Source organism: Paenibacillus sp. YSY-4.3, from assembly GCF_054767475.1.
The window spans coordinates 632475-747817 of sequence record NZ_BAABMC010000003.1; the positions used below are offsets into that span (position 1 = coordinate 632475).

Here is a 115343-nt window from a genome sequence, read left to right on the forward strand (position 1 = left end):
ATAGCAGCATCGTCAGCGGCTTAATCTTAGCCGACTGCTGAGGCGCAACCTTCTCGTCAGTCCCGGTTTCCTCGATAACCTGATCGATCGTAACGGACAAATAGCCGATATACACGCCTACACCGAGTGCCAGCACAATCAACAGCGTCAGCAGCGTCCGTAAAAATATCTGGAATCCGCTGGCTTTCTTTTTTTTCTTGCGAGAGCTTTTTTTAGATGACTTTCTATGGCTTTGCTCCCGAGGAGGCAGGCCACTACGTGTAGAACTCATGGATTAAAACACCTTTTTCATGTGAATTAGCAACTTGACCTACAATCTAAAAACGTATCTGCGCTTCAAAAAGTTACAAGCCTGTGCCTGGATCCGGCATTTACGGAGTAGTTCCTCCGTCCCCTTCCACGGTGGACGAGCCGTTCTTCTTGTTCCGGCGCCCTTCCACAAAATAGCGGATGCGCACCATGAGCATAAGTGCGACTGCAACGAGAAGACACTGGATAATCGGCAGCTTGTCGATTTGAAAAATGAGCAGCATGAAAGAGCCGATCGCCATTAACACGTACAAGATGACTTCTTTCCATAAGGGGAGCTTCTGCTGAGCCCGAAACACCTTATTGTACACGAAAGTAACCAATACAAAAATGAGAATATACGTGATCACCGGGTGATCGGCAAACCATTGTTGCAACACAGTTCCCTCCTTCGAGGCAGTAACCTAGTTATTGTTTTCTTACAGCCTTACTTTACCATTATAAATTGGCTTCAGACATTTTGCGATGTTTTTCAGCACGCTCGCGTTCGCTCTTGTTCAAAATTTTCTTCCGCAAGCGAATGTTTTTCGGAGTTATCTCACAGTATTCGTCGTCATTCAGGTATTCCAGCGCCTGCTCCAAGGAGAAGAGCCGCGGCGTTTTCATCTTCACCGTATCGTCTTTCGTTGCCGAACGAATGTTAGTCAGCTGCTTCTCTTTGCAAATATTCACGACGATATCATTATCGCGGTTATGCTCCCCGACGATCATACCTTCGTATATCTCCGTGCCGGGCTCGAGGAATAGTATGCCGCGGTCTTCGATCGACAGAATGCCGTACATGGTCGACACGCCGTTCTCGGTCGATACGAGAACTCCTTCATGACGTCCCCCGACATGTCCGCCGACGAACGGTCCATAGCTGTCGAACGCATGGTTCATAATGCCGTAACCACGGGTAAGTGTCAGGAAATGAGTGCCATAACCGATCAGCCCCCGGGCAGGGATAAGGAACTCTAGTCGGACCTGTCCGTTGCCGCTGTTGACCATGTTGACCATTTCCGCTTTGCGAGAGCCGAGACTCTCCATGACGGTGCCCATATGCTCCTCCGGCACATCGATGAGCAAGCGTTCGATCGGTTCCATCTTAACGCCGTCGATTTCCTTCACGATAACTTCCGGCTTGGATACCTGAAGCTCATATCCCTCTCGGCGCATATTCTCTATCAGAATGCCCAGATGCAGCTCTCCGCGCCCAGATACGATAAAGGCATCAGGGCTATCCGTCTCATCTACCCGAAGGGATACATCGGTCTCAAGCTCTTTCATCAGACGCTCCCGCAGCTTGCGGGAAGTGATCCATTTGCCTTCGCGGCCCGCAAACGGGCTGTTGTTAACGAGGAAGGTCATCTGCAAAGTAGGCTCGTCGATTTTGAGCACCGGCAAAGCTTCCGGATGGTTCGGGTCGGCGATCGTCTCACCGATGTTGATGTCTTTAATGCCTGCAATCGCTACGATATCGCCTGCTCCGGCTTCATCGATTTCTACGCGGTTAAGACCCTTGAAGCCAAACAGCTTCTCGATCCGGGCGGATTTCTTGCCACCTTCCCGCGTCATCACGGCAACCGGCTGGCCCTGGCGAATAACTCCGCGGTTAACCCTGCCAATTGCGATGCGCCCTAAATATTCGTTATAATCCATCAGCGTAACAAGGAATTGCAACGGCTCCTCCACGTTCTCCGTAGGCGCCGGAATATGGTCGATAATCGTGTCATAGAGCGCCTGCATATTGCTGTCCTGCTTCTCTGGGTCCAAGCTGGAGGTGCCGTTCAAAGCGGAAGCATATACGACAGGAAACTCCAGCTGTTCGTCATTGGCCTCAAGCTCGATGAATAAATCAAGCACCTCATCGATTACTTCCGATGGGCGAGCGGCCGGACGGTCGATCTTATTCACGACGACGATCGGAGTGAGCTGGTGCTCCAGCGCTTTGTTAAGCACGAATTTCGTCTGCGGCATGCAGCCTTCATAGGCGTCAACCACGAGCAGAACGCCGTCTACCATCTTCATGATCCGTTCCACTTCTCCGCCGAAATCGGCGTGACCCGGCGTGTCGACAATATTAATCAAGTAATCTTTGTACGTAATTGCCGTGTTCTTTGCCAAAATTGTAATGCCGCGTTCGCGCTCCAAATCATAAGAGTCCATCACGCGCTCCTGCACCGACTCATTGTCCCGGTAAATGCCGGACTGTTGAAGCAGCTTGTCGACAAGCGTTGTTTTGCCATGATCTACGTGAGCAATAATGGCTATATTGCGAATATTGTTTCTACCATGCATAAGTTTTTTCCAATTCCTTTCATGTCTGTGTCTTTGTAACAAGTTGACATACCGACTGAACCACCCAAAGAAGCGCCGGACGAGAAATTCCGACGCTAATCCATCCTTAATATTATACGCAAAACCAGAAATAATTCAAGAACTTTCCAGAGATCTACCAGATCCGGCGGCTATTCCCGCGGGCAACAATCAACCAGATTCCCGCAGCAATCATCACGATCGCCAGCAGATAAACAAAAGAAAGGGAGAACAGGCTCCAGCCAAGCAAAATAATGGATACAGTCCCAAGCGCAATAGCCGTCAACAGCATGCCGCCCTGGCGCTGCGGCGAATACGAGTAATATTCGAACAAGCCTACGGCAATGCCGAGTATGAACGCTGGCCACATTTTATGGAACAGGAAGGTCCAGCCCCCGATGATGCCAATAAAGAATAAAATGGAGTAGACGACGAGAATCCCCGCAGGCAGCAGCAATTCGGCAGAAGCTCTTCTGGAAATAACCCACACATGCAGCAGTATGCCGGGAATCAAGAGAATCAGCGGCCATAGCGCTTTTCCGAGAAAACTGAATACTCCCCATTTCCCAAGCAAAATGATAATTCCTGCTGCCAAGATCAGTATGCCGGTCATCAGCTTGTTGTTGTCGGACATTCCGTCACTCACCTTCCCATTGACAATTACGGACAGGGCCACCGTTTTTGTGACATCCCACCTAATTCCAGTTTATATGAAGATGGGCGAAAACGCCACTCCCTCATGTCGCTTTATAATTGCGAATCCAACCGAACATAATAACAAGCGCAGCAAGAATGACCGGAATCCAACCGTGCATGGATGGCAGCATTTTAGTCAAAAAAACGCCCATTTTTACATCCCTTATCAGCATTTCCCCAGCCGTATAGCCTAATATGCCTGCCCCGGCAAACGTCAATATCGGAAACCGCTGCAGCCAGTCCGTAATGATATTACTTCCCCAAATCACAATGGGTATACTTATGGCAATACCTATAACCAGTATGGCAAGATCCCCTTTAGCCAGAGCAGCAATCGCCAAGACATTGTCCAGGCTCATGATAAAGTCGGCCAAGAGTATCGTTTGGATCGCCTTCCAAATCGTGTCCGCGTGACTTCTTGTCGAATCATTATCCCTGTGCTGGAGCAGATTAAAAGCGATCGTACTCAGCAGCACTCCCCCAATCGCTTGAATAAAGGGGATTTTCAACAGAATCGTCGCCAGCCATGACAGGACGCAGCGCATCAGCACCGCGCCAAGCGCTCCCCACCACACGGCCTGCCTGCGCTGCTGAACGGGAAGATTTCTGCTGGCCATGGCGATGACGACGGCATTGTCGCCGCTAAGCACCAAATTAATAATAAGGATTTCGGTTAACAATATTACATGCTCCATCGGCTTATCCCTCCCTTACACTTGTATGAAGGGATGTGCCAAGCTATACCCTTTCTTTTACAAAACAACACTGGACAAAAACCACTTTTAGTGAATTAATAATTAAGTACATGGCAAAAAATTATGGAAGAAGTGACAGTAGTGGAACTATTTAGCACCGCCTTTTTTATCGCTCTGATTAACATCATATTCATCGATTTGATCCTGGCCGGAGATAATGCCATCGTCATCGGAATGGCCGCCAGGAAGCTGCCCTCACATATACAGAAGAAAGCCATCTTGCTTGGTACAGGCGGAGCGGTTCTGCTTAGAATCGCCGCGACACTCGTCGTCGTATGGCTGCTCAATATCCCTTGGCTGCTCGCTATTGGCGGCGTTATGCTTGTTTATATTGCCTATAAGGTGCTTGTCGACGACGGCGGCCATGAAACGATAGATGCGAAGGAATCCCTTTGGCCAGCGGTAAGGACCATCGTCATTGCCGATGCAGCGATGGGGCTCGATAACGTCATCGCCGTTGCGGGAGCCGCCCAGCAGCATATGATTCTTGTCGTCCTTGGACTACTGATCAGCGTCCCAATCGTCATCTGGGGCAGTACCCTCTTCATTAAGCTGCTATCGCGTTTTCCCTGGATTGCTTATGTCGGCTCTGCCGTGCTCGCTTATACCGCTTCCCACATGATCACTGCAGAACCGCATTTCGAGCCGTTCTTCGCGGACAAGCCCGTGCTTCGATATGCGCTTATCGCCCTAACCATCTTAGGCGTGCTTGGCGCCGGCTATGCAGCAAAGCAAAGGCAGCGGGAACGGAACAATAAACGCCCATCGCGTCATGCTACACGCTAAACACGGATGACAAACAAGGCTGCCTCACTATAATAGTGAGGCAGCCTTGTTGCTTTTTCCCGTGCTAAAAAGTAGCGCGTAGCCGTTTACCCTGCTAGAACCATTTATCCTGCGCGACCGGCTCCCCTTGCGATTTTCTAACCACAGTTTCGCCCGGTTTGATAACGATCGTCTCGGTTTTGCTGACCGCTTCCTTGATTTGCTCATCCAGTTGAGGCAGGGATGCCTCGATTTTCTCGATAATATGCAAATTCGGGTTCGTCGATGGAGATTTCGGCACAAACAGAGTACAGCAATCTTCATAAGGCAGGATAGATAATTCATAAGTGCCAATTTGCTGCGCCAACCCGATAATTTCCTCTTTATCGGTCGTCACCAGCGGCCGAAGAATCGGCAAGGACGTAACCCTTCCAATAACGTTCATGCTGGCCAGCGTCTGGCTTGCAACCTGTCCAAGGCTATCGCCCGTAACGAGGGCGAGTGCGCCGTTTCGCTCGGCCAAGGAGGTGGCGATCCGCAGCATAGCCCGGCGCATGAGCGTAATCATGACGTTCTCATGATTGCCTCCCGCGAGCGTCGTCTGAATCTCCGTAAACGGCACGAGATGAAGCTTAATCTTTCCGTAATATCCGGACAGCACCTGAGCTAGATCGATGACCTTCTCCTCCGCCTTTTTGCTCGTATACGGATAGCTGTGAAAGTGCACGCACTCGATTTCCAGTCCCCGGCGCATCGCGGACCAGCCAGCAACAGGGCTGTCTATTCCTCCGGACAGCAGCAGCATCGCTTTTCCGTTCGTCCCCCGAGGAAATCCGCCCGCGGTCGGAACGACCTCGGAGAACAGGTAAGTCCCCTGCTCGCGAACCTCGATGCGAAGCTCGATTTCTGGATTGCGCACATTGACTTTTAAATAGGAACACGACTTCAGAATCGGCGAACTGATGACTTGATTCATTTCCTGGGAAGATACGGGAAACTGCTTCCAAACTCTTCTTGCATTGACTTTAAAGGTCGTTTCCTTAGAGATATCCATGCTCTCGATAAAGCTGATTGCCTGATTAATAATCTCATCAATTTCGGAAGCCGCTACCTTGACAGGACTAATCGACGTAACACCGAATACATTTTTCAGAACTTCGATAATTGGGGCTGCAGGCTCTCCGTTCAGGATGACATAGATCCGCCCGTATTCCTTCTTGATTTCGGTCGCCGGATAAGCCTGCAGCAAATCTTGGACATGAGCCAAAGCGGCTTTTTCAAAACGGGATCTATTTCTGCCTTTGACGGTAATTTCCCCAAAACGCAGCAGAAGCATATCATATTGCAGCATATTATCTGTTTCCACCTTTCACGATCTGCAGGCGCTCCATCGTATGTTTGATAGCGCGCAGCAACTGTCTGACATCTTCTTCGGTATGCTCTTCTCCCAGGCTGATGCGGATCCCCGACAAAGCGCAATCCTTCTCTTTCTGCATGGCGAGCAGAACGCGGCTCGGTTCGCTTCGCTTGGAAGAACATGCGGACTGCGAAGAGACAAAGAAGCCCTCCTCCTCAAGCATATGAAGCATCGCCTCGGCCTTCATTCCCGGATAGGAGAAGTGCACAATATGCGGCGCTCCATTGAGGCTGGAATTGATCACAAGGCCTGGCAAGTCCGCCAAACCATCATGCAGTTCGCGGCTAAGCTTGGACCAATGCGCAGCAAGAATAGGTTGACGTTCTGCCGCCATTCTCATGGCCTTTGTCATACCGACAATGTACGGGATGTTCTCGGTACCGGAGCGCCGCCCTCCTTCTTGACCGCCGCCTGTCAGCAGCTGTGAAAGATGTACTCCTTCCCTGACATACAGAAGGCCGATTCCTTTCGGCCCGCGAAATTTATGAGCCGACAAACTGTACAGGTCAATCCGGCTGTCCCGAATGGTCACCGGCAGTTTGCCGAATCCTTGAACGCCGTCAACATGAAAGAGCACACGAGGATGACGTTCCTTCAAGGCTCTGCCGATTTCAGTGATCGGCTGAACTGCCCCAACCTCGTTATTGACATGCATGACGGACACAAGCACTGTATTTTCTGTTATCGCCGCTAAGACATCCTCGGCCCGCACAACGCCATCGGCCTGTACCGGCACGTAAGTCACCTCACAGCCCTGCTGCTTCAGATGCCGGCAAGTCTCATATACGGAAGCATGCTCTACCATAGTCGTCACGATATGATTCCCACGCTGGCGATACCCAGCCATCGCGCCCCGGATCGCCAAATTGTTGCTCTCCGTTGCTCCTGACGTAAACACGATTTCTCCTGGATTCACCTGAAGCGTATGCGCGCACACTTCTCTAGCTTTGGACAGCAGCTTTCCGCTGTCTTCCCCCAAACGATGCAAGGAGGATGGATTCCCAAAATGCTGGGCCATCACTTCTCCAACTGTACGAATAACGTCTTCATTGGGCGGGGTGGTGGCTGCATGATCAAAATATTTCATTTCATCCCCCTAATGAACAATATAATCCTTGTCTATTGTAACGGATTCCTGCCGATATCGTCATTGTCAAAAAAAAGACCAATTGGGAAATCGCAGCGAATCAGCGCTTTCTCAAATGATCTCTGACTTCTTGCTATAACTAATATACGCCCAGCATTTGTTCGCAAATCGTTAGGCTTGATACTTCAATTGAGCATTTTCGATCTTTCTAATGTAGTTCTGTGTTTCCTTCGGAAGCAAATGCAGCTTCTCCATCAATTCCTGATCATTGCTGATGCCAAGTCGCTGGACACGTCCAGGGCCAGCATTGTAAGCAGCCAGTGCTGTCTTCACCCCTCCAAAACGCTGAAGCTGAAACGACAAGTAACGCGTACCTCCATCGATATTCTGGGCAGGGTCAAACGAGTTGCTCACGCCCAGGCCTTTCGCGGTTCCGTCCATGAGCTGCATCAGCCCTTTGGCTCCCGCAGAGGAGACCGCATTGGCATTGAAGGAAGACTCCGTCTCAATGACAGCCTTAATCAAGCTCTCCGCCACGCCGTAGGCCCGGCTCGCACGACTAATAAGCTCGTCAATATCCTTCCCGGCGCCTGTCGGTGCCGATATGCCGGAAACTTGATAAGAGCCGTCAACCGGAAGCGATGCCATGTCCGCATCACTGTATGTAGTCTGTCCCATAAAGTACCATAAGGCATCCTCCAACGAGCCCGGCAGCAACCCTCCAGCAGCAGGCATACCGCCCTGTGCCAATGCCTGCTCTTGTCCTTCCGCCGTCATTAATTCTTTCAGCAATATATCGAATAAAGAACCTTCGCTGCCTGAAGAGGTTCTTTGAACAGACGTGCCTTGAAGGTCAATATCATTCATCATTTGGAGCTGAATCAGCTGTCCCATCGTGCGTGTATCGATTTCCATCTTATTCTTAACTCCTCTTTCTCCCCATGGAATGCTATATCCTATATTTTACACTTGAAATGCGACAATAACCACCTTTTTTCGAAAAATATTTCGTTTACGGCAAAAAGACCTTCGTCTGAATAGACGAAAGTCTGTGCTGATACGGGGAGCCCATAAATTATCGAGTAAAAGGAATCAAAAAGAAATAGCTTAGCGTAGCGATTGCGCCAAGACCGATCGCCCAAGCTCCTGAAGTTTTGCTTCCCTGGCTGTAGGCGTAAAATCCCATAATCGCGGCAAGCGGTCCGAGCACAATCGACCAAACGAATAAAGAAGCGATTCCTAAACCTACGCCTACATATCCAACGGTACGGCTTGCCGTGCCAGTGTCTCCAACTGCATCATCCCGGTCGGCTTCACGATCTGCCCGGGAGCTTTCATACGTTCTTGTTGGAGCCACCTCGGCGGAATACTCTTCCTTGTGTGTTCTTGCTGGATCCACCTCGGCGGAATACTCTTCCTTGTGTGTTCTTGCCGGAGCCACCTCGGCGGAATACTCTTCCGCGTTTGTTCGGCGAGGATAGTCTACCCGCTTCGGATCGCCCGTCAGTTCTTCATCATCAAGGATATCTTCCACATACTCCTTGTTCTTGTCCGTCATCTTCTACACCTCCAAAGTAATATGAATTGCCTGCTTGTTACGATGATTTCGGCTTAAACGTATGACAGCATGTGGCGGCGGATGAACTAGCGGTATCCTTATGATCGCTGTCAAAAGCCTCGCCTGCGAATTCCGCTTGATATTTGCGGCCCGCATGCTTGTCGATATCGATCATAATCAGATCCGCATTGCAATAATTCTGCTCTCCCCAATAGGCGCAATTCGATACGCTGCATTTGACAATCGGTTTATTTTCATTTGGCATAATGATCACCTCGCATACATTTTCCCCCGCCGGTATGCCGGATATGCGGCCGAATTAATGTCAAATCGATACAGAAGCGCAGGAATAAAATGAAGGCGAATTCCTCAACCTACAGTTACATGAAAATATAGCAGGAGGGATGATCCATGAAATGGCGCAGATGGGTCGCTGTAGGAGTTTCCGGGGCTGCAGCTATAACGGTCTTAACGCTGTTGCCACAGTTTAGCGCGAGTCCGCAGCCGCAAGCCGGGCAACGGCAAACGAAACAGCACATCATGCAAAATACGAAGAAGCCAGAGGTTCCCAAGCCAGCGGAAGAGAAGCATTTAAAGCAGTTGATGCTGCGCCGGGACGTAACAGCGACAGAGAGGCTGGCCAGACTTGATGCCAAAGGGCATTTGCAGGCGCTCGCCGAAGGAATCAAGGATTCTTCGCGGCCAAAGCTATCTGCCGATATCCGAGAGCTGCAAAAGGGGCATAAACAATTTCATACGATTATGCTTTACAGCTCCTCGGGAAAGGATAAGCACTTCCGCGGCGCTAATGAACGAACAGCCCCTAATGTACAGGAACAGGTAAATTACTATGTTAGTCTGGCGCGTAAAGCGCTTCGCAAGTCGGAGGCCTATGAATCCCCTGCTTTTCCGGAGAAAGATCCGCATTTCTTTGTCATTGCTGAGCCCTCCAAACATAACAAAGATGGAATCATCGCCGTCATGGATACCCACATTCTAAGACGCGTCAAGGAGCATCAAGACAAAAATTTGCGCCTGATCCCTTACCCGAAAGAAGGCAAATACAAAATCGAATCAGTACATGCCGACACCCTTAAAGACCTTACAGTCAAAACCGGGCATGACAATGAAAAAGCAAGCCACTTTTACGAAAATGAAATTGTCGTGACCTTTAGCGAGCCTCCATCCGAAGAACAGCTCGCTCAAATCCAGGCGGATATTAAAGCAAAACATACGAATAAACCGCGTTCGATTCGCAACACCTATATTTTTCAATCGGAAAGCATGAGCATGGACGAGCTTAAAAAATATTTTGTCCAGAAATGGCATCCCGCCTTTATCGAGCCGCATTATGTATATATGACGAATGAGACGGCTGCCGATACACCGGAAATTCCGAATGATATGCTCTTCTCGGAATATCAGTGGAATTTGCCCATCATCGAAACGAACCGGGGCTGGAAATTGACGAAGGGCAACAATGACGTCATCGTCGGCGTAGTTGATACCGGGGTGGATCTGTCCCATCCCGATCTACAAGGAAGACTGCTAAAGGGGCACAATGTCATCAACCCTGACAAGGATCCTACCGATGACGTAGGCCACGGCACGCATGTCGCCGGCATCATTTCGGCCAACGTGAACAACAGGGAAGGCATCGCGGGGATGACGTGGGGCGGTAAAATATTGCCGGTCAAAGCGCTGGATGAATCCGGCTCGGGAACGACATATTCCGTTGCCCAGGGCATCATATGGGCCGCGGATAACGGAGCCAAAGTGATAAACATGAGCCTTGGCAACTACGCGGATGCCCAGTTCTTGCATGAAGCCGTCAAATATGCCTTTGACAAGGACGTCGTTCTCGTCGCGGCCACCGGCAATGACAACACGGAGCGGCCGGGATACCCGGCTGCTTATCCTGAAGTGTTGTCCGTGTCGGCTACCGATAATAACTTAAAGAAGGCGTCGTTCTCCAATTACGGCGACTATGTTGACGTGGTCGCTCCCGGCGAAAGCATTGCCAGTACGTATCCCGATAACCAGTACGCCGCATTGTCAGGCACGTCCATGGCCAGTCCGCATGTAGCTGCGCTTGCGGCTTTAATACGATCCATCAACCCGGATCTGAAAAATACAGAGGTGATGGACATTATCCGCAACAACGTCATCGACCTTGGCGATCCCGGACATGACAATCTATATGGATATGGACAGATCGACGTGTTCGCAGCGCTAGAAGCCGCCGGAGGCAGTCCGGCTCCTCTGCAGCTGTGGCCCCAGCATATCGACCAGAAGCTGAAGCGGCTGCTGGAAGATCCGCTGCGGCGTTAATTTAATCTAGATAAGCTTCAGATTCTACAGGCCAAACAAAAAGAAGATCGCTGCGGCTAACGCTTAGCGATCTTCTTTGATTTCTAATTAAGAGTCAGGAACAGCATAGAACTGTTCAAAAAAACTTGTTGCAGTGATGAAAGTTTGCCATAAGCCGGGTTCTGTACCGTTCGCGGTAATCGGGAACTACCCTCCCGCTAATAAGTGACAATCATCTATCTAGGCCGTACATTACTGCACGGCTCCAGCGACCAACCTAGACGCGCTTCGGGCGAAAGCTGCCTGTGCCCGTAGGCGCAAGCTGCGTCTCATTAGGTCTTGCTCCAGGTGGGGTTTACCAGGAACGAAGTCACCAGCGTTCCTCGGGGTCTCTTACACCTCGGTTCCATCCTTGCCTGTGCTCGCCTTGCGGCGGCCATCGGCGGTCCGTTTCTGTGGCACTATCCTTCGGCTCGCGCCGACTGGACATTATCCAGCACCCTGCCCTTTGGAGCCCGGACTTTCCTCCCGCGGCCTAATAGCCGCCGGCGATTGTCTGTCAAACTTTCGAAGGCAACATTAAATAGTATACAGGGATTGCCCCGTAATCACAAGTATGAATCGCCGCCAATGTTGACGTTTTATGCCAAAGCCGGCATTTGCAATCAGCGGAACGCGAATGGCTCCGTGACGATAACCGAAGCATGAACCTTGGTCTCATACTTGTGCTCGGCAAGCTTATCCGCGAGCCAGGCCGCCACCTTCACCTTCATGATTTTCTCGGCATTATGTCCCGGGTCAATCAGCGTAATGCCTGCCATCAGCGCGTCCTGAGCGGTGTGGTAATCGATGTCACCGGTAACGAGTACGTCTGCACCGCGGAACTGGGCATGCCTCCAGTAACGTCCTCCCGAGCCGCCCACGACGGCGGCCTTTTTGATTTGCCGTTGCAAATCCCCGACAACCCGCACGGCCGGAACATCCAGCTTCTCTTTGACCCGGTCGACAAATGCTTCCAGCGTGACTGGCTCAGCTACCCGGCCGACCCTCCCTAGACCAAGGGTGCGCCCTTTCAAGTCCATCGGATAAAGATCGTAGGCTACTTCTTCATAAGGATGATTTTTGAGCATCGCCTGAATGACCTTATTCCTCACACTATCGGTAATAATCGTCTCGATGCGGATTTCCTCCGCCCGCTCCAGCTTGCCCTGCTCTCCCAAGTATGGATCGGTTCCCTCCCGGGGCAGGAACGTGCCGTACCCTTCGATATTGAAGCTGCAGTGGCTGTAATTGCCAATCCATCCCGCCCCGGCATTCAGAATCGCATCCAGTACTTTCTGATGATGATCCTTCGGCACGAACACGACCAGCTTATACAGCTTGTCCGTATGAATATCTTCCAGCGGAGCCGTATGCTCAATGCCCAGCGCCTCTGCCATCCAGTCATTCATTCCGCCTTCCGTCACATCCAGATTCGTATGGCTGATATAGACGGCAATATCGTTCTTGATCAGCTTTTCATAGACCTTCCCCATCGGCGTATCGGTTTGCAGGCCCGCTAGCGGCCTGAAAATGATCGCATGATGCGCGATGATTAAATCCGCACCAAGCGCAATGGCCTCATCGACGACCTCTTCGTTCACATCCAGAGCTATGAGCACGCTGCGGATTTGCTTCTGCAACGTACCCAGCTGCAGACCAATTTTATCGCCTTCCATAGCCACATGCTTCGGAGCCAGCTGCTCCATATACTGGATTACGGTTTGACCTTTGGCAAACATGCCAGCACCTCCTTAAGCTGTTTGATCAATAAACTTAACTCCTGCTCCTTTTTCTGGGAGGCCGGAAGCTGGGAGCCCGCGACGGAACGATGAATTTTCTCGAGTTTGGAAATTTCGGCATTCCATTTATCCAGGAACACATCGCCGACCTGCACGGTTAACTTCGGCCCCATCATCAATAACAATTCCTTCGTTAACACGGCTCCGCTCTTGCCACTCTCGTCCTGCCCTTGCTCCAGCAGCCTTTGCTTATACAGCTCTTCATTCAGTCCGGCTGCACCGGGAACGGCATCCGCCGTAATGATCTCGTATATTTTTCCGTCTTCCGCCACGATCGTCTCATCTGTAACATACCAATCATGCTCCAACAGCCAGCGTCTAACGAAATCCTCCCCAACATTGGGCTGGAGAATAAGCCGCTTCACGCCTGCAAGCTTATCTGCCCCCGCCTCCAATATCGAGCTGATTAAGGCACCGCCCATGCCTGCGATCGTAATCGCGTCCACTTCGCCGGGAGCAATCACTTCCAAGCCGTCTCCCTTGCGAACGGATACCGATTGGCTTAGTCCCGCCTCCGCTACCTGTCTTCTCGCGGCCTCTAACGGCCCGTCATTGACCTCTCCGGCAACGGCAGATACCGCTGTACCGTGCTTTACCGCCCATACCGGCAGCAGCGCATGATCGGAGCCGATATCCGCAAAACGGCAGCCCGGAGGCAATCTGTCCGCGATATGCTGTAACCTTGATGATAATTTCATCCGAGTAATTACTCCCTCCATCCAACAAATATCCGCACCATTTTCATTTGCATTGGGCCAGGAAAAAAGCTAAAATAAAATCAGCAAGAAAAAATAGGAAAAAAGTAAAACTAATGTAAACCTTTTGCCGCTTTCCTGAAAAAAAAGACCTTTCTGCTGCTGCAGAAGGGTCAGGGTTAACGACCTATTCCAAGAAATCCTTCAACCGTTTACTGCGGCTAGGATGGCGTAGCTTGCGCAATGCTTTTGCTTCGATTTGGCGAATTCTTTCCCGTGTTACACCAAATACTTTGCCGACTTCCTCCAGCGTTCTCGTCCGGCCGTCATCCAGGCCAAAACGCAGGCGCAGGACGTTCTCTTCCCGCTCGGTCAACGTATCCAGCACATCCTCCAACTGCTCCTTGAGCAGCTCATATGCCGCGGCATCCGCAGGAGCCAGCGCCTCCTGGTCCTCAATGAAGTCCCCCAGATGCGAATCGTCTTCTTCACCGATCGGCGTTTCCAGCGATACAGGCTCTTGTGCTATTTTCATGATCTCACGAACTTTCTCAACGCTAAGCTCCATCTCCGCTGCAATCTCTTCTGGCGTCGGTTCGCGCCCAAGTTCCTGCAGCAATTGGCGAGAAACGCGGATCAGCTTATTGATCGTCTCTACCATATGCACCGGGATACGGATCGTTCGAGCCTGGTCGGCGATGGCCCGCGTAATCGCCTGGCGAATCCACCATGTGGCATAAGTACTGAACTTGAAACCTTTCTTAAAGTCGAACTTCTCCACCGCTTTGATCAGACCCATGTTTCCTTCTTGAATCAAATCCAGGAAAAGCATGCCGCGGCCTACATAACGCTTCGCAATACTGACCACGAGCCTGAGGTTGGCTTCTGCCAGACGGCGCTTCGCTTCCTCATCGCCGTTCTCGATGCGCTTGGCCAGTTCGATTTCATCATCGGCCGAGAGCAGAGGCACTCTGCCGATTTCCTTCAAATACATGCGTACCGGGTCATTAATTTTGATGCCGGGAGGCAATGTCAAATCATCATCAAAGCTGAATTCATCGCCTTCTCCGCGACTTTCATCTTCGCTGCGATGGCCGAGTTCGTCATCGCTGTCATTTACAACATCTATTCCCAAATCCCCCAAATGCTCAAAAAACTCGTCCATTTGCTCAGGATCCTGATCGAAAGGCGAAAGCTTCTCCATAATCTCTTTATATGTTAACGAAGATCTTTTCTTGCCTAATTCAACCAGCTGATCTTTGACCTGATCCAATGTCAGTTCTGTTTCAGATTCCGTATGCTGATCATTCGCCATACTTGACTCCCTCCTCCCTAGAAACATCCGCGAAAATTCATCCAGCTATTGTCTCTCTAGGGCTATAATCTCACTTGCAATTTGTGCCGCTCGCAAAAAATCCCCGGCACGCTCTGCCGAAACCATCTCTTCCTTCTTACGCTGAATTTGGGCCTGCAGCGGTACCCGCTTAATCTCCCGGATACAGTCGTCCAGCTCCTGAGTCGTCCATTCCTCCGGAGTATCCATCATCGCGATAGATGTGACAGCTTGCTCCAGCCGTTCATCCTGCAATGAGGAAATGAAACGGCTGACATCCGGCGCTTTCCCCCCTGCGTAATAGGCGTATAGATAAGCAGCAATCGCCGCATGATCATTGATGTTAAAACTATCTCCAAGACGATCGCCAACATAACGGGCGACTTCCTCATCCTGAAGCATAAAGGATAACAATCTCCGTTCCGCGACATGATAAGCAGGCAGCAAAGTCGGCATGGATGCCTTGCCTTTTTTATGCCTAACATTATTCCACCTTTTGGCGTTATTATCCCCATGGGACGACCTTTTTTGCATGTCTTGGCGGAATTGGTTGCACTCCTGTTTTAAACTATCAAATGAAACCTGCAGTTCGGCAGACAATTCCTTCAAATAAATCTCCCGCTCTGTCGGCGACGGCAGAGGCGCGATGACTTCCAGAGCATCTCTGATGTATGCGACCTTTCCATCTTCTTCTAGCAGTATATGGTTTTTTTTCAGATATATAAGCTTAAATTTAACTGCTGAAACAGCGCCATCTAAGACTTGCAATCTGAACCTCTCGGCCCCGTATTTACGAATGAATTCATCAGGGTCAAGTCCTTCACTGAGCAGTGAAATTTTAATTTGGAAGCCTGCGGCCTCCAGTATAGGAATACTCTTCAAGGCTGCGGCTTGTCCAGCATTGTCGCCGTCATAGCAGACGACGATTTCGTCAGCAAGCGTCCTCATGATGCCGGCATGGCTCTCGGTAAGCGCCGTCCCCATCGTAGCAACCCCGTTATGGACTCCGGCTTCCCATGCGCTGATGACGTCGCCGTATCCTTCGAATAAGACGATTTGACGCGACTTGCGAATTTCCGTCTTGGCCTGATGAAGATTATAGAGCGTCCGGCTCTTGGTGAATAACCTGCTCTCTGGGGAATTTAAATATTTGGGCTGGCCTTCCCCAAGTATTCGGCCTGCAAAAGCGATCACTTTGCCGCTCCGGTTATGCAGCGGAAAAATGATCCGGTCGCGAAAGCGGTCAACAAATCCTGATCCGTCTTGCTTGGACGATAATAAACCGCCTTTCTCCATATCGCTGAGATCAAACGAGCGTTTCTCCAGAAACTGGACAAGCGTATCCCAACGTGCTGGTGCATAACCGATTTGGAATGTGTCGATGGCCTTATCGCTAAACCCCCTTGACTTCAAATAGTCCATGGCCGGTTTGCCATGCTCTGTATTCTTCAGTAGAAAATGATACAGCTTGGAAGACCATTCGTGGGCTTGCAGTAATTGTTCCATCTCCCGGCTTACAGGGGCGTTCCCCGTCCGGAAGGCATTATCCTGGAATGGGATATGGGCCTCTTCCGCCATGGTTCTGACAGCTTCGGGGAAGGATAATCCTTCGATTTCCATCCTAAATCTGATGGCATTTCCGCCTTTGCCGCAGCCATAGCAGTGGAACATTTGCCGTTCGGGCGTCACCGTAAATGACGGTGTCTTCTCCGAATGAAAAGGACAAAGACCTTTCATATATTTGCCCTGTTTAGTTAGATGAACGTGCTTGCCTACCGTATCGACGATATCATGCTGCTGCAAGACCGCCTCGATGATCTCCTCCGGAATTCCTCGTCCGGTACTCATCCAAACCACCTTCATCTCTATATAACACGTAAATAGTAATTCGCTAAAATTGTACATTCTCCTGCATATCTCGCAAAACTTTTGACAACGCGTCAATAAACTTTTGGCGGTCATCGTCCGTAAACGGCTTCGGCCCTTTAAAATAACGGCCGCCGCGCCGTGCTTTAGCATGATGGTGACGGCGTTCCAGCAGATAATCTATATTGCCGGGGTGATACTCCTCCCCCCTGGGCGACAAGATCCGGCACGATTTGGCTAAGGCCAGGGCTGCCAGTCCATAATCTTGAGTGATTACGACATCACCCTTGGCAATATGGTTGGCAATGTACAAATCTGCGCTTTGCTGGCTGCGGTCAACCTGAACAATGGTAACCCCCGATGCCTGCTTAATCGCATGGTCATAGGAGGATACCATCAGTACGCCGACTCCGAACTTTGCAGCTGTAGCAACGATTTCAGTCTTGACAGGACAGGAGTCTCCGTCAACGACAATTCGTGTATTCATCAGACTCCCATCCTTCATATTATGCCATTATGCCCAAACAAGCTTGCTGAAATCAGCAAATATGTTCAAATCTTCATCAATCGCTTTAAGCAGGGCCAGGCGATTCGCGCGAACCGTCTCGTCTTCTGCCATAACCATAACTTTATCGAAGAATAAAGTGATGCTGTCTTTCAGGCTGGAAATCAGCTCCAGCGCCTTTGCTGCATCCCGCTGCTCCAATGCTTCGCGGTACGCCGCAGTGACCGATTTCCAGGCTTCATATAGCTGGGATTCCGCTGGCTCGTTCAACAGATCTGAGCGCACCTTCTCCGCAGATGCCTTCGCTGCCAGATTGCTGACTCTTCCAAACGACTCGACCGTCGTCTTGAAATCGTCCTGACTGCTCACCGCAGCCATAAGCGTCTCACCCCTGGCCACGACGGAAACGACATCATCATAGCCTGCGGAAATGACGGCATCCACGACATCGTAACGCACATGATCGGACAGGGTTTTCTTAATGCGCAGGCCGAAGAAATCGGTAAGATCCTTTAGAATCTCGTCCTTCGTCCGTTTCAACTCATGGAAATGCTCATGCGTCTCAAGTGCAATATCGAACAGTACCGGAAGCGCAAGCGCGAGCTTATGCTCCAGGATGATCTGTACGATGCCGGCAGCTTGGCGGCGAAGTCCGTACGGATCCTGCGACCCCGTCGGAACGATGCCGATGGAGAAGCAGCCTGCGATCGTATCGATTTTGTCAGCGATGCTTACAATCGAACCCACCTCGGAGCCCGGAACCGCATCCCCGGCAAATCTCGGCTGGTAATGCTCGAAAATTGCTTTCGCAACTGCCTCGGTCTCTCCAGCTTTGCGGGCATAGTCTTCACCCATTACACCCTGCAGCTCTGGGAATTCATATACCATTTGGGTAACGAGGTCGAATTTGCAAATCTCCGCCGTACGGTTAACAGCTTCGGCTATTCCGGCATCCGTTTTAAGTACAGCTGCCAGCTTCTCCGCATTCCGCCGAATCCGGCGCACTTTGTCGCCAACCGTTCCCAACTCTTCGTGGAAGACGATGCTCTCCAACTTGGACAATGCGTCCTTAATCGCCAGCTTCTGATCCTCTTCATAGAAGAATTTGGCATCAGATAGCCGGGCGCGCAGCACCTTCTCGTTTCCTTTGGCTATGGTTTCCAGATGCTCAGCATTGCCGTTGCGCACGGTTACAAAGTAAGGAAGAAGCTCTCCTTGCTCGTTCAGTACCGGGAAATAGCGCTGATGTTCGCGCATCGAAGTGATCAGCACCTCCTGCGGGATATGCAGGAAGGATTCCTCGAACGTGCCGTACAGCACCGTCGGCGTTTCTACCAAGAATAGCACTTCTTCCAGAAGGTCTTCCTTCACGGAGATATGCCAGCCTTGCGCCTCGGCCAAGCTGTTAATTTGCTGCACAATCATTTCCTGCCGCTCATTCACATCGGCGATGACATGCCCGCCGCGGAGGGCTTCCACATAATCCGCTGGCTGACCGATCACGATCTCGCCGCCGAGAAAACGGTGTCCGCGCGTCACATTTCCGGACTTTACACCGGTAATTTCAATATCGATAATCTCGCTGCCGAGCAGGGCTACAATCCAGCGGATCGGCCGCACGAATTTAAAATCGTAACTGCCCCAGCGCATATTCTTTGGAAAATTCATCGCATGAAGAATATCCAGCAAGCCTTCGGCCACGATCGAAGATGTCTCTACACCGATACGGCTTTTGCTGATATATACGTACTCCGTGCCCCCGAGCTCTTTAAAGGTGAATTGCTCCGGGTCTGCGCCTTGGCTGCGGGCAAAACCGAGCGCAGCCTTGCTCCATTGCCCATTCTCGTCCAGGGCAATTTTACGCGACGGGCCTTTCACCTCTTCGTGAACGTCCTCCTGCTTGTCCGCCACATCTTTAACGAGTACGGTAAGTCGGCGAGGCGTTGCATAGACGGCAACTTCTCCATGCCGGATCAACTGCTCGTCAAGCCATTTCACCGTCCGGTCTTTCAATTGATCCATAGCATTACGGATAAAACGGGCTGGCATTTCTTCAAGCCCGATCTCGAATAGCAAATCTTTAGCCATGGATTTCGCCCCCTTTCTTCAGCATCGGGAATCCAAGCTTCTCCCGCTCCTCCAAATACGTCGCCGCCACCTGACGGGCCAAATTCCGCACCCGCGTAATGTACCCAGTGCGCTCGGTCACGCTGATTGCGCCCCGCGCGTCAAGCAGGTTGAACGTATGCGAGCATTTCAGGACATAATCATAGGCCGGAAATACAAGGTGCTGCTCCATGGCTTTGGAAGCTTCCTGCTCGTACATATTAAATAAAGTAAACAGCATTTTCACGTCCGAGGTTTCAAACGTGTATTTGGAATGCTCGAACTCCGGCTGATGGAATACATCGCCATAAGTCGTACCGCCAACCCATTCCAGATCGAACACGTTCTCCTTCTCCTGAATGTAAGAAGCGAGCCGCTCCATGCCGTACGTAATTTCAACAGCGATCGGGTTCGTCTCGATGCCGCCGACCTGCTGGAAATACGTAAACTGCGTAATCTCCATCCCGTCAAGCCATACTTCCCAGCCGAGCCCCCAGGCGCCGAGCCCTGGATGCTCCCAGTTATCTTCAACAAAACGGATATCATGCTCAAGCGGGTTAATGCCCAGCCGCTTCAAACTCTCCAAATAAATCTCCTGAATGTTGTCAGGAGAAGGCTTCATAATGACCTGAAACTGATGATGCTGGTACAAACGGTTCGGATTCTCGCCATAGCGGCCATCCGCCGGTCTGCGGGAAGGCTCCACATAAGCGACGTTCCACGGCTCCGGCCCGATCGAACGCAGAAATGTCATCGGGTTGAGCGTACCGGCTCCCTTCTCTACATCGTAAGGCTGCACGACGATACATTTCTGCTCCGCCCAGAACTGCTGCAGCGTTAGAATCATTTGCTGAAAATTCATGGACCACAACTCCTTCACACTTGTTCGTGTTCAGCCGGCGGTATAATGACGTACAAAAAGCCCCCGTCACCTACGCCTGCTGTTCAGACGTAGGGACGAGAGCTGTTACTTCCCGCGGTTCCACCCTACTTGATTTGCATCGCAGCCCTGATAATAGATGCCGCTTATGCAAAATCCGCTTTTCACGATCGTTTCCATGCTCCAGGGCTGCCATTTCATGAGTCTCTCCGGCTCGGGCTTTCACTATCCCCGACTCGCTAATCCGGTTAAAGAACGCATTACTTCTCCCATTCAACGCACGGGTCTCTATTAAGAGAAATCCTTACTATAATACATGAGAAATGAGCGTAAAGTCAAATTTCATATTTGTCCAATTGGTCAAGGAAATTCCTGGATTTAAGCTGTAAACCAAGCTGCATGTCGATGAACGCGCGCATCACCTTTTTTAGCTCCGCCTTCGTAGCGTCTTTCACCTCGACATTGCCAAGGCGCCGAAGGTCCATCCGCTCAAACAGCGACAGCAGTTTAAATGTGCCGGGGGCAACCGTCATAGCCGCCGGATCATGATGCCTGCAGCTTCGGCAGAGCCTTCCGCCGAGGCGCGGACTGATGAAATAGGATTCATCCTGCCGGCCGCAAGACAAGCACTCTTCAAAAACGGGGCCGTATCCGGCCGCCTGCAATATTTTCATCTCAAATAAATGAAGAACGATTTCCGGATCCTTGCCCGCAGACAATCCGTCCAAACACGCCTTGAGCTGGTTGAACCAGAAGCTGCCGACCTCTTCATCCTGCAGCGTCCGGTCCAAAAGCTCGCAGGCATAGGAGGCATAGGCCGCCAAATACAAATCTTCACGTAAAGAAAAGTGAGATTCGATAATCTCACCTTGATTCAGCGTTCCAAGGCCTTCCTTCTGCCGATAGAACGTATATTCACCATAAATAAACGGCTGGGTCAGAGCAGCATGACGACTCTTGACCTTCTTAGCACCGCGGGCGAGAACCCCGATCTTGCCATGCGTTGCTGTGCACAGCGTGATAATTTTGTTCCCCTCGCCATAATCCATGCTGCGGATGACGATACCTTCCACCCTGTATAGCATGTCTCTCCCCCAAGCGTGATGTTACAGCGGAGCGGCATCTGCATCCTGCTCCACAGCTTCCAGCTCTGCCGCTGCCGCGGCCTCCTCTTCACAATTGCTGCAAGCATCTTTGTACAGCATGTAAGCATCGACATCTCCAGTCATCGCAAAATACTTCCACGAAAAATCTCGCAATCGTATTCACCCTTTCTTCGGAAATGAAGCTGCGTCTATGAAGAATAGGATGGCCCAGCTAGCCTGGAGTATGTGATGAAATTACTGCCATTCATTAAGCGTCCCGGTGAAAGCCGAGATCCTTCAGAATCCGCTCCTGGTTGCGCCAGTCTTTTTTCACTTTGACCCACAGCTCAAGAAAGATCTTCGAACCGAGCAGGTTCTGGATATCCTGCCTAGCCTGCTTCCCAACTTCCTTAAGCAGCGCGCCTTGCTTGCCAATAATGATCCCTTTCTGAGAATCACGCTCGACGAAAATAACAGCCGAAATGTAGACGACTCCGTTGTCTTCCACCCGCATGTCCTCAATCGTCACGGCAATGGAATGCGGCACTTCCTCACGGGTCAAATGCAGGATCTTCTCACGGATTAATTCGGCGCAGACGAACTGCTCCGGATGGTCCGTAATTTGATCCTCAGGGTAATATTGCGGCCCCTCCGGCAAATATTTGCCAATTTGCTCCAACAACGTTGTCACGTTGTTGCCGAGCATCGCCGAAATCGGCACGATCTCCGCAAAATCGTACAGCCCCCGGTATTCCTCGATCAACGGAAGCAACTGTTCCGGCTCGATCCGGTCGATCTTGTTCATAACCAGGAATACAGGAGTATTTACGTCCTTTAATCGTTCGATAATGAACCGGTCGCCTCCGCCAAACCCTTCGGACGCATCGATAAGGAACATGACAGCTTCTACCTCGCCTAACGTATTTAAAGCAGTCGTGTTCATAAAGTCCCCAAGCTTGGATTGGCGCTTATGGATGCCCGGGGTATCCAGAAAGACGATCTGCATTTCTTCCGTCGTATATACGCCATGTATTTTGTTCCGAGTCGTTTGCGGCTTATCGGACATGATTGCGATTTTTTGCCCTATGATATGATTCATCAGGGTCGACTTGCCGACATTCGGCCTGCCGACAATCGCCACAAAGCCGGATTTGAATTTTGTTTTTGCCATTTCGTCTAGTCCTTTCTCTTCTTCCGTAACGATGTTAAGATTTCTGCAAATCTGCCGGACCAAAGGCATGTGGCAGCAGCTCTCCCACCGTCGTCTCTTTGATATCGCCTTTCATGTTGCCGAGAATCACCGGCATGTCCGGGCTGCACAGCTCTAGCATAACTTGGCGGCAGACACCGCACGGCGCGATGGGTTCATCCGTGTCGCCGATGACGGCCAGCGCCTTGAAGCTTCCTGGAGCAAGGCCGTCGGCAACGGCGCGGAACAGCGCGGTTCGCTCGGCGCAGTTCGTCGGCCCATAAGCCGCGTTCTCGATGTTGCAGCCGTAATGGACATGCCCATCCGCATCCAGCAGCGCGGCGCCGACCGCAAAGCCAGAGTATGGTATGTAGGCAGCAGCCCGTGCTTTAATCGCTTCTAACAGCAAACTCGTATTATCCATTTGACGTCATCCCCTTAGGCAATATAGTGATAAGCCTTGCACATTGCTGTACTGCGGAACAACTATCTCCGAAAATAAGTCACCACCGGCTCATAGAACAACAGGCAGCCTACGCAAGCCGCAATTATTGCCGTAACGAGCACGGCGCCAGCTGCCGTATCCTTTGCCTTCTTGGCAAGCGGATGCCAATCCGGCGAAACGAGATCCACTAGAGCCTCCAGCGCCGTATTCATCAGCTCGGACGCGATAACGAGGCCGATGACGATAAGCAGCAGGGCGACATCACGCCCCGAAAGGCGAAAATACGCTGCGGCCAGCAGAACAATGACCGCGGCCAGCAGATGTATCTTCATGTTCCGCTCGGACTTCAGCGCCGCTACGATTCCTTCCGCCGCATAGCGGAAAGTATCGCTCCATTTCGGTGCAGGCCTCATTAGCGGGTTAACCCTACCTGGGCCAAAACGGCCTCCTGCTTGCCCATCATCTCCGCCTCGCTGGCCTCATCCTGATGGTCGTAGCCAAGCAGATGCAGAAAGCCATGGACGAATAAAAATCCGAGCTCCCGATTCAGGGAATGACCGTACTCTTCGCTTTGGGCCTTCGCCGTCTCCACGGAAATAATAATATCCCCGAGCATATCGCCAAAGCCCTCCAGCTCTTCGCCTTCTTCAAGCTCATAGACGATCTCCTGCTCCTCTTCAACCGATTCATTCATGGCAAAAGAGAGCACATCCGTTGGCCGGTCAATTCCGCGATACTCGCGGTTGAGCGCGTGAATCTCTTCGTCGGTTACGAACGTTAGGGCAACCTCGCCTTCGGTAACTCCTTCGGCCTCTCCCGCTTGTTGCAGCAATGTATTCAATAGCTCTATTAATTCTTCCCCGATTTCGATAATTTCTTGCTCATTATTGTACTCGAGCTGTAGCGCCATGGCCTTCCTGCCCCCCGTCTTTCTCTCCATTAGTTGCTTTCTTGATTTCCTCCGGATATTCGATCCGCGAGTGGAAAATCCCCATCACCGTTTCCTTCAGCGTCTGTGCAATGACATCCAGCTCTCTCATCGTCAGATCGCATTCATTGAACTGGTGATCGTCAAGGCGGCTCTTGATAATCTTCTCGATCATGGTCTCCACCTGCTCCACAGTAGGCTTGCGCAAAGACCGAACTGCCGCCTCTACGCTGTCGGCGATGCCGACGATTGCCGATTCCTTCGATTGAGCTTTCGGTCCCGGATAACGGAAGTCTTCCTCTGTGAAATCAGGCTCTACACCCTGCTCTTCAGCCAATCTTAGCGCTTTATGATAGAAATAATGCAGGAAGGTCGTCCCGTGATGCTGCTCGGCAATATCCCGGATCGGCTTCGGCAGCTTATAGTCCTTCTGCATCTCGACCCCGTCGCGGGCATGTGCAATAATAATCGACTTGCTCAGCTTAGGATCAATAAAATCATGCGGATTCTCCATATTGTTCTGGTTCTCTATAAAATAGCTCGGACGCTTGGTCTTGCCGATATCGTGATAATAAGATCCGACCCGGCACAACAGCCCGTTGGCGCCGATCGCTTCCGCCGCCGCCTCCGACAAGTTGCCGACCATAACGCTATGATGGTACGTGCCCGGCGTCTCCGTCAGCAGCTTGCGGAGCAGCGGGTGGTTCGGATTGGACAGCTCCACTAGCTTCAACGCCGACAGTATGCCGAAAGTGACCTCGAAGAACGGCATGAGGCCGATCACGAGGATCGTCGTCAACAGTCCACCCGCCACGGCAAATCCGATCGCATACAGTGTGCTGGATTCCGTCCAGCCGTTGTTATTGACCAGAATCAGCGTAAATACCGCTAATGAGCCAAACAGCGTAATCATTATCCCTGCTTTTAGAAGGGTTGAGCGCTGGCTGGCCCGATGAATAGCGAAAATAGCCGCAAAAGAAATGACGACGGCGAAAAATCCGAATTGGAAATCAAAAATTTGCCCTTTGTGCACATTAAGAATAACGCTGGCCAATATACTGAACAATATAGAACAAATATATGCCAAAGACATGTCAAGCAATAGCGTAATCAGCATGGCCCCTATCGCCACTGGGGCAATATAGCCGATATAAGGCCGCTGTTCATTTTGCACAATGTTGACTACATGCATCGACAGGATCGTAATCAAAATGATCAGCAGCAGCATAACAAACTGCGAATTGTTGTACTTGAAGCGGCTAGCGCCTTCCGACTGGCGGATATACATAATCAACCCCAGTGCCAATAGCGATGACAGAATGACCAGCCCGAATTGCGGCCAGTAATTCACTTCATCCTTGAGCAGTCCGTTCTTTTCCAGCAAGGAGTACATTTCCGGGGTAATTTTCTCCCCTTTCTGCACCAATACGTCACCCTGCTTGATGAATACGGTTGGCGTCTTCTCCCGCGCTTCTACCTTCGCTGCTTTGGTTGCTTCCTCGTCGTAGAACTTGTTGGCCGTAATCGCCAGCCGGGCCAGCTCCTGTACAACCTCCCGCGATACGCGCTTGCTTAGCGAGCTCGTACTCACCTGCTCTGCAACCTTCGCGCGCGCCGTCTGGGCGTCCACGATTTGGTCCGTAGTCAGCCGGGCAACGATATCAGCCGCCACAGGCTTCATTTCATTAATATCCTCCGGCGTCAGCCTTGGAATTTTGATAAACGTCTCCTCGGAAATATGATAAGCCTGTTCGCTGATCCGCTCATTTACTTCCTCAAACAGCTTCTCCGAATAGCTCGGCGAATTGCGGTTGTTCCGGATAAAATTCTGGATATGATCCTGCGCCCTTTGCGGGAGCTCCTCGCGGTAAATTTTGATCTTGTCCTCGGTCGACACCTGATCATCCTGATTGAGACGGAAAATCCGGTCAAGCATTTGTCCGACGAGCACCTCATTGCGCAGCGGAAGAATGGTGTAGACTTGTCCTACTTTCTCCGCCGCTTCTTCCTGAGCCTTCAGCGTCGCCTTGGTATCCGGAATATCCATCGGAGCCAGAATTTCTTTATCGCTTGGCAGCCCGACGGCAATATCATAGGTTTCTGGCAGCAGCTTCGGTGCAAGACTGGCATAGAACATAATAATAAGCAGCGCAAACAGAACATAGCGTACAGAGACGCTATGTTTCCATCCGGCTGTTCGGGATTGCAGCGTTTTACCTTTTTGCATTTCGTTTGAGGTCATAGTGCAGCCCTCCTGAAAAATTTAAAGCCCGGCAACCTTATATTTAAGCGGATTAGCCCTGATTTTCAGCGGCACGGTCATAAGCAACGATAATTTTCTGTACAAGCGAGTGGCGTACGACGTCGGATTCCGCAAAATAGACGAACCCGATTTCTTCAATCCCTTGAAGAATATTCTTCGCTTCGATAAGGCCGGACTTTTTGCCCTTCGGCAAATCGATTTGCGTCACGTCACCCGTAATGACCATCTTCGAACCAAAACCGAGACGCGTCAAGAACATCTTCATCTGCTCCGGCGTCGTATTCTGGGCCTCGTCTAGAATAATGAAGGAATCGTCAAGCGTCCGTCCGCGCATATACGCAAGCGGTGCAATTTCGATGAGGCCGCGCTCCAAAGCTTTGGCCGTTTGCTCGGGCCCCATCACATCATATAATGCATCGTACAAAGGACGTAAATATGGATCGACCTTCTCCTGCAAATCGCCCGGCAGGAAACCAAGATTCTCTCCAGCTTCGACGGCAGGGCGGGTAAGGATAATCCGTTTCACCGAACCTTCCTTGAGCGCAGTTATCGCGAGGACGACGGCCAGATAGGTTTTCCCCGTACCTGCCGGACCGATCCCAAATACGATGTCCCGTTTCTTGATCGTCGTCACATAATGCTTCTGTCCGATCGTTTTGACCCGAATCGGCTTGCCCCGATAGGTTAGGGCAATTTCGCCTTTATATAGATCAAGCAGTTGATCGGCACGTAGATCCTTCGCCAAATCGATGGCATAAAGCACGTCGCGTTCCGTCAAAATATATCCGTTGCGAACCAGTTCCAACAAAACCTCGAACAGCTGCTGGGCAATTTCCACCTGACGGGCTTCGCCACGAATCGATATTTCCGATTCCCGCAACACGATCCCCGCATTCAGACTACTCTCGACAAGCTTCAGGAAGGAATCCTGCGGACCGAATAACGACAAACCCTCAGCGGCACTTTGCAATGTAATTTTTGTATGCGATATTTGTTCTGACAAATAGACTCATTCTCCTTGATCGTATACTATCGGAAGTTCTTCCGCTATATTCTGCTCTACTTCAAAAAGTACTTTCATATAAACTTTACCATTGTCTGTCTTCTCATGCAAAATTTTTTGACTGACAATTTTCGATTCGACACCATGCTTCGCATAAATGTCCCGTAAAGCTCTGTCGACCCCGTCTGCTTTCGCTTGCTCCTCCGAGAGCTTCAATTGGATTTCCGTTGTTTCCAGCAACTGCTCGCTCATCCAGCCGACCGGCAGCTTCCAGCTCCTCCAGGTCAACGGATCAAGCTGGCTCAAGGTTTGAAACTCGGCAAAGCCTGGACTGCCGTATCCGGTGATCTGGACGGCGGTTTTGCCGAAGAACAAGTAGCCTTTCTCCCTTTTTTCTCCCGTATAGACGTTCTGCTTCCGTACAAGCGGCACCTCGATATTATACTCATGCCAGACGATCCCCTTGATCTCTCCCTTAGCTACGACAAATTCATTCCCCTGGATGCCGGCAATAAGCACCTGCCCCTTTCTGACCCGGTCATGCTTCTTCACCTGGGCCTGTCCCCGCACGGAATAAATATGCGATATCACGGCATCGGAGCTGCTGATGAGATGGCTGGGGCTTCGAAGTTCCTGTTCCTTGGGACGTGTGGCTTCGACGACCTGGATCGTTATACGCGTCCCGCTGCGGGATACGCCGACCCAGGAAGTCCCGGCCAACTTGCGCGTAAGTTCTGCCGATAACTTGTCCTGTTTTTGCAGGCGGAATATCCATTGAAAAGGATAAATCCCTTCTTCACGTGCAGTACGCAAAACGTCTTCGGTTGATATTTTATCATTGCCTTGCACTTCAATATCCCACACAAGAGAGGAAAGGGCAAATATAATCGCGATAAACAAGGCAAAGCCCGCGATAAAAATCTTGCGGCGCCAGAGCCTAGCGAGCAGAAATGGCATGCCGCTGCGCCGCTTTACGGACATCCTGCAGCCTGTCCGCTTCAGCAGCGGACGGAGGGAGAAATAATCTCTAAGCTGAACGTTCATCTCCATCTTTCGTTCTGGCAAAGAGCACACATCCCAAATCTCTATGCCTTCCTTGGCCAGTTCATTAATCAGCCTCTCGAGATTCCCGCCGCGCACAACGATCCTCACGCTGCCGCGCAGCCGGGATAAGACAGATGATTTCACGCGATTCACTCCTCCACTCCGTGATATTTAATGCCGGAAATCCGGCCTTCAATAACGACTTCCTCGGGCATGATTGCCTTGATCACAAGCTCCGCTCCCTCGACCTTCAGCACCCCTTGCTTCAGCTCGAGATGTAGCTCCTCCGGCGAGAAATGAACCACCCCTCGGTGATTCTCTATCAGCAGCTGCTTGTTGCCGATCATGGTGAGCCTCGGTAAATCGAATACGAGTTCCCCCGGCAAGTCGAGCGCTTCGACCGCCCATTTGCGAATTTTCCGTGATAGCCGGCTCATTTGAGGCAACCCTCCTTCCTCTACCCTACAAAATATGCGCCCTAAGCAAAATTTATGAGACCCGGGGCAAAAAGGAGGCCATGGGAGCTTGAAGCGGGATTCTTTGATATCATTTTTCAGGGTGGATTTAACGGTCTGTGCAGCATATTACTGCTCTCTGAGAGGGAGCACGGTGCTAAAAAAGAATTCAAGGTGAAGTGTGTAAATTGGCGCCGCATTGTAAAGTGAGCACTAAGCGTAGGGCGATCATGGAAGGTCAGGGACATTTGTTAAAGGCAGGCGTTAGGTATAGATAACATAATGAGGGGAGAACTGGATATGGATAGGTTCTGGGGATTCCAGCAAATCTGCAGCATTTGTCTTGCCATTGGCTTAGCTGATCTAAAAACGATGCAATTGCACAGCATTTTTCTATAAAGAAGGAATAAAAAAGGATCAAATGCCAGAAAACACTCACCTTCCCCACTACTCCTTAATTGATTAAACTACTGAGCTGAGTTATGACTAGATGGTCAGGCTAGATGTATTTCATGCAGTTAGTTCAGCGGTTTTAGCCATGTTAGAGGGAACTAACTGCAAAACCTACATCTAGTTCTAGGCTGTTTCGACGAATGAGCTCCATTCAAGTAAACTAACTGCATGTTTTACATTTAGTGCATGGTTTTTTTATAAAAAAGCTTAACTAGTTGTATAAAATACATTTAGTTTTTTAAATTTCCAGTAGAATGCTTACTCAAGCTTCCGGAAGACGAAGAAAATGTATACGAGTACAAGTTACTATCCAGTATCTTTGATATAACCATTACTTCATCTAGGGAAGAGCAAGTTCTATCGTTTGTGTAAAAGAGCTTAGTATTCTCCAGAAACAATATAAGGAGAAAAATTAACATCCACCGCGGCTTCCAAGAAACCGGATCGTGAGAGGTCCTAACCAGTTATAGCAAATTGCATCATTCGCCTCTAGGCCTCTTATTTTTAGCCTCTACAATGTAAGGTTCTTTATTTAAGGCCCAACCCTCCACCACACAAAAAACACCTTCTACATTCGTAGAAGGTGTTCATTTGCGTATGTTATTGCAAAAGCTGCTGAACCGCTTGACTCACGAGCTTAGTCTCAGCCCGGCCAACGACCTTAGGCTTGAGCGCACTCATGACTTTCCCGAAATCCGCCTTCGAAGAAGCACCGGTTTCCTGGATGGTCTGCTGTACAATGACTTTAATTTCTTCTTCTGTAAGCTGTTCAGGAAGGTATACGGCAATAATCTCAGCTTCAGCTTTGACATTTGCAGCAAGATCATCGCGACCTGCTTTTTCAAATTCTTGGAGGGCATCTTTGCGCTGTTTGATTTCACGACTTAGGATATCAAGCACTTCATTATCGTTCAAAGGTCTTTTCAGATCTATTTCAAGATTCTTGATCGTAGCACGAACCATTCGAATGGTGGAGAGTTTGAACTTGTCTTGACTCTTCATCGCTTGCTTCATATCTTCGTTCAATCGCTCGCTAAGATTCATGGTAGCTAATTCCTCCTAAAACTTTCTCTTACGAGCAGCCTCGGACTTTTTCTTGCGCTTTACGCTTGGCTTTTCATAATGCTTGCGTTTCTTCACCTCAGCCAATACGCCATCTTTTGCGATGGAACGCTTAAAGCGACGAAGTGCAGCATCAATTGTCTCGTTTTTGCGAACTTTAGTTTCAGACACCAGTTTTCCCTCCCTCCGACCAGACCGTCCAAGAGCATAACACGGTTCATCATTCTTCATTATAGGGGAAAAATAAATCGGGTGTCAACCAAACACCTAGTTTTTATCTTTCATTTTCACCATTAAATTTTTAGATGGCGTGCGAATCGGAACTTTGAACCAACGCGCCGAGCTTTGCTCCGCCTAACAAATGATAGTGGATGTGATAGACGGCTTGTCCGCTGTCCGGGCCGCAGTTGTTGATCAGACGGTATCCTGTCTCGGCAACGCCAAGCTTCTTCGCGGCTTCCTGGGCCACACGGTGCAGCTCCCCAATCATGGCATAATCTTCAGATCCCACGTCATTCATCGTCGCAATATGCTTCTTCGGAATAATCAGAACATGCGTCGGAGCGGCCGGCTGAATATCATGAAATACGAGAAAAGTATCGTCTTCGTACACTTTGTTTGAAGGAATCGATCCATTTGCGATTTTGCAAAACAAACAATTTTCCATTTCCAAGCCTCCTACAAATATATATGTACCATCATACCGAAATTTAACAAAAAAAAGAAGCACCCTGCTCCCTCGAAGTCGAGTTCGCTGGTCGTACGGACGTATTGGACCCAAAAATAAACTCTGTCACCAATACGTCCGACGGGGTGCTTGCAAAAATGATGTCGGCTAACTGTAGTATAACAGCCGGGTGAAGCTGTATCTGTGATGTACATCACGGATACACAAAACTTCGGCCTATTTATCAAATGGAGGATTTCGAGCTTATCCCCCGCACCCTTCCACAAAATTTACAGTCTTTCGAGCATAACCCGTGAGCCTTCCCCGCCGCTTTCTGCCGGGATGACGATCAGCTTGCGGGCTAATCTTGCTCGAAGCTCGGCCACGTGGCTGATAATCCCTACGGATAAATGATCGTGATGGAGATGCTCCAATGAGGTGATCACTGTATCCAACAGCTCCGGATCCAGTGTGCCGAAGCCTTCATCCAGGAAAAAGAACTGCAGCGGATATTGGCCGCGAAGCTGGATTTGCGCCGATAAAGCCAAGGCAAGTGCCAGGGAAGTAAGAAATGTCTCCCCGCCGGAAAGAGTAGCTACCGGACGCTTTACCCCGCCGTTAGCATCGTCGCAAATAACAAATCCTCCCCCGGAATCGCATTCCAGCGCATATCTCTGATTCGTTAGGAACCTCAATCTTTGCGATGCCGCTTGGCTGACGTTCATCAACTGCTCCTCCGCAACGTACTCCACGAACGCATTTCCGCGCAGCGAAGATTGCAGCTTGGCCAGCAGCCCCGCTTCATGCTCCCGCTTCAGGCGGGTTTTCTCGAGCTCCTTCCAGCGAACATGCCTTTGCTCGAGATCCTCCAAATCACGCTGCGACCTGGCTTTCAGTTGCAATGCAGCCTCGTCCTGCTCCTTTGCCAGCCGCAGGGCTTCGCAGCATTCCTGCCACTCCTCCTCAGACACATTCCGGCCTTCCAGCTTACCCTCAAGCTCTTTGAGATTAATCATCAGCTCGCGTTCGGCATTCCGGTGGGATTGGATCTGCTCCTCCATGGAGCCCATCCGTTCCTTATCCATAATGGCTTCCGCAGCCTGCTGCTCGTTCTCGAATGGAGAAGCTCCAAGCTCAGCCTGCCACTGCTCCAGCAGCCTCGTTTCCTGCCCTTGGGCGTCCGTGGCCGCCTGCTGTGCTAATACGTCCGCCTGACTGCAGCGCTGACGCTCCGCTTCGGCTTCCGCTTGGCGGCGTTTGCCCGCCTCCGCCTGCGCGCGCAGCCCGTCGATCCGCTGGCGGGTGCTCTGAAGCAGCTCATCTGCCGATTCCTCGCCGATCCATGCTGTCAGGCGCGTCTTTTTGTCACGGAGTAATTCCTGTTTACCCTGTTCTTGAAGCTCCCATTGCAGCAGCGACTTGTCGAGCTCGGTGATGTCTTTTTGCAGTTGGGTGATGTTTGCTGTCTTCTCTTCGATAAAAGGAATGCTTAAAGCCAGCCGCTGCTTGATATCGTCCGCAACCTGATCCCTCTCGTGGAGCTGCTCCATGCGGCTAACCGCTTCCTCTGGCGACAAGCCCGGATGCTCAAGATCCCATTCCTTCATCAGCGTTGCAAGCGCTTCACGGCACTCGCGGCTATTCCTTTGGGACTGTTCGGCCAATTGGGATACTGAAGCTGCCTCCGCTGTCGCGGAAGCCTGCTTTGTCTGTATTTCGGCCAGCTTATGAGTTATGGTCTTAACGCCGCGCTCTAAAGCAGCGAATTCCTCGCGCCGATCAGACTGCTCACTCTTCAATTCCTCATACCGCTGTGCTAGTACAGCTATCGTCTGCGCTCCCCCGGATAGACCAGTCTCTAATTCACCTGGTTCAGAGAACACAGCATGCAGCGAGGAATCCGGGAATACGGCGGCGGCATGAGATACAGCTGCTTCACGGCGCGCAATCGCAGCGGACGGAGCCTCTTCAAGCGCTGCTTCCAGCGTGCTGACCAAGCTGTCAAACGCATCGGAGTCCCTCGATGCTGCGTAGCGCAGATCGCGGGCTTGTACCAGCAGCGCGCCAGCCTGCTCCAGCTCCGATTCGCCGTTCACAGAGCCCTGCGCTTCCATGCCGGGAGCCGCCGGAGCCGGATGCTCCATTGAGCCGCATACCGGGCACGGATGTCCTTGGCTTAACGCTTCGGCCAAACGCATCGACCAGTGGTGCTCATCCCGCTCTTTCGCGGAGCGCTTCAAATCTGCCTCGAAACGCTCGATCCGCTCGGCAAGCCCGGCAGTCGCGGCAGCTAGCCCCGCCAGCCTCGCTCCGGCCTCCCAAGCCTTCTCCGCCAGAGCTAAACGCTCATGTACGTATCCGGCTTCCTCCTGAGCCAGCGCCTCCTGGCGGCCGTTTGCCTCTTTCGACCTTGTAAGCTGCTTGCTCTCCTCCGCTTCCGCTTTGCTTAAAGCCTCGCGGGCGCTGCTGATCCCCTGCTGCCGGGATACTGCATCCTGCAGGCTGCGCCGCTCGGAAGCCTTCACCTCATTGCTCTTGAGCTGCTCCTCCAGCTCCTGCTTGCGCTGCTGCGCTTTGATCAGCAGCTGCTCCTGCTTGCGCTGCTCCTCACCGAGCTGCCGGTGCTGCGCGCTTGCCTGCTCCCGCTGGGCCTGCAGGCTCTTCGCCTCCGCAAGCAGCTGCTCGCATTCGGCCTGCAGCACCTTCGCCTGCTCGAGCTGGTCCAGCCGCAGCAGCAGTGCCGGCTCCTCGCGCCCGAGCTCGGCCGCAGCCGCTTCCGCGGCCTCCGTCGCAGCGCGGGCGCTGCCCGCCGCGGCCTCCGCCGCCGCGCGAGCCTGGGCAGCCGCAGCGCCGCGCGAGGCGGCGAGCTGCTGCGCCTCCTTCCAGGCCGTAAGCGCCGGCCTGATCCGCTCGGCAGCAGCTGCGGCCGCGAGCCGCGCCTCCAGCTCGGCGACGGCGCTGTCCCGCTCGCGCAAGGCCGCGAGCTGGGCGGCACGCGCGCTGCGCTCGAGGCTCAGCTCGCGTACCTTCGCGAGCTGGCCGCTGTGCTGCTGCGCGAGCTCGAGCTCGCTGCGGCGCGTTTCTGCGAGCACTGCAGCAGCTTTAAGCGCAGCCTCAGCCTCGCGCAGCGCCGCTTCCGAAGCGTCGCCGAGCCCCTGCTGCTCCGCAGCGAGCTCTTTGAGCGCCTGATCGTTCTCCTTCACCTTGCGGCTCAATTTCTGGGCCAGAAGGTCGCCGTATTTCTCCAGATGGAACAGGCGCTGCAGCATCGCTCTGCGCTCCGCCCCCTTCAAAGAGAGGAATTCGGCGAACTTGCCCTGGGGAAGAACAACCGCCCGGGTGAAGTCATCCATTTTAAGGCCGATTTTTTCTTCGACGCAGCGCGTAACATCGGCAAGCTTATCGGCCATTACCTTCTCGCCCTCCGGCGAGATTTCGATGAAGCGGCTAACCGTATTGCTGACGGAAATATCGCCTTGGCGTTTGAAGCGGCGCTCTACCCGGTAGCGCTCCTCGCCGCTTGCCGACATCAGTTCGAAGGTGAAAGCCACGAACAGTGAATCCTCCGAATGGTTCATAATCCCCTGCGTTCCCCCGGAGGCCCGGCCGACTTTACCATACATCGCCAGAGTAATGGCATCGAGAATCGTCGATTTGCCGCTCCCGGTCGGACCAAAAATGCCAAACAGCCCGGTATCGCACAGAGCGGTAAAGTCAATTTCCTGCATGCTCCGGTAGCTTTGCAGGCCCGATAACTTCAGCGAGATTGGCTTCATAGTTCCTCCTCCTCCTCGATGCCGGCGGCTGCATCCTCCGCCACCAGCGACATAAACAGCTCCACAAGCTCTTCTTCCGCCTCCGCGCCGCCGCTTTGCCGCTGGTAAAATTTGCGGAACAGCTCGTGAACCGGCATTTGAGCGCGCGAGGCAGCCGGCATCTCCTCGGCCCGTCCCGGATAAACCGGACGGATATGAACAATTCCCTCGTGGGCCTTGCGCAGTGCCTGAATGTCACTCATCGACATCGCTTCGGCCAAGCTGATCTCGAGGTCGATGAAGGCATTCATATCCCGCCCCTCTTCAAGCCAGCGATGGGCCTCTTCCAAGCCGCCGCGGCATGTCCAGCGGACCAGCGGACGGCCGCTGCAAAGAAACAGCTCCTCCGTCCTCGGAGCACCCCCGGGAGCTGCATCAAGCAGCATCACCGATTTCGCCTGCCCGGCCTCCGAGAAGCTGTAGGCAAGCGGAGAGCCGCTGTACCGGATCAGCCCGCTGCCCTTGACGAGCTGAGGACGGTGCAAATGCCCAAGCGCCGTATACTGGGCTCCGACATCCAGTGCCGAAGGATCTACCGTATACGCGCCGCCGACTTGAATAGGCCGCTCGGAGTCCGATTCTACTCCGCCCAGCACATAGATATGGCTCATAGCAAGATTCACAGTATCCGGCCGGAATTCCTGAGCCAGCTGCCGCATAAGCTTGCCGACCTTGGCACTGTAGGCCGAGCGAAGCTCCCGCTCGTCGCCGTCCTCAGCCAGCAGCTCGGATAATCTCGCTTCCGATGGGTATGGCAAGGCAGCGATGACCGCCCGTTCTCCCGTACGCGGCACATCTACGATCACGCTCCGGGTACTCGGAAGTCCGACAAGCGTAATTCCCCGCTGCGAGACAAGCGGAGAAACGGCAGAAATGCGCTCGGGCTGGTCATGATTCCCTGCGATGACGACAAGCTGGCAGCCGTTGTCATTCAGCCGGGCCGCCGCATCGTAGAACAATCCCTCGGCAGCCGCAGGCGGGTTAACGCTGTCGTATACGTCGCCGGCCATTAATATCATATCTACCTGCTGGTCGCGGGTAAGCTGGATAAGCTCATCCATGAACATCTCTTGTTCCTTAAAACGGCTTCTCCCCTCCAGCGTCCTTCCCAGATGCCAGTCTCCCGTGTGCAAAATGCGCATTCCCTGTTCCCCCTCTAAATTTTGAAACTACTGCGATTATTCCTGTAATTTGACCGCTTCCCCGTTATCGAAAAAGTACAGCCATTTCTCACCGACCTTACGGCCAATAATCTGCTCAATCGCTTTGGCGTATAGTTCAAGCTGGAACCGGTAGGTTTCCGCCAATGCCGGCACGCCCCCTAAGTGCTCCAACACCCGGTCGCTCTTGTAATCCAGTAAATATAACTTATCGCCGACCGAAAACAAGCAGTCGATGATCCCTTGTATAAGCACGGTCTCTCCTGCCAGCTCCTCGATCACCAGACGCTTACCGGCAGCGTCGGTTTCATCCTCAAGACCGGCACCAGGCGAAGCGAACCGCGGATAGGCCTCCTCTACAGACAGGCCGTAGCTAAACGGCATCTCCCGCCGGATCCAATCGGCCTGGCGAAGCAAAGCGCCCAGCGGGCTCCGCAAAAATCCGGCAACCCGTGCAGCATCCATTTCCGCGCTCTGCTCCCGGGACATAATCTGCAGCTCTACAAGCTGCTCCAGCGTCCGGTGAACCGTCTCTTCCTCCGCCTCCTGGTCAAAAGGAAGATGCTGCATGAGCGTATGATACGCTGTTCCTCGTTCGGTCGGCGTCATCCGCTTCTCCTCCATGAACTTCGGACGGCGCAAATGCAGCTTGTATTCGGCCTTCTCCTCGAGGACGTTCCGCCGCTCTAGACGCGCCTCCTCCGCCGCGAGCCAATCCATCGGCGGTTCTTCTTGCATGGCCAGGAGCGTCTTCATTTCCGTAACAGAAGTCTTGGCCGAAATTCGCCCGGCCATTTCGTAAGGATAGCGCCAGTCCAGCCTTGCCTTTACGGCATCCCCAAACTCCATATTCTCTGCCGGACGAATGGGAACAGGACCGCCGGATACCAATGCCTGCAGCATCGCCTTTTCCTCCGGCGCCCAAGCTTTAGTCGCTGCCGCCTGTGCAAAGGCAGCCACGAACTGCTCTGCGGCGATGAACCCGATAACCCAATCCGGCCCGCTTCCAGTCTCATAGTCCGCCGCAGGGTCAGGTAATCCAGCGTATTCCCGCAGCTTCGCCGCAGCCGGATGACGGATCAAAGAAGGCCCGATCCAATCCAGGTAGCTGCGTCCCCTGGCAATCAAATAATCAGGAAGCTGCTCGGTACCGCTCGCCAGAATACCTCCCCATGACTCCACCGACTTCGCTAAATCTTTGACCGAGGAGATCAGAATGAGCTTGTCCTTAGGTCTAGTTAGAGCCACGTACAGGACCCGTATTTCCTCGGCCAGCAGTTCCAGCTGCGCCCGGCGGCGAATCGCCAGGTTCGGAAGCGTCGGATAGCTCACCCGCGTATTCTCGTCGACGAACTTTGGCCCATACCCCATTTCCTTGTGCATCAGGAACGGCGTATTCAAATCCTGCCGATTGAACATTTTAGATAAGCCCGCCACAAAGACGACCGGAAACTCCAGCCCCTTGCTCTTGTGGATGGTCATAATCCGAACTGCATCCTCCTGCTCTCCGGCGGAAGCCGCCGCGCCAAGATCGCCGCCGTTCTCCCGGAGCCTCGTAATATATCTTAAGAACCTGAACAGGCCGCGCGCTGCCGAGGATTTCTCGAATTGTCTGGCCCGGTCAAGAAGAGCGCGCAGGTTGCCCTGCCGCTGAGCTCCTCCCGGCAAACCGCCGACCCAATCCAAAAATCCGGTTTGCCGGTAAATATCCCGGATCAGATCGCCGAGTTCGCCCTCTCTAGCCTTGTTCCGCCAAGACTCAAGCTGCTCTGTATAGACGATTAGCCTGTCCTTCAGCGGAGCGGGTCTTGCCACCGCATGAGCCGCTGAATGCATTGTGGCCCAAGACTCGTCCGGCGCCGCTCCAGGTTCATCGCCCTCTTCTCCTGGCGATGCTGCTGCCAGTGAACCACTTGCTTCCACGGCTTCTGGCACGATGTTCTTTGCCTCTCCCGCAGCCTCTGCCAAAGCCTCCGTCCCTGCCATATCCGCCTTCTCCGGGCCGATATAAGCCTGCACAGCTTCGTAAAAGTTGCCTTTCGGGGCCGCGAGGCGTATTTCGGCCAGTTCCTCCTCTGACAAATTGCAGAGCGGCGAACGCAGGACAGCCGCCAGCGGAATATCCTGCATCGGGTTATCGATGACCTGAAGCAGTGACATCATCGTCTCGACCTCAGAGGCATCGAAATAGCCTTGGCTCACTTCACCGTAGGCCGGTATCCCTTCCATCCGCAGCTCCTCCATCATGGCGGGAGCCCAGGTTAAAGTAGAGCGGAGCAGAATGACCATATCCCGGTATTCCACGGGACGCAGTTCTTTCAAATGCTTATCGTAAATGCGCAGCGGCTTCTGCCGCATCTCCCGGATCTTGGCCGCAATCGCCCGGGCTTCCAGGCGTACGGCTTCCAGATCGGCAAGCTCCTCTTCGATTCGAGTTCCGTCTGTCTCGCCTTCCGCTGCCAGGGTTTCGCCCTGCGCGGCCGCATCGCCGCTCCGGTCGATCAGAAGCAGTTCAGGACGATAATCCTCTCCATCATTGTCGGGGTAGCCTTCCCCGTACACGAGCTCCGAGCGGGAATCGTACGCAATTTCCGCAACTGTCTCATTCATGATTTGCCGGAAGACATAGTTAACGGCATTGATCACTTCCCGCCGGCTGCGGAAATTGCGGGCAAGGTCAATTCTAAGCCCTTCCGCCGACTCATCCTCGCCATAGCTCCGGTATTTCTGCAGGAATAGCCCGGGCTCCGCCAGCCTGAACCTGTATATGCTCTGCTTCACATCGCCAACCATAAAGCGGTTGCCCGGCTCCTGCCGGGAAATCAGCCGAACGATATCCTCCTGCACCGTATTCGTATCCTGATATTCGTCGAGGAGCACCTCTTCGAATTGTTGTTGATATTCCAGCGCAGCATCGGAAGGCACGACCTTCTCCCACGATGAATCCGGATGACGCAAAATTTGCAGACAGTAATGCTCAAGGTCGGAGAAATCAAGCCAGCCTTTGGCCGTTTTCTCCTTGCGGTACCTCTCGGCGAATTCCACGACGAAGGACGACAGCTCAGCCAGCAGCGGAGCCATCTGGTTCATCTCATCCAGAAACGCCTCGGGCGAGCGGCCGAACAGCTGCGTGCGCAGCTCTGTGAGCGTCTTCTTCGCTTCCTCGCGGAGCCCTTTGACCCGCTCTTGCAGTACGGGATCAGTCTGATCCTTCTTGCACGGCTTCAGCTTGCCGAAGGCGATAACGTCAAATTTCCCATGCAGCAAAGACCACTGTCCTTCATGAACTGAAGCCAGCATCTGCTCGACCATGGCGATGTCCTCTTCCAGCGTAGCAGCATAAGGCTGCGGTCCTCCGGGGGACACAGCGATCGCCTCGGCCTGCCGCAGCAGTTGAACGGCTCCCTCCAGCGTCAGCTTCGCATCGCTCAGAATGCTGCCGACCCACACGCTCTTCTCCAAAGCCTCTACACTAGGAGCGGCGAAAGCTTCGGCTGCCTGACGCAGCCAGATATCTGGCCATGAATGGCTTCGCGAGAAATCGTACAGTTTTTGCACTAGGAAAAACACGGCATCATCGCTGCGTTCCCCGCCGAACCAGTCCACTAAACGCAAAAACGGGCTGCCCTCCCGCTCGATCGCATATTTCTCTTCGAACAACTCCTCAAGCACTTCCTGGCGAAGCAGGGCGATCTCGCTTTCGGAAGCGATACGGAATCCCGGGTCAAGCGGAATCAGCGTATAATAACGCTGAATCACTTCCATGCAGAAAGAGTGCAGGGTCGTAATCGAAGCACGGCCCAGAATGGCAAGCTGCCGCCCCAGGTGCTCATTCGCTGGATTCCGGGCCAGCTCCTTCTCGAGCGCCTCCCGGATGCGCTGCCTCATTTCCGTAGCGGCTGCCTTCGTAAAGGTAGCGACCAGCAGACGGTCCACGCTAAGCGGGTGATCCGTGCTGCACAGCTTCCGGATGATGCGCTCCACCAGCACCGCCGTCTTGCCGGAGCCAGCCGCCGCGGCGATCAGCATATTGCTGCCGGACAGCGCTATCGCTTTCCACTGATCGTCGCTCCAATAACTGCCCGGCGGCTTCGGTATGCTCATCTTTGTACCTCCTCCCTGTCTTTTTGTTCGAACAGCTCCCACAGCTTATCCTTGCCGGGCTTGCTCAGCACTTGATAAGAAACGTCCTCTACCGTTTCATCGAAACGGCAGACTGGTTTAAAGGCGCAGTACGTACATGCCGTCTCAGTGCCTAACCGATAAGGAGTAATCCGTATGTCCCCTTCCGTAATTCTCGTTCCGATTCCCGTTATCGACTGCCGTACCGAACGAAGCAGCGTGTGCCACTGCTCTTCCGTTGCGACGGAAGCGCTGCTGTAGAAGCCTCCGTCGGCTTTGACCGCGACCGGCAGGATATCGGAATATCCTTTATCCAAAACGCCGTCCATCTTGGAAATGGCGTCGCGATCCGCAAGCAATAATCCTTTCATTTTGAATCGCTTCAGCATCTCCAGTTCGGCCTGCTCCGGGCTCATGCCATTGCTGCTCTGCAGCAGCGGGTTATGGACATGAAAGTACAGAGTGCCAGCGGGCATTGCCCGTTCCCCAAGCCACGACTCGCTGGACGCAAGCAGCACCTCGAGATAGGTCAGCATTTGCAGCGATAAGCCGTAATACACCTCGTGAAGCTTCAGATCCGTCTGACTTGACTTGTAGTCGATAACTCTCAGCAGCAGCCCCTGCTCCCCCTCTGCCACATCGACCCGGTCGATCCGGCCGACGATTTCCATGACGCAACCGTTCGGAAGCTCGAAAGTAAGCGGCGGAAGGGTTTGTCCGGGTCCAAAATCCAGCTCCAGGCCGATCGGCTCGAAGCTGCCCCTTCTGGAATGCTCGCCAAGAATGATAGAGGCGCGACCGACGATATTCTTAAGCTTGCGGGTAATGTATCCATAGCGCTTTGAGCTTAGCAGGATCTCGCCCTGCAGCTTTGGCGCAATCCGATCGACTGCGATCTCTGCCTCTTCCAGGCATTGCTCTGGGGAAAGGCTGCCCCAGCTGCGATTCTGCTCCCTGAACGTCAGCGCCATCGAACTCAGCGCCGCATGGAACAACTGCCCGATATCCGGTGCCTTCAGCCGGTAAACTTGCCGTTCCTTCAGCTTCAAGCCATGAGATGCAAAATGCGAAAATGGACAGGCCGAAAATTTCTCCATCCGGGACACACTCGTCCGAAGGCGCTTGCCGTATAATCGCCGGCTCGTCGCAGCCGTAAGCCCCCGTACCTTGTTGCGGTATTCCAGCGAGCCAAGCAGGCGGCCAACCTTGCCGTCCCACTCCGGTTGGGCCTTATACCAGCCCAGCACGCTCCACCATATCGGAGAGATCGGCTCACCGCTGCGCCAAAGCCGCAGCTGATCGATTAGCCGGGATAACGTCGGCGCCGGCCGGCTCACAAATTCAAGCTGCCGTCTCTCGGGATCTCCTGCGGCCGGAGCCTCCGCCAGAAAGTGCTCCTGCAAGCTCGGGAAAATCGTCTTCACATGCCGGATAACCTCGGAAGGCAGAAGCGCCTTGCCGTCTTCATCAGCCAGTGGATAGCTAAGCCATAGCGAGCGGCTGGCTGCCGACAAGGCTTCGTAAATGAGAAAACGCTCATCGAGCAGCCTACGCGTCAAACCAGGGGCCAGCCCGATGCCGATCTCAGAGAGCCGTGTCCGCTCCTGATCACTGAGCACGCCTTCTTCCTGCAGGCTGGCAGGCATGATGCCCTCGTTGATTCCAAGCAGGAATAGGTGCTTAACATGGCTTGAGCGCGTGCGATCCGTGCTCCCGATCAATACCTGATCCAAGGATGGCGGAACAAGAGACAGCTTGAGATCCTGCAGCCCCGTCTCTATGATGCCGGCGAATATATCCAAGCTAAGCTCCTCTTCTCCCATCATTTCTACGATTTGATCGAGGAGGTCCAGGACGGCGCTCCATAGCTGGCGATGCTCCATAGCCTCCTGCGGCCTTCCCTGGCGCTGGGCCTCATGCGCCAGCTTGTCCAGGCGATGTGCAGCTTCGGTATCCTCGAGCAGCTTGTAGACCGCCATGCACATTTCACGGGCATTGCTGCTCCGCTTCAACCTCGTCTCAAAAGCGGACAAGGGCGTTACAATCGCCTCACGGCAGCGCTCCAACAGGCGCATAGTCCCGCTCTCCGCCTGCTCCGCCGAACGATCGGGGCCCTCCAGCGACAGGCTCGGCATGCCCTTCCATGGGCGGCCATCATTCCAGCGATAGCCATGAATACCGCTTGCCAAGGCATAGTTTTCGAGCCGATCCATATCGCTTCTCGTCAAGCTGCCGTCAAGCGGCAGCAGAAATTCACTTTTGACGCAGCGGAATACATCCTCGTATTTCCAAAACTTCAACACAACGTCCAAGGCTCCCCGTACCAGCTCTACCATAGGATGATAGAGCACGCTCCGCTTCTGGTCGAAGAAATAAGGGATGCCGTATTCCTCGAACACCGGGCCGACGAGATGGTCGTAATCCTCCAAATTTCTGACAAGCAAAGCCATGTCGCGCCATCTCGCCCCCTGCTCCCTGGCCAGGGCAACCATCGCCCGCGCGGCTCCTTCAATCTCCATGCGCCGACTGCCCGCCGCATGCAGAGTCAAAGCAGCTGGCAAATCCTCCGGCTGCGCTGCTCCCTTCCACGGGGTCCGATGTTCATAGGCAAATTCCAAATGCGATAATGTCTCATTGTTCTTAAAGCGGGGAAACGGACGGGCGCCAAGAACCTCTGCCGCCTTAACCTCGACTTCGCATTCCTCTGCGAGCTCGCGCAGCTTCATGTACGTTATAGCCGTAGAATGGAACAGGTTCAGTTCATGCGGTAATACTCCATCATCATAAGGACGATCCAACGTAAGCGATACGGTCATCGAGGAGGCCACGGACATGAGCGCGCCAATGGCTTTGTACTCCTGCGGGGTAAAAGACTGAAAACCGTCAATCCATATGTCGGCCCCGCGAAGATAGGATGACTTCGGCGCGCCCTCCGCAAGCTTGACGACATGATCCTCTGCATCTATGTAGAGCTGGGATAGTTCCTGGTCAAATTCGCGATAAATGACGCTTAGATCATGGAGCTTATCCTTCAGGAGCGGCGATTCGCCGTCCGACCTTTCGAGGATTTCTCCGTATTTGTCCAGTGCCGAGAAATCGGCATCATGCTTCTTCAACTCGCTGTACAGCGTATTGATCCTGTCGATCACGCCGAGTTGATCGCCCGACTGTTTGTATAGCTTCAGCTCTTTGCGGTGCCTGCGCATAATTTTGTAGAGGAGCATCTTCTTGCCCTCTTCGCTGATCGGTATAAGGGCCGATCCGCCTGTTTCCTGCATAACCCGCAGGGCCAAGCGGTGAAAGCCAAGAACCTGAGCCCTGACGGTACCATATAATTGCTCCGACTGGACGATTGCGCGTTCAATCTGGAACGTCCCCTGCTCCGGGGCGATTAATATAATCGGGGGGCCCGCCGGGTCGGCCCTTAGCATCGAGGTGATCCGTTCCAGTATCAAGCTGCTCTTGCCGCTTCCCGAACGGCCGATGATCAATTGAAGTGACATGGTACTCCTCCTAACAGCAAGCTTGCAGTAAGCCTAATATTGTATCAAAGCAAGAAGCGCGAGCATTTCACGGCTTCTTGTCACGGTCATGTAAGTTAATTTACATTATAGCATACAGATTTTTTGCTTATGCCATAAACAAGAATATATGTTCTGTTCATTTTAAACTAGTAAACGTGCAAAATACAACAAGACTTCTGATACAATCAGAAGTCCTGCCCGCTAGTAATTACTGAATTCCCTGTATTTACCACATGGAATTTGTTAAAATGTCTTGCTCCGCACCTCAAAGATCGCGAACTTTAAATAGTGTCCTTCATTGACGCCTAAAATTTGCGGGTGGTCTTTCCCGGCTGCCCGCCACTCGATCAGTCTGAGCACCTTGCCCGCATCCATGGCCGCTTCCTGAATCGTCTGCAGGAACAGCTCCGGCTTCATATGGTAGGAACAACTTGCGGTAACCAGGTAACCGCCTTCGTTAACCAGCTTCAGGCCATGCAAATTAATGTCTTTATATCCTCTGCACGCCCCTTTGACCGCCCCCTTCGTCTTGGCAAAAGCCGGGGGATCGAGAATAACGACATCCCAGGTACGGCCACCTCCGGCTGTCATCGGCTGAGAGGTATCTGCCTTGCTGTTATCGGCGGCGCGTTCACGCCGTTCGTCCAACCCCTTTACCTGGCTGCGCAAGTATTCAAAAGCATCCGCCACGACGAATTCGACCCGGTCTTCAAAACCGTTCAGCCTGACGTTCTCCCGGGCGCTTTGAATCGCGTGCTCGGAAATATCGAGGCAGGTTACTTTTTTTGCGCCATACTTGCATGCATGCAGTGTAAAGCTCCCCGTATGAGAGAAGCATTCAAGCACGGTTGCCCCATCCCAATATGGAAAAGTAACCTCGTTGCCCTTCCGGTTGACCGGAGCTGTGCGGAATCCACCGCCGTCAGCAGGAAGCTGCTGCAGCATAACGCCGCTCCGTTCCCCCCAGCCCGTCATCAGCGGTTCGATGGAAGCGCGGTTCTCGCGCTGATCAAAGAAATATCCGGTTTTCTGTCCTTGCCAGATGTCAACTTGGATCAATAGGCCGTTCTCCGTCACAGTTACATGCTGCGGTGTCTCGCCATAAAGCGGACCCTTTACCTCCTCGAGACCTTCCAGAGCACGGACGGATACGTCGCTGCGCTCATAGATGCCCGCCGGTTGAAGTACAGCTGTCAAAGCTTCCACAATGCTGGCGCGGCAGCGGTCCATCCCTAGTGTGAGCAACTGTACGACAAGAACGTCGGCAAACCGGTCCACGATCAGTCCTGGCAAGAAATCCGCCTCACCATAGACAAGCCGGTAGGCATCCTCCCGCAGAAATCTGTTGCGGTGCGCAAGGCACTGTTCGAAACGCCGGATAAAGAAAGATGTATCCATCTCTTCGAGCGGTTGATAAGATACGACCCGAACCGTAATTTGCGAATCGGGATTGTAGTAGCCCGTTGCCAGGAACTTGCCTCTCCAATCCAGTACAGCTACTAGACTGCCGGGTTCTGGCCCGCCCTCTACTTTCTCGATTTCATTGTTGTAAATCCAAGGATGCCCCTGTTCCAGCCGCTTCTTACGACTGCGTTGAAATATGACTGATGGCACGCTGACCCACTCCTTTTATTCTTAAATAGCTTCTCCTCGACTTGCGCCAGCCGCCGGTACTCGGGAGCCCTTATGGAAACGGCCTTAGGCCACGGGGCATGAGAGCTGCAAGGACTGCATATATGTAACTTGTACAGCTTTATCAGAGGAGGGAGCTCATGTTTCACGAAATTGTGTTCCCGGCGACATTTGGCTTTGCTTTGTTTCTGCTCGGCATGAAAATCATGGAGGCTGCGCTGCAAACCTGGGCTGGGCCGAGGCTGATCAAACTGCTTCAGGCCTCGACGCGCACGCCATGGACGGGCCTATTGTCGAGCACCTTCGTTACCGCCGTGCTCCAGAGCAGTACGGCGGTAACGGTCATGACGATCGGGCTCGTCAATGCCGGGCTATTGTCTTACGGCCGGACACTGGGCATCATCCTCGGCGGCAACATCGGGACCTGCCTGACAACCGAGCTAATCGCCTTGAACATTTCGCGGCTTGGCATTCCGCTCATGATCGGCTCTCTCGTGACATGGGCTTGCGCTGTCATGGGCGAAGAAGCCCTTCCCCGCAGCCGGAATGGCGGGGGCTGGGCGCGAAAGCTCCGGCCGATCCAATTCGGGTCCCTCGCTTTGTTCGGCTTCAGTCTTATTATGATCGCGATCAAGTGGATGCAATCGATCGGGCCCGCTCTAGAGGATCGCGGGGTGATCGCCTGGCTGTTAAAGCACGCGGACGACAGCCTCCTGTGGGGAGCTATTGCCGGAGCGATTCTCACCGCGCTCATCCATAGCAGCGCAGCCGTTATCGCCATGACGATGGGGCTTGTAGCTGCCGGAGCCCTCCCTGTCGAGTTTGGGATAGCCATGGTCATCGGTTCCAATGTCGGCACATGCATTACGCCGCTGATCGCCTCGGTCGGCAGCACCCGTTCTGGACAGTTCGTCGCCTGGTCCCATGTCGTCCTCAATGTGCTGGGCGCACTGCTCTTCATGCCTCTGATTCCATGGCTTGAGGCCGCGGCAGTTTGGCTTAGCAGCGATCCTGCGGCGCAAATCGCGCACACGCAGACGATTTTTAATGTGGTCTGCTCATTGCTCGCACTCCCTTTTTGCTACTTGCCCATATGGTCAAGATGGGACGGGCCGACGCAATACACCTCGCCGGCAGCGCCGCTGCCCTCCGCCAAAACACGCGATTAGACCTGAACGTCCAGCAGTTTTAACGCTTTTTCCAAAATAAAATCATTATTATCGTAACCGGCATTGCATTGCCTTTCCCAAGCGGTCGCGGGCTCATACCAAGCAACACTGCGTATTTCTTCCGTTTGAGGTTTCAGCATGCCGCCCTCGCTTTCGACAAGATAGTAGTGAACTTCTTTTTGAATGTCTCCATGCTGCGGATGTTGATAAGTATAAGCAATAATATCAATGGGCTCGACGATCCGGCCGATGATGCCGGTCTCCTCCCTAATTTCACGAAGCGCGGTTTGCTCGATTGTCTCGCCGTTCTCCCGCTTTCCTTTTGCAAAGGATATTTTGCCGTATCGGTCTGTAATGAGCTGAATTTGCAATTGTTCCGCTTCTTTGCGGTAGACAATGCCTCCTGCGGATATTTGCTTGGACGGCATAACATGATCCCTCCTTATTCGTAGCACATTCTGTTTAAATACGGGGCTTCAGCTTGCCCCCCCGTACCAGGGATAATACCCAAATGGACAACAAGGATTTCACCCCCGGGGTGAAATCCTTGAATGCAGGTATGATATTTAAAGCGTGATAAGCCTAGTTAACACTATTAAGCCAAGGCTCTGGAGGAATCCTCCAAAACACGTACAAGCTGGCCTTCGCATGTGTTGACGCCCGCTTTCGTCAGCTTAACCCGGCATACTTTACCGGTCAAATCCCCAGAGGCCTCAAAGCGAACTTGCAAATAGTTGTCACTAAACCCGGCAGCGTAGCCTTCGCCCGTGACTCCCTTCTCATCCTTCTCTGGAATAACATCGATTACCTGGCCGACAAATTTTTGCGCGTACGCAAGCTGCATCGATTCCGAGAGATCGATCAACTCATGAACCCGCGCATGCTTCACTTCCTCGTCCACCTGGTCCTCCATCCGCGCTGCCGGCGTACCGGTACGCTTGGAATAAGGGAACACGTGCATTTCCGAGAAGCCGATGCGCTTAATCGCTTCGAAGCCCTCGCGGAACAGCTCTTCGGTTTCGCCCGGGAAGCCAACGATGATATCTGTCGTAATCGCTACATCCGGCATGAAATCACGAATCTTCTTGATTTTAAGCTCGAATTCTTCAATTGTATATTTGCGTCTCATCCGCTTCAGCACTTCATTGCTACCTGCCTGCAGCGGAATGTGGAAGTGACGGCACATTTTGCTGGAGCCCTTCAACACTTCGAGCATCTTATCGTCGATCTGGCTTGCTTCGATCGAGCTGATCCGCACGCGCTCGAGACCCTCCACCTTATCCAGCTCCCAGAGCAAATCAGACAAGCGGTAATTTTCAAGGTCATCGCCGTACCCCCCAGTATGGATACCGGTCAAAACGATTTCCTTGTATCCTGCGGCGACCAGCTGCTTCGCCTGATTCACGACGCTTTGCGGATCGCGGCTGCGGGATAACCCCCGCGACCATGGGATGATGCAGAAGGTGCAGAAATTATTGCATCCTTCCTGGATTTTGAGGAAAGCGCGCGTCCGGTCTGCGAAATCCGGTACGTCCAGCTCTTCAAAATCCCGGGTCTTCATAATGTTGCGCACGGCATTGATCGGCTGACGCTGCTCTTGAAGCTGTCCAATCAGCGGCATGATCTTCTCCCGATCCTGGGTGCCGATGACTAAATCCACCCCAGGAATGTCCAATATTTCAGCAGGTGATGTCTGGGCATAACAGCCCGTAACCGCAACTATCGCGTCCGGATTGCGGCGGATCGCCCGGCGAATGATTTGCCGCGATTTCTTATCGCCTGTGTTCGTAACGGTGCACGTATTAACCAAATATACATCGGCGGTCTGTTCAAAATCGACCTGCTCGTAGCCTTCGTTCTTAAAGAGCTGCCAAATGGCTTCCGTATCATAGAAGTTGACTTTGCAGCCCAACGTGTAAAAAGCAACGGATGGCATTGTTCAAAACTCCCCCATTTCTCCGGTTTCATACATGATGCAGGTCAGGGCGGCCATTCCGGCCGTCTCCGTTCTCAATATTCTTCGGCCCAACCCAATGGACACGGCACCTGCCGCTTCTAATTGCGCGATCTCTTGCTCTGTAAATCCGCCCTCAGGCCCGATCGCGACCAATACCCGCGGCTTCGTTCCGTCCCCTATGCGCTCCGAAAAAGGCTTCAGCACGTCCCGCAGCTGCTGGCCGTGCTCCTTCTCGTAGCATACGCATGCGAGGTCGTATTCCGGCAGCTTGCCCAGCAGCTCCTTCCAGGTCGCCGGCGAATCAACCGCCGGAACCCTGCTGCGATGAGCCTGCTCGGCCGCCTCCTTCGCGATTTTGCGCCAACGAAGCGCCCGCTTCTCCTCTTTCCGCGGATCATACTGAACGACCGTCCGTTCCGACATGAAGGGCAAAAAGGAGGAGGCGCCGATCTCCGTGCATTTCTGGATGACGATTTCCATTTTATCGCCTTTCGGCAAACTTTGGGCGATCGTCACCTGAACACGGGGTTCTCCGGATGCCTCTAGCATTTCTATAATACGGGCTTTCACTTCCTGCGCTTCGATTTCCGTAATCTCGACAAGCGCTTCCCTAGCGATCCCGTCACTGACAATCAGCTTATCTTCAGGCTTGGAACGCATCACTTTGCCTATATGGCGAGCGTCCTCGCCGGTTATGCTCACCGTCTTATCCCCAAACTGTTCGGGGTCAATAAAATAACGCTGCATTTCTCATCAACCTCACCTTAATCACCAAAGAACATCATACAACTTTTGAATTATGGATTCCAGTATTTATTCCTCGAAAAAATTGGCGGGACTATCCGCCGAACAGCATAATGAAGAAACTGGCAAACTGGAAATAAATCGTTTCGGCTCCCGCATATAAAGGTTGGATAATCACACTGCGGAGCTGCGGAATGATCAGGATGAGCAAAAAGATGAACACAGACCATTGCTCGAACTGCTTCAGTTTGATTCTGGCCCGGTCAGGCACGATATCCTCCAGCAGGCGGTAGCCGTCAAGCGGCGGCAGCGGCAATAAATTGAATAGGAAGAGGAATAAATTCCAGAAATTAAAAATTCCAAAAAAAGTATGAACGGCATTGTACAAGATTTCATTCGAAATCATGTCGATGATACCGAATTTGGAAAGCGCGACATAAATCAGCGTCCCGAGAAATCCGAGCAGCAGATTGCTCAGCGGCCCTGCAGCGGTGACGACGATCCCCATTTGGCGCGGCTTCTCAAAGTTATCCCGGTTGACGGGAACCGGCCTTGCCCAGCCGAATCCCGCAATGAGGAGCAAAATCACTCCGAACAGGTCGAAGTGGACAGCCGGATTCAGGGTGAGCCGCCCCTGCAGCCGTGCTGTTGGGTCCCCGAATTTATTGGCAAAATAGGCGTGGGAAAATTCATGCACGGTAAAAGCTATGATCAGCGTTATCAAAAAGTAGGGCAGCTGATCCAGGGGAATCCGCAATATTTTATTTAAAAAATCCATGAACCGCTACCTCTTTCTCGCCACGAAAGCAACCCAATCCTCTTCGCGGGCGGCTTCCTCGATCTCGAAGCCCGCGGCAAGCAGCGCTTCCCTTACGGCTTGTTCTTTATTCTTGTATATTCCCGAAGCAATATAATATCCGCCCGGCTGCAGCGCCTGGTAGACATCATCGATGAATAACAGGATGATTTCCGCCAGTATGTTGGCTACGACGACGCGAACGGGCAGCTTAACGTTAAGCCCTTCCCCTGCCTCCTGCTTCAAAACGGATAGCAGGTCGCTTTCCACGACCGTAATCTGTTCCTCCAGCTTGTTCAGTCTTGTATTCTCGATTGCGCTGGAGACAGCAACCGGATCCAGATCCAATGCAAGCACCCGGGATGCGCCAAGCTTTACCGCCCCGATAGCGAGGATGCCGGAGCCCGTCCCGACGTCGATAACCTCGTCCCCTTCTCGAATGACGCCCTCCAGTGTACGGAGACACAACGAGGTCGTCGGATGTGTCCCTGTTCCGAATGCCATGCCCGGATCAAGCTCAATGATTTTCTCCTGCTCCGATTGGGGTACGTAATCCTCCCAGGTCGGCTTGATCGTCAGCCTTTCGGACACGCGGATCGGTTTAAAGTATTGCTTCCAATTGTTCGCCCAGTCGTCCTCGCTGACATCCTTCACTGCGATCTCTGCCTTGCCGGGATCAATGTCGTAATCAGGCAGCTCTGCAATCCGTTCCTTCACGGAAGCTACCACCGCATCAATGTCGGTCCCTTCTGGGAAATATCCGCTAATTCTTGCTTCCCCCTGCGGGATATCGTTGGGCGGTATTTCAAACCATTGTCCCAAGGAAGTATCTCTTGGCTTATTGTTGTCCACGTACTCTTCAATGGTTACACCGCCAGCTCCCCCCTCATGCAAGAAGTTGGTAATCATTTCTACCGCTTCTTCCGTTGTATGTATAGATATTTCCTTCCAAATCATGTTGATTTATCCTCCTCGGTTCATACGCATACCCTTTATTGTACTATATAATATCCAGGGAAACAAAGGGCCGCTAGATCATCCCATTGTCGTTTCAGAGTAAATGAAAAAAGGGCAAAAGACCGCAAAACCGTCTTTGCCCCTATTGTCCATATAGACCCGTTCTGCATGGATCATTACCATACAAATCAGAAGCGCTGCTGCTGCCTGCGGTCAGCGCGCTCGCTGCGCTCCAACGCTTCCCAATCCTCCTGATCGGCCAGCTCTTCGGAAAATTCCACGTCCTCGTTGTGTCCGCTGGACATTCTTGACGCTTTAGCCGCGTTGGGGCGTTTTGCATCCTGTTTGTGCTCGCTCATTTTCTCATTTCCCTCCTTCGGATATTTGCAAGTTACATCATCCCGCCCAGCTCTTCAATAATGCGTAAAGCCTGATGATGACTGGACTCGTCCACGACGACCGTCAGCAGGATATCGTGACCGGTCGGTCCACCCTGCCCGCCATGGCTCATCCCGCTTGCAGCCGGATCGGCTGCCGACAAGATGCTTGCCGACCTGTTGGTTATCTCCGCATCCTGAGTTATTGCCGCCAGGCTCGAAATATTGCCGCCGACTGGATTTTGCGGGTCATAACCCTCTCCCGAATATCTGCTGAAGCGATCGATAGACAAGTCTGCGACCCGAAGGGCCTGCAGCTTCCTGGCAGCACCTTCCGCCTCTTCCGGGCTTTTGAAATAAGCGAGTATGTTTTTTTCACCCATCCGTAATCACCTGCCTTCCATCGGCATGTATTGAACCTGCTTCTTGCGCAGTTTCTTAGTCTGTAGGATGCAATAATGAATGGTACTTTATACAAATGATTCGTTCTTTTAAAATTTGAAACTATTATCGGTGCGGTTCGTATATACTCTTATATAAATACCACATTTACAGTAGGAGGGTTTACTTAAGGTATGTTCAAGAAAATGACGGCGCTCGTTATGGTATTCACTTTATTGTTTGCTTTCGCCTCTACGGATTTCGCTGACGCACGGCGCGGCGGAGGTTTTAAATCCGGGCCACGCAGCTACACGACAACGCCGAACAAATCAAGCAACGTCAATAAGTCGGAATCCAACACGACGAACAAATCAACTACAACGACAGGAGCAACAAATAATAGAACCGGAGGATTTTTCGGCGGCGGCAGCTTCATGAAAGGCATGATGGTCGGCGGTTTGGCTGGACTTCTGTTCGGAGGGATGTTCGGAAACATGGGCGCCTTCGGTGAATTATTCGGGCTCGCCATCAACCTGCTTGCCATCTACCTGATCGTACGGGTAGCCGTTGCTCTATTCCGCAGGTTCAAGAAACCGCAGGTGTACCAAGGCCCGCGTCATGATGACCACGACAATCGCGGAGGAAGATATTAACCTATGATTCTTAGCATGGATGAAATCATCAACGCGATTTGTATTCATACAGCCGAGCGTACCGGCTTGCGTCCTACGGACATCCAAGTTGAGCTGAGCTGGGATGAAGATACAGGTTATACCGGCGAGGTCTGGGCTAATGGGCGCAGCCGTTACCTGATCGAACTGAATATTATAGAAGCGATTATCCAGTATGTATACAAAGAATATGGTATTCGGGCTTTCAAGGACGATATTTCCCTGGAACTGGACGAAGAAATTACGGCTACAATCAAGCAATAATGGTCATGCTGCACACTATAGCAGAGGCACCCTGTCGTTAATAACGGCCAGGGTGCCTTTTTTGCTGGTTCATACCTGCTATTTACTTTGTCCAATCCGCTTTGCTGTGAAGTTTTATTACATATTGCATCTATACGCTGCAAGCTTTATTATTGATCAACCTTCTTGCTCCCCAATAAGAAATTAAGCTGCTCCAGCAGGTTGCCGCCCCCAGTTAAGGAAATCGAGCCGATTTTCTCGCAAATCTTCGCTCCCTTTGCATGACATGGTTGTAATACAGCACGCCGGCCTCATGCTCCGCCACCTCTAACATATGATAATAGCCATGCAGTTTCGGCAAAATAACTGGATCAACCTCAGCCGGCAATTCGGGATTGCGAATATCGACATGAACGAAGCTATGCTTCTTCAGAACATTCCAAAAAGCGTATGTCCCCGGCTTAAGCAGCCTGCTGAACCGACCATCCTCGTAATGCAGCACATATTCGTGGTCCATAACCTGGACGATCTCAAGCTCCCGCTTGAGATCGTCATCATGCATAAACAGCTGCAAATCCTGGCCATCTATTTCAAACGGCATTGCTGTATCGACCACGATGATATCGCTCTCCGTAAACGGGGATAGGCGGTACGTTCCCGGCTGCAGCATTTTCTCATAGTTCCCCTGCTTGAACAGCAGGCCTCGCTTGCCCTTATGTATCGTAATTTTTTTCAACATCTCATTCTTCCTCCTTCACGGCGGCTTCACCGTCGATTCATGACCTCATGCAGAGGCATCCTCCTGCCGCATCAACGGAGCTCTGTTTAAGAAATGCCGGCTATCTGCGCCTCGCCGAAGCATCCATGAGCATACCGCAAGACTCGTTTGCCTTCTTCCGGTCTGCCCGTTTCTCCTACAGGAGCAGCGTTCGGCCAGCAATTTCGGTATCCGCAAAGCTGCAAAGCTTCTGCGGCAGCGTGCATAACAAGCCACCGAGGATCCCTCCATCAGGCCATCATCTGTACCTTTGTCTCTCGATTAAAAGTCGAGTGCTCTACCACTGAGCTAATCCTTCTCTAGGGATAAGGGATTCGAACCCTTGCAATAGGAGATTTCATGCCTCTGACAATACAGCATGCTAGGCATAGATTGTATGCCTGCACTGCGGAATGATCGGACATCCCAGCCTGGGTAAAGCCAGCCGTGCATGAACTCATAGCTATCATCGCTTATTATGGAGAGAACGAACATGGCGAAAGTATTACGAACCGGGCATTTCTTCTCCGAAAAAGAAAAAAACCGACGTCTTTATGACGTCGGTCGGCCTGAATCCCTGTGTTTATTCAGTTTGCCATTCTCAATCCCCGCGGAATGCCCGCTTCACCCGGTCGAAGAATGACTGCTCGTTCTCATGTGTATGCTCCCCGTCCAGCGCAGCGATTTGCCGCAGCAGATCCTTCTGCTCGTCACTCAGCTTGCTTGGCGTGACAACGACAACCTTGATATGCTGGTCGCCCTGGCCGATACCGCGAAGCCGCGGTACCCCTTTGCCTTTCAGGCGGAAATAAGTGCCTGTCTGGGTACCAGCCGGTACCTTCAGCTTCACTTTCTCCGTTAGCGTCGGGATTTCGATTTCATCCCCCAATGCCGCCTGGGCAAAAGTCAGCGGAATTTCGCAATAAATGTCATCGCCTTCGCGCTCGAAGAAATCATGCGGCTTCACGCGAATGACGATGTACAAGTCCCCTGCCGGGCCGCCACGCAGCCCGCCTTCCCCTTCGCCGCTCATTCGCAGTTGAGCGCCATCATCTACCCCCGCTGGAATGCGAACGTGGATTTTACGCTGCTTCTTCACTTTGCCGTTGCCTTGGCAGGTTGAGCATTTGTCTTTAATGATTTGTCCTTTACCCGCACAGTTGCTGCAGGCACGGCGGTTCACCATACGGCCGAACGGCGTGTTCTGAACGACTTCCTGCTGCCCTGTGCCATGACAGACGGAACAGGTATCCGGCTTCGTGCCCGGCTTGGCTCCGGAACCAAAACACGTGTCGCAGTTCTCCGTACGTGGAATCGTGATGTCGCTCTCTTTGCCGAAAATGGCTTCCTTGAACTCGATCGTCATTGTATACTGCAAATCATTGCCGCGCTGCGGCGCATTCGGATCGCGGCGGCCACCGCCACCGCCGAAGAACATATCGAAAATATCGCCAAAGCCGCCGAAATCGCCCCCGGAAAATCCGCCGCCCATCCCCTGATTCGGATCGATATGGCCATATTGGTCATAGCGGGAACGTTTCCCCGAATCGCTAAGGACATCGTATGCTTCCTTGACTTCTTTAAATTTATCCTCCGCATCCGGCGCCTTGTTCACGTCAGGGTGATACTGACGCGCCAGTTTGCGATAGGATTTCTTGATTTCATCGTCAGTCGCGCTCTTGCCAACGCCCAACACCTCATAATAGTCGCGTTTTTCAGCCATCCTTCCACCCCCACTATTGCTATAGCTTTACTCTCTCCCGGACAGACCCTCTATCCGGCAAAAGGAAAGTCAAAGCACGGAATGCCCCGCGCTTTGACCTTCCCGGTTCACCAAAGTGTATGGTTAACCAATCGCTGCTTATCCAGCACGATTAGTCTTGCTTCTTGTCTTCGTCTACAACTTCGTATTCAGCATCTACGACATTGTCTTTGCCAGCTCCGCCGGCAGCAGCACCATCAGCGCCTTCAGCTTGACCCGCTTGAGCCTGAGCTTGCTCATACAGCTTCACGGACAATTGTTGTACAATCTCCGTCAGCTTCTCGGAAGCGGCTGTGATCTCGTCGATATTGTCGCCTTCGAGCGCCTTTTTCAGCTCGTCTTTAGCTACATTGGCTTTCTCCGTTTCCGCAGCGTCGACTTTGTCGCCAAGCTCTTTGATTGTTTTGTCCACGCTGTAAATGAGCTGGTCGCCGTTGTTCTTCGCTTCTACAAGCTCTTTGCGTTTCTTGTCTTCTTCCGCATGAAGCTCGGCGTCCTTCATCATTTTCTCTACTTCCTCGTCGCTCAAGCCGCTGGAAGAAGTGATCGTGATTTTCTGGCTTTTGCCGGTTCCTTTGTCCGTTGCCGATACGTTAACGATCCCGTTGGCATCGATATCAAAGGTAACTTCGATTTGCGGCACGCCGCGCGGTGCGAGCGGAATGTCGCCCAGCATGAAGCGACCCAGCGATTTGTTGCCTGCCGCCATTTCGCGCTCCCCTTGCAGAACGTGAATCTCGACGCTAGGCTGATTGTCTGCATAAGTAGAGAAGACTTGCGATTTGCTCGTCGGAATCGTCGTGTTGCGATCGATCATTTTCGTAAATACGCCGCCTGCGGTTTCGATACCGAGGGACAACGGAGTAACGTCGAGCAATACGACGTCTTTTACGTCGCCTGTCAGGACGCCCGCTTGTACCGCAGCGCCAAGAGCAACAACTTCGTCAGGGTTAACGCCCTTATGCGGCTCTTTGCCTGTCAGTTTCTTGATCGCTTCTTGAACGGCAGGAATCCGTGTGGATCCGCCGACCAATACAATCTTGTCGATCTCCGCAGGAGTCAAGCCGGAGTCGCTCAGTGCGCGGCGTGTCGGTTCAAGCGTCCGTTCTACGAGATGTGCGGACAGCTCTTCGAATTTAGCGCGTGTCAAGTTCATCTCCAAGTGCTGAGGCACGCCGTCGGCTACGGTGATGAACGGAAGGGAAATCGTCGTCGTCAGGACACCGGATAATTCCTTCTTCGCCTTCTCGGCAGCATCTTTAAGACGCTGTACAGCCGCTTTGTCCTTGCCGAGGTCGATGCCTTGATCCTTCTTGAACTCAGCCACAAGGTAATCGATGATCACTTGGTCAAAGTCGTCGCCGCCCAGACTGTTGTCCCCGCTGGTTGCCTTAACTTCGAAGAAGCCGTCCCCAAGCTCTAGAATGGATACGTCAAACGTACCGCCGCCCAGGTCATAGACAAGAATCGTTTGGTCTTCCGCTTTCTCCATACCGTATGCCAATGCAGCTGCCGTAGGCTCGTTCACAATACGCAACACTTCGAGGCCCGCGATTTTGCCCGCATCCTTCGTCGCTTGGCGCTGGCTGTCATTAAAGTAAGCCGGAACGGTAATAACCGCTTGGGTAACCGTTTGGCCAAGGTACGCTTCGGCATCGGATTTCAGCTTTTGCAAAATAATTGCTGAAATTTCCTGCGGCGTCATTTCTTTGCCGTCGATGCTCTCCTTATGATTTGTACCCATATGTCTTTTGATCGAAATGATCGTGCGGTCCGGGTTCGTAATAGCCTGGCGCTTAGCCGTTTCACCGACAACGCGCTCACCGTCTTTCTTGAAGCCTACAACGGATGGCGTCGTACGCGCGCCTTCCGGGTTAGGGATAACGACAGCCTCGCCGCCTTCCATAACGGCTACGCAAGAGTTTGTAGTTCCTAAGTCAATACCGATTACTTTGCTCATATAAGTAATGTCCTCCTTAATGGATTGTGCTTATGTGTGTACTTCATTTAACCACTGACTTTGACCATCGCCGGACGAAGTACCTTGTCCTTCAACATATACCCTTTCTGTACCTCTTCGACAACGATGCCTTCCTCATACTCATCCGATTCCACCTGCATGATCGCCTGATGGAATTCCGGATTGAACGGCTCGCCAATGGTCTCCATTGCCTTCAAACCTTCGGATCCCAGCACGCCTTCGAGCTGGCGGAAAATCATTTCTACTCCTTTGGCATAGGAAGAAATATCAGCCCCCTGCTCGCCGCTGGCGATCGCCCGCTCGAAATTATCGATAACCGGCAGCAGTTCGGTGATCAGCTTCGCAGAAGCGTACTTCCCTAGCTCTTCCTTCTCTTTCTGCGTACGCCTGCGGAAGTTATCAAAATCCGCCTGCGCTCTCAGCATCCGCTGCTGCTGCTCTTCCAGTTCAGCGCGAAGCGCCTCTACCTCTTTATTGCTCCCTTCAGCCGAGCTTGACTCAGGAGTTTGCTGCTCATTAGGCACTTGCTCCTCCGGAGTGTTGTTCTCGTCCGCTGTATGTTCTTGATTCACGTTATCGCTCATTTCCAACTCTTCCTCTACATTCGTATTGATGTTGTCTTGAATCGGTTCCTGCTCTTTCAAGAAGTTCACCTCCTTAACATGCGGTAAAACATAAATATCATGCTCATTCTTATTAATGTAAGCGGGACAGGAATTCTGTAAGATCCTTAGATAACATATCCAAAATCCGCATGACCCGGGCATACTCCATTCTTGTTGGACCCAAAATGCCGATCGTGCCTACAGCGCCGCCGTCAATGGCGTAAGTCGCCGTAATCAGACTGCAGTTGGCAAATGCTTCATGCTTGTTCTCGGTACCGATACGCACCTGAATACCTGACCCCTTCTGAGCAGCGGTCATCATCTTCAATAGCGTCGGCGTCTCCTCCAAAAGGTCAAGAATGCTCTTTACCTTCTCGACATCCCGGAATTCCGGCTGCGTCAGCATATTGGTAGTTCCGCTAAGAAACAGCCGCTGGCCCTCTGTTCCGTCACTGTCGAGCGCTTCATCCAGCACCTTGATCAAATCCTCGAAATGGCCGATATGCCGCTGCATTTCTTGACCGATTTCGTTGTACAGGGCCGACTTCAGCTTATAAATCGGCACGCCGGCCAGCCTGTGATTAAGCAGGTTGACGACCTTCTCTATTTCTGAAATGGATATGCCTGGCGGTATTGACACCGTCTTGTTCTCGACCTGCCCGGTATTTGTCACAATAATGGCAACCGCCGTAGTTTCATTAAGGGGCAGCAGCTGAAAATGACGAAGAGAGGTGTGGAATACTTCCGGCCCAAGCAGAATAGAGGTATAGTTCGTCATATGCGATAAAATCGTCCCCGCATGCTGAATGACCTGCTCGGTCGCATTCAGCTTCTCGGCAAAAAACGACTTCATCGTCCCCAGCTCTTCCGAGGTTAACAGATTGAACGGCATCATATGATCAACATAATATCGGTATCCTTTGTGAGACGGTATACGGCCTGCTGAGGTATGTGGCTGCTCAAGAAATCCGAGCTCCTCCAAATCTGCCATTTCATTGCGGATGGTTGCCGGACTGTAGCCGACATCGCCTCGCTTAGAAATGCTTCGGGATCCCACCGGCTCCGCCGAACGAATATAATCATCTACTATAGCTGTCAATATCATTCTTTGGCGTTCCGTTAACATGAAAATCCCTCCTATTAGACTATTGACCGCATTCGTTAGCACTCACTCATATCGAGTGCTAATCGCTAATACAAAAATACCAAACCGACAAGACGATTGTCAAGTCAGTTCAGTATCTTAAGTACTGCTATTTCGTCACAGGCGTGCTGCTTCGGGCAGTGAATGCAGTCCGTCCAGACTTTCTCCGGGAAAATATCCTTCTCTACGACTGTAAAGCCGTTTTTCAAGAAAAAAGAAACTTCATAAGTCAGCGCCATGACCTTCGGTATGCCGAGGCCCTTTGCTTCCTCCACCAGCTGCGCCACAAGCAGAGAGCCAAGCCCTCGCCCCTTATACCCTTCGGCTATGCCAAGCGACCGGATTTCCACGAGCTCTTCGCCTAATCGGCACAGGGATCCGCAGCCAACGACCATACCGTCAACTTCAGTCACGACGAAGTCGTTAATCTGCCGGCTTAGCACCTCTCTCGATCGCGGCAGCATAATGCCCCGCTGGGCATACCCATCAATCATTTGAAATAGAGGCTCTACATCTTCTAGTTTTGCTCTTCTGCATACAGCTACAGCAGGCATGCTGATCCCTCCTCGAATCCGGCACAATAATATGAATAAATATACAACAAAGCGTATATAAGTTCAATATATTATTTTCCGTCCAAGGCACCTATAAATTCGGCGAATACCTCGTTGCCAAACAATATCCCCTTCCGGCTCAGCCGGTAGCCTCCTGCCTCCGCGGTTCTCTCCAGCAATCCGGCATCCACCATTTTGCTAAACTGCTTCCCGAAGACGTCATCAAGCCGGAGCCCGAACTGACGCTGAAACCGTTCATCCGAAATGCCTTCCAATACGCGGAGGCCGACCATGACGAAATCCTCCATCGCTTCCTCGCGGGATATTTCAAACCGCTCGAGAATCGGTCTTCCCTGCTGAGTTGCTTCATTATATGGGTTAACGCCCTTAATGTTGACATGGCGGCAGCGTTTTACGTAACCGTGAGCGCCAGCACCCAGGCCGTAATAATCCTCGTTCCGCCAATAAGTTATATTATGCCGGCTCTCAAAGCCGGGCTTGGCAAAATTGCTGATTTCGTATTGCTTGTATCCCGCTTGCTCCATCCGCTCCATCAGCAGCAGATACATTTTCAATTCGTCCTCCTCCGCCGGAAGGGGAAGCTGATTCTTCTGATACATCGTATGGAAAAGCGTATTCTCCTCAACTTTAAGGCTGTATATGGAATAATGCGGCAGACCGAGCTCCAGCGCTCTAGACACGCTGTAATCCAGCATTTCGACCGTCTGGTTCGGCAGGCCGAACATCAGGTCGATCGACAGATTGTCCAGCCCGGCCGCTCTCGCATTCTCCAAGCTGCGGAAGACATCATCGGTGTTATGGATTCGCCCGATCCCGCTAAGCAGCTCGTTCTGGAACGCCTGCACGCCGAAGCTGACACGATTGACGCCCCCCACTTTCATGACGGCCAGCTTCTCCAAGTCCACCGTACCGGGATTAGCCTCCATGGAAAACTCGATGTCTGCTGCCCAATTCGGAAAGTGACGGCGTACGGAGGACAGAAAGAACTCCATTTCATCCGGCTTGAGTACGGTCGGCGTACCGCCGCCGACAAATATGCTCTTAATCTCACCGGGCGGCGTCTCGCGCACCGTCAGTTCCATCTCAAGGTCAAGCGCCCGTAAATAATCCATGACCGGCTGATCTTTGAGAACGTAAGAGTTGAAGTCGCAATAGAAGCATTTATTCGTGCAAAACGGAATGTGGATATATACGGCTTGAGGAGCCGTTTGCGGAAGGTGCAAGGACCCCCGCGACTCCCCCCCGTCCATTTTCATTTGATGGCTCACGCTGGTGCCCCTCCTTCATATGTTGATCTGCCGAATTTAATGATCGTTTCAAACGATAGTACGGAAAAAGGAAAGCCCTCCGGCTTTCCTTGTCCATCCCTATCAAATGCGGCAGAATGATCAGTTAATTGTCGTCGATTTTCAGCACCGCCATGAATGCTTCCTGCGGCACCTCTACGTTACCTACCTGCTTCATGCGCTTCTTGCCTTCTTTTTGCTTCTCGAGCAATTTGCGCTTACGGGAGATGTCCCCGCCATAACACTTGGCAAGCACGTTTTTGCGCATCGCCTTGACCGTCTCTCTAGCTACGATCTTCGTACCGACGGATGCCTGGATCGGCACCTCGAACATTTGGCGTGGAATCAGCTCGCGCAGCTTCTCGCAAATGCCGCGGCCACGGTGGAAAGCCCGGTCTCTGTGAACGATGAAGGACAACGCATCCACCTGCTCCCCGTTGAGAAGGATGTCCATTTTGACCAGGTTCGATTGACGGTAGCCGGAAAGCTCGTAGTCAAAGGAAGCATAGCCCTTCGTGCTCGATTTCAACTGGTCGAAGAAATCGTACACGATTTCGGACAATGGAACCTGATACGTAATCGTTACCCGCGTCGTATCGAGGTACTCCATATTGATGAATTCCCCGCGTTTGCTCTGGCAAAGCTCCATGACGGTACCTACGAAATCATTCGGTACGATGATGGACGCTTTGACGTACGGCTCCTCCACGTGATCGATCTTGCCGACCTCCGGATAGTTCGACGGGTTATCAATCGATATCGTCTCTCCGTTCGTCAGGGCCACTTTGTATATAACGCTTGGCGCGGTCGTAATGAGCGGGATATTGAACTCGCGCTCGATACGTTCCTGAATGACGTCCATGTGCAGCAGACCAAGGAATCCGCAGCGGAATCCAAAGCCAAGCGCACTGGAGGTTTCCGGCTCGAAGCTCAGCGAAGCATCGTTCAGCTGCAGCTTCTCCAGCGCTTCGCGCAAATCGTTGTAATCCGACGTGTCGATCGGATACAGGCCGCAGAATACCATCGGATTGATCTTACGATAACCCGGGAGCGGCTCTGCCGTCGGATTCTTCGCATCCGTGATCGTATCCCCGACTTGCGTGTCGCCCACCGTCTTAATTCCGGCGACGATAAATCCTACATCCCCAACATTAAGCTCGTCTACCATCGTCATCCGCGGCATGAACGCGCCGACCTCGATGACCTCAAACGACTTACCGGTCGACATCATTTTAATCTTGGAGCCTGCCTTGATATGTCCATTAATAACGCGGACATATACGATAACCCCTTTGTACGGGTCATAATGCGAGTCGAAGATCAGCGCCTTCAGCGGCTCGTCGGGATCTCCCGTCGGCGCAGGCACCTTCTGCACGACCTGCTCGATAATTTCTCTAATGCCGATCCCGGCTTTCGCTGAAGCATGGACAGCCTCGCTTGCATCCAGTCCAATCACATCTTCGATCTCCTGCTTCACGCGATCTGGATCAGCACTCGGCAAATCGATCTTGTTGATGACTGGCAAAATTTCAAGATTGTTATCCAATGCCAAGTAGACGTTAGCCAGCGTTTGAGCTTCGATCCCTTGTGCGGCATCGACGACCAGAAGCGCCCCTTCACAGGCTGCCAAGCTTCTGGATACCTCGTACGTGAAGTCGACGTGTCCTGGCGTATCAATCAAATTAAGCACATATTCTTCACCGTCATCTGCACGGTAAGAGAGACGTACGGCCTGAAGCTTAATCGTAATTCCGCGTTCTCTCTCCAAATCCATCGTATCAAGCACCTGCTGCTGCATTTCCCGCGAGGTCAATGCCCCGGTATATTCCAAAATGCGGTCAGCCAACGTTGATTTGCCATGGTCGATATGTGCAATAATACAGAAATTCCGAATTTTTTGCTGCCTTGCTCTAATATCTGTCATTGTTACCCCCACCACAAATCCTTTGAAGTATAATCAATTTATTATATCAGGTATAGAAAGCATCAGCAATGTTGGCATTGTGCAGTAGTTTTTTTGCCATCCTGTTCTCCGTTTAAATAATAAAAAATTCCCGACTCGGGCTGCTCTACAACCTGCCGTCGGGACAATTCCTTCTATATAATATAGAAGCTACTATATAACTTCCGCTCTACAGTTTAAGGAACGCTTGCAAAGTACGGTCGCCCAAATATGGCAAATACTCGTGTCCGTATTCGTGGTAGACCAGCAGCTCCTTTTCCGCTTGGATCTTGTTATAAACCGCAAATTGCGTGGACGGCGGACAGATCGTATCGGCAAGTCCGGTCACAAACAACACCTTGGCCTTAATCCGGCTGGCCAGATTTTGAATGTCGATATAACCCAGCTTCGTGAAAATCTCTTCCTCCCGCAAGTGGTGGGAGTCGAAGAAACGGAAGTAATAATGAATCTCTTCATAAGCTGAAGTCGTGATGTTCAGTTCCCAGGCTCTCCGGTAATCGCACAGAAACGGATATACGGGTACCGCCAGCCTGACCTTCGGTTCCAGCGCGGCGCAAGCCGTTGCAAGGGCGCCTCCCTGCGAGAGGCCGTGCACGCCTATTCGCTCCAGATCCACATGATCCATGCTCATCAGAATTCTCACTGTTTGTACCGTATCGAGAAAGACGTTCCGAAAATACAGCTTATCCGGATTCGGGTCATCGATACCCCGGATAATATGGCCTCGAATCGTCGTTCCCTGTACCGTCAAATTATCCTCTGACAAGCCGCCTTGGCCGCGGCAGTCCATCGCCAACACCGTAATGCCGTGAGCCGCGTAATTCACCTTATCCGCCCAATCCCCGCTATCGCATGAATAGCCATGGAACATCGCCATCGCCGGCCCTTTACCTTCTACCTTCTTCGGCTTCACGTATTTCGCATGTATCCGCGCTCCGCCTACGCCGATAAAATACAGGTGATAGCAATCCGCCAACGGACTGACAGACTCGGCCGGAACCAACTCATAATCCAGCGGCTGCCCTGCAAGCTCCTGAAGCGCTCTTTCCCAATACGAGTCAAAATCGGCCGGTTTCGGACTGCTTCCTTCATATTGCTTCAACTCTGCTAATGGCATGTCATTGCCCATCCGTCACGCCTCCTAAAATAAGAGGACGAAACCCGCTTCTAATTATGCATGATTTCGTCTTCTGCCTAGTGTAGTTGCCGCGAATCTCAAGTTACATCATGCCGATTCCGGCATCATCGGCCACTTCTTCGCTCGTCGCGATTACATAATCTACAATTTCCTTTACTTTCGTATACGCGACACCCACATAAGTATCCGCAGCCCCATAATAGATGGCGATCCGGCCCGTCTCAGCATCATGCAGCGTGGCACAAGGGAATACGACATTGTTCACAAAGCCACGCTCCTCGTACCACTCTTCGGGCGTCAGCACATAGTTCGCCGAACGGTACTTCACTTTGGACGGCTCATCCCGGTCAAGAATGACAGCTCCCATGCTGTATACGAGCCCGTTACACGTACCTGTAACGCCGTGATAGAACATAAGCCAGCCTTCCGTCGTCTCGATCGGAGCCGGACCGCCGCCGATTTTCACCGATTGCCACCAGCCTTGCCCACCTTTGGTCATGACATGGCGATGCTTGCCCCAATAGACGAAATCAGGGCTTTCGCTAAGGAATACATCGCCGAATGGCGTATGCCCGCTATCGCTCGGACGGGAGAGCATGACGAAATTGCCGTTGATTTTACGCGGGAAGAGCACTCCATTGCGATTGAATGGCAAAAAGGGATTTTCAAGGCGCACGAACGTTTTAAAATCCTCAGTCTGCGCCACGCCGATGGCAGCGCCGTAGAAGTCGGTGCACCAAATAATGTAGTACGTTCCGTCCACCTTAACGACCCGTGGATCATAGGCGTAGTTCGGCTGGAACGGATTGCCTGCGTCATCAACGAAATCGATCCGCTCTTCTTGGATCGACCAGTTCAGCGCATCGTCACTCCACCCAAGATGAAGATGCGGCCGCCCATTGATTGTTTCCGCGCGAAACACTCCGACGAATCGCCCCTCGAATGGCACTACAGCACTATTAAAAATACGGGCGATCCCCTTGGCCGGATTCCGCTTAATCACCGGGTTGTCGCTATGTCTCCATACAGGACCTATCGCTCCCTCTGGTTTTTCCTGCCAAGGCATGTTGGTTAATTTCTCTCCAATAATACGTACCTCTGTCATGAGATAATTCTCCTCCCAAAACGATAATCAGATTATTTATTTCACGGAACCTTGCGCAAAACCGTTATAAATATATTTCTGCAAGGCAAGAAATACGACGAGAATAGGAATAATCGTAATCATAATCGCGGCGCATATGACCTCCCACTGCGATCCGTAAGGGCCTTTAAACTTGAACAAAGCAGTGGAGATAACCTGCAAATTCTCACCAGGCATATAAAGGAAAGGGGTATAGAAGTCGTTATAAACGTTTACGCCCTTTACAATAATGACTGTTACAATCGCCGGAGCCAGCAGCGGCAGCACGATCTTGAAAAAGATCGTTATGTAAGAAGCGCCATCCAGCATGGCAGATTCATCCAAGGATTCAGAAATGGTATCTAAAAATTGCAAGAAAATATACACGGCTATAATGTCTGTTCCCAAGTAAAGAAGAATCGGCGCAAATCGCGTATTTACCATGTCCAGCGCGTCAATAATTCGAAACGTTGCAACCTGTGTCGTTACACTCGGGATCAAGGTTGCCAACAAAAATGCTCCCATGAGCAGCTTGCTGCCACGGAATTTGAACCGATTGAGCACATATGCGATCATGGAGCCGATCAGCGTAGCCCCAGCAATGGAGATGATCAGAATAAAGATCGTATTGCCGAAACCAAGCAGCATTTTCCCATCAACAAAAGCCTTCGTATAGTTCGAAAAATATGTCCAATTTTGCGGTGGGTCCAACGGACTGGTCGCACCGTATTCAGCATTTGTTTTTAATGATGAGAAGAATACAACGATAATCGGTAGTAGCGCCGTAAAAGCGCCTAAAACTAAAGTGATGTATTTAACCGTACTACCTATTGCATATTTAAGCTTATACATAATCAATCATCCCCCTTAATCAGCACCCGCTGGAGCAGTGTCACGAGAATGACGATAATAAGCAGCACGACGGCCATAGCCGAAGCAAGACCCAGCTTACTGTATTTAAATGCGACATCGACCGTTTGAATAACGAAGGTGTTACTTCCGTTAGAACCGCCGGTCATGATATATGGAATATCAAATGCGCTGATTGCGCCGCTAATAGACAAAATTAAGTTAAGCTGCAAAATTCGCTTGATGCTAGGCAGAATGATATGTTTGAATTGGTGCCAGCGGTTAGCCCCGTCAATGTCAGCCGCCTCGTAAATGTCTTTGCCGATGGATGATATGGCCCCGAGGAAAATAATAAAGTTGAAGCCCATGTACCTCCACAGAGATGCGCCTGCGAGCGAAATATTAATAATATTCGGATTGAATAGCCACCCTTGCGATAAATGCCCCAGTCCCAGAACATGAAGCAGCGTATCCAGTGTACCGTCAGGACGGAAGAAAACTAGGAATATAAAGCCGATGGCTACCCCATTAAGCAGGTAAGGGAAAAATAAAACCCCTTTAAAAAAATTTTTAAAGCGTACATTAAAGCTAAGTATGGTAGCGAAATAAAGGGCTAATCCCAGCTGTACGAAGGTCGCTCCAAAATAGTAAAGACTGACTTTGAAGACGGAAAAATATTTTGGATTCGTAAAAATCGTTTTATAGTTATCAAATCCAACGTAATCAAAAGTTTTACTATAACCATTCCAGTTCGTAAAACTGTACTTTAACATATTGAATACAGGGAGATAAGCAAACGTGAACAGTAAGACGACCGGAATAAACGAGAACGCGATTATTATGATTCGTCTTTGCGTCTTGTAGCTTAGGTTTGCAAACACCACTCACACCTCCAGGTCTTGCTTCTGTCTTATTTCGGATAATGGAGGAAAACGCACTTTCATGCGTCCCCCCGTGATTTCAACCCGCAAGATACTCCGGATCGCTTATTGCTGCGTTACTTTTGTCCGGGATTTCACCCATCCCTCGTTCAGTTCTTTCATAATGTCATCGAAGGATTCCTTACGATTGCCGACCGCAGCTTCAATTATCCGTTTCTTGAAATCAGGCTGCCACAGACCGATTTCGGCATCCTTATCGATCTTGTCCACCCAGCCCTCTTGACCTGGCTGTGCCGGAGTTTGCAGTTCAAACTTAACTTCTGTACCTTCAAATTGCTTGAGAGTCTCCGGGAGTGCAGCGCCGACTACCGGACTCATTCCGCCAGCTACCTCAGTCGGGTAACCAGATTCTTTAATGAACCAGTCGACCCATGCTCTCGCAGCTTCCTTGTTCTTGCTATGCTTGCTAATACCTAATGTGTAGTCATCCGCCAATGGCATGATAACCTCTTTAGCATTTGTAGGGAACGGCATGTAGGCGATATCCGCCGGATTGGCTGCCAGCTCCTGTACTTGCCCAATCGCCCAGGAGCCTAGCACCATAGCGCCGATTTTACCGTTAGCAAGATCAGACTTGGAAGCTTCCCAATTCGTCGTCGTCGGGTCTTTCTCGATCAACCCTTGCTCGGCGGCATCGTACATTACTTTATACAGCTCATAGTGCGGCTGGCCAGGCACAAAGTTATCGTCGGTGTTCGGCTGCGTTACGTTTACATAGTCCACATCGCCAGCAACTGTCGTAAGTACGGACTCCCACTGGGTCAATGGCCAGCCGTCAGCATAGTTCGTGTACAGCGGAATAGCGCCGCCTTTCTCCTTAATCGCTTTCAGCGCTGCCAAGAATTCATCCGCCGTTCTAGGCGCCGCCGTCACCCCAGCGTCTTCAAACACCTTCTTGTTATACAGAATGCCGGAGAAGTTAACCGCAGTCGGAATCCCGTAAGCTTTGCCATCTACAGCTCTCTCTTCCAGACCAATGTATTCCTTGCTCATTTCCTCCAGATCGCCAAGCGGCTCAAAAAATTGAGGCGTATCTACAAGTGGAATACTCGTCGGCAGCAAGAGGACATCTCCATAATCATCGGAGCTCATTCGCACCGTGATTTGCCCTTCATAATCAGACAGAGCTTGGAACTTTACTTTTACATCCGGGTATTCCTCGTTAAACTTGGCAGCGTACTCTTTGAATACCGTATCCACAATATCTGTTCTTTGCGTGATCACGGTAATCTCGCCTTTGACTCCCCCGCCATTGCTTGAACCGTTACTGCTTGTCCCGCCGTTAACTGCTCCATTACCGCCTTTGCCTCCGCAGCCTGCAAGCAACCCTAGTACGAGCGTCAAAGCCATTAACCCCAATACCACTTTTCGTCTCTTCATTCTTGCAACCCCTCTCTATTAAATTAGGTTATCGGTAACTTACAACTCAGATGGTATACTGAATGCGTTTTCCCGTCAATCATTTAATTTTCTTTTTTTGTTTTCACTATGGTTTTAACACCTGCAAAACTTATGCAGTAAAGCTTTTTTGCCCATTGGCTATTTTCGAGAAGAACCTTTTTGAAACAAGCTGAAAAATTTCAAGAGTTCAACATAAAGTCATGAAATTAAATATATAAATTAAGTTAACGATTAGCTAATTTATAACTTATTCTAAACTTTTCTTTATCTTTAAAAAATATAAATGTATACTACCTGTAGGCTATTGCATTAAAGTTATGATTTTGTATGACGTGAAAGCAGGTGGTTTTATGAAGAGCAACATTACGATGCGGGATATCGCGAATAAGCTCGGTGTCAGCAGTGTGACGGTATCCAAAGCACTTAACGATAAAGAAGGTGTTAGCGAGGAGCTTAAACAGAAGATCAAAGCTTTGGCCGGGGAAATGGGCTACCGTTACAACTCTGCGGCCAAATCAATTAAAGACGGTTTATCGAAAAATATCGGCGTGCTCATCCCCGAGCGGTTTACCGGGATGTCCCACTCGTTCTATTTACGCGTATATCAGCAAATTTCGCTGCTCCTGGATCAATACGGATATTTCAGCATTCTAAATATTTTGAGCAACGAGGATGAGGAGCATTTGAATTTTCCCCGGGTCTACAGCGAAAATAAGGTCGACGGCATCATCGTCCTCGGCCAAATCAGCAAACAGTATATCGAGACGGTCCAAAACATGGATCTTCCGAAAATATTTCTTGATTTCTATGACGAGCATGCCGACATCGATTCCATTGTTACCGACAACTTCTACGGCGCTTACGAGATGACGAATTATTTGATTCGCAACGGTCACCGCAGAATCGCCTATGTCGGGAATATTTATTCGACGAGCAGCATCCAGGACCGGTATCTCGGCTACTATAAATCCTTGCTGGAGCATGGGATGCAGCTGGATCAAACCTTGATATTAAGCGATCGGGACGACAAGGGAAAATTTATCGACATTGCGCTGCCGGACCCGCTGCCGACCGCCTTCGTCTGCAATTGCGACCAAATCGCTTATCTGCTGGTCGACAAGCTGAAACTGAACGGTTTCAGCATCCCCGAGGATTGCTCCGTTGTCGGCTTCGATAACGACATATACGCCACACTAACCTCGCCACAGCTTACGACGGTCGAGGTCGACATTGAGCAAATGGCCAAATCGGCCGTCAAATTCATCATGGATAAAATCGAGAACCCGCATCGCAAGTTCGGACGCGTTATGGTGCAGGGCAATATTATTTACCGGCAATCAGCCAGACAAATAGACACCGAAGCCAAAAACATATCTTGCACTTGATGCTGAACAAATCCGCCCTTAGTGGCGGTTTTTTCATTTTCGCCACAATTTACGGTTGATTTATTTGCCGAAAACATCTATATATTAGTTATATAACATAATAAATATTATGATAACAAATCTAACAAATGTCTTAACTACCTTTTCAAACCGCTGTTTTTTCACGCTCCACAACTTACTAACAAAGAGAGGCTGATACGATGAAAATGCCGGATTACATCGCCGGAATGACCTGGGGATTCATGGGTGTTCGCGGAACATGGGCAAATGACGAAGCTAAGCGTTCTATGGAACAAATGGCTGCTGCAACCGGGGCCAACTGGACGGCCATCGCCTTCTCGGCGCTCCAGGCTACTGCCCATTCTACCGAAATTCCTTACTGGGAAGCGCCAACGGTAACAGACGAAGAAATAAGATGGGCGATTCGGGAAGCAAAAAACTTAGGATTGAACGTATGCCTGAAGCCGATTGTGAACTGCGCGGACGGAACCTGGCGGGCGCATATTAATTTTTTCGACAAAGATGTTCCGTGCGAACCCAAATGGTCGGACTGGTTCCGTTCTTATAGCGCCTACATCCTTCATTTTGCCAAAATTGCTGAGGAGACAGGCTGTGAAATGCTGTGCATCGGCTGTGAAATGGTACAGACGGATCGCCGGGAAGCCGAATGGCGGCAGTTGATTGCCGAAGTCCGTAAAGTGTACACGGGACTTGTTACGTATAATTGCGATAAATATCAAGAGGATAACGTCGACTGGTGGGATGCGTTGGATATCATCTCCTCCAGCGGCTACTATCCGGCAAACGATTGGGAGAATCAACTGGATCGCATCGAAACAGTCGTTCAGGCATACGGCAAACCGTTTTTCTTCATGGAGGCCGGCTGCCCGAGCCGCAGTGGCTCCGCCGCCATCCCTAACGATTGGACGCTGGCCGGCTCAGCAAATCAGGATGAACAGGTTAGATTTTACGATGCGATGTTCCACGCTTGCGACAGGCGGAAATGGGTTGGGGGCTTCATGCTGTGGGATTGGCCGGCAAGGCTCTATTCGCGCGAGGAAGCGGCAGCGGATGACGGTTATTGCGTCTATGGCAAAAAAGCCGAATCGGTTATTTTCGATTATTACACTTCCAAGATTAGAAATGGGGAATGAGCCTTGAGCGAACAAGCAAATACAGCTGCCTGGCTGGCGGAAATCGAAGACGAGCTGAATAATCATATTTTGCGCTTCTGGATGGAGCGTACCGTAGATGTGGATCACGGAGGATTCATCGGGGAGATGGATCATGCCGGAGCAATCCGGCCTCAGGCCGCAAAAAGCCTTGTCTTGAATGCGCGCATCCTCTGGACATTTTCGGCAGCCCACCGCGTATATCCGCACGCCGGATATTTACGTATCGCCGACAGAGCTTATAGCTATCTGCTGGACGCATTCATGGACAATGAATTCGGAGGATTATACTGGATGGTCGATTACACTGGCCAGCCAATTCAAGACAAAAAACAGGTGTATGGCCAGGCCTTCGTCATTTACGCGCTGTCGGAATACCATCTGGCATCAGGACGTCCCGAGCCAGTGCAACAGGCTGTCCAACTGTTTGAACTACTAGAGAAGCAAAGCTACGATCCCGTCCACCAAGGCTATATCGAGGCCCTCTCCCGCGACTGGCAGGTTACCGATGATTTGACCTTAAGCAACAAGGATTTGAACGAGAAAAAATCGATGAACACTCATCTGCACGTGCTTGAAGCCTACACTAACCTGTACCGGGTATGGAAGTCGGAAGCATTGGAACGGAAACTGAAGGAACTGATCCACGTTACGCTGGATTATATCATCAATCCAGAGAATGCTCATTTCTATCTGTTCTTCGATGAGGAGTGGAATGTAAAAAGCACACTTATCTCCTATGGCCACGATATCGAAGGCAGTTGGCTGCTCGTAGAAGCGGCAGAAGTACTGGAACATGAGCACAACCTGCTGGAGCGCGTCAAGCAAACGGCCATCGCCATGGCTGAGACGACGCTTGCTGAAGGCGTAGATAAAGACGGCGGACTATGGAATGAAGCCGATGAACAGGGGCTGACGGATACCAATAAGGATTGGTGGCCGCAGGCCGAGGCTATGGTCGGCTTCTATAATGCCTATCAGCTTACCGGAGACAAGAAATTCATGGAGGCCGCTCAAGGCTCCTGGCGTTTTATCCGCCATTTCATCTCCGATTCCATGCATGGCGAATGGCACTGGGCCGTACGCGAAGATGGCATTCCCATTGCAGAGCCGAAGGTCAGCGCTTGGAAATGCCCTTATCATAATGGAAGAGCTTGCCTGGAAATGATCGCTCGTTTGTGCAAATAATTTTATAAATGGAGGCCGTAAATATGAACGCACGATTTGCGGAAAGAAAAGCAGCATTAACCAAGAAGTATGAATCCCTGATTGCCCGTCCCAACGAGAAAATTCCGTTCAGCAACGGCATTTATGATCGCTATCGCTACCCGGTGCTTACCGCCGAGCATGCGCCCTTGATTTGGAAATATGATTTCAATCCGGAAACGAACCCGTTCTTCGCAGAAAGACTTGGCGTTAACGGCGTTTTTAACCCGGGAGCCATCGAGCTTAACGGCAAATTTTATTTGGTTGCCCGCGTAGAGGGAGTCGACCGTAAGTCCTTCTTCGCCGTCGCCGAAAGCGAAAGCGGCGTGGACGGCTTCCGCTTCTGGGATCATCCGGTCGTTCTCCCGGAAACCGAAGATCCCGATATCAACGTCTATGACATGCGTCTCGTGAAACATGAAGACGGCTGGATTTACGGCTTGTTCTGTACGGAGCGCAAAGACCCGAATGCGCCCAAAGGAGATTTGTCCAGCGCGATCGCCCAATGCGGCATTGCCCGCACGAAAGACCTCGCGACCTGGGAACGTCTAGCCGATTTGAAGACGAAATCTCCGCAGCAGCGCAACGTAGTGCTGCATCCTGAGTTCATCGACGGCAAATACGCTTTCTATACCCGGCCGCAGGATGGATTCATCGACGCCGGGTCAGGCGGCGGAATCGGCTGGGGGCTGTCCTCATCAATCGAGCAAGCTGTCATCGATGAGGAAACTATCGTGGATGAACGCCAATACCATACGATTAAAGAAGTGAAGAACGGCCAAGGCCCTGCCCCGATCCGCACGGATGCTGGATGGCTCCATATTGCGCACGGGGTGCGAAATACGGCAGCGGGACTAAGGTATGTACTGTACACTTTCATTACCGATCTGAACGAGCCGCACCGCATCACGCATAGCCCAGGTGGCCACTTGATAGCTCCAGAAGGCGAAGAGCGGGTCGGCGACGTCTCCAACGTCGTATTTTGCAACGGAATCATTGCTCGTGAGAACGGAGATGTTTACATTTACTATGCCTCCTCCGACACCCGGATCCACGTGGCCACAACCACGGCCCGGCAGCTGGTCGATTACGCGCTTCATACGCCGGAAGACCCTCTTCGTTCATTTGCATGCGTTGAACAAAGAATCGGGCTTATCAATAGCAATATTCGTTTCATGGCTGAAAACTTATAAATTCTATCATCGTAAGAAACGACAGAAACCTCGCCCTACGGCGAGGTTTCTCTTATTTTCCTCAAAGCCTCATATAGGCTCTATCGTACTGTTCAGGTTGATGCATGCGCTGCTTCTCTCGGTTTCGAGGCCGAATGCCGGTATAGCAACTCTACCGAAATAAGCCACTTCTCCACCGCCCTGTTCGAATCGGCCAGCCGATCCAGCAGCTTCGTGACCGCTCGTCTGCCCAACTGCTCCTTCGGAACACTCACTGTCGTAATTTTAGGCTCAAAGCGGGCGGCATCGTCGATGTTGTCGAAGCCCGTTACGGTGATATCCTCCGGCACGCGAATTTCCAGCTCTTTCAGAATTCCAATCGTATGCAGCGCGATCGCGTCGTTGGCACAAACCAATGCCGTTGGCAAAGCCGTCGACTTAGACTGTTTTCTAGCCAGCAGCCAGTCCTTCAGGCCTGGACCGAAACCACCGGTCTCCACGCTGTCCAAGTTAAGCATCGGGTCGCTATGCATCTGCACATCCAGACCATTTTCCTCCAACGCGCTGCGAAACCCAATCCATCTGTCGCGAAAGCTTCTGGAGAAATTCAAATTGCCCAGAAAGTGCAGCTCCCGATGCCCAAGCCCGATCAAGTGGTTCACCATCCGGTAGGTTCCGTCAACGTTGTTGGCAAATATCGAATCTGCGGGAATCAGATTATCTTCGTGATCGACAAGCACCATTGGCAAGCCTGTACGATGTACCTCCAGCAGCAGGCTGGTGGCGATTTGACCTACGCCGATCATCCCGAGAATGCCTTCGGGATTGATGATATTCATCATCACTTCGGTTCGCGGCTCAGAAACGATGATCATTCCGAGATTCTGCTCCTCAAGCTCATCCGAAATCCCTTCCAAAACTTTGCCCCAGTAGAGGGATTCCTTGTTCTGCGAGCGAATATTCGGCATCAGCACGAGTACCGATTGCTTCCCCGGGGGGATGGCCGCCGTCGACCCCATAGTCGGCCTTACGTTCTTAACATAGCCGTTCTTCTGATTGAAATAGCCGAGCTGGGAAGCGGCCTGAATCACCCGCTCCTTCGTCATTTCATTTACGCCTCCCTTGCCGGACAAGGCTTTGGAGACGACAAACTTGGATACGCCGAGATGATCGGCGATTTGCTGCATCGTTACCTTCTTCAATGATTACTACCTCCGGACATACACCCTTATAGTGAGATCGCTTTGTTATATAAACTAATAACAAATATAACTTCATTATAACAAATTTATCCCTGTCCATACATCGGTGTTTGTCCGAAGATTTCATAATTTCCTGGCTGCTAATCGCCGGAATTAAACAGCGAGGCAACCCAATAGATGCTGCGCTGCGACACCTGCTGCAGCAGATTCGCCGCTTTATCGGCGAAGCGGTCTACCGGCGCTTGCTCTGGCGCAGGCAGCAGCAGGCTGTCCGGAGTTTGCAGGCGCTCCGGAATTTCGGGCAGCGACGTTGTCACCCTCGGTGCTTCGGCATCCCGGGGCCGTCTCTCCCAAAGCGCTTCCCGGTCAGCCTGAACTCGGTCGCTCTCTGCATACGCTTGGTCGTACTGCCGGCCGCTCACAGAAGCGACAGGACTGTATATGCGATTTGTCCCCGTCTCCGCCAGCTGCATGCCAAACGTAATGCCCGCTACGAGCAGCAATCCGTAAAACAATGATTTTCTCGTCATACGTGACAATGCGACTCCCCCTTGCGAATTTCGTTCATCCTGCGGGATGATTCGCCGCGACCTGCTTCTGCCCGTCCTTCTGCGGCGGCTGCTGCTTTGTCAGCGAGCCAGCCTTCTCGGCATTCTGGCTTTCCCAGTAAATCTCCGCAATGATCCCAGCCAGCACGCCAGCGGTTCGCTCCAGTTCCTCCTGGGTGTTGTCGATCCCGCCAATTTCAATCAGCACACTTTGCGGCGACAGCGACTGATTGTATTCTCCGTTCCCTTGTGAAGAAGTCTTACCCCATATTCCCCTGGATATTCCGGGATAGGACTTCTCAAGCCGCTCATGGATCGTGCTGGCAAAAGCTTCGTTTTTCCGCCAATTCTCGTTCCCATGCCCGATAATGAAGTAAACCTGCGCGTAGGACACCCCATCGATCGCCGTCGTCGTTTTATCATGCCGCTGAGAATCCCGGTGGATATCAATGAAATATTGCAGCTGCCCGTTTTGTGCCATCGCTTCCTTCACAGTCTGCCTCGAGTATTTGTAAGAATAGTTATAACTGTAATTTTGCACGTTCGCCGCATAATTCTCGAAAGCATGAAGCGTTGCCACGCCCTTGCGTTCAAGCGCCTTGGCCAGCGCATCTCCGACTAGGCCCACGTTCATCATGTCTTTGGATGAGCTGGGGTTGGTTGAATCTATGCCAAGAATCGGGTTAAAAGATTCCTGTGGATGCGAATGATAGACCATAACGATATTTTTGTTGCCTGGCGGGATCGGCGGCTCGTCCTCCTTACCGTCCGGTTCAGGTGCTGACGGCTTAACCGGCTCCGCATCGGGCTCCTGGCCGTGATCCGGATCAGGATGATCTGGACCACTCCCGTCCGCGCCAGCACCTGGCCGATAATCCTCCGGTGCCTGCACTGTCTTGTTCCCCGATCCTGTACGCAGCAATATCGGACTGTCCGCACCGAGGCCAGGCACTTCACGGGCTACCAGGCTCTTAGGATCGGACGGATTCACATCCGTCAGCAGTTGGACTACGAAATTCGTCATCTGCTTACCCGAGAATGAGCTCATTTCCTTTTCCGGCACCATATGAGGCAATTCCATGCCCACCATGCTGATAAAGAACCGGCTTGATAAAGAGGAAGCCAGTCCTTTCATGGATGAGACCGGAGAGGTATTCAGTTGTTTTTCCGCAATTCCTCCTACTCCTAGCAGCAGAAAGAAGATGACCGACAATACCGATAACAGCAGAAACGTCTGTCCCATAGCAAGCATGCGCATGAAATTATGTCGCACTCGACCGACATTCCAAGTTCTAAACCATCTCATTTTTGTGAAGCCCTCCTTTAGCCGGAACCACTTTCTATACTCCAAATCTATGAACCTATCCCGGCAAGTAGAACCCTTACTCTCACAAAAAAATAAAGTCCGCTAGATTGCGAACTTCATAGGATCGGGTTAGAATCGGACGCAAAAGGGCCCGTCTGAAAGGAACCGGCCATCCGCCCTTGAACGGGCGGATTTCGATCCGACTTCCAATTGGAGCAGGTCCCTTCCATTGCCGTATCAGTCTTAATGAGTATGTGCAGCGACATTATCCTTGTCTACGGCCTGATGCAAGGAAATGTTCAGACCGGTAGCAATGACGTTCGCGATATCCTCGATAAATTCGTCAATTTCCTTTGGCGTCACAATGAGATCATGGCCTAGCGGCTCAAGCACCTCTTTAACCAGTCCCAATCGCTCGCCTTCGTTAAGCTCGGTAAGCAGCCCCATGATCCGTTTTGTGTTGCCCTGTTCACTTCCACTCTCTGCGTTGAAATGGGACATCATCATATCGAGCGCGTTATTGACGATCGTTGACGCGTAACATACGGTCGGAACTCCGATCGCAATGCAGGGAACGCCGAGAATTTCCTTCGTCAGCCCTTTGCGTTTATTGCCGATGCCTGAGCCCGGATGAATGCCAATATCGGCGATTTGAATCGCCGTGTTGACCCGCTCCAGGGAACGGGAAGCCAGCGCATCGATGGCGATGATCACATCGGGCTTCGTACGGCCGACGATCCCTTGCACGACTTCGCTGGATTCAATTCCCGTAATGCCGAGCACGCCTGGGGCAATCGCGCTGACCTCGCGATAGCCTGGAGCCACTTGGTCCGGCGTCAGCTCGAAATAATGCCGAGTAACGATGACGTTCTCTACGACCAGCGGCCCGAGCGCATCGGGTGTAACATTCCAGTTGCCTAGGCCAACGATGAGAACCTTGGCACTAGGGCCGATGCCGATTTTATCCAGAAAAGCGATGAATTCCTTGGAAAAAGCGGCCGACACCCTTTCCTGCAGGTCGCTGTCATGACTGCGCAAGCCGGGAACCTCGAGGGTAACGTAATGGCCAACCAGCCGCCCGATTTGGCGCGAAGCCTGCTCATCTTTGACGTCCAGACGAGTAATTTTTATCCCGTCCTGCTCTTCAACTTCTTCATGAATCCCGGTCACCGGACCGCCGTGAACCGTCTCCGCAAGCTCTTTAGACTCTACTGCCAAATCCGTACGAACCGAATACTTTCGTAAATCCAGATTCATCTGAGGAAGACCTCCCTTTTACGTTATCATCTTATATTGTGCTGGAGGATGATAGACATTATGCAGGTCTTTTCTTTGCAATGAATTTATTGCTTTTTGCCTTACTGCGTGATAAAATATTTTAAGTTGTGAATCATCTGGGATGATATTTGCTTTACAGGAGGTGAATGCAATGCCAAACATTAAATCCGCTATCAAACGCGTAAAAACTAACGACAAACGCCGTGCTCTGAACGCTTCGCAAAAGTCCGCTTTGCGTACTGCTGTTAAAGCTGCCGACACTGCGCTGGTCAACAATGAAGTAGAAGTAGCTAAAACAGCTTATTCTGCAGCTGCTAAGAAATTGGACAAAGCTGTTACTAAAGGCTTGATCCACAAAAACGCTGCTGCCCGCAAGAAGTCCCGCTTGGCTAAAAAATTGAACGCCCTTACGTCCCAAGCGTAAGCGCCGTTATTTATAAACTTAAGCTCAAGAAGACCTGAACATCATTGTTCAGGTCTTTTTGGTACTGCTTTATAAGATGATTCCCAACATTTGCTTCGCTATGCACCCAGACGCAGCAAAAACAGCTCAAGCCCGAGCACCTTGTCGATCCCGCCGCTCTTCATTTGGTGATCCAGCTGCGCTAGCTCGAACAGTACCTGGCGCAGCTTAGCCGTCTCAAACCTCCGGGCCTGCTCGCCGGCGATTTTCACCGCATAAGGATGGAGCCCCAGCTGTGAAGCCATTTGCTGCTGGGAATAACTTTGCCGCCCCAGTTCCTTTACCTGCAGCATAATCCGAAATTGACGGGCAATCAGCGCCGCAATCTTGATCGGCTCCTCGCGCTGCTTCAACAGTTCATAAAATATGTTCAGCGCCTGTTCGAGCTTGAGACCCGCAATGCATTCCACCATGGTGAATACGTTTTGCTCCGTCGTGCGCGCTACCAGCTGCGCTATGGCTGCCTCATCGATAACGCCGCCGTTCCCCGCATATAGACACAGCTTGTCCAGCTCTACGGCCAACGCAGCCATTTGCACGCCGCTTGCGGCTATCAACGCTTCAGCCGCCTCCCGGCTCATGCTGCACCCTCGCTTCTCCGCCTGCTTGATGGCCCATGCCGCCAGTTCTCCGCTCCCCATCGGCATAAACGAGAGCACCGTGCCCGCCGTCTTGATCGCCTTGACGATCTTCTTGCGCTCATCGAGCTTCTCCCCTTGAACAACGAAGACAAGCACGCTGTGCTCGGCCGGGTTCGACATATATGCCGTTAAAGATTCCAGCTTGTGTTCGACCTTGCCCCCGTCTTTTCCTGCCGTGAACAATGAAGCGTCCTTTACCACAATCAGCTTGCGCGGCACCAGAAAAGGCAAAGTCTCTGCTTCTTCGATGACCCCTTCGATCGGCGTTTCACCCAAATCGAAGGCTGCCAAGGCAAAGTCGCGCTGCTCCTCATCGACGACATGCTTCTCAAGCAGAGCGATGAATTCGTTGATTTGGTATTTTTCCGTCCCGTAACATACATATAAAGGGGAAATGCGCCCCTGTTTTATATCCTTGATCGCCGTTTTGATATCCATCGGCTTCCCCTCTCATCTCACCAATAATCCTTGGCAGGTGATGCTCTATTTCGCTCCTGCCATTACTACATTCGTAATACTATGATACTGTGAAATCCGTGTTTCGTCCAAATGCAATTCCCCAAAACCCCTGACTTACAGCAGCTTTACCGCCGACACAGACAAACAAAGGGACCTTCGCCATCAGGCGAACAGGTCCCTTTGTCCCGGAGCATCTATATAAACGCGGGCTGAAAAGCTCTAGAAACTTTCCCGCCGGCGGTCATACGACGTTCAGGGGCGATTCTTTTTATGTCTCTTATACATATAACCTATTCCATATCTCTTGAAATCGTGCTGCTCTTATTTATTTTGGGAAGAATTTTCCGCGTTCACCGCTGGTTTAGCCTGTACGGTATGCTTTGCAACACTGCCGTCCACATCCGCCTCATAGGTAAACTTCGTACCGTCGCTGGACCATTCGCCTTTGAGCCATGTTCCGGTAACTTCTTCGTCCTTAATGAGCACATGCTCCTCGTTATTAACCTGATAGATGAACAGATGACTGCCCATCAAGACGGCACGGTGCGTTCCATCTGGAGAATCCCATTCTTCCGGCATAGCGGCAATGCCGTAATGGTTAGCCGGAGCTTGCCCGTCTGGCGAAGACACCTGCATATCAGGTGCCAGCGGAGCCATTTCCATGCGATGATCGCCCGCATCCCCATTATTCGCCGGACTGCCTGCGGCCGGGTCCTCCTCGACTGCTCCGTTCCTCTCCGTAGAGCGACTCTCGGCGCCGCCCGAATGATCTGCCGCTGGACGACCGTCATCCCCGCTGAATCCCATAAATGAATTCGCCTTGGCGTCGGGGGAAGAATCCTGTTTGCCCCCGTCGTTCCCCGAAGACCCCTTCTTCTCTGGAGCAGAATCCCCTGCCGAAGATGGCTGACCGTCACGGTTAAGGGAGTTCATCTCTCCCGTACTGCCCGGGATTGCGTCTTGAAGTGCGCCTGAATTCCCAGCCGCTCCCGAGGAAGCTTGATTCTCGGCTTCCTCTAAGCTGCGCGTGGAAAACTCATTGCCTGAAGATGGTTGATTCAAGGATTCCGCGCTTTGATTAGCCGTCGACAATTCCGCGTTCGGAATCGTTCGCGGCTCATATTGCGTGATGAAAATACCCAATATGACCGCTGCTGCAACCGTGCCGAAAATCCCCGTCCGGAATCTGCGGCTCCGGCTGCGCTGCGCTGCCTTGCTATTGCTTCTGCTCCGCATGCTGCTCGAGCTGGCCGCCGCCTGCGCAGCTACCGATCCGAGAATGCCATCGTTCTCCACCGCGCTCCCCTCTTCAAGGCGGGCCCGGTCAATCTCGTCTAACTGCGGCATGATCCGATCAACAAGGCTAAAGCGCGGGGTTACATCCGGGAGCTCGCTGAGTTTTGCTGATAACTCGTTCAGAAGCTCAAATTCCTCGGCACAATCGCTGCATTCGCGAATATGCTCGAATAGTAAAGATGTTTCCTCGTCATTTAAGTCATGGTCGACATACCGGTGCATCCATTCCACCACCTCCGCGCATTTCATCCTGACACACCACCTTTCTGATAATCTTGGAGTAGATGCTGAAGCTGCTGCCTTGCCCTGAATAAATACGATTTCACCGTATTCAGCGGCAAATTCATGCTCTCAGCGATTTCGTTATACGAAAAGTCCTGCAAATACCGCAGCACCACAACGGAGCGATGATGCTCGGGAAGCTGATCGATCGCCTCGCGGATATCCTGCGCAATATAGCCGGACATCACTTCACGCTCGACATTATCCTTGCCTTCAAACACGATCTCGTGCTCTTCGATCGATACCGTCGGTTTTTTTCGGCGAAACTTGTCGATGCAGATATTTGTCACAATCCGCTGCACCCAGGTTTTAAATTGGGCCTTTTCCTCATAAGTATCGATTTTCGTATAAATCCGGATCAGCGCTTCCTGGGCCGCATCATGCGCATCTTGCTCATCATTCAAAATATAATAGGCCGTGCGGTATACTTGGTTTTCTATTTCTCGCAATAGGGTGATTAGAGCGTCGCGATCGCCCGTTTGAGCGGCTCTGATGAGTTCCTGCTCCACCACAATGGCTCCCCCTTCCTTGCAACCTTACAGACGATATCGACAGGCGATATGTTGCAATGTTGTTACTATTTTTGTTAGAAATTTTTAGTAGTAAAGTCTTACATTATCATATAAAGGCCTGAATCTCACCTAAGAATACCAGAAAAAACGAAGCCCGTCATCACGGAGTAAACAACTTGGACCGCACGCGAATGCGGCCGTTTTCCACTTCCATCTGCACCTCTCCTTGTTGATCCGTTCGATAGATCCCGCTGCCCAAAGAAGCGATGCGTTCTACTACGGACGGATGGGGATGGCCGTAGCTGTTGGAAGCCCCAGCCGATATGACGGCCGCCGCAGGTCGCCAGTATTCTAGCCATTCCAGGGATGTCGAAGTCTTACTGCCATGATGGGCGATTTTCATGATATCTATATAAGTAGAAGACAAGCTACTGGACAAAATACTAGTCTGGCTCTCACGGGTAAGCTCCTCCAGAACCCGCTGCTCAGCTGCTTCATCCATATCTCCCGTAAACAGAAACGTCGCTCCGGCCATTTGTAATACAAATACGACCGATTCATGATTCTGATCTTTGCTATAGAGAATTCGCTCCTTAGGCGATGCACCCGTTTCAGGCGACAAAACCCGCAGCTCGGTCAATGTATCGAACTTTAAGCCCATTCCTTGCCTGGCGGCATAGATCGGTATTCCCTTATGAAGCGCCGTATCCAACAGTTTGGCGATTGTGCTTGAATCGCTAAGTGTTCCGTTAATAAGCATCGAATCCACCGGAAACTGTTCGAGCACCGCCTGCAGCCCTCCGGCATGATCCTGATCGCCGTGCGTAAGAATGATCGCATCCAGCCGGTTGATCCCGCGTTTTTTCAATAAAGGAACGACGGTCTTGGCCCCTACTTCAAAGGGCTCGCGACGATTCCGCCAAGCCTCCTCCGGTTTGCGGAACGAAACGGTGCCTCCCCCGTCCACAAGAATATTCCGGCCGGCCGGCGTAGTAATCAAGGCGCAATCTCCTTGTCCCACATCGATGAACTGGACATGTCCCCTGCCCTTAATATTTAAAGGCTGATATCCTAAATATAATTGGACGAGCAGCAAGCCAGCAAGCCCACCCTGCATCAGCTGTTCAGGGCGAATTTCGGCGACGTTCCGCCATTTTCCGCTGCGGTGGCCTTTCCACGCCCGCTGCTTCGCCAATGGGCCGAGCGGCTGCGTATCGTCACTGGCTTCCATGTCAGCCTGACGAATAATGCGGCTGCGGTGCCTAGCGTACAGCAGCAAATAACAAGCAGCATAGAATACGGCAATCCACGTTAACGAAGGAGATTTCCAGTAAGTCATGAACCCGCTGCGCGCATTCAGCCATTCCGTCACGATGAACGTGGCAGTGTTCAGGAGCCGGACCGGATAAGCGATCCATTCCCCGAGGGGCAGCCACAATGCGCTTAGCAGCAGAGCCGCCGTGCCGCCGGGCAGAGCGATCATCCCGATGATCGGGACAAGCAGCATATTGGCCGCCAAAGATAAGAGCGAAAATTGGTTGAAATAATAAATGGTTAGCGGAAAAGAAACGATTTGCGCAGCGACCGTTATCGCGGCGGCCCCGGCGACCTTGGCGGGCAGCCAGCGAAGATAGGGCATGAGCAAGGGAACGAATACAATTAGCCCTGCCGTCACGATAAATGAAAGCTGAAAGCTCACGTTCAGCATGTAGTAAGGCTCCCATAGCAGCATCAACAGAGCAACCGCAGACAAGATGTTTAATCCGTCCTTCAGGAAGCCGCGCCGCAATAAATATATTCCGATCATCGTCATGAATCCCGAGCGGATTACGGAGGGCGAAAATCCCGTAATGAGCACATACACGGGGATGAACGAGAACACAATCCGATAGGCGTTTTCTTTGGTTAACCGGCACAGCCGCAGCAAGCCAAAAATCAAGCTTACATTAATAGCCACGTGGCTGCCGGAAATGGCCAAAATATGTGTCAGTCCAAGCTGGGAAAATTGCGCGTACTTCTCGGGCTCAAGCTCGCTGGCCAGGCCGATCAATAGCCCTTTCATATATCCCGCCTGCCAGTCCGGGAACAATCGCTCGATGCGCTCTCCAAGCACCTTTCGAGCGGAGTCAACCTTTCCTAGCAGCATAGCCGGACTAATCCTGCTGTCCGCCTCGACCTTCACGGTGGAAGTGCCAACGGCTTTAAGAATCCAGTGAACCCTTTGAATTCGTAAATAACCGCGATAGTCGAAGCCGCCAAAATTACGGGCCGTATTCGGCCTCTCCAATGTTCCCTCCAGCTCTATCCGCTGGCCTCTTCGCCACTCGTTTGCCACCGCATCTTCCTCCAAAGCTGCCAGCCGCAGCTGCACGATCAGCTTCTCTCCGTCTGCGTCTTCGATTCTGCGGCTTGAATCTTGACCCGTAAAAGATACCGATTCAATGCGAAGCGTAAAATCCGCGCGGTCGCCGTCCACTTCCACCGGAGACAGCAGCATTCCCCGAACTTGCACCTGTCCTGACCCGGAGACGGCAGCCGCACCTAAGTCGCTCGCGGTCATCCATTCGGACAGCCTGCTCACATTTCTCCCGTCATGGTACGACCAATAAGCAGCCCCGAGCGAGAACATCAGTCCGTAAATAAGCAGCTTTTTCCACGGGCAGCCGAAAATCCAGCCCAGCAAGGGAAGGACAAGCCATATCCCCGCCCAAAACAGCCAAAAAGCAGAGCCATCGTGCAAATAGGCCAGAGCGCTGCCGGCGATCCAGCTGCATACCGCCATTACTAAAGGCCTGTGGCGCATCACTCGAACTCCTCTCCAAAAAAATGACTTAATCCGAACCTTGCCAGGTTCCCCCAATGCAAAAAAAGAACCCCAATCTGCCGCAGCAGACGAGGTTCTTCCTTCATCTCTAATGCTCTTATGCTTCTATACTCTAATCCTCAACCCGTCCATCCGTTTCCTTCGGAGGCTGATACGATTCCAGGCGCCGGAAGGCAATCCCCTTCTGGGCCATCATCGCCTTAACCTTGCCTGTGTCCTTCGGATAAGGACGGTGAAAAATAATTTCAGTGATCCCGCTGTTCGCCAGCATGTTGGCGCATGTCCAGCACGGCTCATCGGTCACATAGACGCTGGAGCCCTCCCGGTCGATCCGGTCGGTAAACAGCAGCAGGTTCTGCTCCGCGTGGATCGTGCGGACGCAGCGCTGTTTCTTGACCATTGTTTCCTGGCCGCCTGCCGTCACCACTTCGTATTCCTCAGCAATCATGCAGCCCGCCTCCGAACAGTCAGGCACTCCTGACGGGGCGCCGTTATATGCTGTTCCGAGAAGTTTCTTCCCCTGGACAAGCACGGCCCCCACATGCCGCCGGTTGCAGCGCGATCTCGTGGATACCATATAAGCGATATCCATGAAATACGTATCCCAATCTTTGCGTGTATCTGGACTCATCCTTTAATTCTCCTCTTACAGTTTGATATAAGGCTTCATTTTCTGGAACACTTTCTCCCCGATGCCCTTCACCTTCTTCAAATCACTCAAGGAATTAAAAGAGCCGTGTTGATTCCGATAGTCTAAGATCGCCTGCGCTTTCTTCTCACCGATGCCCGGAATAGTCTGTAGCTGCGAACTGTTCGCCGTATTTACGCTCACCAGCCCATCCTGCGGCGACGGCTCGGCAGGCGGCTGCGGCGGTACCGTGGCTGCGCCGCTGTCAGATGCCGGCGGTACGGCAGAGCCCGCACCGCTCTGCTCCGGCATGTCCGCCTTCCCGGCTTCATCTGCGCCAGAATCCGGCACGATAGCGCTGCTATCCGCGGCCAGAACATCCCGTCCTGCCGCCTGCGCCTGGCCTGCCCCCGCTTCCGCCGTAGCCGCTGAAGCAGCCCCCTGCCCTCTATCGCCGGCCATCGCAGCAGCAACCTCGCGGCTTACTGGCACCCAGCCTTCAATGCCAGCAGGACGGCTGCCGCCAACGGCTAAAAGCATCAAGCCCGCCCCGATTACAGCCGATACAACCGCTGTCAATACGTACTCCCGTTTCAATTTCATCGCTCCAATCTCAAAAGAATCTGTCCAAAATGTCATGAAGATCCCATCAAGATGCATATATATTTAAACGACGAATATTTTTGTGCGTTAGCACGAAAGGGGGAAACAGGATGAAAGTCGCTTTCATCGGAACGGGATCGATGGGAAGCTTGCTCATTGAAGCTTTTCTGCGTTCCGGTGCACTGTACCCGCATAACTTGTACGTCAGCAACCGCAGCAAGGACAAAGCGGAAATGCTGGCTCTGCGGCATGCCGGCCTAAACGTCGCGGCAAGCAATGCCGAAGCAGCCCAAGGAAGTGATATCGTATTTATATGCGTTAAACCCCATCACTTCCCGGAAGTTATCGCGGAAATTCGCAGTGTACTCCTCGAGACGCAACTGGTCATCTCCATTACAAGCCCTGTGCTTATCTCCGTGCTGGAGAAGCAGGTCCCTGCCAAAATCGCCAAAATCATCCCCAGCATTACTCATTCCGTACATAGCGGCGCCTCGCTCTGCATTTACGGGGAGCGGGTTCAGCCGGAGGACCGGCTGCTGCTGGAGCAGCTCATGTCCTCGATTAGCAGGCCGACCCCAATCAAAGAGTCGGAGACGAGAATCGCCTCCGACATATCAAGCTGCGGCCCTGCCTTCGTGAGCTTCATCATCCAGCAATGGGCCAAAGCGGCGGCGCAAATGACCGGCATCAGCATGCCAGCAGCGCTAGGCCTTAGCGCGGAAATGCTGCTCGGCACAGGCCGGCTCTTAACGGAAGGCGGCCTGACGCCAGAGCAGTTGCAGCGCCGCGTTGCCGTCCCTGGCGGCGTGACCGCCGAAGGACTGGCTATCCTGGAGGAGCGGCTGCAGGACGTATTTCCAAGCCTGATCGAGGCAACGCAGCGGAAGCACGAGGCCGATCTGGCCAAGCTGGCCGCCCTATTTGGCACCTCCGTACCTGCCGCAAGCAGCTCTGCCAGCTCCGACCATAGCGATTCCGGGTCAGATAAATCTGAAGCGCTCTAGCCGACTACGATGTTGACGAGCTTACCCGGAACTGCGATTACTTTGCGAACGGTCTTTCCTTCAATAGCCTGCTTCACGTTCGGCAAAGCCATGCTGTGCTCCTGCATTGCTGCCTGGTCAAGATCCTTGGCGACTTTGGTGCGATCCACGATTTTGCCATTCACCTGCACGACGATTTCCACTTCGGAATCGACCGTCCAAGCCTCGTCAAATACCGGCCATGGCTCATAAGTAACGCTCTCGTTATGGCCGAGGCGCTCCCACAGCTCTTCCGCCAAATGCGGAGCCAGCGGAGACAGCATTTGCACGAAATTAGCCGCTGCGGCTTTCGGGACAACGTCCGTTTTATAGGCATCGTTCACGAAGATCATCAGTTGGCTGATCGCCGTATTGAAGCGCAGCGCCTCGAAATCTTCGGTCACTTTCTTGATCGTCTTATGCCAGGTGCGTTTGAAATCATCCGAGCCTTCGCCGTCAGTAATTTTCGCGTTCAGGCTGCCATCCTCGGCGACGAACAGGCGCCAGATCCGGGACAAGAAACGATGTGTTCCCTCTACTCCGCTTGTATTCCATGGCTTAGTCGCCTCCAGCGGACCCATGAACATCTCGTAGACGCGCAGCGTATCAGCGCCGTACTCGTTCACGATGACGTCCGGATTGATGACGTTGCCGCGGGATTTACTCATTTTTTCGTTGTTCGTGCCGAGAATCATCCCTTGGTTGACCAGCTTGTGGAACGGCTCCTTCGTAGACACGACGCCCAGGTCGTACAAGACCTTATGCCAGAAGCGGGCGTAGAGCAGATGAAGCACCGCGTGCTCGGCTCCGCCGATGTACAGGTCAACCGGCAGCCACTGCTCCTGCTTCTCCTTCGAGCACAGCTCCTTATCGTTGTGCGGATCAATGTACCGCAAATAGTACCAGCAGCTTCCCGCCCATTGCGGCATCGTATTCGTCTCGCGTTGAGCCGGAAGGCCCGTCTCAGGATCCGTCGTATTCACCCATTCCGTCACGTTAGCAAGCGGCGACTCACCCGTACCGGATGGCTCGATATGATCGACCTCCGGCAGAAGCACCGGCAGTTGATCTTCCGGTACCGGCTTCATCGTGCCGTCCTCGAGATGCAGGATCGGAATCGGCTCTCCCCAATAGCGCTGGCGGCTAAACAGCCAATCGCGCAGACGGTAGCTTACTTTCCCGCGGCCTTTGCCGTTCTCCTCCAGCCAAGCGATCATCTTCTTAATCGCCTCTTCGTTGCGCAGTCCGTTCAGGAAATCGGAATTGATGTGCGCGCCGTCCCCAGCATATGCTTCTTCCGCAACATTTCCGCCCTCTACGACCTCGATGATCGGCAGACCGAACTGCTTCGCAAATTCATAGTCCCGCTCGTCGTGTCCAGGAACGGCCATAATCGCGCCCGTCCCATAACCGGCCAGCACATAATCCGCAATCCAGATCGGCAGCTTCTCGCCGCTCACCGGATTGATCGCATAAGCTCCGGTAAAGACGCCGGTTTTCTCTTTCGCCAAATCCGTGCGCTCCAGATCGCTCTTGCGGGCAGCCTGCTCCCGGTAATCGGATATCGCTGCGCGCTGGGCTTCCGTCGTGATTTTCTCCACCAGCTCATGCTCTGGCGCAAGCACGGCGTAGCTGGCTCCAAACAAAGTATCCGGACGCGTCGTGAACACTGTCAGCGTCTCATCGCTTCCTTCGATCTGGAATACGACCTCCGCTCCTTCGGACTTGCCAATCCAGTTGCGCTGCATATCCTTGATGCTCTCCGACCAATCGAGCTCCTCCAGATCCTCCAGCAGGCGCTCAGCATATTCGGTAATCTTCAATACCCATTGGCGCATCGGCTTGCGGATAACTGGGTGTCCCCCGCGTTCGCTCTTGCCGTCGATAACCTCTTCGTTGGCAAGGACAGTTCCGAGAGCCGGACACCAGTTGACAGGCACCTCGGCTACATAAGCGAGGCCTTTATTGTAGAGCTGGATGAAAATCCATTGCGTCCATTTATAATATTCCGGATCCGTCGTACTGATCTCCCGATCCCAGTCATAGGAGAAGCCTAGCGACTTAATCTGGCGCCGGAAGTTATTGATGTTCTTAACCGTAATGTCGCGGGGATGCTCACCCGTATCGAGAGCATGCTGCTCCGCAGGCAGGCCGAATGCATCCCAGCCCATAGGATGAAGCACGTTAAATCCGCGCATCCGCTTATACCGCGAGACGATGTCCGTCGCCGTATATCCCTCCGGATGGCCTACGTGAAGACCTGCACCAGATGGATACGGGAACATATCCAGCGCATAAAATTTCGGTTTGCCCGGCTCCTCCCCGGTTTTGAATGTTTGCTGCTCATCCCAGTATGCCTGCCATTTCGGCTCAATCGCCTGGGCACGGTATACATCGTGAGATTGATTGTTATTGCTCATGATCATAAACTCCCTTCAGTGGATAAACACGTCGATCGACGTATTTCTAAGTAAACTGGCCACCAAAAGAAAAACCTCCCGACCCATAGCGTATCATCGCTAGGGACGAGAGGAGTATTCCCGTGGTACCACCCTAGTTAGCTTCCGGCATGCTTTGCCATCCGCTCCCTTTGCACCCTTAACGCGGGCAAGACGATGATGTTTCCGAGACAGTATACGCAGCCAAACGCAAACGCAAAGTCCCATTGCATCATAACTCCAAGGCGAGTTCATTTGCATTCTCCAACCGGCTTGCACCATGCACCGGCTCTCTGGGTGGCAGAATCCAAACTATTATTCCTCTTCAAAGTTCCTATTTATCCATTTTTAATTACCAACCATTATATAAAACTGCGTCCGCATCGTCAATGGGAACGGATCGTTAATTTCCAGCGCTCTCATACCTCCGCAAGCCGATGCGCAGTAGGAGCAGGGCAAATCCCCAGCAGTACAAGGCTACAAGCGGGCTGAACCAGCCCAGGTAGCTCCAGGATGCTTTGCCGAACAGCGCAGCAGCCGGAACAAAACTAACGAACGCAAAAGGAACGACGATGGAAATAAAAAGCTGCAATCCCTGCGAGAAAATGGTCATCGGATATTTCGCGAATTCGCTTAAATTATGAATCATAATCGGAAACGCATTGCCGCTGTTGCGAATCCAGAAGGCCGAGCAGTTAGCAGCCAGGTTAATCGCTACCCGGATGATCATTGCTGACCCAAGCAGGACGACAGCCATCCCAACCGTGGTCAGGCTCCAGGCTATTTCGATATGCGATAGGGCCAGCACCATAATCGTTCCGCCAATTACGATATTGCCCAAGCCGTTCATGCCGATTCCCGTGCAGAAAATTTGCAGCGCTATCGGCATCGGGCGCACCAAATAATGGTCCAGTTCGCCCATATTGACCAGCCGCAGCATGCGCCACGTCCCTTCAAAGAATAAGGAGCCTATGCCTTCTGAGACATAAACCACGGCATACATGAAGGCCACCTCCCAAAATTGCCAGCCCTGAATGTCCGGAATCCGTGAGAAAACAACCCACAAAAACAAGAACCCGGTAATCTGGGTCATGGCGGCGGCACCGATCATGATATAGAAGTCCGCGGAATATTCCATCATGGCCTTCAACTGCTGACTGAATAATCTCCAATATAAAAATACGATTCTTCGCGGTGATCTGTTCATTCTATATCTAGCCCCCATGAATCGTTATTTGCCGTACGGCCCACGACCACATCCATCTGCCAAGCAGCCATAGAACCGCGACCCACACCCATTGAATCGCAATTAGCCGCAGCGACTCTGCGGTTCCCGCCATGCCAAGACCGATCGTTACCGGCGTATTTACGATGCCCTGGAACGGAAGCAGCATCGCCACAGACTGTAACCAGGCAGGAAAAAAAGCCAGCGGCACCAAAGCGCCCGACAGTAGATTGGTGATCGCCATTCTCATCCAAATGATTCCGAACCCGCTCGTCGTCCAGAAGCACAGCAGCGCCGTAACATAGACGACGCCGAATTTAACCAGGATCGATGACAGCAAGCTGATAAGGAACAGCGCACTCGTCAAGCCGCCGTGCAGAAAAGAAGCTCCCACTGTAAATATGGCCATCACGCTGACCAGCACAATGCTTAACATGCCCTCCAGCACGCAGGAGCCCAGCGACTCCGCAAGCCGGGCCTTCTGAAAATGCAGTGGCCGCAGCAAATCCATTATGACGCTCCCATCCAGAATCTTATTCGTTATTCCTGATTCCGAATAATACGACAGCATCGAATTAACAAAGAAGGTAATCAACAAGTAGGCTTGCATCATAGGCCAGGTGAATCCGGATAACTCTGATCGGCCGTCATAAACCGCCTGCCAAAGGCAGTACATCGCGACGAGTCCGATGAAATTGGCGGCGAAATTCAGCATGAATGAGAGTCTATATGCCAGCGTGTTCTGCATAGAGCAAAGCGCAAGGGAGCAATATTTTTTTATGCCCATTCAAGCCGTCCCCCTAATTGCCCCGGATAATGCGGACGCATCCATCTTCCCCTCATAGACGCTGCGGATAATGTACTCGAGGCTGGGCTCGTCGATCCGGAAATCGATAACCTCCCCATGGTTCATCATGCGTTTTACAATCTCACTGGCCGTGCACTTGAACCGGTCAAAGCGAATTGAAAGCTCGAGCGCATCCTTCAATTCTTCTTCGGCTGCTTCTATAGAAACTTCGGGCATGTCCACGAATAAAGAAGCTGCCTCGGCAATCGGTGAACTCAGCGCCATATGTATAGTCCTATCCCTGGCGAACATGTCTTTGACTTTCTGCATCGCCCCGTCATAAATGATCCGCCCATGGTCAATGATGACCAATCGGTCGCATAAATCCTCGATATCCCCTAAATCATGCGTAGTCAGCAGCATCGTCGTCCCTTTAGTCCGGTTCATTTCCTTAATAAAGTCGCGAATTCTTTGCTTGACCGCAATGTCCAAGCCGATCGTAGGTTCATCCAAATAAACGATTTTGGGGTTATGCAGCAAAGCAGCCGCCAAGTCGGCCCGCATTCGTTGGCCCAGCGAGAGCTTGCGGGCGGATAGATGGATAAAGGCATCCATTTCAAGTATTTCTGTAAACGCATCCAAATTCCGTTTGAATGTATCTGCGGGAACCTGATAAATATCCTTCAGCAGTGCAAGGGATTCCCGAACCGGAATATCCCACCAAAGCTGTGTGCGCTGCCCGAATACCGCCCCGATTTGTCCCGCATTCTCCATTCTTTGTTTATAGGGAATCAAGCCGTTTACCCGAATTTCTCCTCCCGTTGGAACAAGGACGCCACTGAGCATTTTTATCGTCGTCGATTTGCCTGCCCCATTGGGCCCGACATAAGCAACCGTCTCTCCTTCCTCGATCGTCAGATCAATGCCTTCTACTGCATATTTATTCTTATAGCGCGGATAAAAAAGATGCTTTACCGCTCCGGCAAGACCTGGATCTTTAATAGCCTGCCGGAATACCTTTTGAAGACCTTTCACTTCGATTAAACTCAAAAGCTCACTCCCTCTCCGCCGATGAACCGCCTTTATGGAACGCTCTTCATCTCGAATTAACTCATATCACCATAATCCAAAATGCTTTTTTTTCCAACCCTAATATTTTTATGTTTTTTACCCTATATTTTTGATATTTATTTCATACCTCCGCAGACACTTCACTTCCGATCGGAGCAATCATTAAACGCTTGCAAAATAAACGCAAACGGATTAATATGAACCTATATGAACGTTTTAAACCTAAACGAACGAAAAGAGGAGGCTTTTTATCATGGAAAGACGTTACGCATCTCACCCTAATGAAGTGAAACAATTCGACACGGATCGGCTTCGTCAGGAATTCCATATCCCTACCCTGTTTACGCCCAACAAGCTGGAGCTTGTCCTGACTCATGAGGACCGCCTGATTATCGGCGGGGCTGCCCCCGTGAAAGAAGACGTTAAGCTGGAAACCGATCTGAAGCAGCTTGGCGTATCCTTCTTCCTGGAGCGCCGCGAGCTTGGAGCGATCAACGTTGGCGGACCTGGAACGATCATCGTCGACGGCACAGAATATGATCTGAACACGAAAGATTGCCTGTATATCGGAATGGGCTCGAAAGAGGTTGTTTTCCGCAGCAAAGACGCAGCCAAGCCAGCCAAATTCTATCTGAATTCGGCACCTGCCCACAAAGAGTACCCAATTGCTAAGACGACGCTGGGCGAGGCGGATTCCAGCGAGCTTGGTTCGATTCAGAACTCCAACGACCGCACGATCCACCGCTTCATCCATGCTGATGGAATCCAAAGCTCCCAGCTCGTCATGGGCATGACGCAGCTGAAAACAGGCAACATGTGGAATACAATGCCTGCGCACGTGCACCCGCGCCGCATGGAAGCTTATATGTACTTTGATCTTCCTGAAGATGCGGTCGTCATCCACCTGATGGGAGAACCTACGGAAACTCGCCACATCGTCATGCGGAACGAACAAGCGGTCATCTCCCCAAGCTGGTCGATCCATAGCGGCGTAGGAACAAGCAATTACACATTTATCTGGGGCATGGCCGGCGACAACAAAATCTATAGCGATATGGACGCCGTAGCCATGAAGGATTTAAGATAGAGAGATAACTATTTACGGAAGAGTTGAGATGGTATGAGTCCGATTAGACGGCATGAGAGAATCATGGAAGTTCTGCTGACGAACAAAGAGGTTACGGTTGCGGAGTTGAGCGACAAGCTGGGCGTGACTGGCAAGACAATTCGCGAGGATTTGACCCGGCTCGAGGAGCAGGGCTTAATCGTCCGCGTTCACGGCGGCGCCATTCTGGCGCAAAGCGATCAATTCGGTATTCTTCCTTCCAAGGAACCGCTCGCGAAGCATGGGGATGAGAAGGCCGATATCGCCCATAGAGCCTTGCAGCATATCGAACCTAACGACATCATCGCGCTGGACGGGGGGAGCACGACGCTTGAAATTGCCCGCCGTCTTAGCAACGAACCGCTGACCGTCATTACTAACGATGTTTATATCATCAGTGAACTGGCCGCAAAGGACAACATACGTCTCGTCGTTCCCGGCGGCTACCGGGTTCGCAACATGCTGGCCGGGCCGGAAGCTACTTCATATATTCAGCAATTGAACATTCAAAAAGCCTTTATTTCGGCGACAGGCATTCACCCCGAGCATGGATTATCCATTTACACCGGAGACCTGATCGGCTTCAAACGGGCTTTGATCGAGACCGCCCGCGAAGTCATCGCCGTCATTAACCATCATAAATTCGGGCAAACCGCACTGCGGACGTTCGCCTCCCTCAGCGAGCTGACCTGCATCATTACCGACAGCGGACTTCCAGACGAGGTTGCCCGGCAGTACAGCAGCGCAGGAGTAACGATTGAGTGCGGAAACGATAAGAACCTCTAATATGATTAAGGAGAGTCCAACCCATGAAATTGTTCGATTTAACAGGCAAAACGGCTCTGGTAACAGGTACTACCGGCGGATTGGGACAAGGTATCGCCATTGGGCTTGCTGAAGCTGGAGCGGATGTCGTCTGCGTATCCCTTGGCCCCAGCGAAGAGACCGTGAAGCAAATTAAGGGCCTTGGAAGAAAAGCGACGGTCGTTCAAGTCGATCTGAGCGATCACAGCAAATTGGAAGCCACCTTTAACGAGGCGCTCAAGCTGACGGGCCAGATTGATATCCTGGTGAACAATGCCGGTATTATACGCCGTACGCCGGCTAAGGATCATAGCGAGAAGGATTGGTCCGATGTCCTCGACCTGAACCTGAATACGGTATTCCTGTTGTCCCAGCTCGCAGGGCGCCATATGCTGGAGAGAGGCAGCGGCAAAATCATCAACATCTGCTCGATGCTCTCCTATCAAGGCGGCATCAACGTTCCGGGGTATACGGCCAGCAAGCATGCCGTTGCCGGTCTGACCAAAGCCTTTGCCAACGAATGGGCAAGCGGCGGCGTGCAAGTTAACGGCATCGCTCCAGGCTACATGGTTACGGATAATACCGCGCAAATTCGCGCGGACGAGAACCGCTACGCTTCGATTACGGACCGGATTCCGGCCGGACGCTGGGGTACACCGGAAGACCTTAAAGGTCCGGCGGTATTCCTCGCCTCCTCGGCATCTGATTATTTGAACGGCCATGTCCTCTGCGCCGACGGAGGCTGGATGGCCAGGTAATTCATTGATTGATCTTCTCCCAGTGTTCATATTTAAGCCTAAATCTTCATCGCCGGTTCGGCGGATGCAGAATTAGGCTTTTTTTATTGCTCCGCCTTCCCGCTTCTCGGCGTCCCTCCGGTCAGCTTGCGGTAAGCCTTGAAGAAGCTGGAGTATCCGTTAAAACCGGACATAAAGCAAGCCTGGGTCGGCGTAAAGCCCTGCGTCATCAGCCGGTCGGCCAAATGAATTCTTTTATAGGTGATATATTGGTTGATCGTAAATCCTGTTGCCTCTTTGAAGATGCGGCATAAGTGATATTTCGTCACGAAAAATTGCTCCGACAGTTGATCGAGCGTCAACTGCTCCTCCAAATTCGCATTAATATATTCGAGCACCGCGCCGATTTTGCCGTCCCCCTGCTTGCTGCTGCTTGGCAAATCCGCTTGGGCCAAATCATTGATCGCCGCTAGAATTTGCACGATGACGCATTTTGCCACGATTTCATGCTCAGCGCTCCTCTGCTTCAGCGCCCGCTGCAGCTTATCGAATAATTCCAGCAGACCGCTTGCCCTTACAACCTCCGCGCTGAATTGATTATCCTGACCGAGCTTGCGGAATTTGATCGTACGAAAGAAATCAACGCCGCTAGCCATAAAGGGGGGCAGGAAATTGGCATCCAATGTTAACACCATCCGTTCATACGGCAGATGTTCCGCAATATTCACGACATGGAGCTCGTTCGAATTCATGATTAATATGGAATACGGCTCCAGCTCATATTTGCTGCCTTCAATCGTGAAGCTGCCCGCGCCGCTGATAAACATAAAAATTTCGAAGCCCTTCTCATAATGCAGCTTATGATCCAGCGGATTCGGCTGCTCATCCCTGATATGGTGATAGCGAAATGAACCGTCTGCAGCCTCATAGTGCAAATTCCGCATGGGAGTTCCTGCCATCAACATGAACATCACCTCTTCACAAACATACAGCAAGATTTGCATAGTTTCAAACAATTATAAGAAGGAACCTTGAAAATATTAATGATAAATTCAAGAAGTAATATCAATTCGAAGAGGTGATTCGGATGGCCAAGTTTCAAATTTCAGGCTTTGCCGATGAAATCGATGCTGATTTTAAGACCCAATTAAAGGGATTAAATGCACTTGACATCGATTACATCGAAATCAGAGGAGTTAACGGGAAGAACATTTCCGTCCTGTCGCGCGAGGAAATCGCAGAAGTCAAAAGCGCGCTTCATCATTACGGCGTCCAAGTCTCCTCCATCGGCTCGCCTATCGGTAAAATTAACATCTTAGACGACTTTAGCGTCCATTTGGATATGGCCAAAAGGATTTTTGAAACCGCTCACACCTTGAACAGCCCATATGTACGCATTTTTAGCTTCTATATGCCCAAGAACAGCGATCCTTTCGCATACCGGGACGAGGTCATCGAGCGAATCGGCGGCATTCTGGAGGCAGCGGAAGGCAGCGGATTAACGATCTTGCATGAAAATGAAAAAGATATTTACGGTGACATACCGGAACGCTGCCTGGATCTGATGGAATCCTGCGGTGTCCCCCATTTCGCCAGCGCCTTCGATCCGGCCAACTTTGTTCAATGCGGATGCGAGGTTTACCCGGCAGCATTCGAACTGCTCAAGCCGCATATCCAATATGTGCATATCAAGGACGCTATGGAGGATGGAAGCAATGTCCCGGCAGGTATGGGGGCCGGGCGGATCGATGAAGTGCTGAGAACACTAAAGGCTGATGGGTTTGAAGGCTTTTTATCGCTGGAGCCGCATTTGGGCAGCTTCGAGGGCTTGGCCGCACTAGAGCATGCTCCCCTAGCCAATACGCTTGAAGCAAGCGGGCTGCACACTTTTAGATTAGCGCATTCATCCTTGTTATCGATTCTAAGCAAAATTTAAAGGAGGAATCACATCATGGATCATGTACGCCTAGGAATCATCGGCATCGGCAATATGGGTATGTCCCACAGCTTGCGGATTCATATGGAACATAAGGTGCCCGGTTTGACGCTTGGAGCGGTATGCGATATTAGCGACAGCCGGAGGGCATGGGCGCGGGATAGCCTGCCGGGAGTTGCCGTATTTGAAAATGCGATAGAAATGTACGATAGCGGTCTGATCGATGCTGTATTAATCGCCGTCCCCCACTACCATCATCCTTCCTTGGCGATCGAGGCCTTTGCCCGCGGCTTGCATGTGCTTAATGAGAAGCCGGCCGGCGTGTACACGAAGCAGGTGCTGGAGATGAACGCTGCCGCGAAGCAGTCCGGCAAAATTTTCGCCATCATGTACAACCAACGGACAAATCCCGTGTACCAGAAAGTGCGGGAGCTTGTGCACAGCGGCGAATTGGGCGCCCTTAAGCGAGTAATATGGATCATCACGGACTGGTATCGTCCGCAGGCTTACCACGATTCCGGCTCCTGGCGTTCCACCTGGGAGGGCGAAGGCGGCGGCACGCTCATCAATCAGAACCCGCATAATCTGGATCTGCTCCAATGGATGCTCGGCATGCCCAGCCGAATTCGTTCCTTCTGCAGCTTCGGTAAATATTACGATATCGAGGTGGAGGACGACGTAACCGCTTATTTGGAATACCCGAATGGAGCTACGGGCGTATATATCACGTCAACTGGCGAAGCCCCCGGCACGAACCGGCTGGAAATCTCCGGGGATATGGGCAAAATTGTCGTGGAGAACAATCGCATCACGTTTGACCGGAACCGGGTTTCGGAACGCGAACATAATCGGATCAATACCGACCCTTTCAGGAAGCCGGAGTGCTGGCGCTGCGAAATTCCCGTTTCGGCGGACGGCGGGGAGCAGCACATCGGGATTATGAAAAACTTTACAAAAGCCATCTTGCATGGCGAGAAGCTGCTCGCCCCTGGAGAAGAAGGAATTCATGGCCTGCTTATCTCTAACGCGATCCACTATTCAACCTGGACGGATGACTGGGCAGAGCTTGACCACTTCGATCACGATCATTTCTATGAGCTGCTGCAGGAGAAGATAAACAGTTCCACGATAAAGAAGAATGTCGTCCAACAAGTCGTTGACGTATCGGGATCACATTAAAGGGAGGTTACGCGAATGGCGAAAATTTTAGGCGCACAACTGTATACGGTTCGGAATTTTGCCGGAACACCAAAAGAGCTCGATGAAACGCTGCAGAAAATTAAAGAAATGGGTTATACGACCATCCAGGTATCCGCTATGTGGCATATCCCCGTCGATGAACTAGCGGCGATTACTCGCAGCCACGGCTTGACCACCGTCGTAACCCATATCCCTTATGAACGGTTCATGCAAGATCTGGACGGCGTCATCCGGGATCACCATACGCTCGGCTGCGGCTTGGCGGGGCTCGGCGGGCTGCCCAAGGAATATCATAGCGCGGAAGGCTATGTTGCCTTCGCCAAGCAATTCTCAGCAATTGCCGATGAATTGGCGCGAAACGGGCTAAAGTTCAGCTATCATAACCATCATTGGGAATTTCAACGCTATAATGGAAAACTCGGAATGGATGTGCTTGTCGAGCAGACGAATCCGGACAACTTTCTGTTTACGCTGGACACTTACTGGGTACAGGTAGGCGGCGGCGATCCGAGCGCATGGATCCGCAAGCTGAAGAACAGAATCGAGGCCATCCACCTGAAGGATTTAACCATCATCGATTCCCAGCAGATCATGACCGAAATTATGGAGGGCAATCTCCATTGGCCGGAAATTCTGCAGGCCTGTGAGGAAGCAGGAGTGGAGTGGTATTTGATCGAACGCGATGACGGGCCGACAGATGCTTTTGACAGCTTGAGAATTAGCTATAACCATTTGCAAAAGTTAGGGTTCTCCTGATATGAGCCGCCTGAATGCTGTCATTATTGGCTGCGGAGCGATCGGCCCGATTCACACCACAGCCGTCAAGCAATCGGAGGCCGCCCGGTTATATGGCGCGTGCGATATTACCGAGGAGCGTGCCCAGAAGCTGGCTGGCAAGGACGAGTGCCGGGTCTACACTGATTTTTCGCAGGTTCTGTCCGATGAAGCGGTTCATAGCGTGCATATTTGCACCCCGCATCATTTGCATGCCGACATGGCGATCCAAGCGGCTCTGGCCGGGAAGCATATCGTGCTCGAAAAGCCTGTGGCGATGAACGTAGCGGAAGCACGCTTAGTATCGGATGCAGTGAAGAAAGCCGGCGTTTCCTGCTGCGCGATTTTACAAAACAGGTTGAACCCGTCCATCAAGAAAGCGAAGGAACTGATTACAGAAGGAACGCTTGGACCAATGCTGGGCATTAAAGGGTTCCTCACCTGGAGGCGAACGGCGGACTATTATCAGTCCGACTCGTGGCGGGGCAAATGGGCAACCGAAGGCGGCGGTCTCCTAATTAATCAGGCCGTGCATATGCTGGATCTGCTGTATTATCTCGGAGGGGATGTTGAAGCCGTTAGAGGAAATATTGATACCCGGGTGCTAAGGGATATCATTGAGGTGGAAGACACCGCCGAGGCTACACTCTATTACAAGGACGGCAAGGTCGGATTGTTCTATGCTACCAACGGGCATTCCGAGAATAGCCCCTTCTTCATTGAAATGCATATGGAGAAAGGCTTGCTGCGCTATATCGACAATCAGCTCGTTCTCATCAGCGACGGAGAGATGCAATTGCTGGAAAGCGATATTAATATCGACAAGTCTGCGCCATCCCTGGGTAAATCCTATTGGGGCACAGGCCATGCCAAGCTGATCGACCGTTTCTATCGGAATCTGGCAGGCGGCAATGACAGCTATATTGCTCTCAGGGAAACCGCTTATTCCATGGGACTGCTCGATGCGATATACGCCTCTTCACGTAATCATTGCCGCAAAAACGTAGAGCTGTTTTAACGCAACGAAAGCTGCTCCGGGCCTAACGAGATGACTCTCAGACCCGGGCAGCTTTCATTATTAATGTCTATTCGGCAGCACGCAGGCGACCGCGTGCTTCCAGCCATCGTAATTTTGCGTGCGCTGCGCCTGCTCCATTTGCGGCATATACAGCCTATAATTGCGCTGCTGCTGCGTGATTTCGCTGAGCGAGGCCCACAATCCGACGCCAAGCCCGCCCAGATAAGCCGAACCCATGGCCGACAGCTCGGCCACGTCCGATTTCGAAACCCCGCAGCCCAGCATGTCCGCCTGAAACTGCATTAAAATCTCGTTATCGGAAGCGCCCCCGTCGGCGCGGAGCGTGGAGAGCGGAATTCCTGTTCCCTCTTCAATAAGGCCAATCGCATCCCGTACCTGGTAGGCGATGCTTTCCAGCGCGGCCCGAACGATATGCGGCCTGCCCGTTCCACGGTTCATCCCGGAAATCATCGCCCTGGCTTGTGGCTCCCAATATGGCGCGCCCAATCCGACGAACGCCGGGACAAGGTATACGCCTTCATTATTTTCCGCCTGGGCGAGCAGTTCCTCCAGTTCGCTATAAGTACGGAACAATTCTAAATTGTCACGAACCCACTTTATCGTATCGCCCGATGCACGGATCACGGCTTCCAGCGCATAAGTCACCTTCCCGCCAACGCTCCAGCCGACGGCAAGTACCAGGCCGTTCTGCACGGCTGCAGGCTTCTCGCCGATATTCATTAGCACCGAGGTTCCCGTGCCATAGGTCGCTTTGGCCATGCCTTTCTCGAAGCAGTGCTGGCCGAACAAAGCTCCCTGAGAATCACCGATGATGCCGGCAATGGGCACCTTACAGGCGAATAGCTGCGGATCATCCGTCCAGCCAAATACTTCATCGCAGGATTTCACCTCAGGGAGGAGTTCAGTCGGTACGCCGAACAACTCGCACAGCTCGGCATCCCAGCAAAGCTTATGGATGTTGAACAGCGACGTCCGGCTCGCATTGGTGTAATCCGTGGCATGAACGGCGCCCCCGCTCAGCTTCCAGAGCAGCCAACTGTCCATCGTGCCGGCAAGCAAGCGTCCCTCTTCGAGCAACCGATCGATATAAGGCACCTGCTCCAGCATCCAGCTCCATTTAGCCGCAGAGAAATAAGGATCAAGCATCAATCCCGTCTTCGCCCTTACGATATCTTCATTGCCGGCCGCTTTCAAAGCTTCGCAGCGCTCAGCCGTGCGCTGGCACTGCCAGACGATGGCATTGCAGACGGGAAGTCCCGTAGCGCTGTCCCACATTACCGCCGTTTCGCGCTGGTTCGTCAGGGTGAGGGCGGCAAGCTGCCCCGGATCGATGCCAGCTTGCTTAAGTGCCGCCCGGGACGCTTGCAACACATTTTCGTAAATTTCTACAGGGTCATGCTCAACCCATCCAGGGAAGGGGAAATATTGCCGATGCTCTATGGAGCTTTTAGCGATGATCGTCCCCGAAGAGTCGATAACAAGCGCCTTCGTTCCCGACGTGCTCTGGTCTATGGTAAGCAGGTAATCCTTCTTGTTCTCCATCGCTCCGGCCTCTATTTCCCAAGCATGTTCAGCGCCAGCTCCTTAATATGCCCCGCGCTGATGCCGTAGTGGTCGAATACTTCCTTGGTTTTCCCTGCAATCGCCGGTTCATCGGGAATGCCCAACAGGCGAAGCGGCACCGGATGATGCTGAACGACAACCTCCGCGACCGCAGCCCCCAGGCCGCCGTGAATGCTGTGCTCCTCCACGGTAATAATATGGCCCGTCTCCTGAGCAGCCTTAATGATCGCCTCTTCATCCAGCGGCTTGATCGTATGCATGTTGATCACCCGGCAGGAAATCCCGGCCTCCTTCAACAGCGCTTCGGCATCCAATGCCACCCGCACCGTCTCTCCTGCGGCGATCAGCGTAATGTCGGATCCGTCGCGCATCGTGACGGCTTTGCCGATGACAAAGTCGTAATCCGCTGATTCGTACACATCCTCCACCGGATTCCGGCCGATACGCACATAAACCCCGCCCTCATAATTCACGAGCGCCTCGGTCATCCGTTTCGTCTCATGACGGTCCGCAGGCAAAATGACTGCAAGGCCCGGAATGGCCCGGGTAACCGCCAAATCCTGCACGGAATGGTGCGACATTCCGAGCGCGCCGTAGCTGATCCCGCCGCTGATACCGATCAGCTTCACATTCGTGGCCGAATAGGCTACGTCCACTTTGATCTGCTCGATGCTCCGCATAGACAGAAAGCAGGCGGGCGAAGTGACGAACGGTTTCTTCCCGCTGTGAGCAAGCCCTGCCGATATGCCAACGATATTCTGCTCGGCGATGCCGACCTCGACGAACTGCTCAGGGAACGCTTCAGCGAACGGTCCCATTGCCGCCGAGCCTCTTGAGTCGCTGGCAAGCACCATAATGTCTCGGTCAGCCTGTGCAAGCTCCAGCAGCGTATCGCATATGACCTGACGGTTAGCTATTTTGTTCCCCATCGTTATCGAACCTGCCCTTCTTGTTGATAGCTGTCCAATGCCGCGGACAACTCGGATAATGCCTGCTCCAGCTCAGAGTCGCTCGGTACGTGATGGTGCCAATGCGGCACGTTCTCGGCAAAGGATACGCCCTTAGCTTTGACCGTGTTCGCAATAATAAGCGTCGGTTTTCCTGCCACGACCGGCACCTTCTCCAACTCCGTCACCAGCTGCTCCATGTCATTGCCGTCGATCGATACGACGTTCCAGCCAAATGCCGACCACTTCTCGTCCAGCGGATCAAGTCCCATGACATCTTCTGTGGAACCGCTGATTTGCAGTCCATTGCGGTCGATGATTCCGACCAAATTATCAAGTTTGTAATGCGCGCCCGCCATCGCTGCCTCCCACACGGAGCCTTCGGCTTGCTCCCCGTCACCCATCAGACAGAACACCCGGTAGCCGCGATCGTCCCGTTTGGCGGCAAGCGCCATACCCACCGAGATCGCAAGGCCATGCCCCAATGCTCCCGTATTCATTTCAATTCCGGGCACTTTATTGTTCGGGTGGCCAATCAGACGGGTTCCAAACTGGGAGAACGTCTCCAATTCAGCTGTTGGGAAAAATCCTCGATCAGCCAAAATGCACCAAAGTGATTCTACGGCATGACCCTTGCTGGCTATAAAGCGATCGCGGTCCTCCCATTTCGGCCGGGCCGGATCCAAATTCATGACTCTATAATAAAGTGCGGTCAAAATATCGGTATTGCTGAGCGAGCCCCCGGTATGCCCCGCCTTGGCCCGATGAATCATCCGGAGCAGATCCATGCGGATCTGCGCAGCCTTTGCTTTCAATTCAATAATGTCCATCTCTACCGCTGCCTCCTTATTCTTGGTGATTTATAAATTTGAACCACGCAGCCAAGCCTTGATTTGCTCCTCGGTCGGATCGACAGGATCGGCGGTGAGGCCTGGAATGTAGTTGCATGCCTCGTACAATGCCGGAATGACGTTCGCATGAATGCCGACCGAATGATGCACATAAGGGCCTTTGACCAGCTTTTCTTCCCATAGCGGCCAATCGTTCACTTCCACCCATACATAAGAACCGCGTGTATACGGGCCTTGAATGCCCCGTGCCTTACCAAGGAACAACTGATATTCCCCGTGATCCCCGTCGAATCTGGCCAGCGTCATGCCGCCGCCCTTGATTTCGCCTTCGTGCGTGCCCGGTGAGTGATCGTCGAACAGAAAATGACGGCATAGCTTCGGACGTTCCTCTACGGACAGCGATACAGGGAAATTGCCGCAATGGAACAACAGCTCCCCATTCTCATTCTCCGGATGCCGGATCGTCAGGTCGGCAAAAAACGTTGGCAGTTGATTCATCGTCGCTGCCTGTACCATGACCGAGGTAATCGCCCCGTGGATGTCCGTCTCGCACGTCACCGGAATTTGCTCATCGGTCAGAATCGCATTGGCGAGGCAAGGCATGATTCCCATGGCCTCCTGCAGGGACGACCAGCATTGAATCGCGATGGCCGAGCAGCCGTTTTGCACCGCATACTGCTTCATCGCCACCTTCAAAGCGGCGATACGCCGGACATCTTCCTCTGTGACCTCCGACCAATCCAGCTTGGCCTTGATATAATCGATCGCTTCCGCCAGCTCCGAGCTGCTGCCCTTTTCGATCTGCTTCGAAGCCCGTTGAATGTCGATCAAAGTGATCGGATGAAGCTCGATGCCGAACCGTTCGAGCAGCTCGCCTTCATTGCACATCATCGTCCAGAACGAGGTCGGTCTGGGACCGATTTGTAAAATGCGCAGACTGCGGAATTGCCGCACTACGTTCGCCGCGGCCACGAAATTCGTGAAACCCCGCTCAAATACAGGCGAATCGACCCGGCTGTTCGTCACATACGAAAACGGTACGTTGAAACGGCGCAGCACCTTGCCCGTTGCGAACAATCCGCACTGGGTATCACGCAGACGCATGCCATCTTCAAGCGGCGCCTCATCCCGCGGTCCCCACAGCAGCACGGGCTTGCCCAGCGCTTTGCCTACCCTTGCTACCGTATCCTCTGTCCCGAAGTTGCAATGGGGGAAAAATACAGCATCGACATTTTCGCGTTTGAACCGCTCGACAATTTTCTCCGCAGCGATATGGTCGTCGTACAGCAGCCCTTCTTCGTTGATTCCCTCCAGATCCACAAGCTCGAAGTCCATTCCAAAGCTCTGGATCTTCTCCTTAATCATCACTTTGTACTTGAATGCATCCTCCGCACTGAACGTAAAACGGCGGGTTGGGGCGTATCCCAGCTTCAATTTCTTCATCCGGCCTCACTCCTCAGGTAGATTCAACTCCAACTTAACAAACTTAACTAAACTCAATAATGAAACTAAACAATGTTAACCAATAATTTAGTTAATTTCTCTTGCGTTGACTTAAAAATAACACTTATCTAACGAATGGTCAACGATATTTACTGAAATTTAGTTGTATTTAAGTTATATTAACTAAATTGTTTAGTTCACTTCTTCGTCGTCCTTGATTAATTTTTTAGGGATGTGTACACTAAACTTACTAAACGATGAATGAAATGGAGAGATTTTGAACTGTGAGAATGGAGGATATCGCCAAGCTTGCCGGTGTTTCCAAAGCAGCCGTGTCATTTGCGCTCAGCGGAAAACAAGGTATCAGTGCGGAAACGCGCGAACGGATTTTGCAGATCGCCAAGGAACACGGTTATTTACCTAAATCCAAGGCGGCCGCGCCGGAACAAGCACTCAGAACGTTAATTTTTCTAGCCTTCGCCAATTCCGGCATCGTGCTTGAACAATATTATCAGCAGCCCTTTTTTCGCGAGCTGATTCAATACATTGAAGAAAGATGCCGGAGTTACGGGTATTCGCTCATGTTCACCTCGGTGGAACCCGAGCGCTATATGGAGGACATTAAATCGATCGTGGAGGAGAAGCGAAGCGACGGGGTTATTCTGCTTGGAACAAACTTGAATCAATCGCAAATCGCAGCCATAGCGGGCGAGCTGAACGCTCCGCTCGTCGTGCTCGATACCTGTTATGAGATGCTTCCCGTTCATTTCATCGAGATCAACAACATTATGGGGGCTTATCAGGCAGGGGCTCATTTGGCCGAGTCGGGACACAGCCACATCGGTTACATCGCCTCCAATGTGCGAATCCATAATTTCGAAGACCGCAAACGGGGCTTCCTCGCTGCGCTTCGTGACCGTCAGTTGGAGGTGCCTGAGGATGGCTTCTTCGCCGTAGCTCCTACAATCCTCTCCTCACAGGAAGAATTGAAAAGCCAGCTGACCGCGTACCTGGACTCCGGCAAGCCTATGCCGACCGCTTTTTTCTGCGAATGCGACTATATTGCCATCAGCGCCATCAAGACGCTTGGCGAGCTGAATTATCGGATTCCCGAGGACGTGTCCATCGTCGGGTTTGACAACATCTCAGAGGCGCGCATCGTCACCCCCGAGCTATCAACGGTTCATGTGGAAAAAGAACGCATGGCTCACCTGGCCGTCGATCTGATGATTCAGTCGATTGAATCTCCCCAGGTCGTAAAGACGAAAGTAAAGGTGGATACCCAATTTATTCCCCGCGGGTCATCGAGCCGCATCCAATAGCGAGGTGTCCCTTCCAGGTAACCCCTAGGTTTCCGCATAAAACTCGAAGGTGAATAACAACGAACAAAAGGACGGCCATTGGCCGTCCTTTTAGGCTTATTACTCCAGTTCTAAATTAATTGAATAAAGTTAACCCCATTTACTCGTACCAATATCCCGGGATGATCTCCTTTTCCAACTCCAGCAGCTCTTTAATCATCATATCTGCATCATGTATGGAATTTACCAGCGGATCAGTTAGCATCGCTCTTCTCAATTTCGTGAAGCTTCGTTCTACAACAGCCTCCGCCGTCAGTTCGTGCGTATCCAGCACGAGCTCCTGCATGCCCCTGATCCCCCGCGGCATCTCACCCACGTGAAGGGGTTGGATACCATTCATATTCACTTCGCATAACAATTCAAGGAAAGCGTCGTCATTCATGTTCGTCACCGCCCCGTTATTGAGCGTATTAATAAAGAAACGCTTGCCCAAATTGCCCACCATATTTTCGATAATATCCGTGGCGTGGTCGGGCCCGAATGATTTCATGTAGTCGGCGATCGGACGCTTTCCGGATAGGAAATCATCCACTTGCCCCCACATCTCCTCATGCCGCTGATACCGGTCTTCCGTCTCCCAAATCGATAAAGGCGGAATAGCGTCTTCCGTCTTGCCCAGTCCCTGCCAATAGCGGACGTATTCTTTCGTGTGGGCCGTACATGTCGGAATATATCCGAAAATGTTATAGAGCTCATACGTGATGGCATCGTTATAAAGCGCCTTCGCACCTGTATCCCCGCCATCGTTTTCCGTTCCCGCCGATACTCTCATCGACTCAGCTACCTTGGACATGACATCCTTTCCATCATACTCGGCCTTAAGCAGCCAGGTGAAATGGTTGACGCCGGCAATGCGGAAATCAAATTTCCGATCGGTCTCCTCGCTGAATTCACGGATATTCTGAATGATGCCTGCCCGAATGGCATAATAAGCTTTCTTATGCGGCATGTGGTGGCTATCGCATAGGGCGAAGGTTTTCAGCTGCGGTGCATATCGGCTTAAAGCAATGCCGTGGACGGCAGATGGGTTGATGTAATTGATGACCCATGCATCGGGACAAAGTTCCTCAATGTCTTTAGCGCATTCCATAATAACTGGCAGCTCTCTCATGGCTCTGAATATCCCGCCTGGGCCGATGGTATCCCCGGAGCACATGCGAATTCCATATTTTAAAGCTACCTGGCAATCGATGCCGCGGAATTTTACAGTATCCTCAGCAAAACTGAGGACGACAAAATCAGCGCCCTTCAGTACCTCTCTCCGATTTGTCGAGCCTTCCACTTTAAGTGACACATTATTCTCTTTAGCAACCATTTCAGCAAGCCTGACCATCTTGGACAGCTTTTCTTCGTCCGTATCTACCAAAGCAAGTGTTCCTTGATTCAAATATTTAGAGTCGACCATTTGCCAAATCGATTGGCGGCCAAAAAATAAACTTCCTGCTCCGATGACAACAACTTTCGGTTGCGGCACTTTAGATTCTGTCATGATCATGCCCTCCTCATGGGTAATGACCCCATTATAGGAGACTGATTTCGAAAGTAGAATATGAGATAGTTTTACGTTCATGTCAAATAGTTTGATTATTTATAAGCGGAAACTTCAATCGTATACTATAATTATTTGAAATATGTCTTACGGTAGAGGAATGATACTGGATATGAAAATGAAGGACATGGGAATTCTCAATGAGTTGTCAGATTTGATCTCGCTGCGAATGAAGTCTGTTTTTGAGCACACCCATGACGGAAAGTGGGTCGAGCATAAGGCGCACATTGACTACGATCTTTGGTTCGTTCAATCCGGGATCATTACGATTCGTATCGATGGGATTGAACATCAGGCCAGTCCGGGAGATGTGGTCTTTTTTTATCCGGGAATTCCTTATATAGCTTCTACTACCGATCAGGGCTGTCAGTTTATTTACGTGCATTTCGACTTCGAAATCGGCAAGCAGCAGCGAATTCTGAGCGATTTTCCACTCTCGGGAATTATACCGGAAGAGCTGATTCGGGAAGAAACCATTCTCTTCGGCAAAGCCTTTACGCAATCGAATCAATTAAGCAGCATGCCGGGGAACCGCCTATACTTAAAAGCTTGCCTGATTGCTGTCATCGCCAAAATCATTGAACTCTATGGACAAGACCGGTATACCGGCAAATTTCTGAACGGGAGAATACCAAGAGCCGAGCGGAATTTGGACGTGCTGCAGCCGGTATTCGGTTATATTAACAACCACCTGCACAAATCGATTAAAATGAGTGAGCTCGCCCAGCTTGTAGGCATATCCGAGAAATACTTCATCACTTATTTCAAAAAGACATTGGGCATTACTCCGGGACAATATATTTACCAGGTTAAGATGAACCGGGCGAGGGATTACCTGAACTTAAAGAAATATACGATTCAGGAAATCGCCAGCCTTCTCGGCTACCCTGATCCATTTACGTTTTCAAAAGCTTTTAAAAAGTACTATAACGTTCCCCCTTCCAAGTTTGATTAAAAAAGCTGTCAGAGGTCATGTCCCCTGACAGCTATACTGTAATTTAAAGCCTTTCGGTGCAATCCGTGCCTTCATGCGCCTACGCACAGACTGCCGGTCTACCCGTCCCGGCCTTCATACCGGAAATAATGAAAATCGGCATAACTGCCTTTAAACTGATTCATATCATGGGCGGCGATGCCGATGAAATTACCGGTAAACCCGCCGGACAGGAAGCTAATGTTCTGCGGCTGACCGACCGGCTGCCATTCTGCCGCTCCTTCCCCGCGATAATAAAACTGACCGCTGACTCCAGATACGTCCACGGCCAAGTGAACGGGCCCTTCCTTTAAATCGATCATAACGGGTTCAAGGGTAAACTCGTCCCGCTCGCAGCGCAGCAGTCTCAAAACCCTACCTCGCCCCTCTTCATGGCTGATGTAAGCGTACCAGTAATTGTCCTCATTCAGATACAGCATCATTCCAGCCATTTGCAAATACAACGTTGGCTCATGGTCCAATGCTGTCTCGGCCCAAAAGGACTTATCCGTTTGCCGGATGGCCACGATATGATGGCTGAACAGGCTTTGGGCAGATTCGCCTGCATAAATTCGCAAGCGGCCCGGACGCTCGGAAAGCGAGCACCAGCTTTCATTAGCCATCATCCGGAGCGTGTTCCAGCGTGGATGCAGTTTAGTACCGTTGAAATCATCTACAAATTCTGCCCGAATCCCGCCCTTGATGACCGCTCCTTTGGGCAGCGGCACTTCTACTTGCGGCGTATTGCCTCCGGAGGTCAAACGAAGCCATCCTTCCTCATCCCAGTACACCTTCTGTAGGGCGGTTTCCCTCCCAAGGATCGCATACTGGCCTTCGAGCGGACGGGTGCACAGGTGAGCCATGTACCATTCGCCTTCGGGCGTCTCCACCAGGCTGCCGTGACCGGCGCATTGCAGCTCTGCTTCGGGCTTGCCGCTGGATGTCAGCATTGGATTAAACGGATCGACTTCGTAGGGCCCGAGCAGCTCCTTTGAACGAGCGACGGTAACCGCATGGCCGCTGCCTGTGCCTCCTTCCGCAGTAATGAGGTAGTAGTAGCCGTTTTGCTTATAAATATGCGGGGCTTCCGTCTTTTTCAGCGGGGTGCAGTCAAATAGCTTCTGCGGCTCTCCAATCAACTTGCGCTGCTTCGGATCGTATTCTTGAATAACGATTCCGCTCGACTTATTACCCTCCGTAATACGGTAATCCCATAAGGCGTTCAGCAGCCATTTGCGGCCATCATCATCATGGAACAGGGACGGGTCGAAGCCGCTGCTGTTCAGGTAAACCGGTTCTGACCACGGCCCGTGTATGGATGGAGCGGTAATTAAATAGTTATGGCAATCCTTAAAAGGCCGTTTAGTGCTTTTGACGTCCGTATACATAAGATAGAACAAGCCACCATCATAGCTGAGCTGCGGCGCCCAAATGCTGCAGTTCTTCGGATTTCCCTGCAGCTGAACCTGATCCGTCAAAATATCCGTGCAATGCTCCCATTCCGCCAGGTTGATCGATTCGTACACTCTAACGCCCGGCAGCCATTCAAACGAGGAAACGGCAATATAATAAGTGTCTCCGGCCCGTACAATGCAGGGATCCGGGTTAAAGCCCGGCAGTACCGGGTTGCGGATCACTTCCGTGATTCTGTTATCCGAAATCAAGTTGGCTCCCCTCCATAAACCTATTTCGATTTAACATCCATGGCCTGATCTCAAAAATCTTCATCAAGCCTTATTTCAGGTCACTCTTCGTTCCCACCCAAGCTCTTCCCGGGAGGCACGTTGACCTGCTCCAGCAGTTGCTCCGCTTGCTTCGTATTCCGGGATTCGCAACTCTCCACAGAGACCCGTTCGCCGTTCTCAACATAAAAGGCCGGCCCTTCATGATTCTCCACGGTTACATTCCGGAAACGGATATCTCGTACGTTACCAAGGAAGAAGCCCCGGTTGCTCATATCCTTGATGCCCGCCATCATCGCCGGCTGTCCAGGCGTAGCATTCTCAGCCATCGATATATCGATCTGATCGAAGGTCACCTCCGCAACATACTGCTCAGCCAGTCCGTACAGGAACCCGGCGGCGGCATGCACCCTTCGGGCGGTAATGTTGGCGAAATGGATCCGGCGAAAGCATGGCGTCTCCTCCGTAACCGGATGCGGATGCTTGTCCCATACGTATTTGTCTTTGCCTCGCGGCCCGCAAAAATAATACAGGTTCAGGATGAACGGGCAAATGACATCCTCCATGACGACATTGCTTACTCGAATATCCTCGACGATCCCGCCCCGTCCGCGTCTAGATTTCAGGCGAATACCGCGATCCGTTTGCTTAAATACGCAATTCGAAATGACGACATTCCTCACGTCGCCGCTCATTTCGCTGCCGATCACAACACCTCCGTGCCCATGAATCATCGTGCAGTTGGTAATCGTGATGTTCTCGCAGGGAACGCGCTCCTTCGTATCCTCCGTCCCCGCTTTAATGGCGATGCAATCATCCCCTACGTCAATTTGGCAGTTGCTGATGCGAACGTTCGTACAGGACTCCGGGTCGATGCCGTCCGTGTTCGGCGAGTCTGCAGGATTGAAGATCGACAGATTATCGATCGTCACATCCTGACAGCGAACTGGATGAACCGTCCAGCTCGGCGAATTCGCAAGAGACACATCACGCAGAGTCACCCGGCGGCAGCCATCGAAGCTGATCAGCTTGGGACGGGGGTACGCAAGCTCTCCTCGGCGGTTCCGATGTTTCTCCCACCACGCCTGCCCGTTTCCCTCCAGCCTGCCCAAGCCGGTTACGGACACATTCTCCAGACCCTGGCCGAAAATGCATGATGCGTATACCTCCTGCTTCACGCCCTCCCAGCAGGAGGTTACCACTGGATAATCCTCCGGATGATCACTAAAGGAGAGCGTAGCTCCCGCGCTAATATGAAGCTCGATGTTACTCTTCATGATAATCGCTCCAGTACGGTAACGGCCCGGCGGGACGCATACCGTGCCTCCCCCCGCCTCTTCCGCAGCGGCGATGGCAGCCGCAATCGCTTTTGTCGACAGCTCGGAGCTATTTTTACGCGCACCATAATCATCTATGTTAAAAACAAGCATGCCACTATCTCCTTCGTCAGATTATTGATGCGCCATGCGCCTTTCGATCCAAGTACTCGTATTCCGTACAAGCCAGCAGGAAGGCGCCAAGCCCCTTCTGGTCATTCGTAATGATCGGCTCGCTGATGTAATACGCATAGGTGCCGTCCCGGCGGTCTTCTCCGCCCAAGCCGGCTACTTGGCAGGTCTTATTCAGATTGACCCAGCCCTCCTTCGTCTCCAGCACGAATTCCGCAATCAGGCCAGCGTAGGCATGGTCCAGCGAACTGATCCACTCGGAGCCGAGCAGCCCGAGACGAAGGCCTTTGGCTATGGCATACGTGATCATGCTGGAGGCGGAAGCCTCCAAATAATTGCCTTTGCGGCCCCCAGCATCGACGACTTGATGCCAGACGCCGGAATCGGCATCCTGATAGTTCCTTAGCGCGCTTAACGTATCGTTCAGAATGCGCCTTAGCTCATTGAAATCGCCGTGCTCCGGCGGCAGCAGCTCGAGGACGTCAACGAGCGCCATCACGAACCAGCCGAGCGACCTTCCCCAGAAATTCGGGGACTGCCCTGTCTGTGGATTGCACCAAGGCTGCACGCGCAGCTCGTCCCAGGCGTGATAGAGGAGTCCCGTCTTCCCGTCCTTCGTATGCCTTTCGCAAAGGATGAATTGCCTGGTTACGTCGGTTAGGTCGCCCTCCTGCTCAAAGTTCAATAGATATTCCAAATAAAAAGGAGCCCCCATGTACAGTCCGTCCAGCCAAATCTGGTAAGAATAAATCCGCTTATGCCAAAAAGCCCCTTCCGACGTGCGCGGATGCGTCTTCAATTGCTCCCGGAGCAAGGCCGCAGCACGTTCGTATTTCTTCTCGCCGGTCTCCTTATGCAGGACGAACAGCAGCTTGCCGTTATTCAGGTGGTCGATGTTATGCTCATCCTGCCGGTAACCCTTCACCGAGCCGTGCTCCTGAATGAAGTAATCCATATTATCGCGAATATACCCGAAATACTTCTTGTCCCCGGTCATCTTCCACAACCGTTCGAATCCCTTCAGGATCACTCCATAATCATAGGACCATTTCCCGTTATAACCCGGCCCTTCATACAGTTTTGGCGTCCGTTCCATAATGGAATCCGCGGTCCGTATCGCCCAATGCATCGTTGTCATGCCGATCACCCTCCTGTTGGAAAATAAACCGTCGAAATGCGGCCCTTTTACTTGCCATACACTGCTTTATATGCAGCTTCGTATTCGGCGATGATTTTATCGCCTCCTGCTTTTTTCCAGTTTTGCACGGCCTGCTGGAATCCGTTCAGATCGGTCTTGCCGAGAATATATTTGTACGTGGCGTCCGTAATGATCTTCTGCAGCTCGGAGCCTTGTTCCGAATTCGTCGGTGATTCCAGGGAATACAGCGGATTAAGTATCACAAAGCTCTCGTTCTCCTCGATCAGCCGGTTGGCCTCTTTTCTCAGCGGATCTGAGTCATGAATTTCAAATCCGCTCTCCTTCGGGCGGGAGCCCGCAAACGGCTGCACTTCCTGCTGCCATAAGCTCGTATCCTTAATAGTTACCGCTTTGTTCTCATCGATCGTATAATGGACATCCTCAATACCATATGTCATCAGCGCGTATACTTCATCCGACATCAAATCGTTCACGAATTTCAGCACACGCTTCAATTCCTCTTCATCCTTCACCTCCGACTTAGGGAAGGCGAGCAGGCCTCCGACGCCGTTGGACGTCGACCAGATGGCTCTATCGCTTTCATTGCCGGTAGACGTAATACCGTTAATCATCACGAGCTCCATATCGTCCTGAATACCCTTGGCCAAATTAAGCAGGTTTTTGCTGTCGAATAAGGCACCTACGTAAATCCCGGCTTTGCCTTGCGCGAAATTTTGCTGCTGGTCGGTCTTTGCCGTCACGGCAAAATCCTGATTGATGTATCCGTTGTCGTATAGCTCCTTCATATAATCCATCGCCTTGACGTAGCCTTCCGACTCGAATTCGGGCGTTACTTGCCCGTCCTCGCTGACGCTCCAGACGCTTGGCGTGCCGAAATAGGAGCTGAGCGTCTTAAATGCACCGAAGACAAGATCGCTGCGATCCATAAATCCAGTCGTATCCTTGACGCTGTTTCCATCCGGATCCTGCTCCGTAAATGCTTTAGCTACTTGCATCAGCTCATCCGTCGTGTTCGGCACCGGCAGCCCAAGCTTGTCCAGCCAGTCCTTCCGGATGATGACCCCGTTCCTCGCCACCTGCTTCTGCAGCGGTACACCGTACAGCTTGCCCTCGATGGAGGCCGATCTGCGCATATCCGGCGAAATGGCCGCCAGATTCGGGTATTCGTCCAGGTAAGGAGCAACATCCCAGAATACGCCGGCTTTCAAGGCATTGCGTACCGATGAGTTATCCAGCATCGTAAGGGTGACGATATCCGCCAGAGAGCCCGAAGCAAGCGAGGTGTTGAGGCGTTCCTCTTTGGAGGCGTCCGGAATCCACGAGAACTTGATATCTGTATTCGTCGCCTCTTCGATTTTACTCAGAACGGTATCTGTCGGCGGTGATGGCGTCTGCAAAATATTCAGCCAACTGATCGATGCCCTGCCGTCGGCGCTGGCGCCGCTGGAAGGATTAGTGCCTGATTTTGTTCCCCCGCATGCGCTGAGCAGGAGGCTGCAGCATAGCGTAAGCGCTGCCAATTTTGCGATTTTCCGTTTCATGTGCTTTTCCCCTTTTTCATTGTTTTTTGTAAGCTTGATTTATCTTCCACTTCCCAAGCGGAAGCAAGAATTCACATAACCTGTCAATAGACCCCGTCTTCGCCAAACTTTTTGGCCAGCCTGTTCGCGATGATGACCAGTATTAATCCGACGACGCCCTTGAATAGGCCTACTGTCGTGCTGAAACTGAGCTGTCCGTTCTTCAAGCCTGCCGTGAAAATATACGTATCGAAAATTTCCCCGATCTCCCGGTTCAACGAGTTGAGAAGCAAATACATATGCTCGAAGCCAAGCTCAAGCGTATTGCCGATTTTGAGGATCAGCAGGGTAATGATCACCGGGCGGATCGCAGGCAGCGTGACATGCCATGTTTTTCGCAACCGGCTGGCGCCATCCATTTCGGCTGCCTCATACAGCTGCGGGTCTACAACAGTAATCGCTGCCAAATAAATGATGGTGGACCACCCGGCTTCTTTCCATATGATTTGCAGGATGTACATGGGGCGAAGCCATTCCGTCGAGGTTAGGAAGCTGATTTTGCTGCCCCCGAACGCAGTGATGATCTCGTTAATGACACCCCCGTCCACATTGAGAAAAACATAGGTGATCGAAACGATGATGACCCAGGACATGAAGTGGGGAATATATACCATCGTCTGGATCGAGTTTCTGAACATTTTATGCCTGACTTCATTTAGCATCAGCGCAAGAATAATGGGAATCGGAAAGAATATGGCCAATTCGAGCGCAAACAGAATCAGCGTATTGCGCAGCAGCATCACAAAGGTCGGTTCGGTAAACAAACGTACAAAATGCTTGAATCCGACCCAAGGACTTCCCTGAATTCCCAAATACGGCTGATAATCCTGAAAGGATATGATCAGGCCTCCCATCGGAAAATACTTAAAAATGACGAAGTACACGAATCCGGGGAAAATCATTAAATACAACAGTTTGTTCCTGCTTAAGCTTTTTAAATGACGGAGCATTTCAATTCTCCTGTGCCCGGTTCCCTTATGCGGCTTGCCTTGTAACGGAATAGCTGAGGAATCTGCTTCCTTCACCGGCTGTCGACCTCCTTGATCAGTTAACATGTGTTCGAGCCAAGCATATCCGGTAATCGTCATTCCGTATATAATCATCAGCTATCGTCGACCCCCGAAACCCTTTAGCACCAGGCAAACTGTAGCTCGAGATCACAATTCATGATCGGGATACTTGCCGGATTGTAGCTGATGATCATGAGTGGAGATCAGGATTATTTCCTTGATTCAACGTGAAGTTCCACGCCTTCGACCCGCGGTTAAAGTCATAGGACATGATTATATACGGAATATTTGCGGCTTGTTATGGTGGATATGAGACTACTATCAAGGAGGATTCATACTGCTATGTCCAAATCTGCATTTAAAAAAACATCGCTGGGAAGCCGGATTTTCAACTTTGCAAACTATGCGTTCCTGCTCCTATTCGCGCTTGCCTGCCTCCTGCCGTTTGTGAATGTTGTAGCCAGTTCCTTCGCCTCGACGCAGGAAATCGTCTCGAAGAAATTCGTTCTGTTCCCAACGACCTTCTCACTTGACGCTTACCGGTTCATCTTCTCAACACCGACCATCTTTAAAG

General features: G+C 51.9%; 102 protein-coding genes, 1 other RNA gene and 1 other annotated feature (2 of these 104 cut by a window edge). Of the genes, 21 read left to right on the top strand and 82 right to left on the bottom strand.

The genetic code is table 11. The features are described from left to right. The 5 genes from ACYUJT_RS13735 to ACYUJT_RS13755 all read right to left on the bottom strand — a co-directional run. Positions 1-271, bottom strand: the start of a protein-coding gene (locus ACYUJT_RS13735; RefSeq protein WP_460322964.1) for an LCP family protein. The gene continues 818 nt to the left of window position 1, outside the view; 271 of the gene's 1089 nt are visible here — the first part of the coding sequence; it begins with the start codon at positions 269-271; the stop codon falls past the left edge of the window. A 100-nt stretch (positions 272-371) separates the two neighbouring features. After that, positions 372-686 (bottom strand): YlaH-like family protein, encoded by a 315-nt coding sequence (locus ACYUJT_RS13740; protein WP_460322966.1) that lies wholly within the window; start codon positions 684-686, stop codon positions 372-374. Positions 687-747: 61 nt separating this feature from the next. Then, complete coding sequence (gene typA, locus ACYUJT_RS13745) at positions 748-2589, bottom strand: translational GTPase TypA (protein ID WP_460322968.1); 1842 nt, start codon at positions 2587-2589, stop codon at positions 748-750. A gap of 154 nt (positions 2590-2743) precedes the next feature. Further along, positions 2744-3241 carry a hypothetical protein gene (locus ACYUJT_RS13750; protein WP_460322970.1) on the bottom strand — a complete coding sequence of 166 codons (498 nt, stop codon included), beginning with the start codon at positions 3239-3241 and terminating at the stop codon, positions 2744-2746. A 103-nt stretch (positions 3242-3344) separates the two neighbouring features. Further along, the gene (locus tag ACYUJT_RS13755) at positions 3345-3998 is read right to left on the bottom strand and encodes a TerC family protein (RefSeq protein ID WP_460322973.1); all 654 of its coding nucleotides are present in this window, start codon (positions 3996-3998) and stop codon (positions 3345-3347) included. Between the two features lie 141 nt (positions 3999-4139). Between ACYUJT_RS13755 and ACYUJT_RS13760 the strand changes: the two genes are divergently transcribed. After that, positions 4140-4844, top strand: coding sequence for a TerC family protein (locus ACYUJT_RS13760; protein WP_460322975.1), 705 nt, complete (start codon positions 4140-4142; stop codon positions 4842-4844). A 94-nt stretch (positions 4845-4938) separates the two neighbouring features. Here the strand turns inward: ACYUJT_RS13760 and thiI are convergent, their stop codons facing one another. From thiI to ACYUJT_RS13785, 5 genes are all read right to left on the bottom strand, one after another. After that, positions 4939-6171 (bottom strand): tRNA uracil 4-sulfurtransferase ThiI, encoded by a 1233-nt coding sequence (gene thiI / locus ACYUJT_RS13765; protein ID WP_460323325.1) that lies wholly within the window; start codon positions 6169-6171, stop codon positions 4939-4941. Positions 6172-6175: 4 nt separating this feature from the next. Next, positions 6176-7327 (bottom strand): cysteine desulfurase family protein, encoded by a 1152-nt coding sequence (locus ACYUJT_RS13770; protein ID WP_460322978.1) that lies wholly within the window; start codon positions 7325-7327, stop codon positions 6176-6178. Positions 7328-7498: 171 nt separating this feature from the next. After that, positions 7499-8242, bottom strand: a complete 744-nt coding sequence (locus ACYUJT_RS13775; protein WP_460322980.1) for a lytic transglycosylase domain-containing protein — start codon at positions 8240-8242, stop codon at positions 7499-7501. A 160-nt stretch (positions 8243-8402) separates the two neighbouring features. Beyond that, positions 8403-8885 carry a hypothetical protein gene (locus ACYUJT_RS13780; RefSeq protein ID WP_460322983.1) on the bottom strand — a complete coding sequence of 161 codons (483 nt, stop codon included), beginning with the start codon at positions 8883-8885 and terminating at the stop codon, positions 8403-8405. A 37-nt stretch (positions 8886-8922) separates the two neighbouring features. Continuing rightward, positions 8923-9150 carry a DUF1540 domain-containing protein gene (locus tag ACYUJT_RS13785; RefSeq protein ID WP_460322986.1) on the bottom strand — a complete coding sequence of 76 codons (228 nt, stop codon included), beginning with the start codon at positions 9148-9150 and terminating at the stop codon, positions 8923-8925. A 146-nt stretch (positions 9151-9296) separates the two neighbouring features. On the opposite strand from ACYUJT_RS13785, the gene ACYUJT_RS13790 reads away from it, so the two are divergent. Then, positions 9297-11216, top strand: a complete 1920-nt coding sequence (locus ACYUJT_RS13790) for a S8 family peptidase (protein WP_460322989.1) — start codon at positions 9297-9299, stop codon at positions 11214-11216. A gap of 135 nt (positions 11217-11351) precedes the next feature. On the opposite strand, the gene rnpB is transcribed toward ACYUJT_RS13790, so the two are convergent. The 26 genes from rnpB to ACYUJT_RS13920 all read right to left on the bottom strand — a co-directional run bounded on the left by rnpB (position 11352) and on the right by ACYUJT_RS13920 (position 45250). Continuing rightward, positions 11352-11763, bottom strand: an RNA gene (gene rnpB, locus ACYUJT_RS13795) — RNase P RNA component class A. Between the two features lie 97 nt (positions 11764-11860). After that, the gene (locus tag ACYUJT_RS13800) at positions 11861-12976 is read right to left on the bottom strand and encodes a Nif3-like dinuclear metal center hexameric protein (RefSeq protein ID WP_460322991.1); all 1116 of its coding nucleotides are present in this window, start codon (positions 12974-12976) and stop codon (positions 11861-11863) included. After that, positions 12952-13734 carry a tRNA (adenine(22)-N(1))-methyltransferase gene (locus ACYUJT_RS13805; protein WP_460322994.1) on the bottom strand — a complete coding sequence of 261 codons (783 nt, stop codon included), beginning with the start codon at positions 13732-13734 and terminating at the stop codon, positions 12952-12954. The genes ACYUJT_RS13800 and ACYUJT_RS13805 overlap by 25 nt, the downstream gene beginning before the upstream one ends. A gap of 184 nt (positions 13735-13918) precedes the next feature. Beyond that, complete coding sequence (gene rpoD / locus ACYUJT_RS13810; RefSeq protein WP_460322997.1) at positions 13919-15046, bottom strand: RNA polymerase sigma factor RpoD; 1128 nt, start codon at positions 15044-15046, stop codon at positions 13919-13921. A 45-nt stretch (positions 15047-15091) separates the two neighbouring features. Then, positions 15092-16912: a DNA primase gene (gene dnaG, locus ACYUJT_RS13815; protein ID WP_460323000.1), complete on the bottom strand. Its 1821-nt coding sequence runs from the start codon at positions 16910-16912 to the stop codon at positions 15092-15094. A 43-nt stretch (positions 16913-16955) separates the two neighbouring features. Beyond that, the gene (locus ACYUJT_RS13820) at positions 16956-17417 is read right to left on the bottom strand and encodes a YaiI/YqxD family protein (protein WP_460323002.1); all 462 of its coding nucleotides are present in this window, start codon (positions 17415-17417) and stop codon (positions 16956-16958) included. Between the two features lie 27 nt (positions 17418-17444). Then, positions 17445-19523, bottom strand: coding sequence for a glycine--tRNA ligase subunit beta (gene glyS, locus ACYUJT_RS13825; protein ID WP_460323004.1), 2079 nt, complete (start codon positions 19521-19523; stop codon positions 17445-17447). Next, positions 19516-20403: a glycine--tRNA ligase subunit alpha gene (glyQ, locus tag ACYUJT_RS13830; RefSeq protein WP_460323006.1), complete on the bottom strand. Its 888-nt coding sequence runs from the start codon at positions 20401-20403 to the stop codon at positions 19516-19518. Before glyQ ends, glyS begins: the two co-directional genes overlap by 8 nt. A gap of 353 nt (positions 20404-20756) precedes the next feature. After that, positions 20757-21506, bottom strand: a complete 750-nt coding sequence (gene recO / locus ACYUJT_RS13835) for a DNA repair protein RecO (protein WP_460323008.1) — start codon at positions 21504-21506, stop codon at positions 20757-20759. A gap of 21 nt (positions 21507-21527) precedes the next feature. After that, entirely contained in the window at positions 21528-21680 is a 153-nt protein-coding gene (locus ACYUJT_RS13840) for a YqzL family protein (RefSeq protein WP_460323012.1), read from the bottom strand. Positions 21681-21774: 94 nt separating this feature from the next. Continuing rightward, entirely contained in the window at positions 21775-22677 is a 903-nt protein-coding gene (gene era, locus ACYUJT_RS13845; protein WP_460323015.1) for a GTPase Era, read from the bottom strand. Between the two features lie 34 nt (positions 22678-22711). Beyond that, positions 22712-23119, bottom strand: coding sequence for a cytidine deaminase (locus ACYUJT_RS13850; protein ID WP_460323017.1), 408 nt, complete (start codon positions 23117-23119; stop codon positions 22712-22714). A 62-nt stretch (positions 23120-23181) separates the two neighbouring features. Beyond that, a complete protein-coding gene (locus tag ACYUJT_RS13855) occupies positions 23182-23553 on the bottom strand; it encodes a diacylglycerol kinase family protein (RefSeq protein ID WP_460323019.1) in 372 nt (123 codons plus the stop codon). Further along, positions 23553-24050, bottom strand: a complete 498-nt coding sequence (gene ybeY, locus ACYUJT_RS13860; protein WP_460323021.1) for an rRNA maturation RNase YbeY — start codon at positions 24048-24050, stop codon at positions 23553-23555. Before ybeY ends, ACYUJT_RS13855 begins: the two co-directional genes overlap by 1 nt. Continuing rightward, positions 24025-26310, bottom strand: a complete 2286-nt coding sequence (locus ACYUJT_RS13865; protein WP_460323024.1) for an HD family phosphohydrolase — start codon at positions 26308-26310, stop codon at positions 24025-24027. The genes ybeY and ACYUJT_RS13865 overlap by 26 nt, the downstream gene beginning before the upstream one ends. Positions 26311-26362: 52 nt before the next feature. Further along, positions 26363-27334: a PhoH family protein gene (locus ACYUJT_RS13870; RefSeq protein WP_460323026.1), complete on the bottom strand. Its 972-nt coding sequence runs from the start codon at positions 27332-27334 to the stop codon at positions 26363-26365. A 6-nt stretch (positions 27335-27340) separates the two neighbouring features. Then, positions 27341-28522, bottom strand: coding sequence for a sporulation protein YqfD (gene yqfD, locus ACYUJT_RS13875; RefSeq protein ID WP_460323028.1), 1182 nt, complete (start codon positions 28520-28522; stop codon positions 27341-27343). A gap of 5 nt (positions 28523-28527) precedes the next feature. Beyond that, positions 28528-28815, bottom strand: a complete 288-nt coding sequence (gene yqfC / locus ACYUJT_RS13880; protein WP_460323030.1) for a sporulation protein YqfC — start codon at positions 28813-28815, stop codon at positions 28528-28530. 1071 nt (positions 28816-29886) lie between these two features. Next, positions 29887-30330: a GatB/YqeY domain-containing protein gene (locus tag ACYUJT_RS13885; protein WP_460323032.1), complete on the bottom strand. Its 444-nt coding sequence runs from the start codon at positions 30328-30330 to the stop codon at positions 29887-29889. Positions 30331-30345: 15 nt separating this feature from the next. After that, positions 30346-30519: a 30S ribosomal protein S21 gene (gene rpsU, locus ACYUJT_RS13890; RefSeq protein WP_005547957.1), complete on the bottom strand. Its 174-nt coding sequence runs from the start codon at positions 30517-30519 to the stop codon at positions 30346-30348. 130 nt (positions 30520-30649) lie between these two features. After that, positions 30650-31015, bottom strand: a complete 366-nt coding sequence (locus ACYUJT_RS13895; protein WP_460323035.1) for a histidine triad nucleotide-binding protein — start codon at positions 31013-31015, stop codon at positions 30650-30652. A gap of 290 nt (positions 31016-31305) precedes the next feature. Continuing rightward, positions 31306-34791 (bottom strand): AAA family ATPase, encoded by a 3486-nt coding sequence (locus tag ACYUJT_RS13900; protein ID WP_460323037.1) that lies wholly within the window; start codon positions 34789-34791, stop codon positions 31306-31308. Next, entirely contained in the window at positions 34788-35972 is a 1185-nt protein-coding gene (locus ACYUJT_RS13905) for an exonuclease SbcCD subunit D (protein WP_460323039.1), read from the bottom strand. The genes ACYUJT_RS13900 and ACYUJT_RS13905 overlap by 4 nt, the downstream gene beginning before the upstream one ends. Positions 35973-36008: 36 nt before the next feature. Next, on the bottom strand, positions 36009-40094 hold the full coding sequence (gene addA / locus ACYUJT_RS13910) for a helicase-exonuclease AddAB subunit AddA (protein WP_460323041.1): 4086 nt from the start codon (positions 40092-40094) through the stop codon (positions 36009-36011). Beyond that, positions 40091-43615: a helicase-exonuclease AddAB subunit AddB gene (addB, locus tag ACYUJT_RS13915; RefSeq protein ID WP_460323043.1), complete on the bottom strand. Its 3525-nt coding sequence runs from the start codon at positions 43613-43615 to the stop codon at positions 40091-40093. Before addB ends, addA begins: the two co-directional genes overlap by 4 nt. Before the next feature lie 264 nt (positions 43616-43879). Continuing rightward, positions 43880-45250 (bottom strand): class I SAM-dependent rRNA methyltransferase, encoded by a 1371-nt coding sequence (locus tag ACYUJT_RS13920; RefSeq protein WP_460323046.1) that lies wholly within the window; start codon positions 45248-45250, stop codon positions 43880-43882. A 158-nt stretch (positions 45251-45408) separates the two neighbouring features. Between ACYUJT_RS13920 and ACYUJT_RS13925 the strand changes: the two genes are divergently transcribed. Further along, positions 45409-46437, top strand: coding sequence for a Na/Pi cotransporter family protein (locus ACYUJT_RS13925; RefSeq protein ID WP_460323048.1), 1029 nt, complete (start codon positions 45409-45411; stop codon positions 46435-46437). Here the strand turns inward: ACYUJT_RS13925 and ACYUJT_RS13930 are convergent. From ACYUJT_RS13930 to ACYUJT_RS13960, 7 genes are all read right to left on the bottom strand, one after another. Next, positions 46434-46865, bottom strand: a complete 432-nt coding sequence (locus tag ACYUJT_RS13930; protein ID WP_460323050.1) for an NUDIX hydrolase — start codon at positions 46863-46865, stop codon at positions 46434-46436. The genes ACYUJT_RS13925 and ACYUJT_RS13930 overlap by 4 nt on opposite strands. A 167-nt stretch (positions 46866-47032) precedes the next feature. Next, the gene (mtaB, locus tag ACYUJT_RS13935) at positions 47033-48373 is read right to left on the bottom strand and encodes a tRNA (N(6)-L-threonylcarbamoyladenosine(37)-C(2))-methylthiotransferase MtaB (protein ID WP_460323052.1); all 1341 of its coding nucleotides are present in this window, start codon (positions 48371-48373) and stop codon (positions 47033-47035) included. Between the two features lie 3 nt (positions 48374-48376). Next, the gene (locus ACYUJT_RS13940; RefSeq protein ID WP_460323055.1) at positions 48377-49141 is read right to left on the bottom strand and encodes a 16S rRNA (uracil(1498)-N(3))-methyltransferase; all 765 of its coding nucleotides are present in this window, start codon (positions 49139-49141) and stop codon (positions 48377-48379) included. Positions 49142-49232: 91 nt separating this feature from the next. Beyond that, complete coding sequence (locus ACYUJT_RS13945) at positions 49233-49916, bottom strand: site-2 protease family protein (protein WP_460323057.1); 684 nt, start codon at positions 49914-49916, stop codon at positions 49233-49235. Between the two features lie 6 nt (positions 49917-49922). Then, entirely contained in the window at positions 49923-50891 is a 969-nt protein-coding gene (gene prmA / locus ACYUJT_RS13950) for a 50S ribosomal protein L11 methyltransferase (RefSeq protein ID WP_460323060.1), read from the bottom strand. 188 nt (positions 50892-51079) lie between these two features. After that, positions 51080-51250: a YfhD family protein gene (locus ACYUJT_RS13955; RefSeq protein ID WP_460323063.1), complete on the bottom strand. Its 171-nt coding sequence runs from the start codon at positions 51248-51250 to the stop codon at positions 51080-51082. A 32-nt stretch (positions 51251-51282) separates the two neighbouring features. Then, positions 51283-51651, bottom strand: a complete 369-nt coding sequence (locus ACYUJT_RS13960) for a hypothetical protein (protein ID WP_460323066.1) — start codon at positions 51649-51651, stop codon at positions 51283-51285. Between the two features lie 192 nt (positions 51652-51843). Between ACYUJT_RS13960 and ACYUJT_RS13965 the strand changes: the two genes are divergently transcribed. Together ACYUJT_RS13965 and ACYUJT_RS13970 are read left to right on the top strand one after the other, a co-directional pair. Further along, on the top strand, positions 51844-52302 hold the full coding sequence (locus ACYUJT_RS13965; RefSeq protein ID WP_460323068.1) for a hypothetical protein: 459 nt from the start codon (positions 51844-51846) through the stop codon (positions 52300-52302). 3 nt (positions 52303-52305) lie between these two features. Beyond that, complete coding sequence (locus tag ACYUJT_RS13970; protein WP_460323071.1) at positions 52306-52584, top strand: YxcD family protein; 279 nt, start codon at positions 52306-52308, stop codon at positions 52582-52584. A gap of 214 nt (positions 52585-52798) precedes the next feature. On the opposite strand, the gene ACYUJT_RS13975 is transcribed toward ACYUJT_RS13970, so the two are convergent. The 14 genes from ACYUJT_RS13975 to ACYUJT_RS14040 all read right to left on the bottom strand — a co-directional run bounded on the left by ACYUJT_RS13975 (position 52799) and on the right by ACYUJT_RS14040 (position 68067). Further along, a complete protein-coding gene (locus tag ACYUJT_RS13975) occupies positions 52799-53302 on the bottom strand; it encodes a hypothetical protein (RefSeq protein WP_460323074.1) in 504 nt (167 codons plus the stop codon). 86 nt (positions 53303-53388) lie between these two features. Beyond that, positions 53389-53547: a hypothetical protein gene (locus ACYUJT_RS13980; RefSeq protein WP_460323077.1), complete on the bottom strand. Its 159-nt coding sequence runs from the start codon at positions 53545-53547 to the stop codon at positions 53389-53391. Positions 53548-53921: 374 nt separating this feature from the next. Further along, positions 53922-55043 (bottom strand): molecular chaperone DnaJ, encoded by a 1122-nt coding sequence (gene dnaJ, locus ACYUJT_RS13985; protein ID WP_460323079.1) that lies wholly within the window; start codon positions 55041-55043, stop codon positions 53922-53924. Positions 55044-55194: 151 nt separating this feature from the next. Further along, on the bottom strand, positions 55195-57042 hold the full coding sequence (gene dnaK / locus ACYUJT_RS13990; protein WP_460323081.1) for a molecular chaperone DnaK: 1848 nt from the start codon (positions 57040-57042) through the stop codon (positions 55195-55197). A gap of 47 nt (positions 57043-57089) precedes the next feature. Further along, positions 57090-57707, bottom strand: coding sequence for a nucleotide exchange factor GrpE (gene grpE, locus ACYUJT_RS13995; protein ID WP_460323084.1), 618 nt, complete (start codon positions 57705-57707; stop codon positions 57090-57092). A 52-nt stretch (positions 57708-57759) separates the two neighbouring features. Continuing rightward, a complete protein-coding gene (gene hrcA / locus ACYUJT_RS14000) occupies positions 57760-58794 on the bottom strand; it encodes a heat-inducible transcriptional repressor HrcA (RefSeq protein ID WP_460323086.1) in 1035 nt (344 codons plus the stop codon). A gap of 104 nt (positions 58795-58898) precedes the next feature. Further along, entirely contained in the window at positions 58899-59366 is a 468-nt protein-coding gene (locus ACYUJT_RS14005; RefSeq protein WP_460323088.1) for an N-acetyltransferase, read from the bottom strand. Between the two features lie 71 nt (positions 59367-59437). Then, on the bottom strand, positions 59438-60637 hold the full coding sequence (gene hemW / locus ACYUJT_RS14010) for a radical SAM family heme chaperone HemW (protein ID WP_460323327.1): 1200 nt from the start codon (positions 60635-60637) through the stop codon (positions 59438-59440). 142 nt (positions 60638-60779) lie between these two features. After that, positions 60780-62597, bottom strand: a complete 1818-nt coding sequence (lepA, locus tag ACYUJT_RS14015) for a translation elongation factor 4 (RefSeq protein ID WP_460323090.1) — start codon at positions 62595-62597, stop codon at positions 60780-60782. A gap of 208 nt (positions 62598-62805) precedes the next feature. Then, positions 62806-63765: an acetylxylan esterase gene (locus ACYUJT_RS14020; RefSeq protein WP_460323092.1), complete on the bottom strand. Its 960-nt coding sequence runs from the start codon at positions 63763-63765 to the stop codon at positions 62806-62808. A gap of 91 nt (positions 63766-63856) precedes the next feature. After that, complete coding sequence (locus ACYUJT_RS14025; protein WP_460323095.1) at positions 63857-64879, bottom strand: glycoside hydrolase family 130 protein; 1023 nt, start codon at positions 64877-64879, stop codon at positions 63857-63859. A 36-nt stretch (positions 64880-64915) separates the two neighbouring features. Beyond that, entirely contained in the window at positions 64916-65749 is an 834-nt protein-coding gene (locus tag ACYUJT_RS14030) for a carbohydrate ABC transporter permease (protein ID WP_460323098.1), read from the bottom strand. A gap of 2 nt (positions 65750-65751) precedes the next feature. After that, on the bottom strand, positions 65752-66627 hold the full coding sequence (locus ACYUJT_RS14035) for a carbohydrate ABC transporter permease (RefSeq protein ID WP_460323100.1): 876 nt from the start codon (positions 66625-66627) through the stop codon (positions 65752-65754). A 105-nt stretch (positions 66628-66732) separates the two neighbouring features. Next, positions 66733-68067 carry an ABC transporter substrate-binding protein gene (locus ACYUJT_RS14040; protein ID WP_460323102.1) on the bottom strand — a complete coding sequence of 445 codons (1335 nt, stop codon included), beginning with the start codon at positions 68065-68067 and terminating at the stop codon, positions 66733-66735. 371 nt (positions 68068-68438) lie between these two features. On the opposite strand from ACYUJT_RS14040, the gene ACYUJT_RS14045 reads away from it, so the two are divergent. The 4 genes from ACYUJT_RS14045 (at position 68439) to ACYUJT_RS14060 (ending at position 73044) form a co-directional block, all read left to right on the top strand. Then, the gene (locus tag ACYUJT_RS14045) at positions 68439-69473 is read left to right on the top strand and encodes a substrate-binding domain-containing protein (protein ID WP_460323104.1); all 1035 of its coding nucleotides are present in this window, start codon (positions 68439-68441) and stop codon (positions 69471-69473) included. Between the two features lie 200 nt (positions 69474-69673). Further along, positions 69674-70627: a glycoside hydrolase family 113 gene (locus ACYUJT_RS14050; RefSeq protein ID WP_460323107.1), complete on the top strand. Its 954-nt coding sequence runs from the start codon at positions 69674-69676 to the stop codon at positions 70625-70627. A gap of 3 nt (positions 70628-70630) precedes the next feature. After that, positions 70631-71833: an AGE family epimerase/isomerase gene (locus ACYUJT_RS14055; protein ID WP_460323110.1), complete on the top strand. Its 1203-nt coding sequence runs from the start codon at positions 70631-70633 to the stop codon at positions 71831-71833. A gap of 23 nt (positions 71834-71856) precedes the next feature. Beyond that, positions 71857-73044: a glycoside hydrolase family 130 protein gene (locus ACYUJT_RS14060; RefSeq protein ID WP_460323113.1), complete on the top strand. Its 1188-nt coding sequence runs from the start codon at positions 71857-71859 to the stop codon at positions 73042-73044. A gap of 92 nt (positions 73045-73136) precedes the next feature. On the opposite strand, the gene ACYUJT_RS14065 is transcribed toward ACYUJT_RS14060, so the two are convergent. The 4 genes from ACYUJT_RS14065 to gpr all read right to left on the bottom strand — a co-directional run bounded on the left by ACYUJT_RS14065 (position 73137) and on the right by gpr (position 77336). Then, entirely contained in the window at positions 73137-74225 is a 1089-nt protein-coding gene (locus tag ACYUJT_RS14065) for a LacI family DNA-binding transcriptional regulator (RefSeq protein ID WP_460323115.1), read from the bottom strand. Between the two features lie 140 nt (positions 74226-74365). Then, positions 74366-74764: a hypothetical protein gene (locus ACYUJT_RS14070; protein WP_460323117.1), complete on the bottom strand. Its 399-nt coding sequence runs from the start codon at positions 74762-74764 to the stop codon at positions 74366-74368. Positions 74765-74789: 25 nt separating this feature from the next. Then, positions 74790-76079, bottom strand: coding sequence for a stage II sporulation protein P (locus ACYUJT_RS14075; protein ID WP_460323120.1), 1290 nt, complete (start codon positions 76077-76079; stop codon positions 74790-74792). Positions 76080-76322: 243 nt separating this feature from the next. Then, entirely contained in the window at positions 76323-77336 is a 1014-nt protein-coding gene (gene gpr, locus ACYUJT_RS14080) for a GPR endopeptidase (RefSeq protein WP_460323122.1), read from the bottom strand. A 172-nt stretch (positions 77337-77508) separates the two neighbouring features. Here gpr and rpsT point away from each other — a divergent pair, with 172 nt between their 5' ends. Continuing rightward, positions 77509-77781 carry a 30S ribosomal protein S20 gene (gene rpsT, locus ACYUJT_RS14085; RefSeq protein WP_460323125.1) on the top strand — a complete coding sequence of 91 codons (273 nt, stop codon included), beginning with the start codon at positions 77509-77511 and terminating at the stop codon, positions 77779-77781. Positions 77782-77879: 98 nt separating this feature from the next. Here the strand turns inward: rpsT and holA are convergent, their stop codons facing one another. The 6 genes from holA to ACYUJT_RS14115 all read right to left on the bottom strand — a co-directional run bounded on the left by holA (position 77880) and on the right by ACYUJT_RS14115 (position 85101). Beyond that, positions 77880-78899, bottom strand: coding sequence for a DNA polymerase III subunit delta (holA, locus tag ACYUJT_RS14090; RefSeq protein ID WP_460323127.1), 1020 nt, complete (start codon positions 78897-78899; stop codon positions 77880-77882). A gap of 342 nt (positions 78900-79241) precedes the next feature. Then, positions 79242-80465 carry a zf-HC2 domain-containing protein gene (locus ACYUJT_RS14095; RefSeq protein WP_460323130.1) on the bottom strand — a complete coding sequence of 408 codons (1224 nt, stop codon included), beginning with the start codon at positions 80463-80465 and terminating at the stop codon, positions 79242-79244. After that, positions 80462-81010, bottom strand: a complete 549-nt coding sequence (locus tag ACYUJT_RS14100; RefSeq protein ID WP_460323132.1) for an RNA polymerase sigma factor — start codon at positions 81008-81010, stop codon at positions 80462-80464. Before ACYUJT_RS14100 ends, ACYUJT_RS14095 begins: the two co-directional genes overlap by 4 nt. 160 nt (positions 81011-81170) lie before the next feature. Further along, positions 81171-83813, bottom strand: coding sequence for a ComEC/Rec2 family competence protein (locus tag ACYUJT_RS14105; RefSeq protein ID WP_460323135.1), 2643 nt, complete (start codon positions 83811-83813; stop codon positions 81171-81173). A 133-nt stretch (positions 83814-83946) separates the two neighbouring features. Further along, a complete protein-coding gene (locus tag ACYUJT_RS14110; protein WP_460323137.1) occupies positions 83947-84465 on the bottom strand; it encodes a deoxycytidylate deaminase in 519 nt (172 codons plus the stop codon). A 15-nt stretch (positions 84466-84480) separates the two neighbouring features. After that, on the bottom strand, positions 84481-85101 hold the full coding sequence (locus tag ACYUJT_RS14115; RefSeq protein ID WP_460323140.1) for a ComEA family DNA-binding protein: 621 nt from the start codon (positions 85099-85101) through the stop codon (positions 84481-84483). Positions 85102-85175: 74 nt separating this feature from the next. Between ACYUJT_RS14115 and comER the strand changes: the two genes are divergently transcribed. Continuing rightward, entirely contained in the window at positions 85176-86069 is an 894-nt protein-coding gene (comER, locus tag ACYUJT_RS14120; RefSeq protein WP_460323142.1) for a late competence protein ComER, read from the top strand. On the opposite strand, the gene leuS is transcribed toward comER, so the two are convergent. The 4 genes from leuS to ACYUJT_RS14140 all read right to left on the bottom strand — a co-directional run bounded on the left by leuS (position 86066) and on the right by ACYUJT_RS14140 (position 91587). Beyond that, positions 86066-88507 (bottom strand): leucine--tRNA ligase, encoded by a 2442-nt coding sequence (gene leuS, locus ACYUJT_RS14125; protein ID WP_460323144.1) that lies wholly within the window; start codon positions 88505-88507, stop codon positions 86066-86068. The genes comER and leuS overlap by 4 nt on opposite strands. 98 nt (positions 88508-88605) lie before the next feature. After that, positions 88606-88863: a binding site (T-box leader), on the bottom strand. A gap of 65 nt (positions 88864-88928) precedes the next feature. Beyond that, on the bottom strand, positions 88929-89732 hold the full coding sequence (locus tag ACYUJT_RS14130; protein WP_460323147.1) for an ABC transporter permease: 804 nt from the start codon (positions 89730-89732) through the stop codon (positions 88929-88931). 7 nt (positions 89733-89739) lie between these two features. Continuing rightward, positions 89740-90537 carry an ABC transporter permease gene (locus ACYUJT_RS14135; RefSeq protein WP_460323149.1) on the bottom strand — a complete coding sequence of 266 codons (798 nt, stop codon included), beginning with the start codon at positions 90535-90537 and terminating at the stop codon, positions 89740-89742. Next, on the bottom strand, positions 90538-91587 hold the full coding sequence (locus ACYUJT_RS14140; protein WP_460323151.1) for an ABC transporter ATP-binding protein: 1050 nt from the start codon (positions 91585-91587) through the stop codon (positions 90538-90540). A gap of 274 nt (positions 91588-91861) precedes the next feature. Here ACYUJT_RS14140 and kduI point away from each other — a divergent pair, with 274 nt between their 5' ends. The 3 genes from kduI to kduD are packed head-to-tail and all read left to right on the top strand — an operon-like array spanning position 91862 to position 94275. Further along, positions 91862-92695, top strand: a complete 834-nt coding sequence (kduI, locus tag ACYUJT_RS14145) for a 5-dehydro-4-deoxy-D-glucuronate isomerase (RefSeq protein WP_460323154.1) — start codon at positions 91862-91864, stop codon at positions 92693-92695. A gap of 33 nt (positions 92696-92728) precedes the next feature. Next, on the top strand, positions 92729-93499 hold the full coding sequence (locus tag ACYUJT_RS14150; protein ID WP_460323156.1) for a DeoR/GlpR family DNA-binding transcription regulator: 771 nt from the start codon (positions 92729-92731) through the stop codon (positions 93497-93499). A gap of 23 nt (positions 93500-93522) precedes the next feature. Further along, the gene (kduD, locus tag ACYUJT_RS14155) at positions 93523-94275 is read left to right on the top strand and encodes a 2-dehydro-3-deoxy-D-gluconate 5-dehydrogenase KduD (protein WP_460323159.1); all 753 of its coding nucleotides are present in this window, start codon (positions 93523-93525) and stop codon (positions 94273-94275) included. A gap of 83 nt (positions 94276-94358) precedes the next feature. Here the strand turns inward: kduD and ACYUJT_RS14160 are convergent, their stop codons facing one another. Continuing rightward, positions 94359-95198 carry a helix-turn-helix domain-containing protein gene (locus tag ACYUJT_RS14160; RefSeq protein WP_460323162.1) on the bottom strand — a complete coding sequence of 280 codons (840 nt, stop codon included), beginning with the start codon at positions 95196-95198 and terminating at the stop codon, positions 94359-94361. Between the two features lie 143 nt (positions 95199-95341). Here ACYUJT_RS14160 and ACYUJT_RS14165 point away from each other — a divergent pair, with 143 nt between their 5' ends. From ACYUJT_RS14165 to ACYUJT_RS14180, 4 genes are read left to right on the top strand one after another with little or no spacing between them, the layout of a single operon-like run. After that, positions 95342-96190, top strand: coding sequence for a sugar phosphate isomerase/epimerase family protein (locus ACYUJT_RS14165; RefSeq protein WP_460323165.1), 849 nt, complete (start codon positions 95342-95344; stop codon positions 96188-96190). A 15-nt stretch (positions 96191-96205) separates the two neighbouring features. Next, positions 96206-97369: a Gfo/Idh/MocA family protein gene (locus ACYUJT_RS14170; RefSeq protein WP_460323168.1), complete on the top strand. Its 1164-nt coding sequence runs from the start codon at positions 96206-96208 to the stop codon at positions 97367-97369. A gap of 15 nt (positions 97370-97384) precedes the next feature. Then, the gene (locus tag ACYUJT_RS14175; RefSeq protein ID WP_460323170.1) at positions 97385-98146 is read left to right on the top strand and encodes a sugar phosphate isomerase/epimerase family protein; all 762 of its coding nucleotides are present in this window, start codon (positions 97385-97387) and stop codon (positions 98144-98146) included. Between the two features lies 1 nt (position 98147). Further along, complete coding sequence (locus ACYUJT_RS14180) at positions 98148-99182, top strand: Gfo/Idh/MocA family protein (RefSeq protein ID WP_460323173.1); 1035 nt, start codon at positions 98148-98150, stop codon at positions 99180-99182. Between the two features lie 60 nt (positions 99183-99242). On the opposite strand, the gene glpK is transcribed toward ACYUJT_RS14180, so the two are convergent. From glpK to ACYUJT_RS14200, 4 genes are read right to left on the bottom strand one after another with little or no spacing between them, the layout of a single operon-like run. Next, the gene (glpK, locus tag ACYUJT_RS14185; protein ID WP_460323176.1) at positions 99243-100745 is read right to left on the bottom strand and encodes a glycerol kinase GlpK; all 1503 of its coding nucleotides are present in this window, start codon (positions 100743-100745) and stop codon (positions 99243-99245) included. Between the two features lie 11 nt (positions 100746-100756). After that, positions 100757-101695, bottom strand: a complete 939-nt coding sequence (locus ACYUJT_RS14190) for a transketolase family protein (RefSeq protein WP_460323179.1) — start codon at positions 101693-101695, stop codon at positions 100757-100759. Positions 101696-101697: 2 nt separating this feature from the next. Further along, complete coding sequence (locus tag ACYUJT_RS14195; protein WP_460323181.1) at positions 101698-102543, bottom strand: transketolase; 846 nt, start codon at positions 102541-102543, stop codon at positions 101698-101700. Positions 102544-102573: 30 nt separating this feature from the next. Next, complete coding sequence (locus tag ACYUJT_RS14200) at positions 102574-104007, bottom strand: L-fucose/L-arabinose isomerase family protein (RefSeq protein WP_460323184.1); 1434 nt, start codon at positions 104005-104007, stop codon at positions 102574-102576. Positions 104008-104291: 284 nt separating this feature from the next. Here ACYUJT_RS14200 and ACYUJT_RS14205 point away from each other — a divergent pair, with 284 nt between their 5' ends. Then, on the top strand, positions 104292-105329 hold the full coding sequence (locus ACYUJT_RS14205) for a LacI family DNA-binding transcriptional regulator (protein ID WP_460323187.1): 1038 nt from the start codon (positions 104292-104294) through the stop codon (positions 105327-105329). Positions 105330-105468: 139 nt separating this feature from the next. On the opposite strand, the gene ACYUJT_RS14210 is transcribed toward ACYUJT_RS14205, so the two are convergent. Continuing rightward, positions 105469-106857: a family 4 glycosyl hydrolase gene (locus ACYUJT_RS14210; protein ID WP_460323190.1), complete on the bottom strand. Its 1389-nt coding sequence runs from the start codon at positions 106855-106857 to the stop codon at positions 105469-105471. A gap of 172 nt (positions 106858-107029) precedes the next feature. On the opposite strand from ACYUJT_RS14210, the gene ACYUJT_RS14215 reads away from it, so the two are divergent. Next, positions 107030-107872 carry an AraC family transcriptional regulator gene (locus ACYUJT_RS14215; RefSeq protein WP_460323193.1) on the top strand — a complete coding sequence of 281 codons (843 nt, stop codon included), beginning with the start codon at positions 107030-107032 and terminating at the stop codon, positions 107870-107872. A 98-nt stretch (positions 107873-107970) separates the two neighbouring features. Here the strand turns inward: ACYUJT_RS14215 and ACYUJT_RS14220 are convergent, their stop codons facing one another. The 5 genes from ACYUJT_RS14220 to ACYUJT_RS14240 form a co-directional block, all read right to left on the bottom strand. Then, on the bottom strand, positions 107971-109554 hold the full coding sequence (locus ACYUJT_RS14220; protein ID WP_460323196.1) for a glycoside hydrolase family 43 protein: 1584 nt from the start codon (positions 109552-109554) through the stop codon (positions 107971-107973). A gap of 80 nt (positions 109555-109634) precedes the next feature. After that, entirely contained in the window at positions 109635-111002 is a 1368-nt protein-coding gene (locus ACYUJT_RS14225) for a glycoside hydrolase family 28 protein (RefSeq protein ID WP_460323199.1), read from the bottom strand. 16 nt (positions 111003-111018) lie between these two features. Continuing rightward, positions 111019-112158, bottom strand: coding sequence for a glycoside hydrolase family 88/105 protein (locus ACYUJT_RS14230; protein ID WP_460323201.1), 1140 nt, complete (start codon positions 112156-112158; stop codon positions 111019-111021). A 47-nt stretch (positions 112159-112205) separates the two neighbouring features. Then, entirely contained in the window at positions 112206-113720 is a 1515-nt protein-coding gene (locus ACYUJT_RS14235; RefSeq protein ID WP_460323204.1) for an extracellular solute-binding protein, read from the bottom strand. A gap of 83 nt (positions 113721-113803) precedes the next feature. After that, a complete protein-coding gene (locus ACYUJT_RS14240) occupies positions 113804-114709 on the bottom strand; it encodes an ABC transporter permease (RefSeq protein ID WP_460323329.1) in 906 nt (301 codons plus the stop codon). 402 nt (positions 114710-115111) lie between these two features. Between ACYUJT_RS14240 and ACYUJT_RS14245 the strand changes: the two genes are divergently transcribed. Further along, positions 115112-115343: the start of a carbohydrate ABC transporter permease gene (locus tag ACYUJT_RS14245; RefSeq protein ID WP_460323206.1), read on the top strand. It continues 653 nt past the right edge of the window; only the first 232 of its 885 coding nucleotides appear in the window; it begins with the start codon at positions 115112-115114; its stop codon lies beyond the right edge, outside the window.

Coding starts and splice junctions, on each gene's coding strand:
- era (WP_460323015.1), bottom strand. CDS start 22,677: ATGGCAAAAACAAAATTCAAATCCGGCTTTGTGGCGATTGTCGGCAGG.
- ACYUJT_RS13850 (WP_460323017.1), bottom strand. CDS start 23,119: ATGGATAATACGAGTTTGCTGTTAGAAGCGATTAAAGCACGGGCTGCT.
- ACYUJT_RS13965 (WP_460323068.1), top strand. CDS start 51,844: ATGTTCAAGAAAATGACGGCGCTCGTTATGGTATTCACTTTATTGTTT.
- kduD (WP_460323159.1), top strand. CDS start 93,523: ATGAAATTGTTCGATTTAACAGGCAAAACGGCTCTGGTAACAGGTACT.
- glpK (WP_460323176.1), bottom strand. CDS start 100,745: ATGGAGAACAAGAAGGATTACCTGCTTACCATAGACCAGAGCACGTCG.
- ACYUJT_RS13865 (WP_460323024.1), bottom strand. CDS start 26,310: ATGACCTCAAACGAAATGCAAAAAGGTAAAACGCTGCAATCCCGAACA.
- ACYUJT_RS14105 (WP_460323135.1), bottom strand. CDS start 83,813: ATGCGCCACAGGCCTTTAGTAATGGCGGTATGCAGCTGGATCGCCGGC.
- ACYUJT_RS13820 (WP_460323002.1), bottom strand. CDS start 17,417: ATGAATACACGAATTGTCGTTGACGGAGACTCCTGTCCTGTCAAGACT.
- ACYUJT_RS14040 (WP_460323102.1), bottom strand. CDS start 68,067: ATGAAGAGACGAAAAGTGGTATTGGGGTTAATGGCTTTGACGCTCGTA.
- ACYUJT_RS13785 (WP_460322986.1), bottom strand. CDS start 9,150: ATGCCAAATGAAAATAAACCGATTGTCAAATGCAGCGTATCGAATTGC.
- ACYUJT_RS14225 (WP_460323199.1), bottom strand. CDS start 111,002: ATGCTTGTTTTTAACATAGATGATTATGGTGCGCGTAAAAATAGCTCC.
- ACYUJT_RS13770 (WP_460322978.1), bottom strand. CDS start 7,327: ATGAAATATTTTGATCATGCAGCCACCACCCCGCCCAATGAAGACGTT.
- dnaG (WP_460323000.1), bottom strand. CDS start 16,912: ATGAGTACCGGACGAGGAATTCCGGAGGAGATCATCGAGGCGGTCTTG.
- ACYUJT_RS13940 (WP_460323055.1), bottom strand. CDS start 49,141: ATGCAGCGTTATTTTATTGACCCCGAACAGTTTGGGGATAAGACGGTG.
- addB (WP_460323043.1), bottom strand. CDS start 43,615: ATGTCACTTCAATTGATCATCGGCCGTTCGGGAAGCGGCAAGAGCAGC.
- addA (WP_460323041.1), bottom strand. CDS start 40,094: ATGAGCATACCGAAGCCGCCGGGCAGTTATTGGAGCGACGATCAGTGG.
- gpr (WP_460323122.1), bottom strand. CDS start 77,336: ATGAATCTGGATTTACGAAAGTATTCGGTTCGTACGGATTTGGCAGTA.
- ACYUJT_RS13980 (WP_460323077.1), bottom strand. CDS start 53,547: ATGCACGCTGCCGCAGAAGCTTTGCAGCTTTGCGGATACCGAAATTGC.
- kduI (WP_460323154.1), top strand. CDS start 91,862: ATGGAAAGACGTTACGCATCTCACCCTAATGAAGTGAAACAATTCGAC.
- ACYUJT_RS14005 (WP_460323088.1), bottom strand. CDS start 59,366: ATGCCTGCTGTAGCTGTATGCAGAAGAGCAAAACTAGAAGATGTAGAG.
- ACYUJT_RS14030 (WP_460323098.1), bottom strand. CDS start 65,749: ATGTATAAGCTTAAATATGCAATAGGTAGTACGGTTAAATACATCACT.
- ACYUJT_RS14115 (WP_460323140.1), bottom strand. CDS start 85,101: ATGACATTTTGGACAGATTCTTTTGAGATTGGAGCGATGAAATTGAAA.
- ACYUJT_RS14175 (WP_460323170.1), top strand. CDS start 97,385: ATGGCGAAAATTTTAGGCGCACAACTGTATACGGTTCGGAATTTTGCC.
- rpoD (WP_460322997.1), bottom strand. CDS start 15,046: ATGGCGAATGATCAGCATACGGAATCTGAAACAGAACTGACATTGGAT.
- comER (WP_460323142.1), top strand. CDS start 85,176: ATGAAAGTCGCTTTCATCGGAACGGGATCGATGGGAAGCTTGCTCATT.
- holA (WP_460323127.1), bottom strand. CDS start 78,899: ATGGATATCAAAACGGCGATCAAGGATATAAAACAGGGGCGCATTTCC.
- ACYUJT_RS14050 (WP_460323107.1), top strand. CDS start 69,674: ATGAAAATGCCGGATTACATCGCCGGAATGACCTGGGGATTCATGGGT.
- ACYUJT_RS13970 (WP_460323071.1), top strand. CDS start 52,306: ATGATTCTTAGCATGGATGAAATCATCAACGCGATTTGTATTCATACA.
- ACYUJT_RS14110 (WP_460323137.1), bottom strand. CDS start 84,465: ATGAGTCCAGATACACGCAAAGATTGGGATACGTATTTCATGGATATC.
- ACYUJT_RS14165 (WP_460323165.1), top strand. CDS start 95,342: ATGGCCAAGTTTCAAATTTCAGGCTTTGCCGATGAAATCGATGCTGAT.
- mtaB (WP_460323052.1), bottom strand. CDS start 48,373: ATGCCATCCGTTGCTTTTTACACGTTGGGCTGCAAAGTCAACTTCTAT.
- typA (WP_460322968.1), bottom strand. CDS start 2,589: ATGCATGGTAGAAACAATATTCGCAATATAGCCATTATTGCTCACGTA.
- hemW (WP_460323327.1), bottom strand. CDS start 60,637: ATGGACGGGGGGGAGTCGCGGGGGTCCTTGCACCTTCCGCAAACGGCT.
- glyQ (WP_460323006.1), bottom strand. CDS start 20,403: ATGAATTTTCAGCAAATGATTCTAACGCTGCAGCAGTTCTGGGCGGAG.
- ACYUJT_RS14135 (WP_460323149.1), bottom strand. CDS start 90,537: ATGGGCATAAAAAAATATTGCTCCCTTGCGCTTTGCTCTATGCAGAAC.
- ACYUJT_RS14020 (WP_460323092.1), bottom strand. CDS start 63,765: ATGGGCAATGACATGCCATTAGCAGAGTTGAAGCAATATGAAGGAAGC.
- ACYUJT_RS13960 (WP_460323066.1), bottom strand. CDS start 51,651: ATGGGTGAAAAAAACATACTCGCTTATTTCAAAAGCCCGGAAGAGGCG.
- dnaK (WP_460323081.1), bottom strand. CDS start 57,042: ATGAGCAAAGTAATCGGTATTGACTTAGGAACTACAAACTCTTGCGTA.
- ACYUJT_RS14215 (WP_460323193.1), top strand. CDS start 107,030: ATGAAAATGAAGGACATGGGAATTCTCAATGAGTTGTCAGATTTGATC.
- ACYUJT_RS13855 (WP_460323019.1), bottom strand. CDS start 23,553: ATGAGGCCTGCACCGAAATGGAGCGATACTTTCCGCTATGCGGCGGAA.
- ybeY (WP_460323021.1), bottom strand. CDS start 24,050: ATGGCGCTACAGCTCGAGTACAATAATGAGCAAGAAATTATCGAAATC.
- hrcA (WP_460323086.1), bottom strand. CDS start 58,794: ATGTTAACGGAACGCCAAAGAATGATATTGACAGCTATAGTAGATGAT.
- ACYUJT_RS14235 (WP_460323204.1), bottom strand. CDS start 113,720: ATGAAACGGAAAATCGCAAAATTGGCAGCGCTTACGCTATGCTGCAGC.
- ACYUJT_RS13755 (WP_460322973.1), bottom strand. CDS start 3,998: ATGGAGCATGTAATATTGTTAACCGAAATCCTTATTATTAATTTGGTG.
- ACYUJT_RS14200 (WP_460323184.1), bottom strand. CDS start 104,007: ATGAAGAAATTGAAGCTGGGATACGCCCCAACCCGCCGTTTTACGTTC.
- ACYUJT_RS13930 (WP_460323050.1), bottom strand. CDS start 46,865: ATGCCGTCCAAGCAAATATCCGCAGGAGGCATTGTCTACCGCAAAGAA.
- ACYUJT_RS13885 (WP_460323032.1), bottom strand. CDS start 30,330: ATGAATCTTAGCGAGCGATTGAACGAAGATATGAAGCAAGCGATGAAG.
- ACYUJT_RS14210 (WP_460323190.1), bottom strand. CDS start 106,857: ATGACAGAATCTAAAGTGCCGCAACCGAAAGTTGTTGTCATCGGAGCA.
- ACYUJT_RS13805 (WP_460322994.1), bottom strand. CDS start 13,734: ATGAAATTATCATCAAGGTTACAGCATATCGCGGACAGATTGCCTCCG.
- ACYUJT_RS14160 (WP_460323162.1), bottom strand. CDS start 95,198: ATGCGGAATTTGCACTATGAGGCTGCAGACGGTTCATTTCGCTATCAC.
- ACYUJT_RS14150 (WP_460323156.1), top strand. CDS start 92,729: ATGAGTCCGATTAGACGGCATGAGAGAATCATGGAAGTTCTGCTGACG.
- ACYUJT_RS14060 (WP_460323113.1), top strand. CDS start 71,857: ATGAACGCACGATTTGCGGAAAGAAAAGCAGCATTAACCAAGAAGTAT.
- ACYUJT_RS13925 (WP_460323048.1), top strand. CDS start 45,409: ATGTTTCACGAAATTGTGTTCCCGGCGACATTTGGCTTTGCTTTGTTT.
- yqfC (WP_460323030.1), bottom strand. CDS start 28,815: ATGAGCCGGCTATCACGGAAAATTCGCAAATGGGCGGTCGAAGCGCTC.
- ACYUJT_RS14075 (WP_460323120.1), bottom strand. CDS start 76,079: ATGAGATGGTTTAGAACTTGGAATGTCGGTCGAGTGCGACATAATTTC.
- ACYUJT_RS13955 (WP_460323063.1), bottom strand. CDS start 51,250: ATGAGCGAGCACAAACAGGATGCAAAACGCCCCAACGCGGCTAAAGCG.
- ACYUJT_RS13800 (WP_460322991.1), bottom strand. CDS start 12,976: ATGTTTGCCAAAGGTCAAACCGTAATCCAGTATATGGAGCAGCTGGCT.
- ACYUJT_RS13790 (WP_460322989.1), top strand. CDS start 9,297: ATGAAATGGCGCAGATGGGTCGCTGTAGGAGTTTCCGGGGCTGCAGCT.
- ACYUJT_RS13905 (WP_460323039.1), bottom strand. CDS start 35,972: ATGCGCATTTTGCACACGGGAGACTGGCATCTGGGAAGGACGCTGGAG.
- ACYUJT_RS13945 (WP_460323057.1), bottom strand. CDS start 49,916: ATGGATTTTTTAAATAAAATATTGCGGATTCCCCTGGATCAGCTGCCC.
- prmA (WP_460323060.1), bottom strand. CDS start 50,891: ATGATTTGGAAGGAAATATCTATACATACAACGGAAGAAGCGGTAGAA.
- dnaJ (WP_460323079.1), bottom strand. CDS start 55,043: ATGGCTGAAAAACGCGACTATTATGAGGTGTTGGGCGTTGGCAAGAGC.
- ACYUJT_RS13780 (WP_460322983.1), bottom strand. CDS start 8,885: ATGACGGACAAGAACAAGGAGTATGTGGAAGATATCCTTGATGATGAA.
- ACYUJT_RS14095 (WP_460323130.1), bottom strand. CDS start 80,465: ATGAAATGCGCGGAGGTGGTGGAATGGATGCACCGGTATGTCGACCAT.
- ACYUJT_RS14130 (WP_460323147.1), bottom strand. CDS start 89,732: ATGAACAGATCACCGCGAAGAATCGTATTTTTATATTGGAGATTATTC.
- ACYUJT_RS13975 (WP_460323074.1), bottom strand. CDS start 53,302: ATGTTGAAAAAAATTACGATACATAAGGGCAAGCGAGGCCTGCTGTTC.
- glyS (WP_460323004.1), bottom strand. CDS start 19,523: ATGGCTAAAGATTTGCTATTCGAGATCGGGCTTGAAGAAATGCCAGCC.
- ACYUJT_RS14190 (WP_460323179.1), bottom strand. CDS start 101,695: ATGGGGAACAAAATAGCTAACCGTCAGGTCATATGCGATACGCTGCTG.
- ACYUJT_RS13775 (WP_460322980.1), bottom strand. CDS start 8,242: ATGGAAATCGATACACGCACGATGGGACAGCTGATTCAGCTCCAAATG.
- ACYUJT_RS14180 (WP_460323173.1), top strand. CDS start 98,148: ATGAGCCGCCTGAATGCTGTCATTATTGGCTGCGGAGCGATCGGCCCG.
- ACYUJT_RS13900 (WP_460323037.1), bottom strand. CDS start 34,791: ATGAAGCCAATCTCGCTGAAGTTATCGGGCCTGCAAAGCTACCGGAGC.
- ACYUJT_RS14025 (WP_460323095.1), bottom strand. CDS start 64,879: ATGACAGAGGTACGTATTATTGGAGAGAAATTAACCAACATGCCTTGG.
- ACYUJT_RS14240 (WP_460323329.1), bottom strand. CDS start 114,709: ATGCTCCGTCATTTAAAAAGCTTAAGCAGGAACAAACTGTTGTATTTA.
- ACYUJT_RS14045 (WP_460323104.1), top strand. CDS start 68,439: ATGAAGAGCAACATTACGATGCGGGATATCGCGAATAAGCTCGGTGTC.
- lepA (WP_460323090.1), bottom strand. CDS start 62,597: ATGACAGATATTAGAGCAAGGCAGCAAAAAATTCGGAATTTCTGTATT.
- ACYUJT_RS13895 (WP_460323035.1), bottom strand. CDS start 31,015: ATGGAAAATTGTTTGTTTTGCAAAATCGCAAATGGATCGATTCCTTCA.
- ACYUJT_RS13750 (WP_460322970.1), bottom strand. CDS start 3,241: ATGTCCGACAACAACAAGCTGATGACCGGCATACTGATCTTGGCAGCA.
- leuS (WP_460323144.1), bottom strand. CDS start 88,507: ATGAGCAATAACAATCAATCTCACGATGTATACCGTGCCCAGGCGATT.
- ACYUJT_RS14170 (WP_460323168.1), top strand. CDS start 96,206: ATGGATCATGTACGCCTAGGAATCATCGGCATCGGCAATATGGGTATG.
- rpsT (WP_460323125.1), top strand. CDS start 77,509: ATGCCAAACATTAAATCCGCTATCAAACGCGTAAAAACTAACGACAAA.
- ACYUJT_RS14195 (WP_460323181.1), bottom strand. CDS start 102,543: ATGGACATTATTGAATTGAAAGCAAAGGCTGCGCAGATCCGCATGGAT.
- ACYUJT_RS14230 (WP_460323201.1), bottom strand. CDS start 112,158: ATGACAACGATGCATTGGGCGATACGGACCGCGGATTCCATTATGGAA.
- recO (WP_460323008.1), bottom strand. CDS start 21,506: ATGCTATACAGGGTGGAAGGTATCGTCATCCGCAGCATGGATTATGGC.